The following is a 115013-nucleotide window of genomic DNA, read 5'->3' on the forward strand; positions in this document are numbered from 1 at the left end:
TGGCGCCGCCCGCCTGGCGCCGCCCGCCTGGCGCCGCCCCCCGGCGCACTGCCCGCCCAGCTCAGGGCCGCCCGGGGCTCAGCGCCCGCCGAGCTCAACGCCAGCCCAGGTCAAGCGCGCGCCCAGCGCAACGCCCACCCAGCTCAACACCCCCACCCCCTCAAATAACCTTCAACCGCACCAGCGCCCCCAACGTCACCGCCCCCGGCACCAGCGGCAGCCACACCGTGATGATCCGATAGGTGAGCACCACGGCCGTCGCCAAGGCAGCCGGCGCTCCCGCCGCCACCAGTGCCACGATCAGCGCCGCCTCCACCGAGCCGATCCCGCCCGGTGTCGGCACCACCGCGACCGCGACCGTTGCCGCCAGATAGGCGACCGCCATGTGCACGGGCGGTACGGGCAGCCCCAGCGACAGGCCGACCAGGACCAGCCCGGCCGCCTGTAGTGCGGGGAAGGCGAACGAACCGCCCCACAGCGCGAGCGCCCGGGACGGGTGGGTGTGCACCGAGCGCAGCTCGCCCAGGGCCGTGCGCAGGAAGGACAGTGCGGCCGTCCGCACCCGCCGTACGAGGGACAGAAGCACCACCGCCACGGCCACGGCCGAGACGGCCGCCAGCAGCAGCGGACCCACCGAGCCGGGCGGCAGCAGGCTGCCGAAGCTCAGGGCGTCGGGGAAGGCGAGCAGGAGGGCGATCAAGAGGGTCACCCGGGTGACCGATTCCGCCAGCAGATACAGCGCCAGCGCCGCCGAGGAGCGCGCGAGCGGAACTCCGCACACCGTCATGAAGCGCAGATTGACCGCCCCCGCACCGAGTCCCGTCGGCAGCAGATGATTGGCCGAGCCCGCCGCGAACTGGGTGGCGAGCAGCCGCCGCCTGGGCAGCCGGTCGACGACCGCACCCTGCCGGGTGAAGGCAGCGGCCACCCAGCTCAGACAGGTGGCACCGACCGCCGCGAGCAGCCACGGCCACTCGGCCGCCCGCAGCTGCCCGAAGCCCTCGGCGAGGACCGACCGGTGCTGCACGGCGACGACGGCGACCAGCAGGAGCGGAACCAGGCACAGGACCTGACGGACCGGGACGCGACGGGGGAACCGTCCCGGCGGGGGGCCTTGGGGGAATTGAACCGCAGTCACATCTGGAGAGGGTTTCCGCACCGCGACAACTGCGGGTTGCGGAATCGCGGACAGCGTCTTACGTACGGGAAGCGGGTGGGGAGGCAGAGGCATGGGGTCCTTCGCGCGGGGGACGGAGCGGCGGGAGAAAGTGTTGACCTCAACAACGCTCGAGGTTCTAGGTTCTCTCCCATGAGCATGGAGACCACAGCGTGGACACAGCTGCACAGTGTCATGACCGCCCAGCAGCAACGGCATCCTGTGGCGCGCGCCACGCTCCGCCGTATCGCCTCCTTCGCCCGCCCGCACCGCGCCCGAATGGCGCAGTTCGTGCTGCTCGGGGTGGCGACGGCACTGCTCGCCGTCGCCACCCCCGTACTGGCCGGGCGCGTCGTCAACGCGATCGTGTCGGGCGACGACGAGGGCAGGGTCGTACGCCTCGCCCTGCTCATCGCGCTGATCGCGGTCGTGGAAGCGGCCCTCGGCATCCTCGGCAGAAGGCTTTCGGCGACGCTCGGCGAGGGACTCATCCTCGATCTGCGGACAGCCGTGTTCGATCATGTGCAGCGCATGCCGGTCGCGTTCTTCACACGCACACGTACGGGAGCGCTGGTCTCCCGACTCAACAACGACGTCATCGGCGCCCAGCGTGCCTTCAGCAACACCCTGTCCGGAGTCGTCACCAACCTGGTCACCCTGGTGCTCACGCTCGCCGTGATGCTCACCCTCTCCTGGCAGATCACCCTGCTCGCGCTGGCGCTGCTCCCGGTGTTCGTGGTGCCCGCGCGGCGCATGGGCAGTCGGATGGCCCGTATGCAGCGTGAGGCGGCCGAGCTGAACGCGTCGATGGGCACCCGGATGACCGAGCGGTTCTCCGCGCCGGGAGCCACCCTGGTCAAGCTGTTCGGGCGGCCCGAGGAGGAGTCGGCGGAGTTCGCGGCGCGCGCCCGCCGGGTCGCCGAGATCGGCGTGCGGACAGCCACCGCCCAGTCGGTGTTCATCACCGCCCTGACCCTGGTCTCCTCACTCGCCCTCGCCCTGGTCTACGGCCTAGGCGGCTGGTTCGCCCTGCGCGGCAGCCTGGAGCCGGGCGCGGTGGTGTCGCTGGCGCTGCTGCTGACCCGTATGTACGCCCCGCTCACCTCGCTGGCCGGCGCCCGGGTCGAGGTGATGAGCGCCCTGGTCAGCTTCGAGCGGGTCTTCGAGGTGCTCGACCTCAAGCCCCTGATCGAGCAGAAACCCGACGCCCGCGCCGTGCCGGACGGCCCGGTCCGCGTCGAGTTCGACGACGTCCGCTTCGGCTACCCGTCCGCCGACAAGGTCTCCCTCGCCTCCTTGGAGGAGGTCGCCTCCCTCGACACCCGCGGCGGCGCCGAGGTCCTGCACGGCATCTCCTTCCGCGCCGAACCGGGCCGGACGGTCGCCCTCGTCGGCTCCTCCGGCGCGGGCAAGTCGACCATCGCGCAACTCCTGCCGCGCCTGTACGACGTGGACGAGGGCGCCGTACGCATCGGCGGGATCGACGTCCGCGACCTCACGGCCGACTCGCTGCGGGCCACCCTCGGCATGGTCACCCAGGACGGCCACCTGTTCCACGACACGGTCCGCGCCAACCTGCTGCTGGCCGCCCCCACCGCCACCGAGGACGAACTGTGGGACGCGCTGCGCCGCTCCCGCCTCGACGATCTCGTACGGTCCCTGCCGGACGGCCTGGAGACGGTGGTCGGCGAGCGCGGCTACCGCCTCTCCGGCGGCGAACGCCAGCGCATGACCATCGCCCGCCTGCTGCTGGCCCGCCAGCGCGTCGTCATCCTCGACGAGGCCACCGCCCACCTCGACAACACCTCGGAGGCCGCGGTCCAGGAAGCCCTCGCCGAGGCCCTGGAGGGCCGCACCGCGGTCGTCATCGCCCACCGGCTGTCCACCGTACGGGCGGCGGACCAGATCCTGGTGATCGAGGCGGGGCTGGTGGTCGAACGGGGGACACACGACGAACTCCTGGCCGCAGGCGGCCGGTACGCCGAGCTGTACCGGACGCAGTTCGAGGAACGGGCGGAGGGGCCGACGCAGCTCGAATCCGCGGGGGAGCCCGCGGCGTAGGGCCGGGGAGGGGTGCGCGTCGGGGAGGCCGTGGGTGGGCGCCCACCTCATGCGGGTGTGGGAAAACGCCACCGGAGGCGGTACCGATGGAAGGAATCCGCAATCTTCCGGGTCTGGCTGGAGCACCCCGTTCGCCCGCCTCCACGCTGAGTCGTGATCGGCTCCGGCGCCTCGCTCGACGGGGCCGGGCCGCTCGTGTCGACAACGCGGAGAGGAACCCCCGATGACTGCTGAGAGTGTGCTGACGCCGCCTCATACGGCGTACCGATGGCGGTGGTTGGCGCTCACCGCCCTGCTGCTCGGTGAGGCGATGAATCTGCTGGACGCGACCATCGTGCAGGTCGCCGCACCGAAGATCCAGGCCGATCTGGGCGGCTCGGTGTCCGACATCCAGTGGTTCACCACCGCGTACACCCTGCCGTTCGCGGTGCTGTTGATCACCGGCGGCCGGTTGGGTGACATCGCCGGCCGCAAGCGGCTGTTCGTGATCGGGGTGACCGGCTTCATGGTCGCGTCCGCCGCCTGCGCCGTGGCGCCCTCGGTGGGGCTGCTGATCACCTTCCGGGTGGTTCAGGGAGCCGCGGCGGCCGTGATCATCCCGCAGACCATCGGGCTGATCAAGACGATGTTCTCCGGGCCCGAAATGTCCAAGGCCCTGGGCAGCATCGGTCCGGTGATGGGCCTCGCCGCCGTCTGCGGACCGGTGCTCGGCGGTGTGCTCACCCACGCCGACCTGTTCGGCTCCTCCTGGCGCGCGGCGTTCCTGGTCAACGTCCCCGTGTCGCTGGTCGTCCTGGCGATCTCGCCGAAGCTGATGGAGAACCGCGCCCCCAAGCGACCCACCCTCGACGTGACCGGGACGTTGCTGGTTACGGCCGGCATCGGGCTCGTCGTCCACCCGCTGATCGGCGCCGATCTGAGCGCCCTGTCGAGGTGGAGCTGGGCGGTGATCGTGGCGGGCTTGTGCCTGATGGCGGTCTTCGCGGTGCATCAGCGTGCGGTGGCGGCCGCCGGGCGCAGCCCGCTGGTGGAGCCGAGCCTGTTCGCGCACCGCGGCTTCCCGGCCGCCCTGGTGACGTCGACGTCCTTCTTCGCCGTCACCAACGGTCTGATGATGGTCATCGTCCTTCAGCTGCAACTGGGGCTGGGCACCGACGTGTTGAAGGCGGGTCTGACCCTCGCTCCGTGGTCGGTGGGCCTGGCCGTCGCCTCCTGGATGGCCGGTGCGCATCTGATCAAGCGATACGGCCACCGCATGATGTCCCTCGGGCTGTCCGTTCTGCTGATCGGTGCGCTCGCGGCGATCGCCGTCTACCACGCGGCGGACCCGCAGACGTACCCGACGCCCCTGCTGTTCGCGCTCGGAGTCGTCGGACTCGGGGTCGGCCTGTTCAGCCCGGCGTTCTTCACCATCGCTCTCAAGCCGCTGCAGCCGCAGGAGATCGGCTCGGCCGCGGGTCTGCTGAACGCCGTCCAGCAGTTGGGCGCCACGCTGGGAGTGGCGGTCCTCGGCAGCGTCTACCTGGGCAGCGCCGGGTCCGGCGGCGCACCGGCCGCACTGCACGCCGTCCAGCTCGCCTTCTGGGTCGCCGTGGCACTGGTCGTGGTCAGCTTCGCGACCAGCCGCATGATGACCGACAAGAGCGCTCCGGCCGACGCGGCAGAACGACGCTAGTCCGGACGTCTTCTCGCAAGCGGCGGCCTCCTGGGCGCGGGCATACTGGTACGGGCCAGATCCGTGAGGATGGGGCTGGCCGCCTTGAGGTTCTGCAGGACCGGGCTGGTCTCGAGGGCGTGGACGGCGTCCAGGGAGCCCAGCCGCCGGACAAGGTAGTGGTGCAGGTCGGCGGGGTCGCGGCACAAGGCCTGTGCCACCAGGTTGCTGGGGCCCGTGGTCGCGGCGACATAGGCCAGTTCGTCGTGGTCGGCCAGTGTCGTGGCCACGTCCTCCAGATGGGCCGGGCGCACCGACATCCACAGCAGTGCCCTGGTGTTGGCGCCGAAGTGACCCGCGTCGACCTCGACATCGAAGAAGACGGCGCCTCCCGCCCGCAGATCCGCGAGCCGGCGCGCCACGGTGACCGGGGACCAGCCGGTCGCCCGGGCCAGCTCGGCGTGGGTGGCCCGCCCGTCCTTCTGCAGGGCGACCAGCAAGTCGGCGTCACCTTCGGTGAGATGGCGCGGGACAGGCATGTAGGAGGTGTCGGCCGACTCGTGCTCGCGCAGGAACCGCTGCTGCTCCTCGTCGAGTGTGTCGGCGCTGCGGCGCCAGTTCGTCGGACCGCCGAGGTAGGTGTGCAGAACGCAGTGCGCGGACACCGCGGTGATGTTGGCGGTGCGCGGAATGTCGTGCAGCAGCAGGGAGTTGCCGTTGCCCGCGCCGGTGTCGGTCGGCGTGTGGATGATCGCGACGATCTCGGTGCCGCCGGAGGTGAGTTTCACCCACGAGGTGTCATGCCGCCGCACCAGCGCGTAGGCCAGGTCCTGTGCGGAACCCGCCGCCGCGGTGAGCCGCACGAGCCACTGCGTCCGTCCCGCCCGATGGGGGTCCGGCAGCCCCACGACCCGTAAGGACGCCTCGTTACGCAGGCGGCGGTAGCGGCGCGCGACGGTCTGCGGCGAGACGTCGAGGGCGGCGGCGACCCGGCTGAAAGGCGCGCGGCCGTCGATGTGCAGCGCGTGGATCAGGGCACGGTCCAGGTCGTCCAGCATGCACACATCCTTCAGTGCTGTCGGGGGTCGGGGCGACAAGGCGCCCCGGCCCCCGGATCGTGCGGGTCAGGACCCGGACAGCTCGCCGCGCACGGTGCGGGCGGCGGCGACCAGGTTCTCCAGTGAGGCGCGGGTCTCGGGCCAGGCGCGGGTCTTCAGCCCGCAGTCGGGGTTGACCCACAGCCGCCCGGCCGGGATGGCCCGCAGGCCGGTGCGGAGCAGGTCGGCGGCCTCCTCGGCGCTGGGAACACGCGGGGAGTGGATGTCGTAGACGCCGGGTCCTGCTTCGCGCGGGTAGCCGTGGGCGGCCAGTTCGCGGGCGACCTGCATGTGCGAGCGGGCGGCCTCCAGGCTGATGACGTCGGCGTCGAGGTCGTCGATGGCCTGGACGATGTCGCCGAACTCGGCGTAGCACATGTGGGTGTGGATCTGGGTGTCCGGCCGCACGCCACCGGTGCTCAGGCGGAACGCCTCGGTCGCCCAGGCCAGGTACGCCGGACGGTCGGCGGCCCGCAGTGGCAGGGTCTCGCGCAGGGCCGGTTCGTCGACCTGGATGACCGAAGTCCCGGCAGCCTCAAGGTCGTTCACCTCGTCGCGCAGGGCGAGGGCGACCTGGCGGGCGGTGTCGCCGAGCGGCTGGTCGTCGCGGACGAAGGACCAGGCGAGCATGGTGACCGGGCCCGTGAGCATGCCCTTGACCGGCCGGGAGGTGAGGGACTGGGCATACGTCGTCCAGCGCACCGTCATCGGCTCGGGCCGTGAGATGTCGCCGGCCAGGATCGGCGGACGGACGTAGCGGGTGCCGTAGGACTGGACCCAGCCGTGCTGCGTGGCCAGGTAGCCGGTGAGCTGTTCGGCGAAGTACTGGACCATGTCGTTGCGTTCGGGCTCGCCGTGCACCAGGACGTCGATGCCGGTCTTCTCCTGGAACGAGATGACCTCCTGGATCTCCGCCTTGATGCGCTCCTCGTACTCGGCGGTGTCGATGTGTCCGGCGCGCAAGTCGGCGCGTGCGGTGCGCAGTTCGCCGGTCTGCGGGAACGAGCCGACGGTCGTGGTCGGCAGCAGCGGCAGCCCGAGGTGCGCGCGCTGGGCTGCGGCGCGCTCGGCATAGGGCTGGGAGCGTCGGACATCGGCCTCGGTGACGGCGGCGGCGCGGGAGCGCACCGCCGGGTCGTGGGTGATGGGGGAACCGGTCCGGGAGGCCAAGTCGGCGCGGTTGGCGGCGAGTTCGGCGGCGATCGTGTCCGTGCCCTGGGCGAGGCCCTTGGCTAGCGTGACGACCTCGGCCGTCTTCTGCCGGGCGAAGGCGAGCCAACGCAGGATCTGCGGCTCGATGTCGCGCTCGGCGGCCGCGTCCAGCGGCACGTGGAGGAGGGAGCAGGAGGCGGCCACGTCGACCCGGTCGGCCAGCCCGAGCAGGGTGCCGAGGGTGGACAGGGACTTCGCCAGGTCGTTGACCCAGATGTTGCGGCCGTTGACGACACCTGCGACCAGCCGCTTGCCGGGCAGCCCGCCCGCCGCGGCCAGAGCCTGCAGGTTTCCGGCCGCGGACTCGGTGAAGTCGACGGCCAGTCCCTCGACCGGGGCCTTGGCCAGCACTGGCAGGGCGTCTCCGAGCCGGTCGAAGTACGAGGCGACGAGCAGCCTGGGCCGGTCGGTGAGGGCGCCGAGGTCACGGTAGGCGCGGGCGGTGGCGTTCAGCTCGGCCGGGGTGCGGTCCTGGACGAGGGCCGGCTCGTCCAACTGGACCCACTCGGCGCCCGCCGCCCGCAGGTCGGCCAGAATCTCCGCGTACACCGGCAGCAGCCGGTCCAACAGGGTGAGCGGTTCGAAGCCCGCGGCCACACCGGGCGCGGGCTTGGCGAGCAGCAGGTAGGTGACGGGGCCGACCAGGACCGGACGGGCGGTCAGGCCGAGGGTGAGGGCTTCCCTCAGCTCCGTGACCTGCTTGCCGGAGTCGGCGGTGAAGACGGTGCCGGGGCCCAACTCGGGGACCAGATAGTGGTAGTTGGTGTCGAACCACTTGGTCATCTCCAGGGGCGCGGTGTCCTGCGTACCGCGGGCCATGGCGAAGTAGCCGTCCAGGGCGTCGAGTTCAACTGCAGCTCGGTGGCGGTCGGGGATCGCGCCGAGCGCGACGGTGGTGTCGAGGACATGGTCGTAGTACGAGAAGTCACCGGTCGGAACCTCATGGATGCCGGCGTCGGCGAGCTGCCGCCAGTTCGCGCGACGCAGTTCGGCGGCGGTCGCACGGAGGGCGTCGGCGGTGACGTGGCCCTTCCAGTAGCCCTCGATCGCCTTCTTCAGTTCCCGGTTCGGGCCCTGGCGGGGGTAGCCGTACACGGTGGCCCGTGCTGCCGCGGCTGCGGGCTTGATGGTCACGGAGAACTCCTTCGCGAGATGGATCCCTGAGATCCCGGGACGGGACGAGAGCGCGAAGGGGTGGCGAACCGGACGGCACGCGTCGTGCGCGGCTGGGCACGGTCGTCCGCCTGGTATGTACGCCGACCCGCCCTCGAGGTCACCGGGATGTCCGCGCACGAGTGGTTCACACGCGGGCAGTTGGCAGGTCTTCGGACTCGCGGGCACGTCTCGTCGTACGAGACACCTACTGGCCGTCGCTTCCCAGGCCCGGTACCCGGACCCAGTGCGTGTGACGGCGGTCGTTCCCACTCACCGCTGCGGGGCAGTCCCGGATTCCCACCGGGTTCCCTCTTACGACGCCTCCCGCCTGGCGGACGGGGCGAACCAGCTGCACCGGCCACCTTACGGGGTCGTCGTGCCGGAGGGCAGTGCCTTGTGAACGCGTCGGGCGCGAAGCGATGTTCCTCACAACCATCGACTTCGACGTGTGCCCGTGTAGGCTGAAGAACGCCCTTGACCTGCACAAAGCAGGCAGGGAGCCGTCTTTTCAGGAGTCCAACATGCTGCGCACCATGTTCAAGTCCAAGATCCACCGCGCCACCGTCACCCAGGCCGACCTGCACTACGTGGGATCCGTGACGATCGACGCGGACCTGCTCGACGCCGCCGACCTGCTGCCCGGTGAGCTGGTGCACATCGTCGACATCACCAACGGCTCGCGTCTGGAGACGTACGTCATCGAGGGCGAGCGGGGCTCGGGCGTCATCGGGATCAACGGGGCCGCCGCCCATCTCGTCCACCCCGGCGACCTGGTGATCATCATCAGCTACGCCCAGGTGACCGACGCGGAGGCCAGGGCACTCGAACCCCGGGTCGTGCACGTGGACCGCGACAACCGCATCGTGGCGCTCGGCGCCGACCCGTCCGAGCCGGTGCCGGGCTCGGACCAGGAGCGCAGCCCGCAGGCCGTCCCGGCCTGATCAGCACCGACCCCGGACCAGGAGCGTGCCCATGAGCGACATCGAGATCCGCGACGACCGGACGGCGGGCCGCCTGGAGGCGACCGGCGACGGCATGGACGGCGAAGTCGTCGGCCACGTCGAGTACTTCGTCCTCGAATCGCCCGCGCGCGCCCTGGTCCCCGTCCACACCATCGTGGAGCCGGCCCACGAGGGAAAGGGCATCGCGGGCTCCCTCGCCCGTGAGCTGTACGCCATCGCAGACCGCGAGGGCATCGTCGTCGCCCCGCTGTGCCCCTACGTCGTCAAGTGGGCCCAGCGCCACCCCGACGAGGCACCCGCCGCCGACCCGGAACTGCTGCGGGCGGCGAAGCACTGGCTGGCGGAGCACCCGGGCCGGTTCTGAACGGCGGCAGCAGGCCCAACTGGCGGTGGCTGTCGTCCTACGGGCGGGTGAGTGCGGGGACGAGCGTCGGGTACGCGGGGGAGGTAGTCCAGAGCCGACGTCGACGACTCGCCGGAGGACACCATGACCGAACCGCAGCACCCGGACCCCGTCCCCCCGGGCCCCACACCCGGCCCGGACCCCCAGCCCCCCAACCCCTTCCCCTCCCCGGTCCCCACCCCGCAACCCCCTGGCCCGGAACCCACGCCACCAGCCCCCGGCCCGGAACCCACGCCACCACCCCAGCCCCCCTCACCACCGACGCCCACCCCGACCCCGGACCCCTCTCCGTCCCCGGTCCCACCCGGCCCGGAACCGGTCCCGAACCCGGAGCCGGGCCCGCCCCTGACCTAGCCGGCCCGAAAGCAAAAAGCGGTGGGCGGCGCAAAAACACCGCCCACCGCAACGCCCCTGAAAGGGGCGCGGGGAACTGCGCGATCAACCACAGAAAACCGTCACTCGCGCGACGACACAACCCCCCACCCCACTAGGCGGAAACCTCAGCCCGATCCCCACCCCACAACGTGTGGAACGCCCCGTCCTGGTCCACCCGCCGGTACGTGTGCGCCCCGAAGAAGTCCCGCTGCCCCTGCGTCAGCGCCGCAGGCAACCGCTCGGCACGCAGGGCGTCGTAGTACGCCAGAGCCGCGGCGAAGCCCGGCGTCGGCACACCCTGGCGGGTCGCCGCGACGAGCACCTCGCGCCAGTCGTCCTGCGCGTCCGCGATCTCGCGGGCGAAGGTCTCGTCCGACAGCAGGCTCGGCAGGTCGGCACGCGCGTCGTACGCGGCGCGGATGCGGTCGAGGAAGGCCGCGCGGATGATGCAGCCGCCGCGCCAGATCGCGGAGACCGCGCCGAGGTCGATGTCCCAGCCGTACTCCTCGCGGGCCGCCGCGATCTCGTGGAAGCCCTGGGTGTAGGACACGATCTTCGACGCGTACAGCGCCTGCTCGACGCGGTCCGCGAAGGCACCCGCCTCGGCCTCCGACAGCGCGGTCGCCTTGGGGCCGGCGAGGCCGCGGGAGGCCTCGCGCAGCTCCGCGTGGCCCGACAGGGAGCGTGCGAAGACCGCCTCCGCGATGCCGGAGACCGGAACACCGAGGTCCAGGGCGATCTGGACGGTCCAGCGGCCGGTGCCCTTCTGCTCGGCCTGGTCCACCACCACGTCCACGAAGGGCTTGCCCGTCGCGGCGTCCACGTGCGACAGCACCTCGGCGGTGATCTCGATCAGGTAGGAGTCGAGGCGGCCGGTGTTCCAGGTGCGGAAGATCTCCGCGATCTGCGCGGGGGAGTACCCCGCGACATCGCGCAGCAGCTGGTACGCCTCGCCGATCAGCTGCATGTCGGCGTACTCGATGCCGTTGTGGACCATCTTCACGAAGTGCCCGGCGCCGTCGGGACCGACGTGCGTCACACAGGGCGAGCCGTCCTTCGCCTTCGCCGAGATCTTCTCCAGCATCGGGCCGAGGGAGTCGTAGGACTCCTTGGGGCCGCCCGGCATGATGCTCGGCCCGTTCAGCGCGCCCTCCTCGCCGCCCGAGACGCCCATGCCGACGAAGTGGATGCCCTGCTCGCGCAGTTCGCGCTCCCGGCGCCGGGTGTCCGCGAAGTGCGCGTTGCCGCCGTCGATGATCATGTCGCCGGGCTCCAGGAGCGGCGCGAACTCGTGGATCACCGCATCGGTGGGCTCACCGGCCTTGACCATGATGACCAGGCGCCGCGGCCGCTCCAGCGCCGCCACGAACTCCTTGGCGGTCTCGGTCGCGATGAAGTCGCCCTCGTTCCCGAACTCCTCGACCAGGGCGTGGGTGCGCGCCGCCGTCCGGTTGTGCAGGGCGACCGTGTAGCCGTTGCGCGCGAAGTTGCGGGCGAGATTGCGGCCCATGACCGCGAGTCCCGTGACGCCGATCTGGGCTGAAGTGCTCATTCGGTTTGGCTCCTAAGGATCCGATATCGGTGCTGCCGGTCGTGCCCGCCAGTATCGCCCCACCGACCATCCTGACGTGCCGGTTCACCGGGCGCATGTCCGGGGTGCTGGACCTGCCGTACGCAGATACGCACGCCGGGCCCCACCCGCCTCAGCCGTCGTGCAACTCCCGTCTATTCCTGGTTGCTTGTGTTGAAAGGGCGGCCGATTGCCGTCTTGTCATGGCCTGTTCGCGGCGCTTACTTTTGGCCCTTCTGACGCATGTCGAGGGGGATCTCCATGGCCGTACGCGGCCGGCATCGCCGGTATCAGCCGAACAGGATCAACCGCGCCTCACTCACCGTCACCGCCGGCAGCGCAGGCATGGCGATCCCGCTGATCGGCACCGGAACCGCCCACGCGGCCGACGTGTCCACCTGGAACAAGGTCGCCGCCTGCGAGTCCACCAGCAACTGGAGCATCAACACCGGCAACGGCTTCTACGGCGGCCTGCAGTTCACCCAGTCCACCTGGGAGGCCTACGGCGGCACGAAGTACGCGGCCCGAGCGGATCTGGCCACCAAGGACCAGCAGATCGCCGTCGCGGAGAAGGTGCTGGACGGACAGGGGCCGCGCGCCTGGCCGGTGTGCTCGGTGAAGGCGGGGCTGACCCGGGGCGGCGACACCCCGGACATCCATCCCGCGGGCACCAGAAGCGGCACGTCCGGTTCCAAGTCGGGTTCCAAGTCCGGTGCGAAGTCCACGGAGGAGGCCGCCGCAAAGTCCGGCACCAAGTCCGGCATCAAGTCCGGCAGGAAGACCTCGGTGCACGACGTCCAGCCGCAGTCCACGCCCCAGTCCCGGGCGGGCACGGCCGAGATGTACACCGTGGTGCGCGGGGACAGCCTCTCCGAGATCGCCGAGACCGAGCATGTCAGGGGCGGCTGGCAGCGGCTGTACGCCGCGAACCGCAGGACCGTCGGGGCGGACCCGGACCTGATCCTGCCGGGTCAGCGGCTGAACCTGCAGGGCAAGGCCCCCGCCACGCACACCGCCCACACGAGCGGCACGTCGGCCGAGTCACCGGCCAAGTCGTCGACGAAGAAGGCCTCTTCGGCCACCGAGGAGAAGGTCGGCCGGCACACCGCCGGCAGCCACTCGCTCGTCGCCCCGGTCCCCGGCCCCATCGGCACCCCGTACCACCTGGCCGGCTCCTCCTGGTCGAAGGGCTACCACACGGGCGTCGACTTCCCCGTCGCCACCGGCACCACCGTCAAGGCGGTCGCGCCGGGCCGGGTGGTCTCCGCGGGCTGGGGCGGCGCCTACGGCTACCAGGTGGTGATCCGGCACGCCGACGGCCGCTACACCCAGTACGCCCATCTGTCGGCGATCTCCGTGAGGTCCGGGCAGTCCGTCGGCGGCGGGCAGCGCATAGGCCGCTCCGGTTCGACCGGCAACGCCACGGGCCCGCATCTGCACTTCGAGGTGCGGACCGGGCCCGGTTTTGGTTCCGACATCGACCCTGTCGCCTACCTCAGGGCCAAGGGCGTCAGGATCTGACGCGCACCCGGTGCCGGTCGATGTCCGGTGCCGGGACGTAGGAGCCGCCGTAGAAGGGGCCGTAGAAGCAGTAGCGGGCGGGGTCGGCCGAGGGTGCGTGGTCCTCGTCGTAGGCCACGGCCAGGACGGTGGGTCCCGCCTGGGCGGGGACCAGTGCCGCCTCGGGTGCGGGGGCCGCGGCCGCCTCGTCCCGGGCGGGGGCGAGCGCGTCCTCCCGGGCGGCGATGAGTGCGTCCTCCAGGGCAGGGGCGAGTGCGGCTTCCAGGGAGGGGACGGGCCCGTCCTGCCGGGCGGAGACGAGTGCCTCCTCGGTGGCCGCGGTGCGGGTCTCCTCGCCACCGAGCACGACCGCCTCCGGCTGCTCCGGTCGCTCCGGCTGCTCCGGGATCGTGGCCAGCAGGTCCCCGACCAGGCCTTCCCCGCTCAGGTCCCCGACAGGCGCCGGCCCGGTGACGGGCTCCTCCGTCGCGGCCGGGGAGGCGGCGTGCGCGATGCGCTCCGTCGTCAGCAGGATCAGGCCGCCCGCCGCGACCACGCCGCAGCTGAGCGCGAGCGCGGTGCCCGTGGAGCCGTAGCGGAAGATCTCGCCGAACATCGTGATGCCGACCGCGGCCGCGACCACCGGGTTCACCACGGTCAGTGTGGCCAGCGGGGCGGCGAGTCCCGCGCCCCGGTAGGAGGCCTGGGACAGCAGCATTCCGGCGGTGGCGAAGACGCCGATCACGGCCAGGAAGGGGAGGTCCGAGGCGGCGACGCCGCCGGTCCAGTCGACGGCGACGGTCTTGGTGAACACCGAGGACATGCCGAAGGCGATACCGGACGCGGTCGCGAGCAGCATGCTGCGCACGGCCGGGTGCCGGTGGGCGGCGCGGCCCGCGATCATCAGCGCGACGACCACACCGCCGGAGATCACGGCCACGGCGATCCGCTGGGTCGTGGACAGCGACTGCGACTCGGAGGAGCCGACGAGCGAGAGCAGACCGGCCAGGCCCACGGTCGCCATGATCGCGCCCCGCCAGGCGGTCGCACCGGCCTTGCGGCCCACGAACAGCGCCGCCATCGGCAGCGCGAACACGATCGTCAGCGCGCCGAGCGGCTGCACCAGGCTGAGCGGGCCGTAGGCCAGCGCCACCACGTGCAGCAGCCCGCCCAGGCCGTTCAGCGCCACCGCGGCCCACCAGGTCGGGCGGCGCAGCGGCGCGAACTGCTCGCCGGGGGAGGACACCGCCACCTGCTCCTGCACGATCGCTCCGGCGGCGTAGGCGACGGCGGAGACGAGCGAGAGGAGTACGGACAACGCGAGGGCACTCATGAGCTGCTCCTCTGCGTGTGACGGGGGCGGTCGGCCCGGTGCGACGAACGGTTCGCCTTCATGACCAACACGATGCCGTGTCGATCTCTTCCCGTCGTCGTCCCTGAGCAGGCAATGGGTCCTACTACCGATGGAGTACGAATCGGGCGCCGTCCTCCCCAGGGTGGGCGACACCGGGTGCAGGGCCCCCAGTGGAAACCCTTAGGGCCCTTGGTATTACTGCTCTTCGTGGACCTCGACCCCGATCTCGCAGCCCTCGCGCCGCTCGGCGGCTTCTTCGTACTGCGCACGGGCCGGGCGCCGCACGAACCACCGCCGACGCTCGCCCAGGCGTATGAAAACCGGCCGTCGGAGGTTTACGGAGACATCGTAACTTTCCGCGTCGAAAAGGTCGCGTCAATTCTGCGCGCTCCCGAGGCGCGAATCGCGGCCTCGATCGCCCAACAGGGGCTGGCGGCACGGCTGTGGTCGGTGATGCTCGGCTGCGCGGACCGCTACGGCCGCGTCCCCGACCTCGACCCCGAACTGCTGCACTGGGACCCCGGCGCCGCCGCCCCCGACGACCTGTGGCTGTCCGAGGTACGCCCGCTGCCCGCGGACCCCGGGACGGTCGCGGACGTCGTCCTGCACGGACACCTCGAACCGCTGGCGGCGGCCCTGCGGACGCACCACCGGATCGCGCCCGGGCTGCTGTGGGGCAACGCGGCGTCGGCCCTCGCGGGAGCGGCCCGCGTGCTGGGCGCCTCGGCCCGCACCCGCGCCCTCACCGCCGCCCTGCTCGCCCACCCCCTCCTGGCGGGCACCGGCACCCTCACCGGCACCGCCTTCCGGCGCCGCAGCTGCTGCCTCTACTACCGCGTGCCCGGCGGACGGGTCTGCGGCGACTGCTGCTTCGTGCGGCCGCCGTGCTCCTCCGCCTCTTCCCCGCGCGACGCATCTGGGTGACCATGAGGGAACCGGTCGCCGACAGCTGGGGGTAGCGGGTGCGAGTGGGACTGCTGACCCGGGAGTACCCGCCGGACGTGTACGGCGGTGCGGGCGTCCATGTCGAGTTCCTCGCCCGGGAGTTGAGCTCCCTGGTCGACCTGGAGGTGCACAGCTGGGGGGAGGGCCGGGGTGCGGGTGTCGTACGCCACCGCCCGTGGGCCGCCCTCGACACCGCCAACGACGCACTGCGCACGTTCTCCGTCGACCTCGCGATGGCCGCCGGCCTGGAGGGCTGCGAGCTGGTGCACTCCCACACCTGGTACGCCAACCTCGCGGGCCATCTCGGCAAGCTGCTGCACGGCGTCCCGCATGTGATGACCGCCCACTCCCTGGAGCCGCTGCGCCCCTGGAAGGCCGAGCAGCTCGGCGGCGGGTACGCCCTCTCCGGCTGGGCCGAGCGCACCGCCGTCGAGGCCGCCGACGCGGTGATCGCCGTCTCCGGCGCCATGCGCGAGGACATCCTCGGCTGCTACCCGGCGCTCGATCCGGCCAGGGTCCACGTCGTGCACAACGGCATCGACACCACGCTGTACCGCCCGGACCACGGCACCGACGTCCTGCACCGCATCGGCATCGGCACCGAGCGCCCGTACGTCCTGTTCGTCGGTCGCATCACCCGGCAGAAGGGCGTGCCCCATCTGCTGCGCGCGGTGCGCGGCATCGACCCGGCGGCGCAGGTCGTGCTGTGTGCGGGAGCCCCCGACACCCCGGAGATCGACCGGGAGTTCCGCGAGCTGTACGAGGAGCTGAGCCGGGTCCGCGAGGGCGTGCACTGGATCCCCCAGATGCTGCCGCGCCCCGAGGTGATCCAGCTGCTGACCCACGCGGCCGTGTTCGTGTGCCCGTCGGTGTACGAGCCCCTCGGCATCGTCAATCTGGAGGCGATGGCCTGCGGGACGCCCGTCGTGGCCTCCCGGGTCGGCGGCATCCCCGAGGTCGTGGACGACGGCAGGACGGGGCTGCTGGTCGAGATGGACGACGCCTTCGAGGCATCCCTCGCGCGGGCGCTGGACACGGTGATCGGTGACCCGGAGACTGCGCGGCGGATGGGCGAGGCGGGCCGGGAGCGCGCGGTGGAGGAGTTCGGCTGGGACGCCGTCGCCCGTCGTACCGTCGGTGTTTACGAGAAGATCCTCAAGCGGGACTAGAAGCGGGAGTGGACAGGAAGGGCCGAAGAAAAGACGGCACCGCTTCGAACAGGCTTACACCGCCCTGGGCAGGGGCAAGCATGGATCAACCACGGTGAGGGGAGCGGCCATGCGTCGTGGCGGACCTTCGGTGCTCGGGATCGTCCTGGCGGGCGGAGAAGGCAAACGCCTGATGCCCCTGACGGCCGACCGGGCCAAACCAGCGGTCGTCTTCGGCGGTACGTACCGCCTGGTCGACTTCGTCCTGTCCAATCTCGTCAACGGCGACATCCTGCGCGTCTGCGTCCTGACGCAGTACAAGTCGCACTCGCTGGACCGGCACATCACCACCACCTGGCGGATGTCCAGCCTGCTCGGCAACTACGTCACCCCGGTCCCGGCGCAGCAGCGGCTCGGCCCGCGCTGGTACCTGGGCAGCGCCGACGCCATCCTGCAGTCTTTGAACCTGGTGTACGACGAGGCGCCCGAGTACGTCGCGGTGTTCGGCGCCGACCACGTGTACCGCATGGACCCCCGCCAGATGCTCGCCCAGCACATCGAGAGCGGGGCGGGCGTCACCGTCGCGGGCATCCGTGTCCCGCGCTCGGAGTCCTCGCAGTTCGGGGTGATCTCCCCGGGCTCGGACGGACTGTCGGTCGAGCGCTTCCTGGAGAAGCCCGCCGACCCGCCGGGCCTGGCGGACGACCCCGAGTGCGTCTTCGCCTCGATGGGCAACTACATCTTCACCACCAAGGCGCTGATCGAGGCGCTGCAGCGGGACGCCGAGGACGAGGACTCGGTGCACGACATGGGCGGCTCGATCCTGCCCCAGCTCACCGACCGCGGCGAGGCGCAGCTGTACGACTTCAGCGCCAACCACGTGCCCGGCGAGACCATCCGCGACCAGGGCTACTGGCGTGACGTGGGCACGATGGACGCGTACTACGACGCGCACATGGACCTGATCGCCGAGCGGCCGGCGTTCAACCTCTACAACCGCCAGTGGCCCGTGTACACCCACTCCAACCAGCTCTCCCCGGCCCGCTTCAACGCGGGCGGGATGGCGAGCGAGTCCATCATCAGCGCGGGCTGCCTGATCCGCGGCCAGGTCACGCGCTCCGTGCTTTCACCGGGTGTCGTGGTCGACCCCGGCGCGGTGGTGCAGGGCTCGATCCTGCACGACAACGTCCACATCGGCCGCGGGGCGGTGGTGCGCGGCGCGGTCCTGGACAAGAACGTCCAGGTGCCGCCGGGCGCGACGATCGGCGTCAACCCGGAGCGGGACGCGGAGCTCTACACCGTCTCCAAGGGCGGGGTCATCGCCCTGGGCAAGGGGCAAGTGGTGCCGTAGGCGGCGGGCCGTCACACGCGCGTGTGACGGCCTTCGCCCGCCCTTTTTGTCATGCCCCTGACCGTGTCGCCGAACCTTGTCATGTCCCTGGACGGGGACGCGGAATCCGTGTTGTCATGCCAACTGCTGTTTATGACAACGTTGTTATCGGGAGGATCCGTGCATTTCCCCCGTTCCAGACACCGGCTGGCGCTGATGCTCGCCGCGCTGCTCGGCACGGTCGGCCTCACCGCCGTCCCGGCCACGGCGCACGCGGGCGGGCCGGGCGACACCCGGCTCACCGACCTGGTCAACCCGTTCATCGGCACCGAGAACGAGGGCAACACCTACCCCGGCGCCGCCGTGCCCTTCGGCATGGTGCAGTTCTCGCCGGACACCGGCCACAACACCGGCTACGACTACTCCCAGGACCACATCCGCGGCTTCTCCCTGGTCCATCTGTCCGGCGTCGGCTGCGGTCTCGGCGGAGACCTCCCGGTCCTGCCGACCACCGGTGACGTCACACAGACGGACTACGCGCAGTACGCCGCCGGCTTCAGCCACGACGACGAGCAGGCGAGCCCCGGCTACTACGAGGTCGGCCTCAAGACCGGCATCAAGGCCGAGCTGTCCGCCACCGCGCGCACCGGCGTGCAGCGCTACACCTTCCCGGCCACCGACAAGGCCAACGTCCTGCTGAACGCGGGCCAGTCGCTGCACTCCACGGTCTCCACCAAGGTCGAGATCCTGGACAGCCGCACCGTGCGCACCGCCATCACCGGGCGCGGCTTCTGCCAGGACACCAAGCCGTACACCGTCTACACGATCACCCGCTTCGACCGTCCCTTCACCGCCCACGGCACCTGGGACGGCTCGACGGTGACCCCGGGCTCGACGACGGGCTCCGGCGGTGCCTACGTCCGCTTCGACACCACCAAGGACCGCACCGTCGAGGCGACCACCGCGCTGTCGTACGTCGACGCGCGCGGCGCCGCCCTCAACCTCCGTGCCGAGGGCGGCCGTTCCTTCGACACCGTGCGCCACCGCGCCCAGCAGGCGTGGGAGGACCGGCTCGACGACGTGCGTGCCCAGGGCGGCAGCGACAGCCTGCGCCGGACCTTCTACTCGTCCCTGTACCGCTCGTTCCTCGCGCCCAACATCGGCAGTGACGTCGACGGCCGCTACACCGGCTGGGACCAGAAGATCCACCGCACCAAGGGCTTCACGTACTACCAGAACTGGTCCCTGTGGGACACCTACCGCACCCAGTCCCAGCTGCTGTCCCTGCTCGCGCCGCGCGAGGCCCGGGACATGGCGATCTCGGTGATCAAGATCTCCGAGGAGAGCGGCTGGCTGCCCAAGTGGGGCTACGGCACGGTCGAGACGAACATCATGACCGGCGACCCGGTCACCCCGTTCCTGACCAACGCCTACCAGCAGGGCCTGCTCAAGGGTTACGAGGAGCGGGCGTACAAGGCGCTGAAGCAGAACGCCGACGGGGTGCCGCCCGCCGACTCCCCGGCCGTGGGCCGGGAGGCGAACAAGGAGTACATCTCCGAGGGCTTCGCGCCGTACATCAAGGACCGCGCCCACGTGAAGCCCGGCGACTCGGACTACGACCACGGCGCCTCGGCGACCCTGGAGTACGCCCTGTCGGACGCGATGCTCGCGCAGATGGCCCGCGACCTCGGGCACGGCGCCGACGCCGCGCGCTACGCCGAGCGGGCCCAGAGCTACCGCCACATCTTCGACCCCTCCACCGGCTTCTTCCGCGCCCGTGACGCCTCCGGCGCCTTCACCGGCCCGGCCGACCCGGCGCAGAGCGAGGGCTTCCACGAGGGCACGTCCTGGCAGTACCAGTGGCTGGTGCCGCAGGACCTGCCCGGCATGGTCTCCCTGATCGGCGGCGAGCAGGCCGCGAACCAGCGGCTCGACTCGTTCTTCGCCTACGACCAGCTGCTGGCCGACCCGGCGAAGACGGCCCGCGAGGTGTGGGTCAACGGCCCGTACGACTACTACAACGCGGACAAATACAACCCGCAGAACGAGCCCGACCTGATCGCCCCGTACACCTATCTGTCGACCGGGCAGCCCTGGAAGACGACCGACGTCGTGCACGCGGCGCTGACCCTGTTCACCGACACCCCGACCGGCATGACCGGCAACGACGACCTCGGCACCATGTCCGCCTGGAACGTGCTGTCGTCGATCGGCGTCTTCCCGGTGCAGCCCGGCTACAACACCTGGGGCCTGTCCACACCGGTCTTCGACCGGGTCGACCTGACCCTGGACCGCCACTACTACCCGCACGGCGCCCTGACCATCACCGCGAAGGGCACCTCGGCCACCGACCGGTACATCCAGTCGGCCCGCACGGACGGAAAAACGTACGACCGGACGTACCTGACGACCGGTTCGCTGCGCTCCCTGCGCTCGCTGGCCTTCACGGTCGGCTCGCAGCCGTCTGAGTGGGGTACGTCACCGAAGGCGGCGCCACCTGCGCTGAAGTGACCTCAGCAGACACATGAGTCCCGTCCCTCAACAGGGGGACGGGACTTAATCTGCTGTTAACTGAGCGTAGCCTGATCGTACTTGACCGTAATCTCCGCGGAGAGGTTGACTGCTGGCTCACCCGTCCGTCTTCGCGAGGCAAGCCATTGACCACTGACCTGCTCGCTCCACTCGACCTGGCGTTCTGGAACATCGAGTCCGCCGAGCACCCCATGCACCTCGGGGCCCTCGGGGTGTTCTCCGCGCACTCGCCCACGGCCGGCGCCCACGCCGCCGACCTGCTCGCCTCCCGGGCCGCCGCCGTGCCCGGACTGCGGATGCGCATCCGGGACCTGTGGCAGCCCTCGCCGCTGAAGCCGATGTCCTTCGGCAGCGCCACCCGCGAGCCCGACCCGGACTTCGACCCGCTCAACCACGTCCGGTTGCACGCGCCCACCACCGACTTCCACACCGAGGCCGGCCGGCTCATGGAGCGCTCGTTGGTGCGCGGCAGGCCGCCGTGGGAGGCCCATGTGCTGCCGGGCGAGGACGGCATCTCCTTCGCCGTGCTGTTCAAGTTCCATCACGCCCTGGCCGACGGGCTGCGCGCGCTCACCCTCGCCGGCGCGATCATGGACCCGATGGACCTGCCCGAGCGCAGACCCCGCCCCGAGGAGCCGCGGCGCGGCCTGCTGCCCGATGTGCGCAGGCTGCCCGGACTGGTCAGGGGCGCGCTGTCCGACGTGGGCCGGGCCCTGGACATCGGCGCCTCGCTGGCCGTCTCCGGCCTGGGCGTGCGGTCCTCCTCCGCCTTCACCTCCGAGGCCACCGGCACCCGCCGCACCGCCGGTGTCGTCATCGACCTCGACGACGTGCAGCGCGTGCGCAAGGCCCAGGGCGGCACCGTCAACGACGTCCTGATCGCACTCGTCGCGGGCGCCCTGCGCCGCTGGCTCGACGAGCGCGGCGACGGCAGCGACGGCATCGCACCCCGGGCCCTCATCCCCGTCTCCAAGCGCCGCCCGCGCACCGCCCACCCACAGGGCAACCGGCTCTCCGGCTACCTGATACGGCTTCCCGTCGGCGACCCCGACCCGCTCGGCCGCCTCGACACGGTCCGCACCGCCATGGACCGCAACAAGGACGCCGGCCCGAACCGCGGCGCGGGCGCCGTCGCCCTGCTCGCCGACCATGTGCCGGCGATCGGCCACCGGCTCGGCGGACCGCTGGCCGGCCAGGCCGCCCGCCTCTGGTTCGACATCCTGGTCACCAGCGTCCCGCTGCCCGGCGTCGGCCTGAGGCTCGGCGGCAACCCGCTCACCGAGGTCTACCCCTTCGCCCCGCTGGCCCGCGGCCACTCCCTGGCGGTGGCCGTCTCCACCTACCGCGGCCGGGTCCACTACGGCCTGGTCGCCGACGCCAAGGCCGTACCCGACCTGGACGTCCTGGCCGCCGCCCTCACCGAGGAAGTGCGGACGCTGACCACCGCCTGCGGTTCCTGAGATCGCGGGTTTGGTGGACCGCTCCGGCGCTCCGTTAAAATTCGCTGTTCGAAAGCGGGCGCGACCGGAGCGCCGCGAGGCAAGAGCAGGGAACGCAGCGGCGATGACGGTGACAGACAACGGCTCGACGATCACGGACGAGGTCGTGCACGAGCCCGGTGACGAGGCCGCGTACGGCCCCGGCATCGACCCCGAGCGGCTGGCCGTCTGCCTCGGCGTCCTGGAGGAACTCGACAAGCTGGAGATCGACCACCCGGACGCGATCGCCGTCCGCCGGGCCACCGCGGGCGTCTACCGCACGGTCAAGCAGCGCCGCCGCCAGGAGCGCCGGGCCGCCAAGACCGCCCACGACAAGGCGGTCACGGAGGCCACGGCGACCGGCTCCGCCCAGCGCATCGACGACGAGACCGAGGGCCTGCTGCCCTCCTCGGCCACCGAGGAGGGCCGGATCGCGGGGATACTCCAGCGCCCCCGTTCCTGCTACACGTGCAAGACCCGGTACGTGGAGGTCGACTACTTCTACCACCAGCTCTGTCCCGACTGCGCCCGCCTGAACCGCGACCGCCGCGACGCCCGCGCCGACCTCACCGGCAAGCGCGCCCTGCTCACCGGCGGCCGCGCCAAGATCGGCATGTACATCGCGCTCAGGCTGCTGCGCGACGGCGCGCACACGACCATCACCACGCGCTTCCCCAAGGACGCCATCCGCCGCTTCAAGGCCATGGACGACTCGGCGGACTGGATCCACCGCCTGGAGGTCGTCGGCATCGACCTGCGCGACCCCGCCCAGACCGTGGCCCTCGCCGAGCAGGTCACCGAGGCCGGCCCGCTCGACATCCTGATCAACAACGCGACGCAGACCGTACGCCGCCTGCCCTCGGCCTACGCCGCCCTCGTCGACGGCGAGAGCGCCCCCCTGCCCGCCGGTGAACTGCCCGCGCACCACGTCATCGGCGCCTTCAACTCCGGAGCGGTCGACGGCCTGGCCGCGCTGCCCCTGGGCACCAGCGGCCTCGACGCGCAGAAGGTCGCCGATCTCGCCCTGGTCGCGGGCAACGCCAGCGTCGCCCGGCACCTGGACGGCACCGCCATCGACGCGGGCGGCCTGGTCCCCGACGTCGTCGAGTCCAACACCTGGGTGCAGACCATCGAGCAGATCTCCCCGGTGGAGCTCCTCGAGACCCAGCTGTGCAACTACACCTCGCCGTTCATCCTGATCAGCATGCTCCGCTCGGCCATGGCCGAGGCCGCGCGCAAGGCGGCCCACGGGCGCGCCTACGTCGTCAACGTCTCGGCGATGGAGGGCGTGTTCGGCCGCGGCTACAAGGGCGCAGGCCACCCGAACACCAACGCCGCCAAGGCCGCCATGAACATGGTGACCCGGACCAGCGCGCAGGAGATGTTCCAGACGGACGGCATCCTGATGACCTCCGTCGACACCGGCTGGATCACCGACGAACGGCCCCACTACGACAAGCTGCGGCTGGCCGACGAGGGCTTCCACGCCCCGCTCGACCTGGTCGACGGGGCCGCCCGGGTCTACGATCCGATTGTGCGCGGCGAGCAGGGCGAGGACCTGTACGGCGTCTTCCTGAAGGACTACGCGCCCGGCAAGTGGTGATCCGCCGGCCGTGACGTGTGGCCCGGCGCGGCTCGGGTACCCGGCCCTCCGGTGACAACCGCGCCAGGAGTGTGATCATGGACAATTCACACGGAGTCGACCCCCGTGCGTTCGACGATCCACGCAACCGCTACCCGACGGACGAAGAGTTCTACGGGGGAGACCGGCCCGAGAAGGCCGAGTTGCAGGAGGACCGGCCCCGCGGTGGCTCCGGCGATCCGTACCGGCACCCCTGGACGTGGGGCACGATCGCCATCGTGGTGTTCGTGGTCCTCATCGTCATCCTGGGCATCGCGCTGTTCCCGTGAGGGAGCCACAGCCAAGGCCGTAGTAACAGCCACTCTCCCGAGTCCTATGAGTCTCACGAGTGAGGTGGTGCGTATGAGCGAAGACGGTCGCCGACGGCGTACCCCGGCCCGGGGTACGCCGTCCTGACCCTGGTCCCGCCGTCCACCAGCAGATCCGCGCCCGTGATCCAGTCGGCCGTGTCGGAGGCCAGCCACACCACCGCCCGGGCGACGTCGTCCGGCTCACCGATGCGCCCCAGCGGAAGCCCCGCGGCCAGCTGCCGCTCGCCCGGCTCCCAGACGGAGCGCGCCATCTCGGTGCGGACGAGGCCGGGGGAGACGGAGTTGACCCGCACTTTCGGCGCCAGCTCCCCGGCGAGCTGCCGTGTCAGATGCAGCAGGGCCGCCTTGCTCGTGCCATAGGCACCGACGTTGGGCCCGGCGTGGCCCGCGCCCTCCGTGCAGATGTTGACCACGGAGCCGCCGTGCTCCCGCATCCATGCCCGCCAGGCACACTGCACGAGCCGCAACGGAGCCTCGACGTTCACCCGGAACGCCTGTCGCCACGCCTGCGGATCGGCCTCCATGAGCGGACCGTACGGCTGGTTCGTCGCCGCGTTGTTGACCACCACGTCGATCCGGCCGAACGCACGCAGCGCCAGCTCCGTCACCGCCCGCAGATGCTCCGGCTCCCCGACATCCCCGGCCAGACCCACGCCCCCCAACTCCTCGGCCACCCGCCGCACTTCACCCGCATCCCGCGCGGTCACACACACCAACACCCCTGCCGCGACCAGCCGCCCGGCAACAGCCCGCCCAATCCCACGCGTCGCCCCGGTGACAATGGCAGCCCGGCCCGTGAGCCCGTGCCCCTCGGGTCCGTATGGCGACGTCATCGCCGTACCGTCTCATGACGGATCGTCAGTTGACAGCCTTGGGACGGGAATTCCGAGCAGCCGGCGGTCAGATCCCGCCGCCTCGTTCCTTCGCTGCGCCGCGCGGCCCCGGTGACGGCGGCGGCCCTGCCCGTGAGTCGGTGCCCTTCGAGTCCGTCCCGCGGTGTCGTCGCCGAGCCCTTGGGACGGCCTGTCCGTCGACAGTGTCGAGACGGGAATTCCCGGGGCCACGGGTCAGGCCCCCGCCGCCCCGCTCCTTCGCCGCGCCGCGCGGCCCCCCGGTGACGACGGCGGCCCTGCCCGTGAGTCAGTGCCCTTCGAGTCCGTCCGGCGATGTCATCGCCGAGCCCCTGTGACGGCCTGTCCGTCGGCAGTGTCAGGACGGGAATCCGGCGGCCACGGGCCAGGCTCCCGCGGCCCAGATGCTCCTCCGTACCGTCTCATGACGGATCGTCAGTCGACAGCTCCGAGCCGGGAGTTCCGTGCTGCCACCAGTTCCAGGACCGTGCGCCAGTCCTCCAGCACTCCTGCGTCGAAGTCGGTGGTGCGGCCCTCCTCGTCGGCCTGGCGTAGGCACAGCAGGTCGTCGTCGGTGGGTTCGGGGTGGCGGTGGTGGTCGCGGAGGAGGCGGCCGACGCGTTCGCCGAGCAGGGTGCGGACCGCGTCGGCCGGGTCGGCCGGGCGCAGCAGTGGGCCGATCGCGTGGACGAGGCCCGCCACCTGGAGTTCCTTGTCGGCGGGGCGGCGCCGCCGCAGCAGCGCGGCGGTCTGCAGCGCGTGCTGGTGCAGGTCGACCCGGTCCTTGCCCGGTCCGGGAGGGTCCCACGAGCCCCGGCAGGCGTACAGCAGATCCATCAGCTCCTCGACACTGCGCAGCTCCATGCGTCAGTCCTCCCGCAGGAAAAGCCGTTGCCGTACGGCAGCAGATCATGGCTGCCTTGCGATTCGGCCAACGGGACCTGAACTGCTCGGCCCGTTCGGTGCATCGCCGGGGAGCCGCTGCCCTGTCAGCGCCGAGAAGCAGTGCACCTCCCCGGCGCGGATCGCCACCCGCAGCGAGGCCCCCCTGCCGAGGGTGGCCCGCCCCGGCAGGCGGACCACGACGTCGGTGCGCTCGCGGGCGGAGCGTGCGGTGGTGTGGAGGTAGACGACGGCGCCGGTGTCCTCGACCGCGTCGACGACGAGGTCGAGGCCGGGCGTCTCGCGGTCCTCCCCGGAGACGAACTCGAACTGCTCGGGCCGCACCCCGAGCACGATCTCGCGGGCCCCGGCCGCCCGTACCGTGTCGCGGGCCAGCGGTATGTCCAGCGCCCCGAGCCGGGCCCCGTCCGCGGACAGCGGCAGCCGGAAGAGGTTCATCGCGGGCGACCCGACGAAGGCGCCCACGAAGGTGTTGGCCGGGTGGGCGTAGATGTCCCGCGGGGTGCCCACCTGCTGCAGCACCCCGTCCTTGAGCACGGCGAGGCGGTCGCCCACCGCCATCGCCTCCAGCTGGTCGTGGGTGACGTACACGGTGGTGATGCCGAGGTGGTGCTGCATCCGCACGATCTGCGCACGGGTCTGCGCCCGCAGACGGGCGTCGAGGTTGGACAGCGGTTCGTCCATCAGATACACCCGCGGGTCCCGCACGAGCGCACGCCCCGTCGCCACCCGCTGCCGCTCACCGCCCGCGAGCGTGCCGGGCCGGCGGCCGAGGTACTGCTCGATGTCGAGGACGGAGGCGGCATGCTGAACCCGCTGCCGGGCCCGGGACTTGGCCATGCGGGCGACCTTCAGCGCGAACCCGATGTTGTCGGCAGCCGACAAATGCGGGAACAGCGCGTAGTTCTGGAACACCATCGCGATGTCGCGCTCCCGGGGCGGAAGATGGGTGACGTCCCGGACGCCGATCAGGATCGATCCCGAGTCGACGTCCTCCAGTCCGGCGAGCATGCGCAGACAGGTCGACTTTCCACACCCGGAAGGACCGAGAAGGACCATGAACTCACCGTCCTCGATCTCGAGGTCGAGCGAGTCGACGGCCGGCCGGCCCATGGCCGGGAAGCACCGGGTGGCCCTGTCGAAGGTGACCGACGCCATGACATCCCCCTCCCGGAAGAAGCCCTCGGACCCAGCATGGAACGGGTGTTGCCCCTTCGGCACGTCTGTAGGCCGAACGAGTGACGCAAAGAGAGGGCTGAAACCGAATAACTTAGGACATTGAGCCCAAGTTTTGGGCCCCATAGAGCGGACCTCTGCTCATTTGGTTAGTCTGGAGCGGACGGACAGCAGTACCGGGTTCCACCCACACCCACGTCCGTCCCGGGGCAAGCCGGTTCACAGCGGCCTGTTTCCACCCGAGTTGCAGGCGCCACCGCGTCCGAACTGCTTTCGACTCACACCTGAGCGGGCGTCAGGCGCCGGACGGCACAGTGACCGGCCCGCCCCGAGGGTGACCCGACACATAAGGAGTGCGCGGTGACACCAGAGAAGACGAATCGCGAACAGCGCCCCAAGGAACGCAAGGAGCGCGCCGGCCACCGACCGGACGACATCGGCAGCCTGGACGTGTGGGCCCGGTCCGCACCGATCCGCCTGGCGGGCTACGAGGAGGACCTGGCCGAGCCCCACATCCTGCCCAGCGTGGACTGAGCGGGCAGGAGCTTCGCGATCGCCGACCTGCATGGGCGTGCCAGACTCACGCCCATGCAGATCAGAGAAGCCGTGGCCGAGGACTGGCCGCGGATCTGGCCTTTCTGGCACCGAATCGTCGCCGCAGCCGAGACCTACGCCTGGGACCCGGACACCTCCGAGGAGGCCGCCCGGGTCCTGTGGATGAACCCCGCCAAACGGGTCTACGTCGCCGAGGACGAGACCGGCGCCGTCGTCGCCTCGGCCTACGTCACCCCCAACTACGGCGGACCCGCGGCCCATGTCGCCAACGCCGGCTTCATGGTCGACCCCGACCGGGCCGGCCGTGGCGTCGGCCGGGCCCTCGCCGAACACGTCCTGGCCGCCGCCAAGTCCGACGGCTACGACGCGATGGTCTTCAACGCCGTCGTCGAGACCAACCCCGCCGTAAAGCTGTGGCTGTCGCTCGGCTTCACGATTTTGGGCACGGTGCCGGAGGCGTTCGAGCATCCGCGGCACGGGCGGGTGGGCCTGCATGTGATGCACCGGGCGCTGTAGCACTTGCCCGCTCCGGTGGCCTCTTCCCATCGAGTTCTAATCGAGCGGCGCCGTCCGCTGCCACGGGTGCAGCTTCTCGATCTGCTCGGCCACCTCCAGCAGCATCGCCTCCGAGCCCGGGCGGCCCACCAGCTGGACGGCGGTCGGGGCGCCGGAGGGCAGGGAGCCGAACGGCACGGCCATCGCCGGCCAGCCCGTGAGGTTCCACGGCGGGGTCATGGGCGAGTAGTTGGTGTTGGCGAGGAGGTTCGGCAGCCAGCCCCGCTCGTGCCAGGCCACCGACTTGGGGGAGCGCCGGGCCAGCGCGGGGGTGAGCAGGACGTCGTACTCGGCGAAGAACGGCTCCATGCGGCGGCGCAGCCTGTCCCTGCTGTCGCTGGTGCGCACCCTGCCCACGAACCGGCGCCCCACGGCGGCGTGCACCCGGGTGCGCCGGGCCAGCAGGCGCGGGTCCAGGTCCTTGGCGTCGACCGCTGTGCCCGCCGTCCAGTGGGTGAGCGACGTCGTGCTCAGCGACATCGGGTAGGGCGGGTCGGCGCGGCGGACCTGGTGCCCGGCCTTGATCAGGACGCCGGCCGCGTCCCGGGCGGCGACCGCGTACGGCCTGCTGATCGTGACGCCGAACAGGGGGCTGCGCACCGACACGGCGATCCTGAGCATGCCCGGCTCGTGCGGTGCGGGCGCCGCGGAGTCGGCGAGGACGGAGAGCATCAGACGTGCGTCCTCGACCGTCGTGGCGAGCGGGCCGTTCTCGGCCATGCCGAACCAGTCGCCCTCGCCGATGCCCGCGGGGACGACCCCTTGGCCCGGCTTGATGGTGACCAGGCCGCAGTTGGCGGCCGGTATCCGCAGTGAGCCCATGCCGTCGTTGCCGAGAGCGATCGGTACCAGGCCCGCGGCGACCGCGGCCGCGCTGCCGCCCGAGGAGCCGCCCGCGGTGCGGCTCGGGTCCCAGGGGTTGCGGGCGGTGCCGTGCACGCCCTCGGTGGTGCCGAAGACGCACAGTTCGGGCACGTTCGTCAGGCCCACGACCACCGCGCCCGCCGCCCGCAGCCGCGCGACCGTGACATGGTCCTCGGCGGCGGGCGTGTCCGGTGTCGCCGCCGAACCGCAGCGGCTGGACTCGCCGCGCACCGCCAGGTTGTCCTTGACGGCCACCGGTACTCCGGCCAGCGGCAGTTCGGCCAGATCCGCGCGATCGGCCACCTCGTCGGCCTCGGCCGGCGCCGCCGCGGCCCGCACCGTGCGGAACGCCCCGACCCGTCCGTCGAGCCGCTCGATCCGGTCGAGGTGCTCGGCCACCACCTCACGGGGGGTGGCTCGTTTCTCGCGTACGGCGGCGGCGATCTCGGCGGCGGTCCGGCCGATCCAGCTGGTCACGGGGGCTCCTCGGAGTGCGGTGAGCGAAACTACTCGTGAGTATGGGAGCACTCTGCCGGGCCGCGGCCCCGGCGTCGAGAGCCTCGGCTCTTGGACATTCGGGCGGATCTTCTTGGACTTTTCACCGCGCGGTCGTGAGTCACCCGCCGCTGACCTGCACGTCATCCGATCAATGCGACAACCGCAGTGCGTTGACGCCTCATTGACAGGCTCCTGAGCTCGTCCAATCATCAGACATCCGATGAATTGGAGCCGCTCATGAGTCCGTATCCAAGACGTCAGGTCCTGGGTGCCGCGATGGCCGTCACCGCCTCCGCCACCCTCCCGCTCGGCGCCGCGACCGAGGCCGGCGCCACCGAGCGCGTGGACGAAGGGAGCGCCACCGTGGACGAACAGGGCGCCGCACGGCAGTGGGCACCCGTCCCGGACCCGGCCCCCGTCTCGCTCGACTCCCTCTACGACAACGACGGCTTCGACACCGCCTCCGCCCGCGGCGGCGACTTCGACGGCTCCGGCTACACGTTCCCGGGCGAGGAACTGCCCGCGGGCCGCGTCGAGGTGGACGGCATCGCCTTCGACTTCCCGGCCTCGACCGCGGGCGCCAAGAACAACGTCGTGGCCCTCGGCCAGCGCGTCGACCTGCCCAAGGGCCGCTATCTGTCGGCCGTCTTCCTGACCGCGGGCAGCTACGGCAGCGCCTCCGGCAGCGCCACCGTGCATTATTCGGACGGCTCGACCAGCACCGCCGGACTGAGCGGCGCCGACTGGTACGCGGCGGGCGGCCCGCTGTCGGCGCCGTACCGCTACACGCCGGACGGCAGCAAGGACGAGCACAGCGTCGGGATCGGTACGTCGGAGGTGTGGACCGACCCGCAGCGCGAGGCCGTCGCCATCACCCTGCCGGTGACCAACCCCGCCGAGGCGAACAAGACGTCCTTGCACATCTTCGCGCTGTCCCTCCAACCCGTGGCCCAGGGACGGGCGTTGGCCCTGCGTGACACCCACTCCACCAGTTCCCTGCTGGAACCCGGCGGCGCCCAGAGCGTCGAGGCCACCGTCGTCAACGCCGGCACCGTCGCGATCCTGGCCGGTGACGACGTGACCGTACGCGTCGACGTCCCCGGCGCCCGCACCGTCCGACCCGCCCGCATACGCCGGCTCGACCCCGGCGAACAGGCACGCGTGCACGTCGGCATCCGCAACCGCGCGGGCACCGCCCCCGGCACACAGCAGGACGGCTCGGTGACCGTCCGCGGACGAGGCGCCCAAGCGGCCACCGGCACAAGCAGGTTGACCCTGGGCACGGCCGACTACCAGCCCACCGAGGCGTCCTTGTCGGGCCACCGGGCGCCGTACTGGTTCAACGCCGCCAAGTTCGGGATCTTCATCCACTGGGGCGTGTACTCGGTGCCCGCGTGGGCGCCGGTCGGCGTGCAGTACGCCGAGTGGTACTGGGACCAGATGCAGGACCCGAACAACCCCACCTACGCCTACCACCGGGACACCTACGGCACGGACTTCGCCTACGACGACTTCATCCCCCGCTTCACCGCCGAGAAGTTCGACCCGCGCGCATGGGTGGAACTGTTCCGGGACGCAGGCGCGCAGTACCACGTGCTGACCTCCAAGCACCACGAGGGCTTCGCCCTGTGGGACACCAAGGTCTCCGACCGCAACGCGGTGAAGCTCGGCCCCAAGCGGGACCTGGTCAAGGAACTGTTCGCCGCCTCCCGGCGGTTCACCCCCGAACTCCACCGCGGCCTCTACTTCTCGATGCCCGAGTGGTTCAACCCGGACAGCCCCTGGATGGGCCACGCCCCGCGCAATCCGTACACCCTGGAACCGGTCCCGTACACCGGATACACCGCGGGCAAGGACTTCGTGAAGGACTACCAGGCCCCGCAGATGCTGGAGTTGATCCACGGCTACGACCCGGAGATCATCTGGTGCGACATCGGCGGCGAGAACGACAGCCTCCATGTCCTCGCCGAGTACTTCAACCACGCCAAGAACCGGGCCCGTCCGATCGAGGTCGCGGTAGACGACCGCTCCGGCATCTCCTTCCACGACTTCACGACCCCCGAGTACACGACGTACGAGAACACGGTCGTCGCCAAGTGGGAGGCCAGCCGCGGACTCGACCCGCGCAGCTACGGCTACAACCGGGCCACCCCGGACGAGGCCTACATGACGGCCGAGGAGGTCGTGCACAGTCTCGTCGACATCGTCTCCAAGAACGGCAACTTCCTGCTCGACATCGGCCCGCGCGCCGACGGCACCATCCCCGACATCATGCAGACCCGGCTGCGCGAGACCGGCGCCTGGCTCGCGGTCAACGGCGAGGCGATCTACGACACGACGTACTGGTCGCGCATGGCGCAGCTCGGCGACGACCTGCGCTTCACGGTCCGCCCCGACGAGGCCTTCTACATCCACTCCCTGACGAAGCCGGGCGCGAAGCTCACGGTCGCGGCGCCCGTGCCCGTCCGCTCCGGAGACAGGGTGACGATGCTCGGCCACGACCGTCCCCTGACCTGGACCGTGCGCAACGGAGCGCTGGTGATCGACGTACCCGAGTCGGCCCGCAGAGCGGGACAGCACGTGTGGGTGTTCAAGGTGGAGTGGCATGGCTGAGCGGAGAAGGAGACTGCTGCGGCTGCCGGGTGTCACGGCCGCGCTGGCACTGCTTCTGGCGCCGGTCCCGGCCATCGCGCAGGAGCAGCACAAGGCGCCGGTCACGCTGCCCGCGCTGACCAACTGGACGGCGGAGTCGGGCAGTTACCAGTACGGCCGAAGTGCCAGGCTGGTGGCGGACAGCCCGGCCGAGCGGCGGGTGGCCGACACCCTTGCCGACGATCTGCGGGCGGCCGGGCACGGCACCGTCCCCGTCGTCCGCGGCGGAGCACGCACCGGCGACATCGTCATCGACGTCCGCTCCTCGCGCGGCACCCTGGGCGCCGAGGGATATGAACTCCGCGCCGGAAAGCGGCTGTCGGTGACCGGAGCCACCGAGACCGGCGCTTTCTACGGCACCCGCACCGTCCTGCAACTCCTCGCCCAGGGCGACCGCATCCCCGCCGGGCGGACCGTCGACACACCGAACTACAGGGAGCGGGGCGTGGGCGTGTGCGCCTGCTACATCCACATCACCATGCCCTGGCTGGAGAACCTCGTCCGCGAGATGGCGTACCACAAGCTCAACCAGCTGAGCCTGGAGCTGAAGGTGAAGAGCGACGCCCATCCCGAGGCCAACACCTGGGGCTACTACACCAAGGACGAGATCCGCCGGCTGGTCGCACTCGGCGAGCGGTACCACGTCGAGATCATCCCCGAGATCAACTCCCCGGGCCACATGGACCCGTGGATCGAGAACCGCCCGGACCTCCAGCTGACCGACACCGACGGCACCAAGCAGGCGGCCCGGCTCGACGTCACCCGGCAGGCGGCCTTCGACTACTACACGAGCCTGATGGACGAATACGCCCAGGTCTTCACCGCCAAGTCCTGGCACATGGGCGCCGACGAGTACATGCTCGGCTCCGACTACTCCAAGTACCCGCAGATGCTGCGCTACGCCCAGCAGAAGTACGGCCCGAACGCCACCCCGCAGGACGCGTACGTCGACTTCATCAACCGCGTCCAGGCCTACGCCGCGAGCAAGGGCAAGCGGCTGCGCATCTGGAACGACGGCCTGACCGGCGCCAACACCGTGCCGGTGGCCGCCGGGACAACGGTCGAACACTGGCTGAACGTGGCCGTGAAACCGAGCCGACTGATCGCGCGGGGCTACCGGGTGGAGAACGCCGCCTACTCGCTCTACCTCGTGCGCGGCGGCTTCCACAGCGACACCGCGTCCCTGTACGACCAGAGCTGGGACCCGCGCAGCTTCGAGGGCGAGAAACTGGCGTCCAGCGAGGGCGTCACCGGCGCGAAGATCAGCCTGTGGCCCGACAACGGCCGGGGCGAGACGGAGAACGAGGTCGCCGTCGAACTGTGGCCCGCCCTGCGGCACATCGCGCAGACGACCTGGGGCGACGCACACCCCGACGTCACCTACGACGCGTTCACCGCGCGCGGCACGACGGTCGGGCACGCCCCCGGCAGGCGTGACCTGACGCGGCTGCCGGGGGCGGACGGCACCTACACCTTCCGTACGGCAGGCGTCTCCTTCCAGGCCGCCGTCACCCGCACCGCCGACGGCTACGCGAGCATCCGGACCGCCGACGGCTGCATGGAGATCAGCGGCGGCAAGCTCACGCTCAACACGCCCCTCCAGCCCGGCGTCGAGGCGACGCGGAAGAGCTGCGACCCTGCCGACACCCTGCAGCGCTGGCAGCTCACGCGTACCGCCCGGGGATATGAACTCGTGAACGCCATCACGCAGATGCCGCTGGTCGTCGACGACGGCCGGCTCGTGCAGGAGCCGCCGGACCAGCACACCCCAGCCGTCTGGCACCTCACCAGCCACTGAACACCATTGAACGCCACAGAACACCGATGAACTTCGATGAACTTCGATGAGCCCCGAGGAGTCCGCTCACATGGCCCTCTCAAGACGCCTCTTCGTCACCTCGGCCGCCGCGCTCGCCGCCACCGGCCTGCCCGCGCTGCCCGCCGAGGCGGCACCGCGCTCGGCCGCATCCCGCTACCGCATCCCCGTCGGCCCCGACGACACCCCGGACGACCTGGTCCGCAAGGCATCCCAAGTCCGGCCCACCGAACGGCAGACGGCCTGGCAGGCCCTCGAACGGACCGCGTTCCTGCACTTCGGCGTGAACACCTTCACCGGTCTGGAGTGGGGCACCGGCGACGAGGACCCCGACGTCTTCCAGCCCACCCGCCTCGACACCGACCAGTGGGCCCGCGCCCTGCGCGACGGCGGCTTCCGGCTCGCCATCCTCACCGTCAAGCACCACGACGGCTTCGTCCTCTACCCCTCCCGCTACACCAACCACACGGTCGCATCGAGCAGTTGGCAGAGCGGCCACGGCGACGTGCTGCGCTCCTTCGCCGGCTCCATGCGCCGCCACGGCATCAAGGTCGGCGTCTACATCTCGCCCGCCGACGAGAACCAGTACCTGCACGGGGTGTACGCCAACGGCAGCGCCCGCACCGAGCGCACGATCCCGACCCCGGTCGAGGGCGACGACCGTACGCCCGGCCGAACCTTCACGCTCGAAGCGACCGACTACGGCGCCCACATGCTCAACACCCTGTACGAAGTGCTCACCGAGTACGGGCCCGTGGACGAGGTCTGGTTCGACGGGGCCCAGGGCCGCATCCCACCGGGCAAGGTCGAGGACTACGACTGGGACAGCTGGTACTCCCTGGTCCGCGCCCTCGCCCCCGACGCGGCGATCGCCGTCACCGGACCCGATCTGCGCTGGGTCGGCAACGAGGGCGGGCTGGCACGCGAGGACGAGTGGAGCGTCGTCCCGGTCAAGGAGAACCAGTACGGCCGCACCGACTGGGCACTGTCCTACGACACCCCCGACGAGGGCAGCCGCGCCGCGCTCGTCGAGGCGCAGCCCACGACGGACTACCTGCAGTGGTGGCCCGCCGAGTGCGACGTGTCCATCCGCGACGGCTGGTTCTACCACGCCGACCAACTGCCCAAGAGCGTGGACGCGTTGACGGAGATCTACTTCGGCTCCGTCGGCCGCAACTCGGTGCTGCTGCTCAACGTCCCGCCGGACACGGACGGCCGGCTGCACGACACGGACGTCACGCGGCTGCGCGAGTTCCGTGAGCGCATCGAGCACGAGCTGCCCGAGGACCTGGCACGCCGGGCACGGGTCACCGGCTCGTCCCGGGCGCGGACGGTCGATCTGGGCACCGAGCGGGAGGTGGACCGCATCCGGCTGGCGGAGGACATCCGGCACGGCCAGCAGATCGAGAGCCTCGTGATCGAGGCGTACCGCGGCGGCGCCTGGAGGGAGGTGAGCCGCGCCGGGACGGTCGGCGCGAGCCGCATCCTGCTCCTGGCCGCGCCCGTCCGGGCCCGGCGGTGGCGTGTGCGGGTCACCGGGGCGCGGGGGGCCGTGCGGCTGAAGCGGTTCGCGTTGTACCGGTCGGCGGTCTGAGGGGTACGAGGGGCCTGGCGCTCACCAGGCAATCACCAGGCGGTCGACGGAGGGGGCGGCGCTCCGGTGGCCGCCTGGCCGGAATGGGGACGCTCCCGGGCACGGCAGCGTTCCTCAATCGCGGGAGCGGCGGTGCCGGCGCACCCGCCAGACGACCAGGGCCACGACGACCAGTGCGGCCGTGACGAGGGCGATGGTCCGGCCGACCACGCCCTCGACGCGTTCGTAGGCGGCCCCCGCGGCATAGCCGATCAGAGCGTTGCCGACTCCCCAGATCAGGGCGCCCAGCGCGTTGTAGAGCAGGAAGCGGCGGTAGCGCATGCGCGAGGCGCCCGCGAGGGCCGGTACGAGGGAGCGGAAGAGGGCGACGAACCGGCCCAGGAAGACCGCGGCCGGACCTCGTCTGCGCAGCAGGGCGCGGGCCCTGTCCACCCGCTCGGCGCGCCGCCGCAGGGGGCGGCTGGCCATGAGCGGCGGTCCGAGGCGGCGGCCGAGCTCGTACCCGACGCTGTCCCCGGCGACGGCCGCGAGGACGACGGCGATCATCAGCCAGACCAGGTCGACGGTGCCCCGCCGGGCCAGGACGCCGCCGACGATCACCGCGGTCTCGCCCGGCAGCACGAACCCGAAGAACAGCGCGTCCTCGGCGAACACCAGGGCCACGACCACCAGGTAGACCACGGGTCCGGACAGGCCGGCCAGCCAGTCGACGAGAGCGTGCATCCGCCGGCTCCCTTCTCCGCCCGTGCCGCCTGTGCGCTGTGCGGCTTACGGGTACCCGGCAGACGCGGATGACCCGGCGGCGTTCCGCAGCAGCAGGAAATTCACCGCGGTCATGGTCAGGACGGCCTCGCCGTGCTGGTTGAGGACCTCGATCCCGGTGTGGACGAGCCCGCGGTCCGGCCTGGACCGTGAGACACGGCTCTCGCGGACGGTCGTGCGCAGCGACAGGCTGTCGCCCGGCCGGACCGGCCGTACCCAGCGCAGTTCGTCGACGCCGGGGGAGGCCAGGCCGCCCACCTTGCTGATGTAGTGGTCGGCGTACATTCGCATCATGACGGCGCAGGTGTGCCAGCCGCTGGCGATCAGGCCCTGGTAGGGGCCGTGCAGCGCGGTCTGCTGATCCGTGTGGATGCCCTGCGGGTCGAACTCGCGGGCGAAGCGGAGGATGTCCTCCTCCCTCATGGTGACGCTGCCGTAGACGTAGACCGCGCCCGGGACGTAGTCCTCGAAGTAGCGGTCCTCGATGGGGACGGCGAAGTCCGCGTCGCTGAGCGTGACGGTGATCGGGGGTGTCATTCGCGGCACGATAGCCGCCGGACGGGGCGGTTTCGTGACGCGGCCGGCTCAGCTCTGCGCGAGGACCTGCTCCAGGAAGGCCACCGAGTCGACCGCGGGCGAGGCCACCAGGCTGAGGCGGTCCATGACCGCGAGATAGTGGTCGACCTCCTCGGGCTTGTCCAGGTACAGGGCGCTGGAGAGCTGCTCCAGATACACGACGTCGGGCAGGTCCGGCACGGGGAAGCGCAGCACGGTGACCGGGCCGCCGGCCGCCGCGTGACCGCCGACGTGGAAGGGCAGCACCTGGAGCGTGACGTTCTGCAGCGCGGCGATGGCGATGAGGTGCTTCAGCTGGTCCCGCATCACGGCGGCGCCGCCGAGCGGACGGCGCAGCGCGGCCTCGTCCACCACGACCCACAGCTTCGGCGCGCCCGGCCTGGTCAGCAGCTCCTGGCGGGTCATCCGCAGCTCGACACGGCGCTTGATCGCCTCAGGCGAGCTGATGGGATGGCCGAGCCGGATGACGGCCTCGGCGTAGGCGGGGGTCTGCAACAGGCCCGGGATGAACTGGACTTCGTACGTCCGGATCAGGGAGGCGGCCTCCTCCAGGCCCAGATGCTGCTCGAACCAGTTCGGGAAGGCATCGCCGTACGCCCGCCACCAGCCGGGTTCGTTGGCCCGCTGCACCGAGTCCAGATACTCCTGGCGTACGTCGGGCTCCTGGACACCGTAGAGCGTGAGCAGGTCGGCGACGTCGCGGTGCTTGAAGCCCACGCGGCCCAGCTCCATCCGGCAGAGCTTGGCGTCCGAGGCGCGTATGGCCGAAGCGGCCCTGTCCCGGCTGATGTTGAGGGACTCACGCAGGCGGCGCAGCCGGGTGCCCAGCATGATGCGCTGCACCGTCGGACCGCCGCGCCGGAGGCTGAGAACGTCGGGGCCCTGGGCGATCGGGTCCGGTTGAAGTGCCGTCATGGTGATCCCCTCGGCCGCCGCACCGGCTGCGTGTGCATGTGTTCGGGACTCACCCAAGGAGAGTAGCACCGTGGCGTCGGACGGCTGCGGTGCGTGAAGTGGCCGGAAGGCGCCGACCGTTGACCGGCGCCTTCCGGCCGTCCGCGGGTGCGCAAGACCTCAACGACCGGGGAGTAGGCCGTCGAAGTCGCCGTCCTTCACACCGCGGACGAAGGCGGAGATCTCGGCACGGGTGTAGACGAGGGCCGGACCTTCGGGGTGGCGGGAGTTGCGTACGGCGACGCTGCCGTCCGGAAGTGCGGCGAGTTCGACGCAGTTGCCTTCGGGGTTGCTGTGATGGCTCTTGCGCCAGACCGCTCCTCTCAGCTCGGTGGCAGGTATGCCGTTGCTCACGTGCTGCATCTGGAAGCCTCTTTGAGATGAAGTCGCGATACCGGCTCTGCAATTGCATCCTCAATTGCATCCACGGGTTGTGCCCGGGACGATAGCGCCCGCCTCGCGCCCCTCGCAAGATCGTCTGCAATTGCAGCGGTAATTGCCGATGCACTTGCGCCCGGACTGACGGGCGTAGCACGATACTTCGCACAGGTGTAGCGCTCGGTTGTTCTCTCCGCAGGGGTACCAGGGGTCGCGATGTCCGCAGAGCAAGTCGCAGAACCGGCAGACCCCCCACGTATCGAGGCGACTTGGCAGTGGCTGTGCCGCGCCGTGGACCACATCGGCCGGCCCGGACCCGGGATCAGCTTTCCCCTGGCCCCGCCCTCCGACGACGGCCACGGCCCCGCCCGCTGTTCGGTGCTCGTCGTGCCGCCGCTTCCCCAATCCGCCCACATCGCCCGCGACTTCATCAGGACGACCCTCGCCGAGCGGGCCGCCCTCGAACACGTCGACGACATCGCTGTCACCGTGTCGGAACTGCTGAGCAACGCCCTGCGCTACGGCCGCTCGCCCGGCGAGGAGGAGTTGCAGCCCGCGCTCTGGCTCGCCTACTGGGACCGCTGGTCCTGCGCCGTGTGCGGGGTCACCGACGAGAGCGACCAGGTCCCGGTCCCCGTGGACGCGGAGGAACTCGCCGAGTCCGGGCGGGGGTTGCAGGTCGTCTCGGCCCTGAGCGACAGCTGGGGCTGGAACCCGCGCGCGGACGGCGGCAAGGTCGTCTGGGCGCTGTTCAGGCTCTGACCCCGGCTCATGTCACCTGCACCGCGGCGCCCGCCCGCCGAGGCGGCTCGGTGCGCAGGCGTGCCGCGTCCCGGCCCGGGGGCAGACCGAAGTGGCGGCGGTACTCGCGGCTGAACTGCGAGGCGCTGTCGTAACCGACCGCGAAGCCCACGGTCGCGACGTCCTCCGTGCTGCTCATCAGCCGCAGCCGGGCCTCCTGCAGCCGGATCTGCTTCTGGTACTGGACCGGTGTCATCGAGGTCAGCGCGCGGAAGTGGCGGTGGAAGGGCGACAGGCTCATCCCGCACATACGGGCCAGGTCCTCCACGCGCAGTACGTCGGTGTAGTGGTCGCGGATCCAGCGCAGCGCCCGGCCGATCTGGGTGAGGCGGCTGTCCGCCAGGCCGATCTGCCGTACCAGCGCGCCCTGTTCGCCGTTGATCAGCCGCCAGAGGATCTCCCGTTCGAGCATCGGGGCCAGCACCGGGATGTCGGCGGGGCGGTCGAGGAGGCGGATCATGCGCACGAAGGCGTCCACCAGGTCGGCGCCGGCGTCGCTCACCGCCAGGGCGGGGGAGGGGGTCCGGCCGGCCGGGGCGGCGTCCGTCTCCAGGAGCAGCGAGGCGATCGCGGCGGGCCTGAGGGCGAGCCCGGCGCCGAGTTCGGGCCGCTTTGGGCTCGCCTCGGTGACATGGCCGGTGACCGGCAGGTCCAGCGGCACGACCAGGTACTGCCCGGCGCGGTAGTCGTAGACGCGTTCGCCCAGGACGATCCGCTTCGCGCCCTGGGCTACGAGCGCGAGCACCGGGTCGGCGACCCCGGCGCGCGGCGGCGTCGGCCGGTGCTCGGCGGACAGCATCAGCCCGTCGACCGCGGCGGTGGGCCGGTCCACGTGCCGGGCGATCAGGGTGCGCAGTTCATCCAGGGACACCCCTCGATTGAAGACCGCGGACGGTCCTCGCGCAATGCCGATCGCGGACCGGCCCGGGCGACTTCGACAGGATCGTGCAAGAGGGCGACGGGATCGCACTAACAACTGCCCTGCTCAGCCTGGTTTCCTCGAAGAGTCCCTGCTTCCACGAATCTCCCACGGAGCATTTCATGGCACTCGACTCTTACGTCGGACTCGGCCGCAGCGGCCTCAAGGTCAGCCCCTTCTGCCTGGGCGCGATGAACTTCGGCGAGGACGGCGGCTTCGGCTGCGGCGTCGAGGAGTCCGAGAAGATCCTTCAGACCTACCTCGACCACGGCGGCAACTTCGTCGACACCGCGAACTTCTACACCAACGGCCATTCCGAGGCGATCCTCGGCGACTTCCTCGCCGCCCGCCCCGGCGTGCGCGACCGCCTGGTGCTGGCCACCAAGTTCTTCGGCAACCTCCACCTCGGCGACCCCAACGGCGGCGGCGCGAGCCGCAAGGCGATCATCGGCCAGCTGGAGGACTCGCTGCGACGGCTGCGCACCGACTACGTCGACCTGTACTGGCTGCACAACTACGACTGGTCGACCCCTCTCGAGGAGACCCTGCGCACCCTGGACGACCTCGTCACCGCGGGCAGGATCCGCTACGTCGGCTTCTCCGACACCCCCGCCTGGTTCACCGCCAAGGCACACACCACGGCCCTGCTGCGCGGCTGGACCCCCGTGACCGCCCTGCAGATGGAGTACTCCCTGCTGGAGCGCACCATCGAGGGCGAGCTGATCCCGCTCGCACAGGACGCCGGGATGGGCGTGCTGCCCTGGAGCCCCCTCAAGAGCGGCTTCCTGTCCGGCAAGTACCGCCGCGACCAGACCGGACCCACCGACACCAAGCGGTCCGTCGTCCTCGGCCGGCCCAGCGAGGCCCAGTTCACGGTGATCGAGGCGCTCGCCTCCGTCGCCGAGGAGATCGGCGCGAGCCCCGCGGCCGTCGCCCTGTCCTGGGTGCAGAACCGCCCCGGCGTCAGCTCCACCCTCATCGGCCCGCGCACCCTGGAGCACCTGGAGTCCAACCTCGCCGGCCTTGAGGTACAGCTCACTTCGGAGCAGAGGGCGGCTCTGGATGCCGTATCCGCGCCTATACTGAACTTTCCCCACGACCTCAACCACAGTGTGGGCCCGATGCTCAAGTACGCGGGCGCCACCGTGGACGGACAGACCAGCGCCGTGTATCCGCCGCTGCTCGAGAGCACCGCCCGCTACTGAGGCGGACGCATCGGCGGTGTGCGGGAGCGCCCGCTTCGAGCGGGTTTCACGGATTCTGCAGATTCGAGGAATGGTGGTCGGCAACCGGGGTATCCGGGTGCAGGCCGGGCGAAAGACCGGCACAGACGACGCTGATCAATCTGGAGGGGTTCACGATGACGGCAACGGCCGCGAAGACTGCGGAGCAGACGACGGACGTGCCGGAGATCGCCGACCCCTCCAAGGTCGCGCCCAAGGACGCGCGGGAGCTGTCGAAGCTGTTCTTCGACCAGCTGGAGGTGCTGGAGGAAGGCACCCCCGAATACCAGTACGCGCGCAACACGCTGATCGAGATGAACATGTCCCTGGTCCGCTTCGCGGCCGGCCGCTTCCGCAGCCGGGGGCCGGAGGAGATGGAGGACATCGTCCAGGTCGGCATGATCGGTCTGATCAAGGCCATCGACCGGTTCGAGCTGTCCCGCGAGGTCGAGTTCACCTCCTTCGCCGTTCCCTACATCGTCGGTGAGATCAAGCGGTTCTTCCGCGACACCACCTGGGCCGTGCACGTGCCGCGCCGGCTGCAGGAGGCCCGGGTCCAGCTGGCCCGCGCCGCCGACGAACTGCGCAGCCGCCTGGGTCGCGTGCCGACCACCAAGGAACTCTCCGAGCTGATGAGCCTGCCGGAGAACGAGGTCGTCGAGGCCCAGCTCGCCTCCAACGGCTACCGGTCGGCGTCCCTGGACGCGGCGATCAACGGCAGCGAGGACGGCGAGGCCGCGCTGGCGGACTTCATCGGCGACGAGGACGCGGCCCTCGGCCTGGTCGAGGACTTCCACGCCCTGGCACCGATGATCGCCGAACTCGACGAGCGCGAGCGGAAGATCATCCACTGGCGCTTCGTCGAGGAGCTGACCCAGGCGGAGATCGGCGAGCGTCTCGGCGTCTCCCAGATGCATGTCTCCCGGCTGCTGTCCCGCCTGCTGGCCGGCCTGCGCGAAGGCATGCTCAGCACCACCTGAGCCCCGCACGACCCGGGCCCCGGTTGCCCCGCCCGTCACGGGCCGGGCAACCGGGGCCTACGTGCACTCCGCCACGGGCACCGGACCATCCGCCGCGTCCCGGGGCGCGGGCCTCGCCAGTTCCGCGTTGAACTGGGCGCCCGCCAGCAGCGCCAGGTTGGACAGCCACAGCCAGATCAGGAAGATCACGACGCCTGCCAGCGAGCCGTACAGCCGGTGGTAGGTGCTGATGTGGGTCGTGTAGAAGGCGAACCCGAACGAGACGGCCAACAGCAGCAGCACCGCCAGGGTGCCGCCCGGCGCCATCCGGCCGACGGGGCGCGACGCCGCGGGGCCCGAGCGGTACAGGACGAGCACCATCGCAACGGCGACCGCGGCCACCACCGGCCAGCGCAGCGCGTCCCATGCGGCCTCGGGCCCGGTGCCCAGGTCGAACGCCCTGCTCAGCCGCCGGGCCAGGCTGCCGGTGAGGAAAAGCGTGAGGGTGGACGTGAGCAGCAGGGAGATCAGCACCAGGGCGGTGACGATGATGCGCGGAGCCGTACGCCACACCGGCCGGTCCGCGCTGATCCGGTGCATGCCGTGCAGCGCCCGGCGGAAGACGCTCAAGTAGCTGGACCCCGACCACAGGGCCGCCGACCCGGCGAGGATGAGCAGCGTCCAGGCCGCCGACGACTGTCCGGACAGCTGCCGCAGGGTGGAGCGCAGCAGGGCGCGTGAGGCGACCGGGGCGGCCTGCGACATCCGGTCGATGACCTCCGGCTTGGCCGTGGGCACGGTCAGACCGATGATCGACAGGATCACCAGCAGCACCGGGAACAGGGCCAGGACCGCGTAGTACGTCAGCGCGGCGGCCCAGTCGGTGACGTCGTCGTTCCAGACAGACACCGGGGTCCGGCGCAGCGCCGCCCACCAGTGCGCCCGGCGGCCCTCTGCATGATCCATGGGGCGGATGCTCTCACCTTCGTCGCTCGGCCGGCCTGCCGGGCCGGGACCACGGCAGGCTCATGCCCGCCGTGCGGCTCCCGTACTCTCTCGCACGATCACCTGCGGCACGGGTACCCGCACCGTGCGCGCCGGACCCCCGTCCAGCAGCGCGGTGAGTTCCCTGGCCGCCGTACGTCCGAACTCCACGCTGTCGCGGGACAGGGCCGAGAGCCACGGCCGGACCATGCGGCACAGGGCCGAGTCCTCCCAGGCCACCACCGAGACGTCGGCCGGTACCGAGAAGCCGAGTTCCGCGGCGGTGGTCATGCCGGCGACGGCCATCACGTCGTTGTCGTAGATCAGGGCGGTCGGGGGAGCGGGGCGCCCCAGGACCCGGCGGGTGACGGCCGCGCCCTCCGCGTCCGAGTAGTCGGTGGTCACCGACTCGACCTCGGTCAGGCCCCGGCGCTCGGCCTCGGCACGCAGGGTGCGGACCCGGCGTTCGGTGTGGGCGAGGCCCGGCAGTCCGGCGATGTGCACGATGCGCCGGTGGCCGAGCCGGTACAGCTCGTCCACGACCGAGGCCATCGCGCCCGCGTCGTCCGCCCAGACCGTCGAAAGACCGGGGTGGCGTTCGTCGGGCGCGCCGCCGATCACCACGGCGGGCAGTCCGAGTTCGTCGAGGAGGCCGGGGCGCGGGTCGTCGGTGCGGGGGTCCACCACGAGTACGCCGTCCACGCGGTGCTCGGCCCACCAGCGGCGGTAGACCGCGCACTCGTCGGTGACGTCCTCCACCACCTGGAAGAGCAGGCCGAGATGGCGCTCCGCCAGCACCTCCTGGATCCCCGAGACGAGCTGGAGGAAGAAGGAGTCCACCCCGAGGGTGTCCGCGGGCCGGGCCAGCACGAAGCCGACCGTCGCCGCGCCCTCCCCGGACAGCTGACGCGCCGCCGTGCTGGGCCGCCAGCCCAGCTGCTCGGCGACCCTGCGCACCCGGTCGCGGGTCACCTCGGAGACTCCGGGACGGCCGTTGAGCGCGAAGGAGACCGCGCTCTCGGAGACACCGGCGCGCTGCGCGATGTCCTTCATCGTCGGCCGCCGGGCCGGGGAACGCCTGGCCGGCACCCTGCTCACCCTTTTCTCTGCTGTCGTAGCTAATGCGCTTGAGTGCGAGGATGGTAAAGCGCATTAGTGATCTGTCGCAAGGTCTCGCCCACACCGATCTGACCTGTACTAATGAGAGGTGAATTTCTTTAGTTGGGGTCAATCCATTGACTTCCCCGGAAGGTGGCGGGCATGGTCCCTGGCGTCACCGCCACCGACCCTTCGAGGGAGTCGTGTCCCCGTGCCCACATCCCGCAGAACCTTCGCCGCCGCTGCCGTCGCCGCACTCGTCCTGCCGCTGAGCGCCTGCGGTTCCGGGAACGACGACAGCGGCTCGTCCGACGCCTCCGGCAAGGTCGAGGGCGACATCACCTTCCAGACCTGGAACCTGAAGGCCAACTTCAAGCCCTACTTCGACGGTCTGATCGCCGACTTCGAGAAGAAGTACCCGGGCACCCATGTGAAGTGGATCGACCAGCCCGCCGAGGGCTACGCCGACAAGATCAGCGCGGACGCCGCCGGCGGCACCCTGCCCGACGTCGTCAACGTCTCCCCGGACCTGGTCGCCCCGCTCGCCAAGGCCGGCCTCGCGCTCGACCTCGACAAGGCCGCCGCGAAGTACAAGAAGGAGTACCTCGCCGGGGCCTGGGCCAGCCATCAGATACCGGGCATGACCGGCACGTACGCCTTCCCCTGGTACCTCAACACCGGGCCGTTGTTCTACAACAAGTCCCTGTTCAAGCAGGCCGGGCTCGACGCCGGGTCGCCGCCGCGGACGTACGACGAACTCTTCGCCGACGCCCTGCAGATGGCGAAGAAGAGCGACGGCAAGGTCGCCACCCTCGCCAACGTCCCCACCATCGAGGACTTCGGCCGCTACGGCGTCGCCCTGATGAACAAGGAGGGCACCGCCTTCACCTTCAACGACAGCAAGGGCGTACAACTGCTCACCAAGTACAAGGAGTTGTACGACGCCAAGGCGCTCGACCCGCAGGCGCTGACCGCCACGCCCGAGTCCTCCGGCAAGAAGTTCCTCACCGAGGCCGTCGCCATGAACCCCGGCAGCGCGCTCGACCTCGGCAACTTCAAGAAGCAGGCGCCGAACCTGTACAAGAACATCGGCATCACCGACCAGATCACCAGCACCGGCCACGTCAACATGTACGTGATGGGCGTGATGGTCAACTCCAAGACCAAGCACACGCCCGCCTCCGTGGCCTTCGCGCACTACGTCACCGACGCCGAGCACCAGATGTCGTTCGCGAAGAAGGTCGCCATCTTCCCGTCCACCGCCGGCTCGCTGGACGACCCGTACTTCACCAAGCAGGACGGCACCGACGAGACGCGGGTGCGGATCGCTGCCGCCAAGTCGCTGAAGACCGCGGTCAACTACACGCCCGTGCTGTTCAGCGAGCAGATGAAGACGGCGCTGCGCAACGAGGTCGCCAAGGCCCTGCAGGGCAAGGAGAGCCCCAGGTCGGCGCTGGACAACGCCGTCAAGCAGTGCAACACGCTCCTGGCGCAGCAGGGATAGGAACCGTCAGATGGCCTTGTCCACGGTGTCCGGGAAGCAGATCTCCGGCAAGCCGAAGTCCGGGGCGCCGTCCCCGCGCCGGGTGCGGCGCCAACTGCCCACCAGCCCTTGGCTGTTCGCCGCCCCCGGACTGCTGATCACCGGCGTGTTCATCCTCTATCCGTTCGTCTCCACGGTGATCAACTCCTTCACCGACCGCCGGACCCTGATCCCCGGCCGGTTCGTGGGCCTCGCCAACTTCCGCGAGCTGCTGCACGACGACATGTTCTGGATCGGCCTGCGCAACAGCGCGCTCTACGTCCTCGGGGTCGTCCCGGCCCTGGTGATCCTGCCGCTGCTGCTCGCGCTGCTGGTGCAGAAGAACATCCCCGGCATCACGTTCTTCCGCTCCGCCTTCTACACCCCGGTGGTCGCCTCGATCGTCGTCGTAGGACTGATCTGGGTGTGGCTGCTCGACGAACGCGGCCTGATCAACTCGCTGTTGGAGTCCATCGGCATCGGCCGCGTCGGCTTCCTCAGCGACCAATGGCTGCTTCTGCTGAGCGCGATGGCCGTGACGGTGTGGAAGGGCCTCGGCTACTACATGATCATTTACCTGGCGGCGCTCGCCAACGTCCCCCGTGAACTCCACGAGGCCGCCTCCGTCGACGGCGCGGGCGCGGTGCGCCGCTTCCTCACCGTCACCGTCCCCGCCGTCCGCTCCACCATGGTGCTGGTCGGGGCGCTCTCCTCGGTCGCCGCCTTCAAGGTGTTCTCCGAGGTGTACCTGATGGCGGGCCCCAGCGGCGGACCGGCCGGCGAGGACACCACGCTGGTGATGCTGGTCCAGCGCACCGGCACCGGCCTGACCGGCCGGGTCGGCTACGCCTCCGCCCTCTCCCTCGTCGTCTTCGTCGTCACCGTCGCGCTGATGCTGCTCGTACTGCGCGCCGACCGGAGGGAGGAGACATGAGCCTCGCCGAGAAGGTACGGCCCGACCGGGAGGCACCCGTCGCGCGCGAGCCCCGCGTCACCGACGAGCACGGCCGCCGCGTACGGGTGTGGGAACTCGTCCTGCGCTACGTCCTGTTGCTGGCCGTACTCGCCCTGACCGTCGGCCCGTTCGTGTGGCAGCTGTCCACCTCGCTCAAGGGCCCCACCGAGGACATCTTCAGCTCACCACCGAAGTTCCTGCCCAGCCACCCCACCCTGCACAACTACAAGCGGGTCGCCGACACCATCCCGGTCTGGGACTACGCCTTCAACTCCCTGAAGGTCGCCGCCGCCAACGTCGTGACCAACTGCGTGGGTTCGGCCCTGGCCGGCTACGCGCTCGCCCGGCTGCGCTACCGGGGCCGCCGTATCGCCACGCTCGCCTTCATCCTGGCGATGCTGGTGCCGGTGGAGGGCATCATCATCGCCCAGTTCACCACCATGCGGGAACTCGGCCTCAACAACACCCTCATCGGAGTCGTCCTGCCCGGCTGCATCGGCGCGATGAACGTGCTGCTGATGCGCAACGCCTTCCTCAACCTGCCCTACGAGATCGAGGAGGCGGCCTACGTCGACGGCGCCAATGTCTGGCAGCGGTTCCTGCGCATCGCGCTGCCGTCGGTGCGGGGAACCCTCGCCGTCGTCGCGATCTTCGCGTTCATGGGCGCCTGGGACGACTTCCTGTGGCCGCTCATCGTGCTGAGCGACCCCTCCAAGTTCACGCTGACCATCGGTCTCAACTATCTGCACGGCACCTTCGCCAACGACGAACGGCTCGTCGCCGCGGGCACGGTCATCGCCGTGGCACCGCTCATCGCCCTCTTCGCCTGTCTGCAGCGGTACTTCTTCCGCGGCGTGGGCGAGGGAGCCGTCAAGGGCTGAGAGCCGCACCCGAGTTCAAGGACACAGGACACCGCATGCCTTCTGCCGTGCGCTTCGGCGTCAACTACACCCCGAGCGAAGGGTGGTTCCACCACTGGCTCGACTTCGACCTGGACTCCGTACGAACCGACCTGGACTCCGTCGCCGCCCTCGGCCTCGACCACATCCGGGTCTTCCCGCTGTGGCCGTACTTCCAGCCCAACCGCACCCTGATCCGGCCGCGCGCCGTCGAGCAGCTGGTGGCGCTCGTCGACGCCGCCGCCGAGCGCGGCCTGGACGTCAACGTCGACGGTCTGCAGGGCCACTTGAGCAGCTTCGACTTCCTGCCCGCCTGGACCCGCACCTGGCACCGGCGCAACCTCTTCACCGACCCGGACGTCATCGACGGCCAGGCCGCCTATCTGCGCACGCTCGCCGCCGCCCTCGCCGACCGGCCGAACTTCCTCGGCATGACGCTCGGCAACGAGGTCAACCAGTTCTCGGCCGGACCCCACCCGGACCCCGACCGGGCGACGCGTGAGCAGATCGACGCCTGGCTGGAGCGGATGCTCGCCGCCTGCGAGAAGGGCGCCCCCGGGAAACTGCACCTGCACGCCGAGTACGACGCGACCTGGTACCAGGACGACCAGCCCTTCACCCCGGCCCAGGCCGCCCGCCACGGCAGCGTCACCGCCGTGCACTCCTGGGTCTTCAACGGCACCGCCCAGCGCCACGGCCGCACCGCCGTCCCGACGCGACACCACGCCGCCTACCTCGTCGAACTCGCCAAGGCATGGGCCGACGACCCGCACCGGCCCGTCTGGCTCCAGGAGGTCGGCGCGCCCGCACCCCTGATCCCGCCCGAGCACGCCGCCGCCTTCACCGAGGCGACCGTCGAGGGCGCCCTGGACTGCCCCGACCTGTGGGGCATCACCTGGTGGTGCTCCCACGACGTCTCGCGGGACCTCGCCGACTTCCCCGAACTCGAATACGGGCTCGGCCTGCTGACCAACGACCGCCGGCCCAAGGACACGGCACGGGTCCTCGCGGACGCGGCGGCCCGCGCCCGCGACTCCGCCCCGCCCGCGCCCCGCACCACCGCCCTCGTGGTCCCCGCCGACCCGGCCCGGCGCGCCCTGTGCGCCCCCGGCGGCCCCGTCTTCGACGCCTTCTTCCGGCTGACGGCCGACGGCGCCCGACCGACGACCGTCCTGGACACCCGCGCGGACGACAAGGACCACCTCGCCGCGCGCGGCATCACCGAGACCGTCTCCGCCGACCAGGTGGCCCCCGCCCCACCAGGAGGGATCGCTTCGTGATCTCCACCGGACGCACCGTCCTCGTCGCGGGCGCGGTTGGAAGCGCCTGTCGTGGGGGAGCTGTACACAGCGTCGGCCCCCGTCACCGCGACCCGCACCGCGTACCACCCGCAATCCGTACCCCCCGGCCTTGGAGCACCCCGCATGCATGACGACCGCAGCCTGGTCGAAGCCCGTCTCAAGCGCGTCCTCGACGAACGCATCCGTCCCGCCGTGTACCCCGAGTCCGTCCCGCTGGAGGTCGCCGTCTGGCACGCGCCCGGCGAACCGGTCCCGGTCGCCGAGGGCCTCGCGGCCGAACCCGAGCCGATTCAGGTGGGCGCCCGCTGGGGTGCCCCCTGGGGCACCAGCTGGTTCCGCGTCACCGGCACCGTCCCCGAGGACTGGGCCGGCCGGACCGTCGAGGCCATCCTCGACCTCGGCTTCGACGAGAACATGCCCGGCTTCCAGTGCGAGGGCCTGGTCTACCGGCCCGACGGCACCCCGGTGAAGGGCCTCAACCCCCGCAATCAGTGGGTGCGCATCGGCGCCCCCGTCGCGGGCGGGGAGGAGGTGCGCCTGCATGTCGAGGCCGCCTCCAACCCCGTCATCCTCGACTACCACCCCTTCCTGCCCACGCAGCTGGGTGACAAGGAGACCGCGGGCAGCGAACCGCAGTACACCCTGGCCCGGATGGACCTCGCCGTCCTCGACGAGACGGTGTGGCAACTGGTGATCGACCTGGAGGTGCTCGGCGAGCTGCTGGCCGAACTGCCGGTGGACTCGGCGCGCCGCCACGACATCGTGCGCGCGGTGGAGAGGGCCCTCGACGCGCTCGACCTCCAGGACGTGAACGGCACGGCGCAAGAAGCCCGGGAGCGGCTGATCGAAGTCCTGTCCGCACCTGCTGTCTCCTCCGCACACCGCATCAGCGCCGTCGGCCATGCGCACATCGACTCGGCATGGCTGTGGCCGCTGCGCGAGACGGTGCGCAAGGTGGCCCGTACGACCGCCAACATGACCGCCCTGCTGGAGGACGAGCCGGACTTCGTCTTCGCCATGTCGCAGGCCCAGCAGTGGGCGTGGGTGAAGGAGCACCGGCCCGAGGTGTGGGCGCGGGTGAAGAAGGCGGTGGCCGAGGGGCGGTTCGTGCCGGCCGGCGGCATGTGGGTGGAGTCGGACACCAACATGCCCGGCTCGGAGGCGATGGCCCGTCAGTTCGTGCACGGCAAGCGGTTCTTCCTCGACGAGTTCGGCATCGAGAACGACGAGGCATGGCTGCCCGACACCTTCGGCTTCGCCGCGGGCCTGCCGCAGATCATCCGCGCGGCCGGTTCCACCCGGCTGCTCACCCAGAAGATCTCGTGGTCGCAGACCAACAAGTTCCCGCACCACACCTTCAACTGGGAGGGCATCGACGGCACCCGGATCTTCACCCACTTCCCGCCCGTCGACACCTACAACTGCTCGATGAAGGGCAGCGAGATCGCCCACGCGGCCCGCAACTTCAAGGACAAGGGCGTGGCCCGCCACTCCCTGGCCCCCACCGGCTATGGCGACGGTGGCGGCGGCACGACCCGTGAGATGGTCGCCAAGGCGGCCAGGCTGCGCGACCTCGAGGGCTCGGCGAGCGTCGTGTGGGAGACCCCGGAGCAGTTCTTCGCCAAGGCCGAGGCCGAATACCCCGAACCCCCCGTCTGGGTCGGCGAGTTGTACCTCGAACTCCACCGTGCCACCCTCACCAGCCAGGCCGGTACGAAGCAGGGCAACCGCCGCAGCGAACACCTGCTGCGCGAGGCCGAACTGTGGGCGGCGACCGCGGCCGTACGCACCGGATTCCCCTACCCTTACGAGGAGTTGGACCGGATCTGGAAGACGGTGCTGCTGCACCAGTTCCACGACATCCTGCCCGGCTCCTCCATCGCCTGGGTGCACCGCGAGGCCCGCGCCACCTACGCGCGCCTCGCCGAGGAACTGACCGCCATCATCGAAGCCGCCCAACGCGCCCTGGCCGGGGAGGGATCGACGGAGTTCGTCTTCAACTCGGCCCCCCACGGCCGCGACGGCGTCCCCGCGGGCGGCGCCGGCACCCCGGCCGTCGAGGGACGGACCGTGCTCTCCGCGCGCGAGGGCGGCGGTCACGTCCTGGACAACGGCCTGCTGCGCATCGAGATCGACGCCCGCGGTCTCGTCGTGTCGGCCTACGACATCGAGGCCGGCCGGGAGACCGTCGCCCCGGGACGGGTGGCGGGCCTGCTCCAGCTGCACCCGGACTTCCCGAACATGTGGGACGCCTGGGACGTCGACGAGTTCTACCGCAACACGGTCACCGACCTCACGGACGCCGACGAGGTGAGCGGCGGCGAGGACGGCGCGTCCGTGCGGGTCGTACGGTCCTTCGGCGCCTCGCGCGTCACCCAGGTGCTGTCGCTGCCGCCGGGCGAGCGGCGGCTGGTGCTCGACACGGAGGTGGACTGGCACGAGACGGAGAAATTCCTGAAGCTGGCCTTCCCGCTCGACGTGCACGCCGAACGGTACGCGTCGGAGACCCAGTTCGGGCACTTCCACCGGCCCACGCACTCCAACACCTCCTGGGAGGCGGCCAAGTTCGAGGCCTGCAACCACCGCTTCGTGCACGTCGAGGAGCCCGGCTGGGGCGTGGCGATCGTCAACGACTCGACGTACGGCCACGACGTGACCCGTACGGTACGCACCGACGGCGACCGCGGTACGACCACGACCGTGCGGGCGTCCCTGCTGCGTGCCCCGCGCTTCCCGGACCCGGAGACGGACCAGGGCGTCCACCGCTTCCGGCACGCACTGGTGCCGGGCGCGGGCATCGGGGACGCGGTGCGCGAGGGCTGGCGGATCAACCTGCCCGAGCGCCGGGTGACCGGCGCGCGGGAGGTGGCACCGCTGGTGGGCGTCGACCGGGACGGCGTCGTGATCACGGCCGTCAAGCTGGCCGACGACGGAAGCGGCGACGTGATCGTCCGCTTCCACGAGGCGCACGGCGCCCGGACGAGGGCCACGCTCACGGCCGGTTTCCCGCTCGCCGGTGCGACCGTGACCGACCTGCTGGAGCGCCCGCTCGCCGACGCGCCCGCACCCGAGCGGGACGGCGCCGGTCTCACGCTGTCCCTGCGCCCCTTCGAGCTGGTCACGCTCCGGCTGGCCAGGGGCTGACCCGGGGGCACACCTACGAGGGAGGGGGGCGCCGCCAGCAGCAGACGGCACCCCCCTCCTTTGTCGTCGCGCGGGCTTACGAGCCGTCAACTCCCGTGTTCATGAGCCCAGTTGCGTCCTCAGCCACTGCTCCACCTCGCCGACGTGCGCCGCCGCTGCCGCGCGGGCGGCCTCCGGGTCGTGGGCGACCAGGGCGCGGTGGATCGCCGCGTGTTCGCGGCGGGTGCGGTCGAAGGCACCCTCCTCCTCGTAGCCGCGCCAGACGCGGGCGCGGAAGGTGCGCGAGGACAGGCCCTCCAGGATGGCCGCCATGGTGTCGTTGCCCGCGGCGGCGGCGATCTCGCGGTGGAAGGCGAGGTCGTGGGCGAGGATCTCCTCGGGGTCGTCGGTCGTGTTCATCGCCGTGAGGTGCTTCTCCACCTCGGCGAGCTGGTCGGGGCTGATGCGGGCCGCAGCCAACGCGGTCGCCGTGGACTCCAGGACGCGGCGCACCTCCAGCAACTCCACCAGACGCGGGCCCCGGGACAGATCGGCGACCACCCCGAAGGTCTCCAGCAGGTCGCCGGCCTCCAGCTGGGTCACGTAGATCCCGGAGCCGTGCCGGGCCTCCAGGACGCCGAGCACCGTCAGCGCCCGGATCGCCTCGCGCATCGAACTGCGCGACAGGCCCAGCTGGACGGCGAGGTCGCGCTCGGTGGGCAGCCGCTGGCCGGGCTCGAGGCGGCCCTCCGCGATCATCGCCTTGATCTGCTCCATGGCCCGCTGCGTCACGGTGCCCTTCTGCGGAGCTGTCTCGTCCACGCCACTCCTCCAGTCACCGGGTCGCCGCAGTCTAACCAGCGGAGTGGTCCGACCACTACCGCTCCGAAGCCGCAAAATATGGTGTGCGGGGGTGTTGTATCGGGGAAGTGGTCTGATAAGTATGCCGTCATCTGCTCGAACCCGCTCAACGAGGAGCCGCCAAGATGCCCGGCAGGACAGTGCGGAAACGGAACAGGTCCAACATCGTCGGCGTGGTGGCCATCGCGGCCTGCGCCTCGCTCGCTCTCACCGCGTGCGGCAGCACCAAGGACACCGGGGGCTCCGCCGCCGCCGGGGGAGGCGGCGGCGACGGCAAGGTCGGAGTGATCCTGCCCCTGCTGACCTCGCCGTTCTGGCAGTCGTACAACGACTACGTGCCGAAGATGGCCAAGTCCGAAGGCGTCGACGCGCTCAAGACCGTCAACTCCAACAGCGACCCCTCGCAGCAGATCACCGACATCAACAACCAGCTGAACCAGGGCGTGAAGGGCCTGGTCGTCGCCCCGCTGGACAGTGCCGCCATCGAGGCGGGGCTCGACCAGGCCGACCGCAAGGGCGTGCCCGTCGTCGCCGTCGACGTGGCCCCCGACAAGGGCAAGGTCGCCATGGTCGTGCGCGCCGACAACGTCGCCTACGGCACCAAGGCCTGCGACTACCTCGGCGCACATGTCACCAGCGGCAAGGTCGTGCAGATCATGGGCGACCTCGCCTCGGTCAACGGCCGCGACCGCTCCGAGGCGTTCCGCTCCTGCGTGAAGAAGAAGTACCCCAAGCTCAAGGTCCTGGAGATCCCCGCCAAGTGGGAGTCCGACACGGCCGCCTCGAAGCTCGACACCCTGCTGAACGCCAACCCCGACATCAAGGGCATCTACATGCAGGCGGGCGGCGTCTACCTCGCCCCGACCCTGCAGACCCTCAAGTCCAAGCACCTGCTCAGGACGGCCGGCCAGAAGGGCCACATCGTCATCGTCTCCAACGACGGCATCCCGCAGGAGTTCGACGCCATCCGCAAGGGCCAGATCGACGCGACCGTCTCGCAGCCCGCCGACGCCTACGCCAAGTACGGCATGTACTACATCAAGGCGGCCATGGCCGGTAAGACCTTCAAGCCAGGGCCGACCGACCACGACTCGACGATCGTCAAGCTGCCCAGCGGCATCCTCGAGGACCAGCTGCCCGCCCCGCTGGTCACCAAGAAGAACGTCGACGACCCCAAGCTCTGGGGCAACACGGTCAAATGAGCACCCAGGAAAGCCCGTCCGTGCCCCTCGTCGAGGCGCGGGGCGTCGTCAAGCGCTACGGTCCGGTCACCGCCCTCGCGGACGGCCGGCTCACCGTGCTGGCCGGCGAGTCCCACGCGCTCGTCGGCCGCAACGGCGCCGGAAAGTCCACCCTGGTCAACGTCCTGACCGGCCTCCAGGCGCCCGACGAGGGCACCGTCCGCTTCGACGGCGAGCCCGCGCCCGCGCTCGCCGACCGGGACGCCTGGCGCCGCAAGGTCGCCTGCGTCTACCAACACCCCACGGTCGTACCGGAGTTGACGGTCGCGGAGAACCTCTTCATCAACCGCCAGCCGCAGCACCGCGGCTTCATCAGTTGGCGTCGGCTGAAAGCCGAGGCGGCCGAGCTCCTCGACACCTGGGACGTGCGCGTCGACCCCGAGGCACGCACCGCCGACCTCAAGGTCGAGGACCGCCAAATGGTGGAGATCGCACGGGCGTTGAGCTTCGGCGCCCGCTTCATCATCCTCGACGAGCCCACCGCCCAGCTCGACAACCGCGAGATCGAGCGGCTCTTCGACCGCATGCGCGCCCTCCAGGACTCCGGCGTCACCTTCCTGTTCATCTCGCACCACCTCCAGGAGGTCTACGAGGTCTGCCAGGCCGTCACCGTGCTGCGCGACGCCCGCTGGATCACCACCGCCCCGGTCGCCGAGCTGCCGCGGACCGCCCTGATCGAGGCCATGGCGGGGGAGTCCATCGAGACCATCGCCGAACAGGGCGTCCAGGAGAAGATCGTCGACGAGAGCGCGCCCGTCCTGCTCGACGCCCGCGGGCTCACCTCGGAGTCGTACGAGAACGTCGACCTCACCGTCCGCCGCGGTGAGGTCGTCGGACTCGCCGGCTCCAGCGCCAGCGGCAAGATCGAACTGGCGGAGGCCCTCGCGGGACTGCGCACACCGAGCGGCGGGACCGCGCAACTCGACGGTGAGCGGCTGCCGTTCGGCTCGGTGCAGGCCGCCCTGAAGGCCGGTGTCGGCTGCGTCCCGCGCGACCGGCACGAACAGGGTCTGGTGGCCGGCATGACCGTCGGCGACAACGCCACCATGAGCGTGCTCGACCGGCTCGGCCGGTTCGGCTTCATCGGCACCGACCGCAAACGCGGCTTCGCCACCGAGCTGATCGATCGCCTCGACATCCACACCGAGGGCCCCGAGCAGCCCGTCTCCGACCTGTCCGGCGGCAACGCGCAGAAGGTGGTCATGGCCCGCGCCCTCGCCTCCGACCCGCGACTGCTCGTCCTGATCAACCCCACCGCGGGCGTCGACGTGAAGTCCAAGGAGTCGCTGCTCGCCCGCGTGGACAGCGCCCGCGACGACGGCACCGCCGTCCTGGTCGTCTCCGACGAACTCGACGACCTGCGCCGCTGCGACCGCGTCCTCGTCCTCTTCCACGGCCGCGTCGTCGCCGAGCACGCGGCGGGCTGGCGCGACCACGAGCTGATCGCCTCCATCGAAGGAATTGACCATGGCTGACACCAAGGCGGCCGAGCCGCTCGCGCCGCCGAAGGTCCCCGCCGCGCGGTCCGCCAGGACGGTGCTGCTGCGCCGGGCCCGCGAACTGGCCCTCGTACCCGCCCTGTTGCTGCTGATGGTGCTCGGCACGGTGGTCAACGACTCGTTCCTGACCGAGCGCAACCTGATCTCGATCCTGGGTGCGTCCGCCGCGCTCGCCATGGTCGTGCTCGCCGAGTCCCTGGTGCTGATCACCGGCAAGTTCGACCTGTCCCTGGAGTCGGTCGTCGGCATCGCGCCCGCCGTCGGAGCGCTGCTCGTGCTGCCCGCCGCGCAGTCCGGCTGGGGCCCCGAACTCCCGGCCGGACTGGCCCTGTTCGCGGTTCTCCTGGTGGGCGGAGCGGTCGGCGCCTTCAACGGCATCCTGGTCGTCAAGCTCAAGCTCAACGCGTTCATCGTGACGCTCGCGATGCTGATCGTCCTGCGTGGACTGCTGGTCGGCGCGACCAAGGGCAAGACCCTGTTCGGCATGCCCGACAGCTTCTACACCCTCGCCACCAGCACCTTCCTGACCGTCCCGATGTCGGTGTGGCTGGCCGCCGTCGCATTCGCCGTGGCGGGGCTGATCCTGCGCTACCACCGTGTCGGACGCGCCCTGTACGCCATCGGCGGCAACGCGGACGCGGCCCGCGCGGCCGGTATCCGGGTCGAGCGCGTGATGCTCGGCGTGTTCGTCGTCGCCGGTGTGCTCGCCTCGGTCGGCGGCATCATGCAGACCGGGTACGTGGGCGCGATCAGCGCCAACCAGGGCCAGAACATGATCTTCACCGTTTTCGCGGCGGCAGTCATCGGCGGCATCAGCCTCGACGGCGGCAAGGGCACCATGTTCGGCGCCCTCACCGGCGTACTCCTGCTCGGCGTCGTACAGAACCTGCTCACCCTCGCCCAGGTGCCGTCCTTCTGGATCCAGGCCATCTACGGCGGAATCATCCTGGTCGCCCTCATGATCGCCCGCGTGACGACGGGCCGCGCGCAGGACTGACGTCCGCCCGAACTGCCCCCGACCGAAAGGCCATCCGTGTCCCCGACGCCCGACCCCTCCCGCCGTATCACCGCGCTCGAGACGCACGACATCCGCTTCCCGACCTCGCGCGAGCTCGACGGCTCCGACGCGATGAACCCGGACCCCGACTACTCGGCCGCGTACGTGGTGCTGCGCACGGGCACGGAGGAAGGCGCGGCCGGGCCACGGGGGCACGGCTTCACCTTCACCATCGGGCGGGGCAACGAGGTCCAGGTCGCCGCGATCCACGCGCTGCGCCACCATGTGGTCGGACGGTCCGTCGACGAGGTGTGCGCGAACCCGGGCGCGGTCTACCGCGACCTGATCGGGGACAGCCAACTGCGCTGGCTGGGGCCCGAGAAGGGCGTGATGCACATGGCGATCGGCGCGGTGATCAACGCCGTGTGGGACCTGGCCGCCCGGCGCGCCGGCAAACCCCTGTGGCGGTTGCTCGCCGAGGCCGATCCCGAGTGGCTGGTCGAGCAGATCGACTTCCGGTATCTGACAGACGCGCTCACCCCCGAGGAGGCGCTGGACCTCCTGCGGCGCGGACGCGAGGGCGCGGCGGAGCGGACGTCCCGCCTGCTGGAGCGCGGCTATCCGGCCTACACGACGTCCGCGGGCTGGCTCGGCTACAGCGACGAGAAGCTCACCCGGCTCGCCGCGCAGGCGGTCGCCGACGGCTTCCGGCAGATCAAGCTCAAGGTGGGCGCGGACCTTCAGGACGACGTACGGCGCTGCCGGGTCGCCCGCTCGGTGATCGGCCCGGACCTCCGCCTGGCGATCGACGCCAACCAGCGCTGGGACGTCGACGAGGCGATCCGCTGGACCAGGGCGCTGGCCGAGTTCGACCCGTACTGGATCGAGGAGCCCACCAGCCCCGACGACGTCCTCGGGCACGCCGCGATCCGCAAGGCGGTCGCGCCGGTCAAGGTGGCCACCGGCGAACACGTGCAGAACCGGATCGTCTTCAAGCAGCTGCTGCAGGCGGGCGCCCTCGACATCGTCCAGATCGACGCGGCCCGCGTCGGCGGCGTCAACGAGAACCTCGCGATCCTGCTGCTCGCCGCCAAGTCCGGCGTACCCGTCTGCCCGCACGCGGGCGGCGTCGGCCTGTGCGAACTCGTCCAGCACCTGTCGATGTTCGACTACGTGGCGCTCTCCGGCACCACCGAGGACCGCGTCATCGAATACGTCGACCACCTGCACGACCACTTCCTCGATCCGGTGGTGATCCGGGAGGGTCACTACACGGCACCCACCGCGCCGGGCTTCTCGGCCGCCATGCGCCCCGAGTCGATCGCGCGGTACTCCTTCCCGGACGGCGCCTTCTGGACCGCCGACCGCGACCAGAACAAAGACCGGAAGAAAGACCAGAAAGACAAGAAGGACGAGAAGAAGGGACGGGCGGCATGACGGACTTCGAGGGGCTCAAGGCCCTGGTGACGGGCGGCGCCTCCGGCATCGGACGGGCCACGGCGGAACTCCTCGCCACCCGCGGCGCCCAGGTGGCCGTCCTCGACCTCGACCCCTCCTCGGTCGACAAGCCGCTGCTCGCCCACCGCGCCGACGTCACCGATGATGCGTCCGTACGAGAAGCGGTGGCGGCCGCGGTCGCCGAACTCGGCGGACTCGACGTACTGATCAACAACGCGGGCATCGGCGCCCAGGGCACCGTCGAGGACAACGACGACGACGAATGGCACCGGGTCCTCGACGTCAACGTGCTCGGCATGGTGCGCGTGGCCCGTGCCGCGCTCCCGCACCTGCGCGCGTCCCAACACGCGGCGATCGTCAACACCTGCTCCATCGCGGCCACCGCCGGCCTGCCGCAGCGGGCCCTCTACAGCGCCAGCAAGGGCGCCGTGTACTCGCTGACCCTCGCCATGGCCGCCGACCACGTCCGCGAGGGCATCCGCGTCAACTGCGTCAACCCCGGCACGGTGGACACCCCGTGGATCGGCCGCCTGCTGTCCAAGGCCCCCGACCCCGCCGCCGAACGCACCGCCCTGGAGGCCCGCCAGCCCACCGGCCGCCTCGTTACGGCCGATGAAGTCGCCGGCGCCATCGCCTACTTGGCCAGTCCGCTGTCCGGCGCCACCACCGGCACCTCCCTCGCCGTCGACGGCGGCATGCAGGGTCTGCGCATGCGGCCGGTGGGCCAGTGAGGGCGCTGGGCCGCAGTGGCGTCGAGGTCGGGCCGCTGGCCTTCGGCGGCGCCGGCATCGGCGGTCTGTACACCGAGGTGAGCGACGAGCAGGCGCACGAGGCGATCGCCGCGGCCTGGTCGGCGGGGATGCGGTACTTCGACACCGCGCCGCACTACGGCCTCGGCCTGTCCGAACGGCGCCTGGGCGCCGCCCTGCGCGCACAGCCCCGCGGCGCGTACACCCTCTCCACCAAGGTCGGCCGCCTGCTGGAGCCGACCGACGCGGGCGGCGACGACCTCGCCAACGGCTTCGCCGTGCCCGCAACCCACCGCCGCGTCTGGGACTTCAGCGCCGACGGCGTACGCCGCTCCCTGGAGGCGAGCCTCGAACGGCTCGGCCTCGACCGCGTGGACGCCGTCTACCTGCACGACCCCGACGACCACGCCGAACAGGCCCTCCACGAGGGCTACCCGGCACTGGAGAAGCTCCGCTCGGAAGGCGTCGTCGGTGCCATCGGCGCCGGCATGAACCAGGCCGGGATGCTCACCCGCTTCGTCCGTGACACCGACGTCGACATGGTGCTGTGCGCCGGCCGCTACACCCTGCTCGACCAGCGGGCGCTGAACGACCTGCTGCCCGCCGCGCAGGAACGCGGCACCTCGGTCGTCGTCGGCGGCGCCTTCAACTCCGGCCTGCTGGCCGACCCGAAGCCGGGAGCCACCTACAACTACGGCCGGGCACCCGCGGAGTTGCTGGAGCGCGCCGTGCGCCTGAAGGCCCTCGCCGACCGGCACGGCACCACCCTGCGCGCCGCCGCCCTCGCCTTCTGCGCCGCGCACCCGGCGGTCGTGAGCGTCCTGGTCGGCACCCGGTCGGCGGACGAAGTACGCGACTGCGCCGCGCAGTTCGCCGCACCCGTCCCGCACGAGTTCTGGCAGGAACTGCGCAGCACGGGCCTGCTGCCGCCCGAGGCCCCCGTCCCCGCCGAGGAGCCGTCGTGAGAGTCGCCCTGCACACCAAGGTCCGCGCGGACCGCATCGCCCAGTACGAGGCCGCCCACCGCGAGGTCCCCGAGGAACTCACCAGAGCCATCCGGGCGTCCGGTGCCACCTCCTGGACCATCTGGCGCAGCGGCACCGACCTGTTCCACGTCCTGGAGTGCGAGGACTACGCCCGGCTGCTCGCCGAGCTGGAGCAGCTCCCGGTCAACGTCGCCTGGCAGGCCCGTATGGCCGAACTGCTGGACGTGGTCCACGACTACTCCGACGAGGGCGCGGCGGCCGGCCTGCCCGTGGTCTGGGAGCTGCCGTGACGGTCGACGCCCACCACCACGTCTGGGACCTGTCGGTCCGCGACCAGGACTGGATCCCCCAAGACAGCCCGCTGCGCCGCGACTTCGGCGTCACGGACCTCGCCCCCCAGGCGCGGGCGGCCGGAGTCGACCGCACCGTCCTCGTACAGACGGTCACGGTCGCCGAGGAGACCCCGGAGTTCCTGGAGCTGGCCGCCTCGCACGAGTTGATCGCCGGCGTGGTCGGCTGGACCGACCTCACCCGCCCGGACGTTGCCGACGAACTCGCCCGGCTGCGCGAACTCCCCGGAGGACGCCACCTCAAGGGCATCCGCCATCAGGTCCAGGGCGAGCCCGACCCCGAGTGGCTGCTGCGCCCGGACGTGCTCCGCGGCCTCGCCGCCGTCGCCGAAGCGGGCCTGGTCTACGACCTGATCGTCCTGGCGCACCAGCTCCCGGCCTGCGCCAAGGCTGCCGCGGCTCTGCCCCAACTCACCTTCGTTCTCGACCACTTGGGCAAGCCTCCGATCGCGTCGGGCGCGCGGGAGCCCTGGGCGTCCGACCTCCGCGCCCTCGCCGCCCTGCCCAACACCACCGCCAAGCTCTCCGGCCTGGTCACCGAGGCCGACCCTGCCTCCTGGAGCATCGACGACCTTCGCCCGTACGCCGAAACGGCTCTGGACGCCTTCGGCCCGGACCGGCTGATGTTCGGCTCGGACTGGCCGGTCTGCACGGACCGGACGTCCTACGGTGAAGTGCTGTCCGCGACAAGGGAGTTGACGGCGGGCCTGAGCCCCACGGAACACGCCCAGCTCTTCGAGACCACGGCCACCCGCGTCTACGGCCTCTGAGCCACTCGCGTCCCGCGCGTCCACGCCACTGAGCCATCCCGCCCCGCGTCACGACGACCTCTGCACCGCCCCCGCCAGCCGCGTCGGCGGCAGGTACTCCCGCACGTACGTCCGCCGCCAGCACGCCCCCGTCTCCCGCAGTTCGCGCCAACTCGTGTACTCGTAGCGGAAGAGGCGGGCGCGGATGTGGCGGGGCGGGGCGTCGGGCGGGAAGGGGGAGCTGCGGAGCAGGCGCAGGGTGTCGCGGTCGTTCTCCAGGAGCCGTTCCACCAGGGCGCCGAACCAGCCGCCCGCGTAGGAGGGCGACAGCGCGGCGAACCACATCAGCCAGTCCAGACGCAAGTGGTACGGCGCGAACTGGCGCGGCCAGCGCCGTGGATCGCCCGGCTTGCCCCTGAACTCGTACTCCCGCCACTCGGAGTCCTCGCGCGGCACCGCGTCGTACGTCCCCTCGATCACCACCTCGTGCCGCAACCTGCTGACGCTGCCGAACGCGCCATAGGTGTTGACCAGATGGAGCGGGTCGAAGGAGCGGTTCATGACCTGGCGGCGGGAGAGCATGTTGCGGACCGGCCGGTGACCGAGGCCGAGGAGAAGCGCGGAAACCGCGAGGACCAGGACCTCGTACCAGAGCGGGGGACCGGGCACCGACGGTGCGTCACCGGGCAGCCGCAGCGCGGAGACGGCGAGCACGATGGTGATCCAGTTCAGCCAGGCGAAGTTGCCCGACAGCACCAGCCACAGCTGGGTGACGATCATCAGTGACGCGGCGGCGGTGGCGACCGGCTGCGGGGTGAACAGGAGGAAAGGCACCGCGAGTTGGGTGACGTGGTTGGCGGCCACCTCGACCCGGTGCAGGGGCCGGGGCAGATGGTGGAAGAACCAGCTCAGCGGGCCCGGCATCGGCTGTGTCTCGTGGTGGTAGTCGAGGCAGGTCAGCTTGCGCCAGCACGCGTCGCCGCGCATCTTGATCAGACCCGCCCCGAACTCCACCCGGAACAGGATCCAGCGCAGCAGGAGAACGACCACGATCGGCGGGGCCACGTCGTCGTTGCCCAGGAAGACGGCCAGGAAGCCCACTTCGAGGAGCAGCGACTCCCAGCCGAACGAGTACCAGGTCTGGCCGACATTGACGATCGAGAGATACAGCGCCCAGGGCACGAGCCACAGCAGCATGCCCGCCCAGAGGGGGAGCAGGGAGTCCGCGCCGGCGATCAGCGCCGCCGCGACCGCGCAGCCGGTCCAGGAGCAGGCCGCGAAGAAGCGGTCCGAGTAGTGGAGCCGGAACAGGGTCGGGGCCTGCCGGAAGCGGACCCGTTCGAGGAAACGGGGGACCGGCAACATGCCCCGCTCACCGATCAGCGCCCGGAACTGCACCGCCGCCGTCAGGAACGCCACGAGGTACAGGACGGCCAGAGCCCGCTGGAGGACCAGCCGGCTCCACCAGTACTCGGATGCGGTGAACCAGTCCACGGCCGTGCGCCCCTCACTCACATTGTCGCCCCGAACCCTATGTCACTCTCCGTATATCCGTCCTCCGGGAAACAACTCCGTGCTCCCGGGTCGAAGAATCGGGCGAATCCTGGCAAGGTGGGCCCATGGTTGATCGGGGAGCGAGCGCCCTGTCACTTCCGGACGACTGGCCCGCCCACCCGGATCCGATCCTCGCGCTCAACCGCATGGGCAGCTTCGACTGGGATCTGGACACCGGTCTCTTCCACATGGACGCCCAGGCCCACGAGGTCTTCGACGTGCGCCCCGACGAATACGACGACCGCCCCGAGACCCTCGCGGCCCGGGTGCCCGCGGCCGAGGGATACCGGCTCGACAGCCTGGTCTCACAGGCCATGAAGGACGGCAGCGAGAACTACGGCGCCTACTTCCGCATCCGCCGCCGCGACGGCAGCCTGCGCTGGACCCACACCCAGGGATACATCCGGCGCGACGAGACGGGCCGTCCGCGCCGGATCATCGGCATCGTCCGCGACGCCACCCAGGAACTCGGCGACAGCGAGGCCCGCCGCGAGCAGGACATCCAGGACGCGGCCCGTCGCGAGCAGACCAACGTCGTCCAGCTGACCACGGCCGCCCTCGCGCACGCCCGCACCGTCCAGGACGTCATCGACGTCGTCAAGGACACCCACGGCCTCACCCATCTCGGCGCCACCAGCCTGGTCATGGGCCTGGTCGAGGCGGGCCGCATCCGGCTGATCGCGGAGGGCCCGGCGGGCAGCTTCGTGCCCGGCACCCTCGTCACCCGCATCGACGAGCCGTACCCGATGAGTGACGCCGTACGGACGCTCACGCCCCGCTTCATCGAATCGCCGGAGGAGTTCGCCGAGGGCTACCCCGTGCTGTGGCCGCACATCACGGATCTGAACATCACCTCCGCGGCCTATCTGCCGCTGATCGTCCAGGGCCGCCCGATCGGCGCCATGGGCCTGCTCTACAGCGACCGGCGCGGCTTCTCCACCGAGGAGCGCAACCTGCTGCTCGCCCTCGGCAGCAGCATCGCGCAGAGCTTGCAGCGGGCCATGTTCTTCGAGCAGGAGAAAGACCTCGCAAGCGGCCTCCAGCAGGCCATGCTGCCGCGCACCATCCCCAGCGTCCGCGGCGCCGACGTCGCCGTCCGCTACCGCTCGGCCTCCCTCGGCCGGGACATCGGCGGCGACTGGTACGACCTCATCCCGCTGCCCGGCGGGCGGGTCGGCGCCGTCATCGGGGACGTTCAGGGCCATGACACGCACGCGGCGGCCGTCATGGGCCAGCTCCGCATCGTGCTGCGTGCCTACGCGGCCGAGGGCCACACCCCCGCCACCGTCATGGCCCGTGCCTCGGTCTTCCTGCACGAACTCGACACCGACCGCTTCGCGACCTGCCTGTACGCGGAGGCCGACCTGGCCACCGGAGTGGTCCAGGTGGTCCGCGCCGGGCACATCGACCCGCTGGTCCGGCACACCGACGGCAGCTGCCGCCGGGTGCCCGTCCCCGGCGGCCTGCCGCTGGGCCTGTCCGCCGAGTTCGGCAGGCTCGAGTACCCGGTCGGCACCCTGGAGCTCGACCCCGGCAACACCCTGCTGCTGTGCACCGACGGCCTGGTCGAACAGCCCGGCGCCGACCTGGACGAAGGCGTGCACACCCTCACGGCCCTGATCGCCTCCGGGCCGGACGACGTACGGCACCTCGCGGACTGCCTCATCGACGTGGCCGAGGAACGCGGCGGCGACGACGACGTGGCCCTGCTCCTGCTGCGCCGCCGCGGCCTGGAGACCGGCGAGGCCGGCGGCCGGCTCCGGCAGCATGTGGCACCCGGCGACCCGGAGGCACTCACCGAGGCCCGGCACATGATCCGCGCAGCCGTGCGCACCTGGGGCGCGGCCGACCGCGCCGACGAGATCGAGCTGGTCGCCGACGAGGTGATCACCAACGCGCTGATGCACACCGAAGGGGCCGCGATCGTCACCCTCAGGGTCCTCACCGGCATGGACCGCAGACTGCGCGTCGAGGTCGAGGACTCCTCCAGCGCCCTGCCGCGCCGCCGCGAGGCGGGGGAGTCGGGCGTCTCCGGGCGCGGTCTGCTCCTGGTGGACCTGCTCACGGACGCGTGGGGCGTGGAGGCGCGGGGCGGCGGCAAGTGCGTGTGGTGCGAGTTCGTGGTCCCCGAGGACGCCTGACACCGCCTGGCACTGTCGGTGCCGGGTGGCACTCTGGACGTATGCCGGAACTTCCCGAGGTGGAAGCGCTCAAGGACTTCCTCAGCGAGCACCTGGTCGGTCACGAGATCGTGCGGGTGCTGCCCGTCGCGATCAGCGTCCTGAAGACGTACGACCCCCCGCTCACGGCCGTCGAGGGCCGCGAGGTCACCGCCGTGCACCGGCACGGCAAGTTCCTCGACCTCGTGACCGACGGCGGCCCGCACTTCGTCACCCACCTGGCCCGTGCGGGCTGGCTGCACTGGAAGGACAGGTTGCCGGACGGCCCGCCCCGCCCCGGCAAGGGCCCGCTCGCCCTGCGCACGGCCCTGGAGACGGGGGCGGGCTTCGACCTCACGGAGGCGGGCACCCAGAAACGCCTCGCGGTCTACGTCGTCCACGACCCCCAGGAGATCCCGGGCGTCGCCCGCCTCGGCCCCGATCCGCTCGCGGACGACTTCGACGCCGGGCGCTTCGCCGAGCTGCTGAAGTCCGAGCGGCGTCAGATCAAGGGCGCCCTGCGCGACCAGAGCCTGATCGCTGGAGTGGGCAACGCCTACAGCGACGAGATCCTGCACGCGGCGAAGATGTCCCCCTTCAAGCTGGCCGCGTCCCTCACTCCCGAGGAGACCGACCGCCTGTACGAGGCCCTGCGCAGCACCCTCATCCAGGCCGTCGAGCGCTCGCGCGGAGTGGCGGCGGGCCGGCTCAAGGCGGAGAAGAAGAGCGCCCTGCGGGTTCACGGGCGTACGGGCGAGCCCTGCCCGGTGTGCGGGGACACCGTCCGCGAGGTCTCCTTCAGCGATTCCTCGCTCCAGTACTGCCCGACCTGTCAGACCGGCGGCAGACCGCTGGCGGACCGCAGGATGTCACGGCTGCTCAAATAGCCGCCGGACGCGGACCGGCCGCGGATCTAGTCCGCCGGGAGCGTCACCAGGTGCTCGCCGTCGATCGTCCGCAGGTCGTAGTGGGCGATCTCGGTGGGGTGCATGGCCGAGCTGCCCTGCATGGTGATGGGGCGGGCGTCGTGGCTGGGCACGGTCCAGCTGGTCACGATCTGCTCGGAGCCGTCGCGGCCGACGGCGATCAGACGGCAGGAGCGCGGGCCCGCGCCGTCCTTCACCTCGAGCTTGACCTGGCTGCCGCTCTCCGCGTCCTGGGTCGTGACCTGCGCCCACACGCCGGACTTGGCGTCGGTCGCGGCGATCCGCGCGGCCGTGGCACCGCCGCCGGCGTTCGCCATCATCGTGATGCCGGGACCGGCCACGGCGATCGCCGCGGACGCGGCCAGGCCGAAGATGAACCGCCGGCGGCCGGCCCGGTGGCGGGCCGCCACAGTGGCAAGCAGCCGGTCGAGCAGTTGCGGGCCGGGCCTGGACATGGGGCTCACGAACCGTGGGGTCGCCCGGCGGTACAGCATCATCTGCCGGGTGATGGGCCCGAATTCGGTCACGTGAGCGGCGCAGCGCGCGCACTCCATGAGGTGGTCCTCGAAGCGGAAGGCGTCCGCCTCGTCCAGCACGCCGAGCGCGTACGCGGCGACGTCGCGATGCCTCTCCTGGGACGACCACATGCCGAATCCTCGTGCCGTTGGGTGCGGGTGGGGTTACTCCTTGCTCCCACCGGTACGCACCAGACAGTCGAATCACTCAAGGCGTACACAGAATCGCAACCCAGGGATTCGGAGCGGCCGGGCCCGCGGATTGGTCCGCGGGCGAACGCGTCCGAAAAAGACGGATGGCGCTCCAGAAAAGTTGGATGGCGCTCTAGAAAAGGTGGATGGCGAGATGACCGAGCGGCAGGCCCAGCTGCCACGCCTTCGTCCACACCTTCGGCCCCTCGTCCTCGCCGACCGCCGCGGCCCCGCCCGGCACCGCGTTCAGATCGGGCGCGAGCAGCTCCGTCTCCTCCAGCCAGCGCCAGGCCGCCCGTGCCAGCTCCAGATCGGGAGCGGGCTCGCCCGACTCCGCCGCCTCGGCACCGAGCTTGGCCATCCGCTCCCGCACCCAGTCCTGCCACGGCTGGTCGTAGGCCGTCAGCGACGCCCACGTGTCCAGTTGCGAGACCACCCGGATGCCCGGGAGTTCGCCGTCCGTGTCCGACAGGAAAATGGTCAGCGCCAGGGCGTCGCGACCGGCCCGGAACTCGAAGGACGTCGGCGGCATCAGGTCGCCCGTCCTCAGCAGTTCGTCGGCGATGTACTCGGCGTACAGCCACGCCATGGGGACGATGAGTTCGCCGCCGTCCGTGCTCTTGTGACCTCTGTGCAGCATCCCTTCCTGCCTTCCTCCGGTGCGTGCGCGTCGCCCGGCCCGAGATCCCGTCCGGGACCCCGGGCCCCCAGTCCGGAACACGGATGAAGACAGCTGATTGCTCAACACATGTCTTCAGCAAGGCGCTTTACCGAGGTTTGACCCGGCCGTCCGTTTCACCGCAGGTCGGCCGCATAACCCGGAAGCACCCGGCGCAGGGCGCGCAACGCGTAGTACGCGCGGGACTTCACCGTACCGGGCGGGATGCCGAGCGTTTCGGCGGCTTCCGCCACACTCGCACCCTGGAAGTACACGAGCACCAGGACTTCACGGTGCTCCGGAGTGAGTGTCTTCACAGCCTCGCGCACATCCAGGGCGGCGGCGGCCCGTTCGGCGTGGTCGCCGATCACCCGCGTGTTCTCCAGGATCGCGTCCCCGACCTCGGGCGGCCGCGCCTGCCGGGCCCGGCGCGCGTCGATGGCGAGCCGCCGTCCCACCGTCATGAGCCACGGCCGTACGGAGTCGAAGTCGTCGGCGCGCAACGCCTCGGGGTGCTGCCAGGCGCGCACGAGGGTCTCCTGCACCAGATCCTCGGCGCGTTGGCGGTCGCCGTCGCAGAGCCGGAGGAGAAGTGCGAAGAGGGGGCGCCCGTGCTCCCGCTGCAGTGCGGCCAGTTCGTGTTCGGCGGTCGTCGCGTTGGTGAGGATGGGTCCGGCCGTCATGCGCGTATGGCACCGCAGGGGCGGTAGTGCCGCACAGTGCCCGCGCCGGGGTCTGCGGCGGACGGTCGATCGCGTCGGCGAACGGTTCGACGAGCGGTTCCGGACACCGCTCACGGCGGTCCGCTGCGCCACCCGGCGGGCGCCGGACGGGCTAATCGAGGTGCCCGGATTGTTTGGGGGCGCTCTCAGCTTCGTACCTATTTGTGCGTAAATACGACCACAGTGGGGTGAGCTGATGATTGCACGCAGCCGACAGGTTGCCCTGGCGCTGACGGCCCTGCTGGCCGCGGGAGCCGCCTGCCAGGCCGAGCGCCACGATCCCTCCGCCGCAGCCGCGCGGCCGGCCCCGTCCGCGGCCCGCGGATTCACACTGGTCGCCTCCGGCGACGTCCTGCCGTACAGCTCGGTCATCGACCGGGCGCGGTTCGACGGCGGCGGAAGCGCCTACGACTTCCGGCCGATGTTCGCCGGCATCGCACCCGTCGTCTCCCGCGCCGATCTGGCGCTGTGTCACATGGAGACCGTCTACGGGGCGAACGGCGTCTACAGCGGCGCCCCCGACTTCAGGTCGCCGCCCGAGATCGCCCAGGCCCTCGCCGCCAGCGGCTACGACGGATGCTCGACGGCCTCGGAGCACAGCCTCGACGACGGTGCCGACGGCATCCGCCGCACCCTCGACGCCCTGGACCGGGCGGGCGTACGGCACGCCGGTACGGCGCGCTCCGAGGCCGAGGCGCGCACCGTCACCGTCCTGCGGGCGGGCCCCGCCAAGGTCGCCCACCTCGCCTACACCTTCGACACCGGCGGCAAGCCGCTGCCCGCCGGGCAGCCCTGGGCCGTCCACCTCCTCAACGAGAACGCGATCCTGGCCGACGCCCGGGCGGCCCGGAAGGCGGGCGCCGACGTGGTGGTCGTGTCCGTGCACTGGGGCACCGAGTGGCAGGACGCACCGGACCAGCAGCAGGTCGCCCTGGCCCGGCAGCTGACCGCCGCCCGCACCGGCGGCCGCCCCAACATCGACCTCGTCCTCGGCACCCACGCCCATGTCCCGCAGGCGTACGAGAAGGTCAACGGCACCTGGGTCGTCTACGGCCTGGGTGACCAGATCGCCGGCGAGATGAGCAACAACGCGAACGTGCAGGACCCGCGCGGCAACGAGTCGACCCTCGCCCGCTTCACCTTCGCCCCGCCCGCGCGGCCCGGGGGCCGCTGGGAGGTCGCGAAGGCGGAGTTCGTCCCGCAGATGTTCGACGTCGACGCCGGGCGCGTCGTGAACCTCAATCAGGCGCTCGACCAGGGCGCCGGGGTCAAGGCCGTACGCGACTCGATCCGGGACGTGGTGCTCAGCCGCGGTGCGGCCAAGGACGGGCTGGTGATGGGGAAGTAGCCCCGCGGGCACCCTAACCGCGCGCCAGCTCCGAGCGCTTGTACGAGTAACCGAAGTAGATGACGACCCCGATCACGAACCACACGGCGAACCGCACCCAGGTCTGCCACTGCAGATAGGTGATCAGCCAGATCGAGGCGACGACACCCACCGCGGGCACGAGCGGCATCCACGGCGTCCGGAAGGAACGCGGGAGTTCCGGTTGCCGGTAGCGCAGCACGATCACCGCCGTGCACACCACCACGAACGCCAACAGGATGCCGATGTTGGTCAGTTCGGCCGCCTCGCCGATCGGCAGGAACCCGGCGATGATCGCCGAGGCGACCCCCACGATCCAGGTCACCCGGGTGGGCACATGCCGCGTCGGGTGCGTCTTCGCGAACCACTTGGGCAGCAGCCCGTCCCGGGACATGGAGAACCAGACCCGGGTCACGCCCAGCATGAAGGTGAACATCACGGTGAGGATGCCGATGATCGCACCCACCGCGATCACGTCCGCGAGACCGCCGAGCCCGACCGCCTTGAAGGCGGTGAAGAAGCCGCTCTCCGGGTCGATGTGCTTGTAGTCCTGCATGCCGGTCAACACCAGACAGGCGGCCACGTACAGGACCATCGAGATGATGAGGGAGTAGATGATCGCCTTCGGCATGTGCCGTGCCGCGTCCTTGGACTCCTCGGCCGCGGTCGACATGGCGTCGTAGCCGAAGACCGCGAAGAACACGGTCGCCGCACCGGTGAAGGCGCCGCCGACGCCGAACGGGAAGAACGGGTGGTAGTTGCCGGTGTCGATGTGGAACACGCCCACGGCGATCACCAGCAGCACCACCAGGACCTTGAGCGCCACGACGAACGTCTCGAAGCGGGCGGCGTTCCTGATGCCCATGTTCAGCAGCCAGGCGATCAGCAGGCACAGGACGGCCGCGAACAGGTCGACCTTGTGCCCGTCACCCGTACTCGGCGCCCCCAGCATCCACTTGGGCAGTTCCGCGCCCATGTCCTCGACCAGGAAGCTGAAGTAGCCGGAGATGCCGATCGCCACGACGGCCACGATCGCCGTGTACTCCAGCAGCAGGTCCCAGCCGATGAACCAGCCCGCGAACTCGCCGAGCACCGCGTAGCCGTAGGTGTAGGCCGAGCCGGCCTTCGGGATGAGGCCCGCGAACTCGGCGTAGGACAGCGCGGCCGCGGCGCTCGCGATGCCGGCGATGAGGAAGGAGATGAGGACCGCTGGTCCCGCCGTACCGTTGGCCACGGTGCCGGCGAGGGTGAAGATGCCCGCCCCGATGATGCCGCCCACACCGATGGCGGTCAGTTGCCACAGCCCCAGGGACCGGTCGAGCCGGGTGCCCTCGCCGACCTCCGTCTCCTCGATGCGCTCGATCGGTTTGCGGCGGAGAATCCCCTCGCCCATCCGGAGCCCGGCCATGCGCCTCACCCTTCACGTTCGGCAACGGCTGACGGCCGATCATGATGGCCCAGCGACGCCCGCGAGGGAAGACGCCGCGCAGATACGCGGAACGGCTCGGGGAGGGGGCACTGCGGCCGGCCCGAGTCCGGACGCGCTCTTGCCGGGCCCGGCGTTCTCGCGCACCGCTCACGGCACCACAGTCACCGGCCACCGCCCCGCCTTCACCAGGCGGACCGCCACCGACCCCACGATGCGGTGGCCGGCCTGCTCGGAGGCGCCGACCACCACCGCGTCCGCCTTCAGCTCGTCCGCGGCCTTCACCAGGCCGCCGTACGGGTCGCCGCGGAAGGTGTGGAACTCCCAGCGCACCTCGAATATCCCCTTGAGCCGCTCGGTGGCGTCCCGGATGTAGGAGATCAGTCCCTCGGCGATCTCGTCCGTCGTCTCGGCGACCGGCGCTCCCATGGCAGCGCCCGCGGCCATCACCGGCTGCACGTACACGACCGCGAGCAGCGCGCGCTGGCGGCGGGCCAGGCCACCGGCATATGCCGCCGCGCGCAGCGACGAGTCGGAGCCGTCCACTCCGACCACGATGACCTTGGGCCCGTCCGTGCCGCGCTCGAACTGATGCGGGTGCTGTTCCGTCACGGCGGTGAGGCTATCGGAAGCCGCAGGTCCCGCCGATATGCGGGACGTCTCGACGGGACAGGCGGCCGCACAGTTCCTACAGTCGGAACATGAGTGCCACTGTGGGGGCCGCCCCGAAGAAGGGCACCGCGGGCCCGGCCCGGCCGCCCGGAATCGGGCCGATGAGCAAGGTGCCCGACGTATTCGCGGCCTTCTTCGGCGCCCTCGGGCTGTTCTGCGTCCTGCTGGCCCTCATCCCGCCGCTGCGCAGACTGCTGCGCCCGGTGGTCCGCTTCCTGGACCTGCTCATCGTCCCGGTCAGCGCCAATCTCGCCTACGCCGTCTTCCTCTTCCTGCTCGCCGCCGCGACCGCCTCCCGCAAGAAGATCGCCTGGTGGCTGGTGGTCGTCTACCTGGGCCTGCTGGTCCTCGACGACCTCCTCGGCGTGGCACTCGGCCTGTACGCCCAGTCCGTTCCGTCCCTCGTCGTCTGCTCCCTCGCGCTGGCCCTGCTGATCGTCGCCCGCGGGGAGTTCTACGCCGCCTCCAGACGCGCCGCCGTCCGCCGCGCCGTCGGCGTCCTGCTGGCCGGGCTCGCCCTCGGCCTCCTCGTCGGCTGGGGCCTGGTGGAGCTGTTCCCCGGCACGCTCCCGCGCGGCCAGCACCTGGCGTGGGCCGCCAACCGCGTCTGCGGCGGCCTGGTCTCGGCCCGGTCCTTCGACGGCCGCCCGCCCCGCGCCCTGTACTTCCTGCTCGGCCTGTTCGGCGCGCTCGCCCTGCTCAACGCCGCCGCCACCCTGTTCCGTTCGCAGCGCATGGAGTCCGCCCTGCACGGCGACGAGGAGTCCCGTATCCGCGCCCTGCTCGGGGCCTACGGCGAGCAGGACTCCCTCGGCTACTTCGCCACCCGGCGCGACAAGGCCGTCGTCTTCTCACCCAGCGGCAAGGCCGCCGTCACCTACCGCGTCGAGGCCGGCGTCTGCCTCGCCGGCGGCGACCCCGTGGGCGACCGGGAGGCCTGGCCGCACGCGATCGCCGCCTGGCTGGACGTGGCCCGCCGACACGCCTGGGCGCCCGCCGCCATGGGCGCCTCCGAGGACGGCGCCAGGGCCTACGCACGGGCCGGACTCGGCGCGCTCCAGCTCGGGGACGAGGCGATCCTGTACCCGGCCGACTTCGACCTGGACGGCCGCGACATGCGGGTCACCCGGCAGGCCGTGCACCGCGTCCGCCGCACCGGCGCCCACTGCCGCATCCGCCGCCACTCCGCCCTCACCGACGAGGAGATGGAGGAGATCGTCGACAAGGCGGACGCCTGGCGCGACACCGAGACCGAGCGCGGCTTCTCCATGGCCCTGGACCGCCTCGGCGACCCCGCCGACGGCGACTGCCTGCTCGTGGAGGCCCTCGGCGAGGACGGCCGCCTGCTCGCGCTGCTCTCCTTCGTGCCCTGGGGCCGCGACGGCATCTCCCTCGACCTGATGCGCCGTGACCGCAGCGCACCCAACGGCGTCATGGAGTTCATGGTCGACGAACTGTGCACGGCCGCGCCCAAATCCGGCGTGCGCAGGATCTCGCTGAACTTCGCCGTGTTCCGCTCCGCGTTCGAGGAGGGCGCCCGCATCGGCGCCGGACCGGTCCTCAGACTCTGGCGGCGACTGCTGCTGTTCTTCTCCCGCTGGTGGCAACTGGAGGCCCTCTACCGCTCCAACGCCAAGTATCACCCGCAGTGGTACCCCCGCTTCATCTGCTACGGCGACACCGGCTCCCTCGCCCGGATCGGACTGGCCTCCGGTATCGCCGAGGGATTCGTTTCCGTACCGTCGCTGCGGAAACTCTGGGGGAAGGGGCACCACCCCAAGGGCTCGCCCAGACCCGCGACCACCGAGGGACTGCCGTCGCTGTCCGCGCTCGGCCTCGCCGGAGGGGACGAGGCCGGGCCCACAGACGCGTACGCCGGCCTGCCCGAGCAGGTCCGCGTCCGGCACCGCACCCTGGACCGGCTGCGCGCGGACGGCACCGATCCGTACCCGGTCGACGTCCCCCGGCTCACCCATGCCCTGGCCGACGTCCGCGAGGGCGACCAGGTCACCGTCGCCGGACGCATCATGATCATCAGGGACTTCGGCGGCATCGTCTTCGTGGTGCTGCGCGACTGGTCGGGCGACCGCCAACTCGCCCTCACCCGCGAGGGGTCGGGACCCGCCCTCGACCGCTTCACCGCCGACACCGACATCGGCGACCACATCACGGCGACGGGCCGGGCAGGGGTGAGCCGCAGCGGCGAGCCCACGATCTTCGTCACCGACTGGCGGCTCGTCGGCAAGTGCCTGCGCCCGCTGCCCGACAAACGCCACGGCCTGGCCGACCCCGAGGCCAAGGTCCGCATGCGCTACGTCGACCTGATGTCCAGCCCCGACGCCCGCGCCGTCGTCCGCGCCCGCTCCACGGCCGTCCAGGCGCTGCGCCAGGGCCTGTTGCAGCGCGGCTACCTCGAGGTCGAGACGCCGATGCTGCAGCAGATCCACGGCGGCGCCAACGCCCGCCCCTTCACCACCCACATCAACGCCTACGACCTCGACCTCTATCTGCGCATCGCGCCGGAGCTGTACCTCAAGCGGCTGTGCGTCGGCGGCCTGGAGAAGGTCTTCGAACTCGGCCGCACCTTCCGCAACGAGGGCGTCTCCTACAAGCACAACCCCGAGTTCACGATGCTGGAGGCCTACCAGGCCTTCGCCGACTACGACGTGATGCTCGACCTCGCCCGCGAACTGATCCAGCAAGCGGCCACCGCCGCCTTCGGCTCGCCCGTCGCCCGCAAGGACGGCGAGGAGCACGACATCTCGGGGGTGTGGCCGGTCAAGACGGTGCACGGCGCGATCTCGGAGGCCCTGGGGGAGGAGGTGGACGCCGACACGGAGCTGCCGGAGCTGCAGCGGCTGTGCGACGGCGCGGGAGTCCCGTACACCGCCGAGGACGGACGCGGCGACGTCGTCCTGGAGATGTACGAGCGCCTGGTCGAGGAGAAGACCCAACTCCCCACCTTCTACAAGGACTTCCCGACCGACGTCTCCCCGCTCACCCGCCGGCACCGCGTCGACCCACGGCTGGCCGAGCGCTGGGACCTGGTCGCCTTCGGTACTGAACTGGGCACCGCCTACTCGGAGTTGACCGACCCGGTCGAGCAGCGCCGGCGGCTGACCGCCCAGTCCCTGCTGGCCGCGGGCGGCGACCCCGAGGCGATGGAACTGGACGAGGACTTCCTCGACGCCCTGGAGTACGCGATGCCGCCCACCGGCGGCCTGGGGATCGGCGTCGACCGCCTGGTCATGTTCCTGACGGGCCTGACGATCCGTGAGACGCTGCCGTTCCCCCTGGTGCGCCGCCGCTGAACATGGTGCGCCGTCGCTGAGCGCGCCGCCGGCCGCTGTGGGCCGAGCGGGTGTTTTTCGCGCCCGTGCCGGTGTCGCGGCGGGCGCGGCGCCCCGGTTGGGCGACTGATGGATCATGAAGAAGGATCAGTTGCTCACGCGGCGCCGGGCGTTGCTCGCCGGCGCCGTCGCTCTGGGCGCGGCCGGCACCGCCGGTGCACTCGCCCTGAGCGGGGGCGAGGAGCCGGTCCGGCGCACCCCCGCCCCCGCCCCGGCCGCAGGCCCGCAGTCGCACACCGCGCTCAAGTCGTCCGCCTTCCGCCTCCAGCCGTTGACCGGATACGGAGCACCCCCGCGCGCGGCTCCCGCCAAGGTCCCGGTGCGGCACGAGCCGTTCCTGCGGATGCCCGGACACGGCCGCACCATCGTGCTGACCTTCGACGACGGGCCGGACCCCCGCTACACGCCGCACATCCTGGACACCTTGGCCGAGTACGACGTCCGGGCCACGTTCTTCGTGTGCGGGGAGATGGCCGACTGGAACCGGGACCTGCTGGCCCGCATGGCCGACGAGGGACACATCGTGGGGAACCACACCTGGTCCCACCCGCTGCTGACCCGCCTGAAACGCTCCCGGATCCGCTCCGAGATGGAGCGCACCAGCGACCTCATCGAGAAGGCGTACGGACAGCGGCCGCAGTGGTTCCGCGCCCCCTACGGCGCCTGGAACCGCGCGGCCTTCCAACTCGGCGCCGAAATGGGCATGGAGCCGCTGGCGTGGACGGTCGACACCCTCGACTGGACCACCCCCGGCACCCGCAGCATCATCCACCGGGTCGAGCACGGCGCCGCCCCCGGCGTCGTGGTGCTCTCGCACGACGCCGGGGGCAACCGCTCGCAGACCGTACGCGCCCTGCGCACCTGGCTGCCGCATCTGCTGGACTCCGGCTACCACGTCACCCTGCCGAGACGGCGCTACACCTGACCCGCATGTCGCCCGCCCGGCCGGGGTTTTCTCACTGGACCTCGACCAGGCGGGCGAACACGACGACATTCCCGTCGTAACCGTGTTGCTTGGAGAAACCGCCTCCGCAGGTGATGACCCGCAATTCCGGAGCGCCCTTGGACGCGTAGACGCGATCTCCGGGGAAGTTCTTCTTGTCGAAGACCTCGATGCCGTAGATCTCGAACACGGCGGTCCTTCCGTCCTTTCGGGCGACCTCGACGCGATTTCCCTTTTTCAGGGCCCCGAGGTTGTAGAAGACGGCGGGCCCCTGTTTGTTGTCGACATGGCCCACCACAACCGCGGTGCCCTTTTCGCCGGGAGTCACCCCACCGGTGAACCAGCCCGCCAGATTCGGGTCCTCGGGCGGCGGCGCCGCGACCCAGCCGTCCACGTCCAGACCCACCGGCATCACCGGCGCGTCGACCCGGATGGTGGGAATCCTGACCCGGTCGGGCAGCGCGTACGGCAGAGCCTGGACGGTCGGCGTGGCGCCCGGGACCCGGCTGTCGGCCGCGGCGGCGGAGGCGGGCTGCGGGGGACCCACGTCGAATTCGCCCGAGCCGTTGCGAATGAGCGCGAGGCCGGTCAGCAGGACAAGCGCTATCACGCCCCAAGGAGCGCGCTTCTTGCGCCGCTCCTCCTCTTCAGCCAGTTCGGCCAGCTCGGACGCCGCCATTCGTCACCCCTCTCGACGCGACCGTCGCCACGTCATTCGCGCATACGGCAACGCTAAATGCCGCGCAGGCGACCGGCGACGGGGCGGGGGCGAACGGGTGGCTCGTACGCCTTCGGTGCGCCATCCGAGTTGCCACGGACAGGAAATTTCCGGTGCTCCCGTGACCTGCGGCGATATCGGATTGCGCGGGAACCGCCCGGCGTGTCCTCTCACCAATACGGACCATCGCCGAAATGCGGGCGCGTGCAAGGCATCTGAGGGTCTTTCTGGGAGGCGCTTTCTCGCCGACAGACCGGGGACGGGCCCCGGGGGTGCCTTCCGCGGAGGATCACATGAGTACTCATCGTGCCCTGGCGGTCTCTGCCGCCGCGGTCGCCGCCCTCGGCCTCGCCGCGCCGGTGGCCGTCGCGCGCGACGGCATGAACATCAACCCCACCAACATCGTCGCCCTGCCCAGCGTCATCGCCCGCGGCGGTCAGCTGACCATCACGGTCGACGGCTGCCCGACAGGCGGCGAGGCCACCTCGGACGCCTTCCCGAGGACGCATCTGTCGATGCTCCCCGGCACCAACAGCACGGCGAAGGGGACGGCGACGGTCAACAGGAACGCGAGAAACGGTTCGCACAGCATCACCGTCGTGTGCGGTGGCAAGTCGCTGACGAACCCCGCCGCGTTCACCGTCATCGGCGGTGTCCAGGGCGGCCTCGGCGGCTCCAGCTCCAGCGGTGCGACGCCGACCGACATGGCCATCGGCGGCGGGCTCGTCGCCGCGGCGGTGCTGGCCGGCGGGTTCTTCTGGATGCGGCGCAGGTCCGAGAAGCGGATCTGACCCCCCTCGCCCCTTCTTCGGAGAGCCTTTCGCACGGCTGCCCTCGCACGGCCACAGGTCTTCGCCCCGGAACCCAAGAGAAGTTCCGGGGCGAAGACCTGTCGTGCGTTGTCGTGCACGGTCGTGCGGTGGCGGATGCTGCCGGGCCGTCAGGCCTCGTCCTCGCCGCGGCGGCGCGAGAAGTGGTACGCCGCTCCGACCGAAGCGGCGATGAGCGCCGCGCCCATCCCGATCTCCTTGAGGTCGAACCCGGCGATGCTGCCGCCCTCGCCGGCCTGCACCCCTCGCTGCGGGGTGACCGGCACCGGCGTGGGATTGACCGGTACCGGGGTGGGGTGGCGGGGATGGCCGCCCGCGACGGTCAGATCCGTGGAGCCGCTCGCACCGTCACAGGTGAACGTCACCCGGTAGACCGCGCCCGGCCTGGCGTCCCGGTCGACCGTCGCCGCCCCCCAGGACTGCCCCGGCCGGATCACGACCGTGTCGAACACCGCCGACCTGACCGTGGCCGGGCCCCTGCAGTCGCCGTCCCGGTTCACATGCAGGGTGACATGGCCGCCGGCCGCGACGGTCGAGGGCAGAACGGTGAAGGCGAACGGGGTGATGTCGTGGCCGTCGCCCTTGGCGAGGGCGGCCGGTGCGGAGAGGGCGAGGGCGCCAAGGCCCAGCAGTGCGGCCGAAGCGACGCGTATCGCGCGCATGGTGTTCCTCCGGTCCCCGAGGAGCAGCTGCGGACCCTTTCCGCTTTCGTGATAAATGCACCTCGATGACCGAAACGCTAGGAACGGACGTGCGGATGCGCGATCGCAGTAGCGCGAATGGGGCAACCGTGTGGGCCACCCAGGGGACGGCGACGGCGTGGCGCGCGTCCCTGGGTGGTCGTACGGCGCGAGGGACCGTCAGCCGTGAAGGTGCGGGAAGAGGGTGAGGAACGGTGAGGCCGAGGCGGTGATGCCCCGTGAGTAGGGCGCGTCGAAGTCCCAGATCAGGAACAGCAGGAACGCGATCAGCGCGGAGAACAGCCCGGCGAGGACCAGTTCGCGCACGGTGCGCCGGATCTGCAGCGCGAAGACCATGCCGATGGTGACCACGGCCCCGGCGAGCAGACCGAACCACACGACGCCCGGCATGGTCGCCCCCATGGAGTCGGCCCGGGCGCTGCGAGCCGTGTCCGCCGCGGTGACCTGGTCGAGGAGCGGCTGGTAGGCCTGGGACTCGAAGTCCGTCCTCGGCTGGTAGTCGGTGACGTCCGCGCGGATGCGGTCGAAGAGGGCGTCACCGCGCGGGGTCAGACGCCCGTCGTCGTTCATCGTCTTCCACTCGGTGTTGACGACCTGTCCGACATAACTGTTGACGTCCTCCCGGATCCGGTCCCGGACGTCGGCCGGATAGACCCGCACCCGCTCCGAGATCTCGTGCAGCGCGACGGCCTCCGCCTGCACATGGTCCTGGGCGGCGCTGCGCCCCTCCCACACCCCCGCGATGGCCAGGCCCAGGACGATGGCGTACACCACGCCGATCCACATCGTCATGTACTCGATGACGTCCGGGGTCTCGCTGGTGTCCTCGTCGTCGGGCGCGGCCCGGTGCCGTACCAGGGTGACGATGATCACCACGGCGCATGCGGCCAGCATCGCGAGGGTGAGAACAAGCCATTCCGGCAAGAGTTTCCTCCAGGAATCAGCGCGCCCGCAGGGCGGCGACGGCGATCACGGCGGGCGCCGTGATGAGCAGGACGAAGACGATCGGTGAGGTGCTGCCGTGCGACGGTGCCGTGCGCACCGGCGCCCGGTAGTGCGGATAGGTCACATGGACCACGCGGGGAGGCCGGCTGGGCCGCGCCGAGTGCGCCGGTGTCGGCGTGGGGGCCGGGGGCGGTGCGGCCGCGGGTGGGGGCGTCGGGCTCGCGCTCGGGCGCGGCGGGGCGGGCCGCGCGGGGGGAGGCGGCGGTTTCGGCGTGCGGGTGGGCGTGGGTCTGGGCCTGGGTGCGGGCTTCGGCGGGGGCGAGGGCTTCGGCTTCGGCGGCGGGGGCGTTGGAGTGGGTGTGGGTGTGGGTGTGGGTGTGGGTGTGGGAATCGGCGTATGTGTCGGCGTGGGCTCCGGGCACAGCGGGGGAGTCGGCCAGGAGAGGTCTCCGGCGACCGCCACCGCCCGGGTGCCGTCCGGGCCCGTCGAGGCGTAGGCGCAGGCGTCGGCCCGCGCCGGTCCCGCCGGTGCCCCCACCAGCAGCCAGGTGAGCGTCGCCACGGCCAACGCCCTTGCGGCGAAGGTGGTTTGGGTCGATTCGGGTCCATGCACGACGAAGATCATGAGCCTTGGCGACGCACGGCACGCCGGAGCCCGCCGGGATTGGCCCGAACGAAGGATCAGGCGTGCGCGGCCGTTTGACCGGCCGCCGCCCGGGTGCCCATGGATGCGCACGCGTGTGCGAGATGGCGCCCCGGCGTCACAGGTTCCGGAAAGAAATTTGTGAGGCGGTTGAACACAACCACCCGTCCCGTTCGTACCCATGCTCGTGCGGCGGCGCAGCAGGGCGCTGCAACACCCTTGTGAGTATGGGGAGTTGACGATGAAGACCTCCTGGCGGAGCGCCTCACTCGTGGCAAGCGCTGCGGCTGTGCTGGCGCTGACGACGGCGTGCGGTCAGGAAAGCGGCACGTCGGCGTCGGTCGGCAGCCAGAACGTGGGTGCCACGGCCGCCGCGGGCGGCTACGGCAGCGTCGGTGCCGGCGGCACGGCGAGCGCCAGTCCCGGCAACGGCTACGGCGCCGACGGGCAGGCCCAGGTCCCGGCCGCGGGCAAGCTCGCCGTCACCCAGAACGCCAAGCTCGGCAAGGTGCTGACCGACGGTGCGGGCAAGACCCTGTACCGCTTCGACGACGACACCGCCGAGCCCCCCAAGTCCAGTTGTGACGGCGACTGCGCCAAGGCCTGGCCGCCCGTTCCCGCGGACGACGCCACCGCCGGCGCCGGTATCGACAAGGCCCTGCTCGGCGAGGTCACCCGGTCCGACGGCTCCAAGCAGCTGACCATCGGCGGCTGGCCGGCGTACCGCTATGCCAAGGACACCAAGGCCGGCGACATCACCGGCCAGGGCGTGGGCGAGAAGTGGTTCGCGCTCGCCCCCGACGGCAAGAAGGCCACCCTCGCCAGCCTGCCGGGCCTGTCGGTCCGCAACGACCCCAAGTTCGGCAAGATCGTCGTCGACAAGAACGGCAGGACGGTCTACCGCTTCATCAAGGACGTGGCCTGGCCCGACCCGATCTCCAACTGCACCGGTTCCTGCCTGGAGAAGTGGCCGGCCGTCGCCCCGGTGAAGGCCGACGACACCAAGGGCATCGAGAAGAAGGGCCTGATGGGCTTCACCCGCCCCGACGGTGTCAAGCAGATGACCGTCGACTGCTGGCCCGCGTACACGTTCTCCGGCGACAAGGCACCCGGGGACACCAACGGCCAGGGCGTGGGCGGCACGTGGTACGTCATGTCGCCCGACGGAAAGCCGGTCGGCGCGCCGAAGAAGTAGGCATCACCTCCCCAGGGTTGTTGCACCGGACGCGCGTTCGGCCCCGGCCCGCCCCCTCCGCACCGCACGGAGGGGGCGGGCCGTTCTGGTGCGCCGCCGCGGAGGTCAAGGGCCGGTCCACGTAGGGCGCAGCGCAGGGCGAATGTGGCAATTGCCGCAGGCAGTGACCGGGAACGGATGGTCAATTTCCGTTTCCGCTCGCCCTGTTGGCGGGCGATCAGTAGCCTCAGCTCGAACACCGGATCGCCTACGCCCTTGGAGAGATAGATGGATCGTCCCGCCTGGGCACCACGGAGCATCGACATCTCGGTGCCGAGTGTCGCGCGGATCTACGACTACTACCTGGGCGGTTCGCACAACTTCGAGGTCGACCGGGAGGCGGCCCGCAAGGCGATGGAGTTCATGCCGGGACTCCCCAAGGTCATGCAGGCCAACCGGGCGTTCATGCAGCGTGCGGTGCGCTTCGCCCTTGGCGAGGGCATCGACCAGTTCCTGGACGTCGGTTCGGGCATCCCCACCTTCGGCAACGTCCACGAGGTCGCCCAGTCGGCCCGGCCCGGCGCCCGCGTCGTGTACATCGACCACGACCCGGTCGCCGTCGCCCACAGCCAGGCGGTCCTCGCGGGCAACGAGGACGCCGCCGCCGCCGCGGCCGACCTCCGCAAGCCCCTGGAGATCCTCGCGAGCGACGAGGTGCAGCGACTGATCGACCTGAATCGGCCAGTGGCGCTGCTTCTCGTTGCCATACTGCACTTCGTGGAAGACGAGGACGACCCGTACGGGGCGGTGGCCCAGCTGCGCGACGCGCTCGCGCCCGGCAGCCTGCTGATCCTCACCCATGCCTCGTACGAGGGAATCCCGCTCCCCGCCGAGCGGGCCGCGGGGACGGTGGACGTGTACAAGGACATTCGCAACCCGCTGATCATGCGTTCGCGCGAGGAGATCGCGCAGTTCTTCGAGGGGTACGACATGGTGGAACCGGGACTGGTGTCGATGCCGCACTGGCGGCCCAGGACGGCACCGGAGGACGAGGATCCTTATGCCTTCTCCGGGTTCGCCGGCGTGGGGCGTACGGCGTGACCGCGGAACCGGACGGGCCCAAGGACAGACTGCGCAGGTTCGCGACGATCTGGAGCCGGGCGGTCTTCCCGGTCACCTCGACGTCGCTGACCCGGCCGGAGTTCGAGCAGCAACTCCTGCCACTGGCGCGGCGGTTGACCGACGCGCTGCACTCCCGGGCCGCCGCCGCGGACGAGGGCAGGGCGGTCGGTGCCGCCCTCGTCGCCGCCCACTGCACCGACCCCGAGGCGCTCACCCGCACCCTGGACTGCGTCGACGCCTATCTGGTGCTCTACTGCGGCGAGGACGGCGACCCCGAGGAACTGCGCTCGCGCTGCGCGCGGTTGCAGCACACGATGGCCGCCGGGTTCGCGCAGGCGCTGCGCGAGCGGACGCTCGCCGAGCAGGAGGCGATCTCCGCGGCGGCGCTGAAGGCGCAGGGTGTGGTGGCGCAGGCCCTGCACGCGACCGAGGCCCGCTTCCGCGCGGTCTTCGAGGGCGCGGCGATAGGGATCAGCATCGCCGACCTGGAGGGCAACATCCTTCAGGTCAACGGCGCGCTGCTGCGGATGTTCGGCCTGACCGAGCAGCACTTCCACACCCGTAACGTCAAGGCCTGGACCCACCCCGAGGACGCGCCCCAGACCTGGACGCTCTACGACGAACTCGTCCGCGGCGAGCGCGAGCACTACCACGTCGAGAAGGCGTTCTACCGACCTGACGGAACGGTCCTGTGGACCAATCTGACGGTCTCGCTGCTGCGCGATGCGGACGGCAACCCGCAGTACCAGCTGGCCCTCATGGAGGACACCACCGAGCGCCGGCTGCTCAATCTGCGCCTGCGCTACGAGGCCACCCACGACGCGCTCACCGGTCTGCCCAACCGCACGTTCTTCTTCGAGCGCCTGGAGAAGGCGCTGGGCGCGGGGGACGGCCAGCGCTTCGGGCTGTGCTACCTCGACCTGGACGGCTTCAAGACCGTCAACGACAGCCTCGGCCACGCGGCCGGTGACCGGCTGCTGGTGGAGGTCGCCGACCGGCTGCAGGCCTGCGCGACCGCGCCCGGGGAGATGGTCGCGCGGCTCGGCGGCGACGAGTTCGTGGCGCTGACCACCGGACCCGACACCGAGCGCGACGTCGACGAACTCGCCGCGCGCATCATGAACGCGCTGGTCACGCCGGTCAGCATCGACGGCCGTTCGCTGACCGTGCGCGGCAGCATCGGCATCGTGGAGGGCCCGTCGGGGGAGCGCAGCCCGGCGGAGGTGCTGCGCAGCGCCGACATCACCATGTACCGGGCAAAGTCGGCCGGCGGCAATCGCTTCGAGCTCGCCGACGAGGAGGCCGACGCCCGCGCCATCACCCGGCACGGTCTGACCACCGCGCTGCCGACGGCGCTGGACCGGGGCGAGTTCTTCATCGAGTACCAGCCGCTGGTGCACCTCGGCGACGGCAGTGTGCGCGGCGCCGAGGCCCTGGTGCGCTGGCTGCATCCGCAGCACGGCGTGCTCGGCCCGGACCGCTTCATCCCGCTCGCCGAGCACACCGGCCTGATCGTGCCGCTGGGCCGCTGGGTGCTGGAGCAGTCGGTGCGCCAGGCCCGCGAATGGCGTGAACGCTACGTCGACGCGGGGCCCCTGCGCATCAACGTCAACCTCTCGCCCTGCCAGCTCACGCACCCGGCTCTGGTGCAGGACACGGTCGACATCCTGGAGCGCGCGGGCGTCGCACCGGACGCGCTCTGCCTGGAGGTCACCGAGTCCGCGCTCATCGGCGCCGACGACGCGCTGCTGAAGCCGTTGCGGCGGCTCGCGGAGATGGGCGTGGACATCGCCCTTGACGACTTCGGCACCGGCTACTCGAACCTCGCGAACCTGCGCCGCCTCCCGGTGAGCATCCTCAAGCTGGACCGCTCCTTCACCCAGAGCATGCAGCAGTTCCCGGCGGACCCCGTCGACCTCAAGATCGTGGAGGGGATCGTCGCACTCGCCCACTCCCTGGACCTCGCGGTGACCGTCGAGGGCGTCGAGACCGGGGCGCAGGCCGAGCAACTCCGCATACTGGGCTGCGACACGGCCCAGGGCTGGTACTACGCCCGCCCGGGCCCACCGGACCGCCTGCACGACCTGGCGTTGGTGGACGCGACGGGTTGAGCCGGACGGCGCTTCGGGTGCCGGATGTGCAAGGGGGCGAGCGAGGGGATCGCTCGCCCCCTTGCCGTACGTGCGGCGGAGCGTCATGCGGCGCTGCCGCGCAGGAGCGCCCGACGGCGACAGGCCGGGCGCCGACGCGGGCCCGTGACGGTGTTTCGGGCGCCGGACGCACCGGGGGGCGAGCGAGGGGATTGCTCGCCCCCCTTGCCGTACCGCAGCAAAGCGTCAGGCGGCGCTGCCCCGCAGTTCCGTGAGTGCGTCGTGGGTCAGTGGGCGGGGGGCGTGGTCGGGGTCCACCAGGACGACCGTGCATGCGGCGCTGTGGGTCAGGGCCATGGTCAGGCTGCCGTCGGTGAACTGGACGAGTGCGCCGTGCGGGGAGCGGCCGACGGCGACGGCGCGGGCGCCGATGCGGGCCGCGTGCCGGGCCAGGAGACGGCCGGCCGCCGCGTGGTCGCCGACGCTGACGAGGATCTGCCCGGTGGCGGTGACGCCCTGCCCGGCGAGCCGTTCGAGGTGGCGGGTGACCGCGCGCCGCGCCTCGTCGGCGGGTTCGGTGTCGGCCGCCTGTTCCTCGACGACGGCGGTCTGCTGGACGTGCACCACCTCCAGCGGGCTGCCGCTCTCGCGGGCCAGCCGGGCGGCCGCGTCCACGATGCCGTCCGCACGCTCGTGCGCGCCGACGGCCACGAGGACCGGAGCCGCGCCCGGCGCGGCGGGAGCGGTGACCGGGGTGAGCACCGGGCCGACCTGCTCGCCCTCCTCCGCGCGCGACTCGGCCTGCCGCAGCAGCTTGTGACCGGTGGCGAGGACGGGGATGGCGACGACGAAGGTGGCGGCACCGAGGTAGAACGGCACACTCAGGTCGGTGGCGTCGGCCAGCTTCCCGGCGACGTAGGGCGCCAGACCCCCGCCGATGAAGCGCAGGAAGCCGTACGCGGAGGAGGCGACCGGCCGCTCCACGGGCGACACCAGCATGACGGCCTGGGTGGTCAGGGTGTTGTTGATGCCGATGAAGGCGCCGCTGACGATGACCGCCACGATGACCACGGCGGGCGTGTCGACCCCGGCCGCGATGACGGCCATCACGATCCCGAGGCCGAGCAGATTGGCGTAGAGCACGGGTGCGGTGCCGTACCGCCCCTGCAGACGCGGGGCGAAGAACACGCTGAACGCGGCCACCAGCAGACCCCAGCCGGTGAACACCAGGCCGAGCTGGTGGGCGCTGAGCTCCATCGGGTAGGGCGCGTACCCGAGCATCGTGAAGAAGCCCCAGTTGTACAGCAGCGCCATGATGCCCATGGTCAGCAGCCCGCGGTGGCGCAGCGCCTTGAGCGGGGCCAGCGCCGAGGTGGGTTTGGCCGGCTTGGGCAGCGTCGGGACGAAGGCCAGCGTCGCCGCCAGGGCTATCGCCATCAGCACGGCCACGCCGAAGAAGGGACCGCGCCAGCTGATGGCCCCCAACTCGCCGCCGAGCAGCGGCCCCACGGCGATGCCGAGGCCGAGGGCGGTCTCGTAGAGGATGATCGCGCCACCGAAGCCACCGCTGGCCGAGGCGACGATGACGGCCAGGGAGGTGGCGATGAACAGGGCGTTGCCCAGCCCCCAGCCCGCGCGGAAGCCGACGATGCCGTTGATGGAGCCGGAGGTGCCGGCCAGCGCGGCGAAGACCACGATGACGGCGAGCCCCACCACGAGGGTGCGCTTGGCGCCGAGCCGGCTGGAGACCCAGCCGACGATCAGCATGGCGACGGCCGTGACGATCAGATAGCTGCTGAACAGCAGCGAGACCTGGCTGGGAGTCGCGTGCAGGCTGTCGGCCAGGGCAGGCAGGATCGGGTCGACCAGGCCGATGCCCATGAACGAGATCACGCAGGCGAACGCGACGGCCCAGACGGCCTTCGGTTGCTTGAAGGGGCTTGCGGCCCGCTCGTGCGAAGCACTCATGTGCGGTTCTCTTCCGGGGAGTTGAGGGTCACAGGGGTGGCGGACGTCAGTCGAGGTCGTGGATCGCGCGCGCGAGGGCGGGCAGGGCGGTCCGCACCGCGTCCTGCTCCGGCCCGGACAGTCGGCCGACGACCTCCTGCAGCGCCTGGGTGCGCTCGGTGCGCCGCTGCCGGAAGACCTCCATGCCCGCGTCGGTGGCCTCGACCAGCACGCCCCGCCCGTCCCGGCTGTCGGCGGTGCGCCGGACCAGACCCGCCCGCTCCAGCCGGGTGACCAACTGGGTCATGTTGGGCTGGGACACCCGCTGGGTGCGGGCCAGATCGGTCAGCCGGCAGGCACCCTCGCGGCCGAGGAAGCCGAGCACGGACGAGGCGGCGGTGCTCAGACCGCCGGTGGTGGCGCTGCGGCGGACGTAGAGCACCAGTTGCTCCACGGCGATCATCAGCGCCTCCGGTGACGCCTGTGTGTCTTCGTCCGGCGGCGCCTGGGCATCCGCCGGTTCCATAACCCGCTTATGCATAACCGCATTATGCAGATAGATGTAACTTGAAACAAGGTGCCGAGGGCGACTGTCCGCGGGCCGGCTAGCGCTCCAGCAGCATCCGCTGCAACTCCCGTGCCGCGCGCGGCGGCGCCACATCGCTGCGGTGCGCCAGGGCGATCGTGCGGTGCAGTCCGGGCCGGGCCAGCGGTGTCACCCGCAGCCCGCGTCCCGACCGGGCGGCCACCATGCGCGGCACGACCGCCAGGCCCAGCCCCGCCCGGACGAATCCGAGGACCGCGTCCATCTCGCCGCCCTCGACCGCGAAGTCCGGCTCGAACCCCTCGGCGCGGCAGGCGGCCACCGTCAGTTCGCGCAGGTCGTAGCCGTGCCGGAACATCACCAGGCGCTCGCCCTCCAGGTCGGCGATGCGGACGGTGCGCCGGCCCGGACCGCCCGGCGCCGCCGACTCCGGGGACGACACCACGACCAGGTCCTCGCGCAGCAGCTCCACCGTGGTCAGTGCCGGGGACGGCGTCGGCAGCGGCAGGACGACCAGGGCGAGGTCGAGGGCGCCGCGGGCGAGCTCCCGTACGAGATCGTGGGAGCCGCCCTCCTCGATCAGCAGCCGGATGCCCGGGTAGCGGTCGTGAAAGGCGCGCAGCACGTCCGGCAGCAGACCCGTGCACACGCTCGGCGTCGCGCCCAGCCGGACCCGGCCGCTGCGCAGCTGCACCAGCTCCTGCACCTCGTGCCGGGCGGTGTCCGCGTCGGCCAGGATGCGGCGGGCCAGCGGCAGCAGCGCCTCGCCCGCGTCGGTGAGGGTGATGTTGCCGCGCGCCCGCAGGAACAGATCGGCCCCCAGCTCCCGCTCCAGCGCCTTGATCTGCTGGGACAGGGACGGCTGGGCGACGTGCACCAGATCCGCGGCCCGGGTGAAGTGCCGGGTCTCCGCGACGGCGACGAAGTACTGAAGCTGCTGGAACTGCATGGTGTCACGATAGCTCGCACCTATCGAATCAAGCCGCACCATGTCTTGGACCGATCGGCCCTCGCGGGCCTAGCGTCTTGACTCATGGCTCTGGCAACGCGGACGGACCGACGGCCGTCCATGGCACGCACCGTGTGGGACAGCTCCGTCGGCAAGAAGACGGTGATGGCGGTCAGCGGCGTGATCATGCTGCTGTACCTGGTCGCGCATGTGATCGGCAACCTGAAGATCTTCTTCGGTGCGGGGGAGTTCAACCACTACGCGCACTGGCTGCGCACCGTCGGCGAGCCCTTCATGCACTACGAGTGGACGCTCTGGCTGATCCGAATCGTCCTCGTCGTCGCGGTCGTCGCCCACGCCGTCTCCGCCTACCAGCTCAGCCGCCGCGACATCAGGGCCCGCCCGAGCAAGTACGTGCACAAGAAGCCCGCGGCGAGCTACGCCACGCGCACCATGCGCTGGGGCGGGATCATCCTCGCCCTGTTCATCGTGTGGCACATCCTCGACCTGACCACCGGCACCGTGCACTCCGGCGGCTTCCAGCAGGGCCACCCGTACCAGAACGTCGTGGACACCTTCTCCACCTGGTACGGCAACGTCATCTACATCGTGGCGATGCTCGCCCTCGGCCTGCACATCCAGCACGGCTTCTGGAGCGCCGCGCAGACCCTCGGCGTCGGCAGCCGCACCCGCGACCGCGCCCTGAAGATCACTGGCAACGTCCTCGCACTGCTGCTCACGGCCGGCTTCATCGCCGTACCCGTGGGCGTCATGACCGGAGTGGTGAGCTGAACATGTCTGCTGAGTACGTGGATTACTCGACCGGCGAGCCGATCGCCGACACCAAGGCGCCTGCCGGTCCGGTCAACGAGCGCTGGGACACGCGCCGTTTCGAGGCCAAGCTGGTCAACCCCGCCAACCGGCGCAAGCACACGGTGATCGTGGTGGGCACCGGTCTGGCCGGCGGTTCCGCGGGCGCCACTCTCGCCGAACAGGGCTACCACGTCGTCCAGTTCTGCTACCAGGACTCGCCGCGCCGCGCCCACTCCATCGCCGCGCAGGGCGGCATCAACGCCGCGAAGAACTACCGCAACGACGGCGACTCCGTCTACCGGCTGTTCTACGACACCGTCAAGGGCGGCGACTTCAGGGCGCGCGAGTCCAACGTGCACCGGCTGGCGCAGATCTCGGTCGAGATCATCGACCAGTGCGTGGCACAGGGCGTGCCGTTCGCGCGGGAGTACGGCGGACTGCTCGACACCCGCTCCTTCGGCGGCGTCCAGGTCTCGCGGACCTTCTACGCCCGCGGCCAGACGGGCCAGCAGCTGCTGCTGGGCGCGTACCAGGCGCTGTCCCGCCAGATCGCGGCGGGCAACGTCGAGATGCACCCGCGCACCGAGATGCTCGACCTGATCGTCGTCGACGGCAAGGCCCGCGGCATCGTCGCCCGCGACCTGATCTCGGGGAAGATCTCCACCTACTTCGCGGACGCCGTCGTCCTGGCCTCCGGCGGCTACGGCAACGTCTTCTACCTGTCGACGAACGCCATGAACTCCAACGCCACCGCCATCTGGCGGGCCCACCGGCGCGGCGCCTACTTCGCCAACCCCTGCTTCACCCAGATCCACCCCACCTGCATCCCACGCACCGGCGACCACCAGTCCAAGCTGACGCTGATGAGCGAGTCGCTGCGCAACGACGGCCGCATCTGGGTGCCGAAGGCCAAGGGCGACGACCGGCCCGCGAACAAGATCCCCGAGGACGAGCGCGACTACTACCTGGAGCGCATCTACCCCTCCTACGGCAACCTCGTGCCCCGCGACATCGCCTCGCGTGCCGCGAAGAACGTGTGCGACGAGGGCCGCGGGGTCGGGCCCGGCGGACAGGGCGTCTACCTCGACTTCGCCGACGCGATCCAGCGGATGGGCCGGAAGGCTGTGGAGGCCAAGTACGGCAACCTCTTCGACATGTACCAGCGGATCACCGACGAGGATCCGTACCAGGTGCCCATGCGGATCTACCCCGCCGTGCACTACACGATGGGCGGACTGTGGGTCGACTACGACCTTCAGACCACGATCCCCGGCCTGTTCGCGATCGGCGAGGCCAACTTCTCCGACCACGGCGCCAACCGGCTGGGCGCGTCCGCCCTGATGCAGGGTCTCGCCGACGGCTACTTCGTCCTGCCGGCGACGATCAACGACTACCTGGCGCGCAACCCGCACAAGGACGAGGTCGACGCCTCGCACCCGGCCGCCGTCGAGACCGTCCGTGAGACCGAGGACCGGCTCGCCAGGCTGCTCGCCGTGGACGGCGACCGCACCCCCGACTCCTTCCACCGCGAAGTCGGCGAACTCATGTGGGAGTTCTGCGGCATGGCCCGCACCGACACCGGACTGCGCAAGGCACTGGAGCGCATCCCGCAGATCCGCGAGGAGTTCTGGCGGCGCATCAAGGTGCCCGGCACCGGCGAGGAGTTCAACCAGTCGCTGGAGAAGGCCAACCGCATCGTCGACTACCTGGAACTCGCCGAGCTGATGTGCCTCGACGCGCTGCACCGCGCCGAGTCCTGCGGCGGCCACTTCCGCGAGGAGTCGCAGACCCCGGACGGCGAAGCGGCCCGCAGAGACGAGGAGTTCGGCTACGCGGCCGCCTGGGAGTTCACCGGCACCGGCCAGGCCCCCACCCTGCACAAGGAAGACCTGGTCTTCGAGTACGTCCACCCCACTCAGCGGAGCTACGCATGAAGCTCACCCTGCGCGTCTGGCGGCAGAAGAACGCCGACGCCGAAGGCACCATGTCCACGTACGAGGTGGACAACATCTCCTCCGACATGTCCTTCCTGGAGATGCTCGACACCCTCAACGAGGAGCTCATCCTCAAGGGCGAGGACCCGGTCGCCTTCGACCACGACTGCCGCGAGGGCATCTGCGGCGCCTGCTCGCTCGTCATCAACGGCGACGCGCACGGGCCCGAGCGCACCACCACCTGCCAGCTGCACATGCGGTCCTTCAAGGACGGCGACACCATCGACATCGAGCCGTGGCGGGCCTCCGCCTTCCCGGTGATCAAGGACCTCGTCGTCGACCGCTCGGCCTTCGACCGGATCATCCAGTCCGGCGGCTACATCACCGCACCCACCGGCGCCGCACCCGAGGCCCACGCCACACCCGTACCGAAGCCGGACGCCGACTTCGCCTTCGAGCACGCGGAGTGCATCGGCTGCGGAGCCTGCGTGGCGGCCTGCCCGAACGGCGCGGCGATGCTCTTCACCTCCGCCAAGATCAACCACCTCAACACGCTGCCGCAGGGCGCACCCGAGCGCGAGACCCGCGTCCTGGACATGGTGGCCCAGATGGACGAAGAGGGCTTCGGCGGCTGCACGTTGACCGGCGAGTGCGCCACCGCCTGCCCGAAGGGCATCCCGCTGATGTCCATCACCAGCATGAACAAGGAATGGCTGCGGGCCACGCGCAAGGTGGCCAAGCGCTAGCCGTATTGAGCCGCCGCATTGGGCACGCGGCGCTCGAAAGACGTCCGCCGACAAGAGGCGGACGGGCGGGGCCGGGAGTGGTGCTCCCCGGCCCCGCCCCGCATGTGCGGGGTCTGTAGGGTTCGGGCATGATTTCTACGCCCAACGGGGGGCGGTTCCTCGACGCCGTCGCCGGCTTCGAGACCGCCGTGCGCGAGCGGGACGGACAGCGTTCCCAGCACGCCATGCAGGAGATACAGCAGCACTACGGGGACGCCGCGGAGGGCGAGTTCGTACAGGCGGGCCCCCGGCTCGCGGCACTGCTCGCGGACGTACCTCCCGGGCCCCGCGCGCTGGTCGCGGTACTGACCGGAGCCTGCGTGGAACAGGGCGCCGACGCGACCGCCTGCGCACCGTACGTCTTCGACGGACTCGCCGAAGCGCTCACCGGCGCGGGGGAGTTCTGCGAGCGCTGGGCTGCGACCGGCGGGGGAGATCTGCCCGAGCCCGACGACGGCTCCCTGGACGACACAATGGTCGAACGGGTCGGCCAGGACGCGGCGTTGGCCTGGTGCACGCTGCCGCAGTGGGAGATGGCGTCCGTCGCGATGCTCAACCACAGCGCGGTACGGGCCCAACTGGCCGAGCGGCGCCCGCAGTTGCTGGCCGCGCTGCGTCCCGTCCAGGAAGCCTCCGGGCACGACTTCAAGTGCCTCGACCACGCCCTGCTCGTCCTCGACGACGAACCGCTGATCGCGCTGCACCGCCCCACCGGCACCGGCTACGCGCTGCGCATGAGCGGCCTCGCCGACAACTTCCAGCTGCACACCCTGCTCGCCGACGCCCTGGTCGGCGGCGGCCACATCGAAGGCCGCGCGCCCTCCGCCGAGGAGGTCGCCGTGTGCCGGGACGCGCCGGGCCAGGTGCCGACGACCGGCTCGTTCAACCTCGTGACGCCGGGCGGTGAGTGGGTGTGGAACGAGGGAACGCCCGCCGACATCCCCGTCGTCGACGGCGTACGACTCCTCGTCCTGGACCCGCCTCCCTACGAGCGGGGCTGGCCCGCCGGCCGGTTCTTCCCCGGCATGACCGGAGCCCTCGTCCTGGAGCGCGTGCTCGACGCGCGGGAGACCCGCGGATGGCTGGAGCACTGCGCGCCGGCGAAATGACAGGGGCGGCCCGAGCCGTTCAGCAACCTCACACCCGTTCTCTCTGCGCCGGTCACGCGAAGGTCAGTCGGCATCGGAAGAACAGGGGCGGCGGATCGCACGACACCGCTCAGCCGCCCCCGTTCCGCCGACCCGGCGCGTGACCAGGAGAGAGCCATGACCGGCGTATCCACGCTCGACCGTCCCCCGCAGCCCGCCGCACCCACCCGCTACAGCGTCTCGCTCGCCCGCGACGAGGCCGATGTGCGTGCCGCGCAGCGGCTGCGGCACGACGTCTTCGCCGGGGAGATGGGTGCCCTGCTGGCCACCGCCGAGCCGGGCCACGACATCGACGCCTTCGACGCGTACTGCGACCATCTGCTGGTGCGTGAGGAGTCGACGGGACAGGTCGTCGGCACCTACCGGCTGCTGCCGCCCGAGCGCGCGGCCGTCGCCGGACGGCTGTACTCCGAGGGCGAGTTCGACCTGACCGCGCTCGACGCCATCCGGCCCGGTCTCGTCGAGGTCGGCCGCTCCTGCGTCCACCCCGACCACCGCGACGGCGCCGTCATCGGCCTCATATGGGCCGGGATCGCCCGCTACATGGTGGACCGCGGCCACGAATGGCTGGCCGGCTGCTGCTCCGTCCCGCTGGCCGACGGCGGCAGGCTCGCCTCCGCGACCTGGGACAAGGTGCGCGCCAAGTACCTCGCGCCGCAGGAGTACCGGGTACGCCCGCTGCTGCCCTGGGTCCCCGGCGACGCCGGGACGGCCGCCGACACCGAACTGCCCGCGCTGCTGCGCGGCTACCTCCGCCTCGGCGCCTGGGTGTGCGCGGAGCCCGCCCACGACCCGGACTTCGGGGTCGCCGACCTGTATGTGCTGTTGTCGATGCGCCGGGTCAACCCGCGCTATCTGCGGCACTTCCTCTCGCTCGTGCCGGCCTGATGAGCGCCTGGCAGCCCAGCGCGCCCTGCACCCCGCGGACGTGCATCGAGGCGACGGCGTCCGCCACGGCCGTACCGCGCGCCGTGCTGCGCATGGCGGCGGTCGTGGTCCTGGTGCTCACCGGGACCGCGCTGCTGCCGCTCGGCGGGCGGATCCCCGCCGAACTAGTGAAGCGGTGGTGCCGGTGGATCGTACGGGCCGCGGGGGTCCGGGTCCGGATCAACGGCACCGCCGCGCCCACCGGCGGACTGCTGCTGGTCGCCAACCACATCTCCTGGCTGGACATCCCGCTGCTCGCCGCCGTACGCCCGGCCCGGATGCTCGCCAAGTCCGACATCCGCGGCTGGCCCGTCGCCGGTCGGCTGACGGCCGGCAGCGGCGCGCTGTTCATCGACCGGGAACGGCTGCGCGCGCTCCCGGGAACGGTCGCCCTGATCGCGGACTCCCTGCGCGGCGGGCACGCCGTGGCCGTCTTCCCCGAGGGCAGCACCTGGTGCGGCCGCGCCCAGGGCACCTTCCGGCGGGCGGTCTTCCAGGCGGCGCTCGACGCGAACGTGCCCGTCCAGCCGGTCCGGCTGCGCTACCGGATCACCGGCGGCACACCGAGCACGGTGCCCGCCTTCATCGGCGACGACTCGCTGCTGACCTCGGTGTGGCGCGTGCTGACGGCACGCGGCCTGGTCGCCGAGGTCGACGTGCGCGACGTCATCGCGCCGGGCACCCACCACGACCGACGCTCGCTCGCCCGTGCCGCACAGCCCACGACGACGGATCAACTGGGCTGGATCCACACGGCGTTGGTCGCGTAGAGCCGAAACATCAGGACACCGTCGTCACGACGAGGTCCGGGAGAGCGACATCGACCGTCCTCCCGAAGAACCCCGCGGCCGCCTCCCGGGCGGCCGTCGCGTCCGTGCCCGGCCACAGATGGGTGAGCAACAGCCGCGCGACATCCGCCTGTTGCGCGTATCGCCCGGCCAACTCCGCGGTCAGCAGACACGATGCGTCGTCTTCCGGCACGCGGTGGATGTACGTGGCCTCCGACAGGAACAGGTCGGCGCCCTCGGCGAGTCGCGGGATCTCGGTGCTGGGGCCGGTGTCACCCGTGTAGGCGAGCACCCCGCCGGGCGTGCTCAGCCGGATGCCCGCGTTGGGCACGAAGTGCGGCAGCAGCCGGGTGTCGACGGTGAACGGGCCGATGCCGAACCGCTCGCCCGGGTCGAACTCGTGGAGCCGGTACGCCGCGGCGAGCATCCCCGGCCTGTCGAGCGCCAGCACCGCGTCGAGCGCACCGTACGGCGCGTACACGGGCAGAGCCGGCGGCGGATCCTCACTCAACCCCCTCGCCCGCAGCAGGGGGTTGAGGTCGGCGCAGTGGTCGGGGTGCCCGTGGCTGACCAGGACGGCGTCGACCGCGTCGACGGTGTGGTGCCGAAGCAGCCGCGGCAGGGTGGCGTAGCCGGGATCGAGCAGCAGCCGGAAGCCGTCGTACTCGACGAGATAGCCGCTGCACGCCTGCACCGCGGTGGGCCACGCACCACAGCCGCCGAGAACCGTCAGTCGCATGACAACAGACCCTAGCCCCCACCCGCCTTTCGACCCGCCCGAAAACGGGGCGACAGGCTTTCGGCTCGCTTGTTAGCGTTGCGTCCATGAAGGTCAGGACCTGTTGCAGCCACACCGCGGCCGCGCGAGCGACGAACTCGCCGGCTGCCGACGCCTGACCTCTTCCTCTCTCCCCGGCGGCCGGAAACGGACCGCCGGGATGTGGCGCATCTCTTCTCGCAGGCTCACGGATGCTGCTCCCGCGGTTCTCTCCGGTCCCCACGACCCGAAGGAACACCGCCATGAGCACCCTGACCACCGACCGCACCCTGGAGACCTTCACCGGCTTCTACCGCGAGCGCGGCCACCAACTCATCACCGGCAGCACCCTGCTGCCGCCGCCCCCGGACCCGGTGCTGTTCACCACCTCCGGCATGCACCCCCTCACGCCGTACCTCCAGGGCCGCCCGCATCCCCAGGGACGGCGGCTGGTCAACGTCCAGCGCTGTCTGCGCACCACCGATCTCGACGAGGTCGGCGACCCCACCCATCTGACGGTCTTCGAGATGCTCGGCTCGTGGTCGCTGGGCGACTACGGCCATACGCAGAGCCTGCGTTGGGGGTACGAGCTGCTGCGCGACGGATTCGGCATCCCGCCCGAGCGGCTGTACGTCACGGTCTTCGGCGGCGACGAGCAGGTCGGCCCCGACGTCGAATCCCTGCACACCTGGCAGGAGTTGGGGCTGCCGGTCGAGTCGACCGGCGACGAGAACTGGTGGTCCAACGGCCCGGTCGGACCGTGCGGCCCGGACTCGGAGCTCTTCGTCTGGACCGGCGGCCCCGGCACCCCGCCACAGGGCACCCCCACCACCGACCCGAGATGGGTGGAGATCTGGAACCACGTCCACATGCGCCACCACCGCCACGAGGACGGCAGCCTCGAACCCCTGTCGCGGCCCGCCATCGACACGGGCATGGGGCTGGAGCGACTGATGGCCGTGCTGCAGGGCCATCGTTCGGTCTACGAGACGGATCTGTTCGAACCGTGGACGAGACTGCTGCCGCCGCTGTGGGACCTGGACGAGCCGTCGATGCGCCTCGTCTGCGACCATCTGCGCTCGAGCGTCGTCGTGATGGGAGACGGCGTACGGGTCTCCAACACCGGCCGCGGCTACGTACTGCGCCGCCTGATCCGCCGCCTGCTCACCACGCTCCGCCGCGACGACCCCTCACGCACCCTGACGGATCTGCCCGTGGAGCTGATCGGGCACACACTGGACCACTTCCGGCAGACCTGCGACATCGGCACCGTCCGCGATCTGCTGCTGGACGAGGAACGGCGCTTCACGAAGCTCCTCGAACGAGGCCGACGCGTGCTCTCCCGGCCGCGGTTCAGCGGCCCGCTGAGCGAAGAGGACTACCGCTACCTCCACGACACCCACGGCCTGCCCCGCGACCTGGTCTCCGGGCTGCGCGGCACCGGCTGACGCCCACGCGAACACCGCCACCGAGGCGCCGCTGTAGGGTTCGGGACGTGCAGCGGATCTTGGTGGTGGGTGTCACGGGCGCGGGCAAGTCCACGCTCGCGCGGGCCGTGGGCGAGCGCCTGGACGTGCCGTACCACGAGATGGACGCGCTGTACTTCTCCGGGCCCGGCTGGGCCGTCAACGACAAGCTGGCCGACACGGTGTCGCGCATCGCCGCCGAACCCCGCTGGATCATCGACTCCATCGGCTACCCGGAGGTCCGCGACCTGCTCTGGGAGCAGGCCGACACCGTGCTCTGGCTGGACTACGGCAGGCGCGTGGTGCTGCCGCGCGTGCTGCGCCGCTCGCTGAGGCGCTCCCTGACGCGCGAGCGCATCTTCGGCGGCAACCGGGAGACCTGGGCGGGCTGGTTCAGCAGGGAGCACCCGGTGTGGTGGGCCTGGTCCCAGCACACCGGCCGCCGCGCCGAGATCGCGCGCCGCACGAGCGATCCGCGGTTCGCTCCCCTCGACACGGTGCGCTTCGCACGCCCGGACGAGGCCGCGGCCTGGCTCGCGTCCCTGTGAAGCCGCCGTCATCCCCTGCGTGCCGCACGCTCACGCCTGTCGCGGTGGCAGCACCCGGCTCAGATACGGCGCCGTAGCGCTGCCCTCGGCCCGCGCCACCTCCACCGGCGTTCCCGCCGCCACGATGCGGCCGCCCGCGTCGCCGCCGCCCGGGCCGAGGTCGATCACCCAGTCCGCGCCCGCCACCACCGCCACGTCGTGCTCGACGACGATCACGGTGTGACCGGCGTCGACGAGACCGTGGAGCTGGCGCATCAGGACCTCCACGTCGGCCGGGTGCAGGCCGGTGGTCGGCTCGTCGAGGAGGTACAGGGTGTGGCTGCGGCGGCCGCGCTGCAGCTCGCCGGCCAGCTTGATGCGCTGGGCCTCGCCGCCGGAGAGCTCGGTGGCGGGCTGACCCAGACGGAGGTATCCGAGGCCCACGTCGAGAAGAGTGGCCAGGGCGCGGGCGACCGCCGGGGTGTCCGCGAAGAAGTCCGCCGCGCTCTCCACCGTCAGGTCCAGCACCTGCGCGATGTTCCGCCCCCGGTACGTCACTTCGAGCGTCTCGGGGTTGTAGCGCGCCCCGCCGCAGTCCGGGCACGGGGCGTAGGTGCTGGGCAGGAAGAGCAGCTCCACGCTGACGAACCCCTCGCCCTGACAGGTCTCGCAGCGCCCTCCGGCCACGTTGAAGGAGAAGCGGCCGACGCCGTAGCCGCGCTCGCGCGCCTCCTCGGTGGCCGCGAACACCTTGCGCACGACGTCGAACAGGCCCGTGTACGTGGCCAGGTTGGAGCGAGGGGTACGCCCGATGGGCTTCTGGTCGACCGACACCAGCCGCTCCACACCCGCCAGGTCCTCGCCGATCTCCCCGATGAGAGTGGACTTGCCGGAACCGGACACGCCGGTGACCGCCGTGAACACACCCAGCGGGAACTCGGCCACGACCCCGTGCAGGTTGTGCCGGGTGACCGGGCCGACCTTCAACTGGCCGCGGGCGGAGCGTACTTGGCGTACGGCCGCGGGTGCGCGGCCGAAGAGATGGCGGGCCGTGGCGGACTCGGCGACCGAGGCCAGCTCCGCCACCGGGCCGCTGTGCAGCACCTCCCCGCCGTGCTCACCGGCGTACGGGCCCACGTCCACCACCCAGTCGGCGCCCCGGACCACATCGAGGTGGTGCTCGACCACGAACACCGAGTTGCCCGCCGCTTTCAGCCGCTCCAGGACCGTGAGCAGGGCCTCGGTGTCCGCCGGGTGCAGTCCCGCGGACGGCTCGTCGAGGACGTAGACGACACCGAAGAGCCCGGAGCGCAGCTGCGTCGCGAGGCGCAGCCGCTGCAGTTCGCCCGCCGAGAGGGTGGGGGTCGGGCGGTTCAGGCTGAGGTAGCCGAGGCCGAGTTCGAGGATCGGCGCGATACGGGAGTTCAGGTCCTCGGTGAGGACACGGGCGGCCTCCGACGTGGCGTCGAGCGCGGAGGCGAGGTCCTTGACCGGGAGCGCCGCCAGCTCGGCGATCGTGCGGCCCGCGACGGTCACCGCCATCGCCTCCGCCCGCAGCCTGCTGCCGTGGCACACCGGGCAGGGCGCGCTGGTCAGGAAGCGCTCTGCCTTGGTGCGCAGGGTGGGGCTCTTGGAGTCGGAGAAGGTCTTCATGACGTACCGGTGGGCGCTCATGTACGTGCCCTGGTACGGCCGTTGGATGCGGTCGGCGTCGCGCACCGGGTGCACCGTGACGACCGGCTGTTCGTCGGTGAAGAGGATCCATTCCCGCTCCGCGGCGGGCAGTTCGCGCCAGGGGCGGTCGACGTCGTGGCCGAGCGCGTCGAGGATGTCGCGGAGGTTCTTGCCCTGCCAGGCGCCCGGCCACGCGGCGATCGCCCCGTCCCGGATCGACAGGGACGGGTCGGGGACCAGCAACTCCTCGCTCGTACGGTGCACTTGACCCAGCCCGTGGCACTCGGGGCAGGCCCCGGCGGCGGTGTTGGGGGAGAAGGCGTCGGAGTCCAGGCGTTCGGCGCCGGGCGGATAGTCGCCCGCGCGGGAGAAGAGCATCCGCAGGGAGTTGGAGAGGTTGGTGACCGTGCCGACCGACGAGCGCGATGTCGGCGCCGAGCGCCGCTGCTGCAGGGAGACCGCGGGCGGCAGACCGGTGATCTCACCGACCTTCGGCGCACCGACCTGGTGGATCAGCCGGCGCGCGTACGGGGCGACCGACTCGAAGTACCGGCGCTGCGCCTCGGCGTAGATCGTGCCGAACGCGAGCGAGGACTTCCCGGACCCGGACACCCCCGTGAACACGGCCAGCACATCCCGGGGGATGTCCACGTCCACACCCTTGAGATTGTGCTCACGGGCGCCGCGGACACGGACGTACGGGTCGTGGGGGCCTGCCTTGAGCGGTTCGTGGGGGCCGGCCATCACAGCATCTCCGTACACATCTTCGACTGCAGCGGGACAAACGCCGCGATTCTATCCCCCGGCTTGTCCCTGGGCCTTGCGCCAGATCGTCATGTCCGCCGTCATGAAGCTGATCCCGGGCTTGTCCCACAGCGCCGTCGACTTCGTCTGGATCACCAGCAGGGCGATGTCGCCGGAGGAGTTCTTGACGCAGATCTCGCTGCCGTTCGCCGCGGCGGCCAGCGGGAGGTGGTGGCTGTGCGCATGGGAGGTGAGGAGACGGCAGTCGTCCAGCGAGGTCCCGGGCTTGTCGTACACCAGGACCAGCACGCTGGTGTCGCTCTCCAGCGCACAGCCGACCTGCTTGCAGTCGAAGCGGATGTCGCCCTTGCGGTCCTTGCGCGAGAACGGCTTCTTGAAGCTCAGCGAGGTCTTCTCGTCGATCCACTGCTGGGGGTGGGGCTCGGCCTGCGGCGTCCTGGCCGCCGTAGGGGAGGAGCCGGCCTCCTCGCCGGCCCCGCCACCACCACCGCCACTGTCACCGCTGCCGTGCCCGTCGTCCCCGGCGGGCGACGCGGACGCCGACGACCGGGCGGCCCCCGACCTGTCCGCGCGCGGTGTCGAGGAGGAGGCGGCCGTGCCCCGGTGGTCCTTCGCGTACGGCAGGTTCCTGAGCCACAGCGTCAGACCCGTCAGCAGCGCCAGGCCCACCACGACGGCGGTGACGGTCAGCGCGGTGCGTCTTCGGCGGGCGGTGCGCTCGTCCGGTGCCGTCGGCCGCGTCTGCAGGTGCGGCTGCGCGAGCAGGGGCCTGGTGCGGTCGGGGCCCGTGCGGTCCGCCGGGACGGTGTGCGTACGCGTGGGGTCGGGGACCGGCGCCGGGACCGCCACCTCCGTCCCCGCCACCTCCCGCCACACGGCCGGCCCGCCGCCCGCGTCGGCGTCGCGTCCCAGCCGCTGCCTGCACCACTCCAGGACCTCCGCAGGGGTCGCCCGCTCGCCCGGGTCGGCGGCCAGGCAGCGGGCGATCAGCGGACGCAACTGCTCGGGCAGAAGGGTGAGTTCGGGCTCCGAGTGCACGATGCGGTAGAGCACGGTGGCCGAGGGGCCGTCCCCGTACAGCGGCTCGCCCAGGGCCGCGAAGGCGGCCGTCTGGCCGAGCGCGAACATGTCGGTCGCCGGGGTGACCTCACCGGCCGTCGCCTGCTCGGGAGCCATGAACTGGGGCGTGCCGACGGCGGAGCCGGTGGCCGTGTGCCAGGTGGCGTCCGCCGCCAGCGAGATACCGAAGTCGATCACCCGCGGTCCGTCGGCGGCGAGCAGCACGTTCGACGGCTTCAGGTCGCGGTGCACGATGCCCGCGCCGTGGATGGCCTGCAGTGCCTCCGCGACCCCGGCCATCAGCCAGAGCACCGCCGGCACCGGCAGGGGCCCGCGCCGGGCGACCGCCTCGGCGAGGGACGGCCCGGGCACGTAGAGGGTGGCCAGCCAGGGCGGGGCGCCGTCCGCGTCGGCGTCGATCAGTTCGGCGGTGTACGCGCCCCTGACCCGCCGCGCCGCCTTGATCTCGCGGCCGAACCGCCGCCGGAACGCGGGGTCGTCGGCCAGCTCGGGACGCACCACCTTGATCGCCACCGGTCGGCCGCCCCGGGTGTGCGACAGATAGACCCGCCCCATGCCACCCGCCCCGAGCCGCGCGGCGAGCCGGTACCCGGCCACCGTGCGCGGATCGTCCCCCTGCAGCGGCTGGAACACCTCGGTCGCATTGTTCATCAGCGCTTGTTCCCCCCTTGTCCCCATGCCTCCCCGGCGGGCTGCCCCGCAGCAGCAGGGTAAACGGTTTCCCGTGACCGCCGATCAAGGGTGCCTGCCGATCAAGGGTGACCGCCGATCAAGGGTGGGGCATGGGGTGGGGGCTCACGCCGGATACGGCGCGGCCTCGCGGGCCGACCGCAGCGCGCCCGCCCACCAGGCCAGCTGGTCGAGCAGCGTCTTGGCGTAACCGGCCGCCGCGGTGTCCAGGGGGTGGCCGTCCTGCCAGGCGGTGAAGTAGTTCGGGAAGGCGAGGCCGTCGCGGATCGTCACCGCGTGCAGCTCGGTGAGCACGTTCTCCAGATGCAGCACCGCGTGCCGGCCGCCCGCCGCACCGCCGTAGCTGACGAAGGCGACGGGCTTGGCCGTCCACTGGGTGAAGTGCCAGTCGATGGCCGCCTTCAGGGACGCCGGGTAGCTGTGGTTGTACTCGGGCGTGACCACGACGAACGCGTCGGCGCCCTCCAGGGCCGACGTCAGCGCGGCCATCCCGGCCGGTCGGCGGTAGTCGTCGCCGGCGTACTTCGGCGACGCGGCGGGCAGCGCCAACGGGATGTCGAACGCGGCGAGATCGACGACCTCGACCTCGAACCCGCCGTGCGCGGCGGCCTGTTCGGCCACCCACGAACCCACAACCGGACCGAACCGGCCGTCCCGGACGCTTCCCACGATGATCGCCAGCTTGTGCGTGTTCTTGTCCATGGCCACCACGATCCGGCCGCGCACGAGCGCCGACCAGACCGTGCTGAGGCTGGCCCCGACAGGGCCACGCTGAGCCGTCCACCTCCCCCGGAGGGCGGCTTATGCTCCGAGTATGGGTACGCCGCTGGGGGACTTCGTCCGGGCCAAGCGCGACAGCATCCAGCCCGAGTCGCTGGGACTGCCGAGCCACGGCCGCCGCCGCTCACCGGGCCTGCGCCGCCAGGATCTCGCCACGCGGGCCGGCATCAGCGTCGAGTACCTGACCCGCCTGGAACAGGGCCGCGACCGCAATCCGTCCGTGGCCGTGGTGAACGCGCTCGCCGACGCCCTCAGCCTCGATCCCGCCGAACGCAGCCACCTGCGCTACCTCGCGAAGATCACCGGTGGCGAATGCGTCGCCCACGCCCAACCCGCGCCCCCGCGCCTTGACGTTCGCCCCACGGTCCTTCGGACCCTGCGCCTCCTCGAACCGGGCATCGCCGTGGTCACCAACCGGCTGGGCGACATCCTCGCCCGCACCAGCGGCTACGAGGCCGTCATGCGGGCCTCCGGTCTGCTCGACGCCGAGCGCCCGAACCTCACCCGCCATCTGTTCACCGACCCCCGCGCCAGAACGTTCTTCGCCAACTGGGAGGAGATCGCGGACCAGCAGGTCTTCGACCTCTGGCTGGCGCCCACCGCCGAGAACTCCGAGTGGTTCACCACGGAGCTCGCGCCCGTCGCCGGGCCCGAGTTCACACACCGGCTCCACCGCCATGTGGTCCCGCGACGAAGCGAACTCCGCATCGACCACCCGTCGGCGGGCGAACTCCGGCTGCTCCCCGAAACCCTCGAACTCCCCGAAGACGCACAGCAGTTGCTCGTCCTCCTGCCCGCGGACGAGCAGACCGCTCAGGCGATCGCTCGACTTGGCGACCGGCCCCACGGCAGGCTCCGGGCCATCTCGTAGCCGTAGCCGCGGGTGTGCCGGGTGATCACCACAGCCGGGCCAGGCGCCGGTACGAGTCCAGCAGCGCCGACCGGTCGTAGGTGCTGGTGGTGACCAGCACCTCCTGCGCGCCCGTCTCCTTCAGCACCGTCTCCAGCTCGTCCGCGACCTGCTCCTCGGTGCCCGCGATGTGGCCGGCGAGCCCGGATTCGTAGAAGCCGCGCTCCTTCGCGGTCATGGTCAGCGCCTCGACCCGCTCGGCGGGCGGCAGCGGCGGGAAGGTGCCGTGCGTGCGGGAGTACGCCATCGACCAGGCCTCCGGGACGAGCAGCCGCCGGGCCTCCTCGGGCGTGGCGGCCACGGCGACGGTGCCGGAGACGACGACGTACGGCTCGCTCGCCCAGGCGGAGGGCCGGAAGTGGGCGCGGTAGTGGTCGATGCCGCGCTGCATCTTCTCGCGGTTGCGCAGGTCCCCGATGACCATGGGCAGGCCCGCGCGGGCGGCGACCGCGGCGCCCTCGCCCATGGCCAGCACGAACGACGGCACGCTCAGGCCCTCGGCGGGGCGGGCGTGCACCCCCGTGGGCGAGGTGCCACGGAACCAGCCGAGCAGCTCGCCGAGCTGCGCCTCGAAGTCCTCGGCGTCGCCCTTGTCCCGGCCCAGCGCCTTGCGCACCCCGCCGGTGAACCCGACGGATCGTCCCAGACCCATGTCGATCCGCCCCGGGAACAGCGACTCCAGCACCCCGAACTGCTCGGCCACGACCAGGGGTTGGTGGTTGGGCAGCATCACGCCGCCGGTACCGACCCGGATCGTGCGCGTCGCCCCCGCGACGGCGGCGGCCAGCACGGTCGGCGCGGACCCGGCGACCCCGGGCACCCCGTGGTGCTCCGAGACCCACACGCGGTGATAACCCAGCGTCTCCAGCTCCCGCGCCAGCGCCACGGTGTCCCGCAGCGCCTCGGCATCGGTGCGGCCCTCGCGGGTGCGGGAGCGGTCGAGGACGGAGAAGCGGGTCGAGGCGATCGCGGAGCTCATACAGGGTTCAACACTCGTGGGCCCGCATGATTCCTGCCGGGCCCGGTGAGCCGGTAGCCGCCTCCCCTCGGAGACGACCCGCGCTTGCTAGCGTGTGCACGTCACGGTCGACCGACGTCTGGAGCGCATCCGTGAGCGACTGGCCGCTGACCCAGACCTTCCGCAGCAGCTCCGGAAGGGTCCGGTGGGACACCCTCGGGGACCCCGGCCGGGACCCGGTCGTCCTCTGCCACGGCACGCCGTTCTCGTCGTACGTGTGGCGCGCCGTCGCCCGTGCTCTCGCCGGCCGGTACCAGGTGTTCGTGTGGGACATGCCCGGCTACGGCGCCTCCGAGATGTCCGAGGGGCAGGATGTCTCCCTGGTGGCCCAGGGCCGGGTCCTCGCCGAACTCCTGGCGCACTGGGGGCTCGCCGAACCGCTGGTCGTGGCGCACGACTTCGGCGGCGCGGTGTCCCTGCGCGCCCACCTGCTGCATGAGGCCCACTACCGTGCCCTCGCCCTGGTCGACCCGGTCGCGCTCGCCCCCTGGGGCTCGCCGTTCTTCCGGCTCGTCGGTGAACACGCCCATGTCTTCGAGCAGTTGCCGCCCGCTCTGCACGCCGCCCTGGTGCGCGAGTACATCTCCTCGGCGAGCAGCCGGGGCCTGCACCCCGCCGTACTGGACCGGCTCGTCGAGCCCTGGCTCGGCGACCTCGGCCGGCCCGCCTTCTACCGGCAGATCGCCCAGGCCGACCAGCGCCACACCAATCAGATCCAGCACCGCTACGGCGAGATCCGCATCCCGACCCTGGTCTGCTGGGGCCAGGAGGACACCTGGATCCCGCCGGTGAAGGGCCACGAACTGGTCGCCCGCATCCCGACCGCCCGCCTCGAACCCGTCCCCGGCGCGGGTCACCTGGTCCAGGAGGACGCTCCCGCCGAACTCACCGCCGTCCTCCTCGCGTTCCTCCAGGACCCGGCGGGCCCCGGTCTAGGGTGAGCGCGTGACCGACAGCAGCGCACGGCCGATCGCCGTGTTCGACCTCGACAACACGCTCGCCGACACGGCCCACCGGCAGCGGTTCCTGGAGCGCAGCCCGCGGGACTGGAACGCGTTCTTCGCGGCCGCCCCCGCCGACGCGCCGATCCCTGAGGGCGTCGCGCTGGTGCTGGAGAGCGCGAAGGACTGCGAGGTCGTCTATCTCACCGGACGGCCCGAGCGCTGCCGGCGGGACACGGTCGCCTGGCTCGCCGCGCAGGGACTGCCCGACGGGCGGCTGCACATGCGGCGCAACGACGACCGCAGGCCCGCCCGCCGCACCAAGCTGGAGATCCTGCGCCGCCTCGCCCGGACCCGGGACATCCGTGTGTTCGTGGACGACGACGAACTGGTGTGCGAGGACGCTGAACGGGCCGGCTTCAACGTCGTACGTGCCCGCTGGACCGCTCCGTCCGCCGCCCTGAGGACGGCGCAGGAGGCGGAGGGGCGGACCTGACGCCGGTGCGTCAGTCCGACTCGTCCAGCCGGAAGCCCACCTTCAGCCCGACCTGCCAGTGCGCGATCTGCCCCTCCTCGATGTGCCCCCTGACCTGCGTCACCTCGAACCAGTCCAGATTGCGCAGGGTCTGCGAGGCGCGGGTGACGCCGTTGCGGATGGCCTGGTCGACGCTGTCGGTCGAGGTGCCGACGATCTCCGTGACCCGGTACGTGTGGTTCGACATGCCGCTGCTCCTCTCGGCCGTGACACCTGTGTCACGCGTCACTCCACCGTGCCCCACGGCGCGGCGGAGCGCGACACATCGGACGGCTCCGGCGGCCGTCCGCCCCGGATCACCTCACGGCTTGCGGGCGAGACCGCCGTGCTCGGCTATCACCTCGCCGGGCGCAGAGCCGGGCTCCGGACGCCACAGGGGAACCGAAACGACACCGGGGTCGATCAGCTCCAGGCCCTCGAAGTACGCCGTGATCTCGTCGACCGTACGCAGGTTGTACGGCACGGCCCCGCTGTCGTTGTAGCCGTCCTGGGCCTGCTCGAAGACCGGGTCGATGCCCCGCGAACCGTCGTTGATGGACAGGTGACTGCCCGACGGCAGCGCCTCCATCAGGCGGGTCACGATGGCACGAGCCTCCTTGTGGTCGCCCACGTGCCCCAGGATGTTGCTGAGGATCAGGCCCGTGGGCCGGCTGAGGTCCAGCGTCTCGGCGGCGGCGGCCAGGATGCGCTCGGGATCCGTCACATCGGCGTCGATGTAGGCGGTCGCGCCCTCGGGTGAGGAGTAGAGCAGGGCGCGGGCGTGGGCGAGCACCATCGGGTCGTTGTCGACGTAGACGATCCGTGACTCGGGGGCGATGCGCTGGGCGACCTGGTGGGTGTTCTCGGCGCTGGGCAGGCCGGTGCCGATGTCGAGGAACTGCCGGATCCCGGCCTCGGAGACCAGGTAGGTGATGGTGCGGCGCAGGAAGGCGCGGCTGCTGCGGGCGATGGTGACGATGCCGGGGAAGACGGCGGTGTACGCGTCGCCCGCCTCCTCGTCGACCGGGTAGTTGTCCTTCCCGCCCAGCCAGTAGTTCCAGATCCGGGCCGAGTGCGGGACCGACGTGTCGATCTTCGAGTGCGCCGCCGGTCCGGGGGTGGTCTCAGGGTCGGTCATGTGTCGCGTCCGTCTTTCAGCCGAGGCGGGCATGGGCCAGTGCTCAAACTAGGCCCCAATGCCCCTGCCAGGTAGCCCCGTTCACACCGCGAAATGCACACCCCTTGACTGGCGGATTGGTCCATACCAAACTCCCGGACGACCCGTACGAGCCCCGAGCTCGTCCCCCCACGTCGGGCCCTCGCCCCTGTCCGTCAGACAGAACAGGACCCCTCGTGCAACGTCGTCGCCTTCTCGCCCTGTCCCCCCTCGGACTCGTCGGCGCCTGCGGGCTCCAACCCGGCGGAAAGAGCAGACGCACCGTCACGGCATGGCTGATGAAGGACAGCGCCTCGCAGGGCTTTCTGCGCCGGTTCACCAAGGCCTTCGAGCGCGACCACCCCGATCTCCGGCTGGACATCCGCATCCAGCAGTGGACCGGCATCGGCCAAAAGGTGCAGGCGGTTCTGAACGCCGACTCCGGCCAGGGTCCCGATGTCATCGAGGTCGGCAACACCCAGGTGCCGCAGTACGTGGAGGGCGACCGGTTGCTCGACCTGACCCTGGAGTCGTCACTGCGCTGGGGCGGCGAGGGCTGGCTGCCCGGACTCAGGGAGCCGGGGCAGCTGCTCTCCCACCAGTACGGGATCCCCTGGTACGCGGCCAACCGGGTGGTCGTCTACCGCAAGGACCTCTTCGCGCAGGCCGGCGTCAAGGCCGTGCCGCGCACCCGTGAGCAGTGGCTCGACGCCTCCGAGAAGCTCAACTCCGGCGGAAACCAGGGAATTTACCTGGCCGGGCAGGACTGGTACACCCTGGCCGGCTTCATCTGGGACGAGGGCGGCGAGCTGGCCGACGACGGCGACGGCGAGGGCTGGCGCGGCACACTGGACACCCCGGCCGCCCTGCGCGGCATGGACTTCTACCGGCATCTGCAGTCCCTCGGCGACGGACCGGCCGGCGCCGACGAGGAACACCCGCCGCAGGCAGGCGTGTTCGCCAAGGGCAAGGTGGCGCAGATGGTGGCGGTCCCCGGACTCGCCCGCACCGTCGTACGGCAGAACCCGTCCCTGAAGGGCAAGTTGGGCTTCTTCCCGGTGCCCGGCCCGACCGCCGCCCGCCCGGGCGCCGTGTTCACCGGCGGATCCGACCTCGTCATACCGAACAACACCCGCGATCGGGACGGCGCGGTCGCCGTCGTGGGCGCGCTCACCGGCGCCCGATGGGACACCGACCTGGCCCGCACCATGAACTACGTCCCCAACAAGAAGACCCTCGCCAAGGACGTCGCCGGCGAGGAGGGGGTCGCGGCCATGGCTGCAGGGGCCGCGCAGGGCCGGGCCACGCCCAGCACGCCCCAGTGGGGCGCGGTCGAGGCGGACAACCCGATCAAGGAGTACATGACCAAGGTGCTCACGGGGGCCGACCCCGCGACCGAGGCCCGCCGCGCCTCCCGGCGCATCACCGACATCCTGAACAGACTGGGCTGACCGCGGCGGGGGCGGGTGCCGATGCCGGCACCCGCCCCCGCCCCGTCCCTGTGCTGTGGTCACTCGGGCCGGTCGGCCCCCGTCACCGGGCCACGCTCGACGACAGTGCGAACCGTCCTTCCCGGTCAGTCCACCAGTGGGTCAACTCCAGCCCTGCGGCCGCCAGTTCGGTGCGTACCCCGTCCTGCCGGAACTTCGCCGAGATCTCGGTGCGCAGGTCCTCGCCCTCGGCGAAGTCGACGGCGAGATCGAGGGCGGGGATCTTGACGGTCTGGGTGGTGCGGGAGCGCAGACGCATCTCGATCCACTCGTTGCGGGAGTCCCACAGGGCGACGTGGTCGAAGGCGTCGGGGTCGAAGTCGGCGTCCAGTTCGCGGTTGACCACGGTCAGGACGTTCTTGTTGAACGCCGCCGTCACTTTGGCCGCGTCGTCGTAGGCGCGGACCAGGACCTGCTCGTCCTTGACCAGGTCCGTGCCGAGCAGCAGCGCGTCGCCGGGGGAGAGCAGGGAACGGATCGCACCGTAGAACGCGGCCCGTTCGGCGGGCAGCAGGTTGCCGATGGTGCCGCCGAGGAAGGCGATCAGCCGCGGGCCCGGTGTGTCCGGCAGCGTCACGCTCGCGGTGAAGTCGGCGATCAGCGCGTGGACCCGCAGACCCGGCCGCTCGGCGACGAGGGCCTGCCCGGCCTGCGTGAGCGCGCTCTCGCTGACGTCGACCGGGACATAGGTGTCCAGGTCCGTGAGCGCGTCCAGCAGATACCTGGTCTTCTCGGAGGAGCCCGAACCGAGCTCGATCAGGGTGCGGGCACCGGTCGCCTCGGCGATCTCGGCGGCGCGGGCGATGAGGATCTCCCGCTCCGCGCGCGTGGGGTAGTACTCGGGCAACTCGGTGATCTGCTCGAACAGCTCACTGCCGTGGGCGTCGTAGAACCATTTGGGCGGCAGCGTCTTGGGTGTGCCGGTCAGGCCGCGCAGGACGTCGGTGCGCAGCGCGGCGTCCGTGGCGTCCTCGGGGAGGGTGCGGGTGAGAAGGAACGGGCTCACGTACGGGGCTCCTTCGGCTGTGCGGGTGCCAAGGCGTCGCTCGGCGTTTGAACAGGCTCCTTGAGCGGGGTGAGCAGCACATCGGTGCGGCTCGCCGCCAGGAGCGTGCGGTCGGGGACCTCCTGCCAGTGCGGGTCGTCGTCGTAGGGCTCGGAGGCCACGACGGTGCTGCGGCCGGGCCGGGACAGATACCAGAGGGTGTCGCCCCAGGTGGTCGCGGTGATCGTCTCGCCGTTGGTGAGCAGCAGGTTGAGCCGGGAGCCGGGGGCCGCCTCGGCGACCTCCAGGACCGTGTCGGCCAGGGCCTGCCCCTCGTCGTCGCCACCGCGCAGCCGCGCCAGGATCAGCGCCCACACGAGCGCCGAGTCGCAACGGGCCTCCATGGAGAGCACGTCGACCGCGGGCAGACCCGACACGAGCGGGGCGAGCGAACCCGGCCACCCCTTGACGGCGCCGTTGTGGCTGAACAGCCAGGGCCCCGCGGCGTACGGCGCGGCCGCGGCCTCCGCGTCCGCACCCGACAGGGTCGCATCGCGAACGGCGGCCAGTACGGCCCCCGAGCGCACGACACGGGCCAGGTCGGCGAAGGACAGGTCCGCCCAGATGGGCCCGGCCCGGCGGTAGCGGGCCGGCACCGGGTCGCCCTCGGCGTACCAACCGACCCCGAAACCATCGGCGTTGACGGTGCCGTTGCGCTGGTGCCGCGGGGCCCACGACTGCCGGTACAGGGCGTGCGCGGGCTCCACGAGGATCCGGCCGAGCGGCTCCTCGGGCCCCAGATAAGCCAGATGACGGCACATCAGACGTCCCCCGAACGGGCCGTGCGGAACCCGGAGAAGATCTGCCGCCGGATCGGGTAGTCCCAGTTGCGGAACGTCCCCCGGCAGGCCACCTGGTCCACGGCGAACGAACCGCCGCGCAGCACCTTGTAGTCCGGACCGAAGAACACCTCCGAGTACTCCTTGTACGGGAAGGCCTCGAAGCCCGGGTAGGGGGTGAGGTCGCTCGACGTCCACTCCCACACGTCGCCGATCAACTGGCGTACACCCAGCGGGGATTCACCGTCGGGGTAGCTGCCGGCCGGGGCCGGGCGCAGGTGCCGCTGGCCGAGGTTCGCGTGCTCGGGCGCCGGGTCGGCGTCGCCCCACGGGTAGCGCATCGAGCGGCCGGTCGCCGGGTCGTGCCGGGCGGCCTTCTCCCACTCGGCCTCGGTGGGCAGCCGCCGCCCGGCCCAGCGGGCGTACGCGTCGGCCTCGTACCAGCACACGTGCAGCACCGGCTCGTCGGGCGGCACCACCTCGGTGACCCCGAACCGGCGGCGCAGCCACTGCTTGCCGTCGCGGCGCCAGAACAGCGGTGCGTGGATGGAGTTCTGGCGGATGTGCGCCCAGCCCTCCAACGTCCACCAGCGCTCGTTGTCGTAGCCGCCGTCCTCGATGAACGCCTGGTAGGCGCCGTTCGTGACGGGAGCCGTGTCGATGTAGTACGGCGCCACCTCGCGCCGGTGCGCCGGGCGTTCGTTGTCCAGCGCCCAGGGCTCGGTGGAGGTGCCCATGGTGAACGGGCCGCCGGGGACCAGGACTTCGGACGGTCCCGTGTGCAGGGGTGCCGGTTCCGGGTCCGGGGCGGTCAGGGCCTGCGGGCCCTTGCGGAGCTGATGGGTGATCAGCATCGTCTCGTCGTGCTGCTGTTCGTGCTGCGCGATCATCCCGAAGGCGAAACCCGCCTCGGTCAGCCGCGTCCCGTGGAAGTCGGCGCTCTCCAGCAGGTCCATCACCCGGCCGCGCACCTCGGCCGCATAGCCGCGCGCCTCGGCGGGCGGCAGCAGCGGCAGCGAGGGCCGTTCGGAGCGCGGATGCTCGAAGGCGTCGTAGAGCCCGTCGATCTCGGGCCGCATCGCCTCCCGGCCGGCCACCGCCCGCAGCAGCCACAGCTCTTCCTGGTTGCCGATGTGCGCGAGGTCCCACACCAGCGGCGACATCAGCGGCGAGTGCTGCGCCGTGAGGTCGGGTTCCTCGACACAGCTGGTCAGGAGCGTGGTGCGGTCACGGGCCGTGACGAGCGTGGTCAGCGCCCGCTCGCGGAGCGTCTCCGCGTCGATGGACGTCTCCTCCGTGGAGGTCTCGTCGAGGGCGGGGTCGGTCATGTGCGGATGTCCTTCCCGTGCGGGCGCCGGTCGGTGCCACGCACCCGGTCCAGCAGATCGTCGGCCGGGGTCCGGCCCTGGATGACATAGCGGTCCAGGTACGCCGCCACGGCGTCCGTGACCTCGGTGGTGGCGCCGATCCTGGGCAGGGCCTCGACCGCCGCCGCGAAGCAGGTGATCGCCGCTTCGTGCAGTTCCGGGTCGGCCAGGCCGTGCCGGGCCGCGTCGATCCACAGCGGATTGTGCGGCGCGGGCAGCGAGAGAGCCCGCTCGGCGAGCGGCTTCACGGTGCGGTACGCGGTCTCGGCCGCCTCCGCGTCGTCGAAGAGCGCCGTCGCCACGGCGAGCGGAATGATCCACCCGTCCTCTCCCGGCTGCGCGTCGATCATGCGCAGTTCGAGGAACCCGCGCGGTCTGACCGGCGGGAACAGGGTCGTGATGTGGTAGTCGAGATCCTCCCGGGTGGGCGGCCTGGGCGCGCCCGAGACGGTCCACTCCCGGAAGGTCAGCCCTTCCGGGACGTCCCACGGCCCGTCCTCCCGCCGTACGCACATCACCGGTGAGTCCAGGACGTGCCGGGCCCAGGCCCGGCGCGGGTCCCCGTTCAGCGGGGGTGCGCCCGCGCGGCCGGCGCCTATCTCCAGCCACAGCAGCTGCCGGGTGGAGCGCCAGCCGGTGGGTTCGCGGCGGGCGAGCGGGGAGTTGGCGAAGGCGGCCACCAGGACCGCGCCCAACTGGTGCGCCAGCCACCAGCGGCGGCCGTGGCCGAGGGGGCCGGGTTCCTCGTACCCGGCGTCCAGACAGACCTGGACGGACGCCGAGGTGCACATCATGCGGCGGCCGGCGGGTCCGGTCCGGTCGAGGCAGGCCTCCAGGGCGTCGTAGCGCGGTTCGCGCAGGAAACGGCGGGGTGCGTGCCACGGGTCGTGGCCCATGCCGACCAGGCCGAGATCGTGCTCGGCGAGGACCGAGCGCACGGCGCGGAGATCGGCGGAGACGGTTCCGATGCACTCCATCAGGGAGGTGGCGGGCGCCGAGCTCAGTTCGAGCTGGCCGCCGGGCTCGACAGTGAGCGCCGACCTCAGGGGCACGGACCGCAGTGCGGCGTAGGCCGCTTCGAGTCGTTCGGTGGTGACGGGGAGCTGCGGCGTGCGCAGCTCGTGGACGAGCCATTCCACTTCCACCCCGACGTTGCGGGGCGGGCCGGTCTTGAAACAGATGCCCCGGACCAGTGCCTCCACCTCGGGTGGGGTGAGGGCGGTGCGGGGCTCCGTACAGTCGGGCGCCGCAGGCGTGATCGGCGTATCGGACATGACAGGAACCTCCTGAGATTCAGCGTGCCGCCGGCCCGGGCCGTCAGGTGCCCGGACGGCAGCACTCGTCCCACCCAAGACCTTCCTGCCGGATCGCACAAGAGTGCGTATCGGCGCGTTCCGGGTCGGTAATCTCCTCGCTCCGCGTGTTCGCCGGGGCTTTCCCGGGCGTTCGCGGACGCGGAAACTCTGTTGCACCGCATGTCCAGCATCGCCCAGGATTCCTCCATGAGCACGACGGGGGAGCGCGCACGGAGCGCGCGCATGGCGCGTACGGGGGTGGCGCCATGAGCGCGCGCCTGCGTGGCATCGCACAGCAGACGGAGCAGATCGTGGCGGCGGGGGCGTATGTCGCGCCCGACGGGCGCGAGGTGTCGATCGCCGAGGCGGTCGAGGCGGCACGGGCCGGGACCCGGATGTACGGCCCGGAGCCGGTGCCGTTCCCGCCCGGCCCGTCCGCCTCGCCCGCCTCCTCGGCTCAGCCCACCCCGTCCGTGTCCTCCGTCGACACGTTCTTCGAGGTCACCGGCGAGAGCAGCCTGGAGGCGGCGCGCCGGCTCGGCGGCCGGGTCGCCGTCCTGAACTTCGCCTCGGCGCGCAACCCCGGCGGCGGATACCTCAACGGCGCCCAGGCCCAGGAGGAGGCCCTGTGCCGCGCCTCCGCGCTCTACACATGTCTGGTGGGGGTCCGCCAGTTCTACGACCACCACCGCGCCCACCGCGATCCGTTCTACACGGACCGCGTCATCCACTCGCCCGCGGTGCCGGTCTTCCGCGACGACCGCGGCCGCCTGCTCGACGCCCCCTGCACGGCGGGCTTCCTCACGGCCGCGGCTCCGAACGCGGGCGTGATCAGGCGTACGGCACCGGATCGGGCCGGCGAGCTGCCGCGTGCCCTCACCGTCCGCGCCGAGCGGGTGCTGGAGACGGCCGCCGTCGAGGGGTACTCCCGGCTGGTGCTCGGCGCCTGGGGCTGCGGGGTCTTCCAGAACGACCCGGCGCAGGTGGCGGGCGCCTTCCGGGCCCTGCTCGGGCCGGGTGGACGGTTCGCCGACACCTTCGAGCACGTGGTCTTCGGCATCCTGGACCGCACCACGGGCAACACGGTCCGCGGGGCGTTCCTGCGGGCGTTCCCGGAGCGCCGGCTCCAGGCGTGGCCCGCGCGGTGAGGCCCCCGCAGACGGGGGATGCTGCGGGGGCCTCGACCAGGTAGACGGGCGAGCGGGCGAATGCGTTCCTGCCGCACGCAATTACTTTGCGCGGTCGCCTTGCGCGCTCGCCTTGCGCGGTGCCCGCTGTGGTGGGCGCTTCAGCGCTCGCTCGCGCCTGTGCGGGCGCGGCCGATCTGCATGCCGGGGCGGCGGCGGTGGACCGTCAGATAGGCCAGGCCCTCGTCGCCCGCGGTGATGCTGCGGGTGGAGCCGTGGGGGAGCCAGACGAGGGCGCCCGGAGTCAGGGGCTGCGCCTCGCCCTCGCGGTCGGTGCCGAGTACGCCGAGCACGCCGTGGCCCGAGACGACGAGCAGCAGGACGTCCAGGTCGCCTTCCGCGTGCGGGGCGACATGGTGGCCGGGAGCCAACCGGACGACGTTGGCGTCGAGTTGGCGCCCGCTCTCGGTCAGCTTCCACAGCACGCCCGCCGTAGTGGGCTCGCCGGAGGTCAGCGCGGCGGTGTCGCACAGGATGCGCGCTACGGCCGCCTCCGGCTCCTCGCCGCTGTTCGTCTGCGCCGGCCTGCTCATCGGCCCCCTTCCCTCCGCGGAATTATTACAGGATACACTTGGAGAAAATAACCGCCGGTGGGAGAGGTGGGTGGAGCGCCATGGCCGGTACGGGTAGCAGCTCGCGCCGCCGTGAAATCCTCGATGTGCTGCGTGCGGCCTCCGGTCCGCTCGGCGTCGCGGAGACGGCCGAGCGTCTCGGGGTGCACCCCAACACGGTGCGGTTCCATCTGGAGGCGCTGGTCGAGGAGGGGGCCGTGGAGCCGCGGGTGCGGCGACCCTCCGGGCCGGGGCGCCCGCGCACCGTCTATGTGCCGCGGCCGGGCATGGACCGGGGCGGGATCCGCAACTACCGGCTGCTCGCACGGATGCTGCTCGACCGGCTCGCGGCCACCGGTTCCGAGGCGCGTTCCGTCGCCATGGAGGCGGGCCGGGCCTGGGGCCGTTCCATGACAGAAGCCCCGCCCTCTCAACGGGAGCCCGCTGCCGGTGAGTCGGCCGCCCGGCTCGTCGGGCTGCTGGACGACCTCGGCTTCGCACCCGAACCGGAGGGTGCGGACAAGCCCGGTGCCGTACCGTCGCGGATCGCGCTGCGGCACTGCCCCTTCCTCGAACTCGCCGAAGAGCACGGCCAGTTGGTATGTCCGCTCCATCTGGCCCTGATGCAGGGGGCGTTGACGGAGATGCGGGCCCCGCTGACGGTGACGGAACTCGAACCGTTCGCCGAACCCGAGGTGTGCGTGGCGCACTTGGCGCCCGCACGGCAGTAGACGGCGCACGACAGACAGCAGAAAGGCACCCTTGATGTACCCCACGTGGGCCGCGGCAGCGGTCGCGATGACCTTCGTCTGGCTCGGCATGGTGCTGGCGATCTCCTTCCTGGAGGCGCCGCTCAAGTTCCGCGCCCCCGGCATCACCATCCCCCTCGGCCTGGGCATCGGCCGACTGGTCTTCCGGGCGCTGAACCTCGTCGAGGCCGTACTCGCCGTCGCCGTCGTCATCGCCGTGTTCGCAGGTGACGCGTCGACCGCGGTCGTGGCACCGGTCGTGGCCGCGGTGCTCCTGCTCCTCGCCCAACTCCTCATCGTACGCCCGCGCCTGAACCGCAGGTCCGACCGCATCCTGGCCGGCGAGGACCTGCCCCGCTCGCACGAGCACTTCTACTACGTCGGCCTGGAGTCGGCGAAGGTGGCGGCGCTGATCGCGCTGGGGGTGGGACTGCTGAGCATCGGCTGACGGCACAATGATCGCATCCGGCGAGGTGGAGCGGTGGCGGCAACGAAGGAGCCCGAGTGCCAGGACTGATCATCTTCCTGAACGGGACGTCGAGTTCGGGCAAGTCCAGCATCGCGAAGGAACTGCTGCAGATCCTGGACGAGCCGTACTTCCATATGCCCGTCGACGCCTTCCACGCGATGCGCACACGCCGCGAGCTCGACCCGGAGGAGCTGCCCGGTGTTCTTCGGCGCACCTGGATGGGCTACCACCGGGCGGTCGCCGGGATGGCAGCGGCCGGTAACAACGTCGTCGTCGACCACATCCTGAGCGAGGACTGGCGACTGCCGGACTGCCTGGAACTCTTCGACGCCAGGAACGTGGTTCTCGTCGGGGTGAGGTGCTCGCCGGCGGAACTGCAGCGCCGTGAGCAGGCCCGGGGCGACCGCCCGGCGGGCCTGGCGGCCATGCAGTTCGAGCGCGTTCACGCGCACGGCTGCTACGACCTGGAGTGCGACACCACCGCGACCGGAGCGCGGGACTGCGCCCGGCAGATCAGCGCCTTTCTGCCGCGGCGGCCGACCCCGACGGCGTTCGAGCGGCTGCGCGCG

General features: G+C 71.2%; 99 protein-coding genes, 2 pseudogenes and 1 riboswitch (1 of these 102 running past the window's edge). Of the genes and pseudogenes, 59 read left to right on the forward strand and 42 right to left on the reverse strand.

Annotated elements, in window-relative coordinates; genetic code table 11:
• Positions 1–160: 160 nt before the first annotated feature.
• Complete coding sequence (locus JYK17_RS02995; RefSeq protein ID WP_222809702.1) at positions 161–1138, reverse strand: lysylphosphatidylglycerol synthase transmembrane domain-containing protein; 978 nt, start codon at positions 1136–1138, stop codon at positions 161–163.
• A gap of 177 nt (positions 1139–1315) precedes the next feature.
• Between JYK17_RS02995 and JYK17_RS03000 the strand changes: the two genes are divergently transcribed.
• Both JYK17_RS03000 and JYK17_RS03005 read left to right on the forward strand, forming a co-directional pair.
• Positions 1316–3217, forward strand: a complete 1902-nt coding sequence (locus tag JYK17_RS03000) for an ABC transporter ATP-binding protein (RefSeq protein WP_181362469.1) — start codon at positions 1316–1318, stop codon at positions 3215–3217.
• Between the two features lie 223 nt (positions 3218–3440).
• Positions 3441–4892 (forward strand): MFS transporter, encoded by a 1452-nt coding sequence (locus JYK17_RS03005; RefSeq protein ID WP_108012224.1) that lies wholly within the window; start codon positions 3441–3443, stop codon positions 4890–4892.
• Here the strand turns inward: JYK17_RS03005 and JYK17_RS03010 are convergent.
• Both JYK17_RS03010 and metE read right to left on the reverse strand, forming a co-directional pair.
• Entirely contained in the window at positions 4889–5929 is a 1041-nt protein-coding gene (locus JYK17_RS03010) for an Lrp/AsnC family transcriptional regulator (RefSeq protein WP_128801256.1), read from the reverse strand. The two genes, JYK17_RS03005 and JYK17_RS03010, sit on opposite strands and share 4 nt — an antisense overlap.
• A gap of 66 nt (positions 5930–5995) precedes the next feature.
• Positions 5996–8314: a 5-methyltetrahydropteroyltriglutamate--homocysteine S-methyltransferase gene (metE, locus tag JYK17_RS03015; RefSeq protein ID WP_222809703.1), complete on the reverse strand. Its 2319-nt coding sequence runs from the start codon at positions 8312–8314 to the stop codon at positions 5996–5998.
• 165 nt (positions 8315–8479) lie between these two features.
• Positions 8480–8700, reverse strand: a riboswitch (cobalamin riboswitch).
• Between the two features lie 156 nt (positions 8701–8856).
• Here metE and panD point away from each other — a divergent pair.
• Both panD and JYK17_RS03025 read left to right on the forward strand, forming a co-directional pair.
• Positions 8857–9276, forward strand: coding sequence for an aspartate 1-decarboxylase (gene panD / locus JYK17_RS03020; protein WP_108012227.1), 420 nt, complete (start codon positions 8857–8859; stop codon positions 9274–9276).
• 31 nt (positions 9277–9307) lie between these two features.
• On the forward strand, positions 9308–9661 hold the full coding sequence (locus tag JYK17_RS03025) for a GNAT family N-acetyltransferase (RefSeq protein WP_108012228.1): 354 nt from the start codon (positions 9308–9310) through the stop codon (positions 9659–9661).
• Between the two features lie 526 nt (positions 9662–10187).
• Here the strand turns inward: JYK17_RS03025 and gnd are convergent.
• Positions 10188–11627, reverse strand: a complete 1440-nt coding sequence (gene gnd / locus JYK17_RS03030; RefSeq protein ID WP_128801254.1) for an NADP-dependent phosphogluconate dehydrogenase — start codon at positions 11625–11627, stop codon at positions 10188–10190.
• Between the two features lie 363 nt (positions 11628–11990).
• Between gnd and JYK17_RS41130 the strand changes: the two are divergent.
• A pseudogene (locus JYK17_RS41130) lies at positions 11991–12197 on the forward strand (transglycosylase family protein); the annotation flags it as partial.
• 231 nt (positions 12198–12428) lie between these two features.
• Positions 12429–13166, forward strand: a pseudogene (locus JYK17_RS41135) (M23 family metallopeptidase); the annotation flags it as partial.
• On the opposite strand, the gene JYK17_RS03040 reads toward JYK17_RS41135, so the two are convergent.
• On the reverse strand, positions 13156–14478 hold the full coding sequence (locus tag JYK17_RS03040) for a DMT family transporter (protein WP_222809704.1): 1323 nt from the start codon (positions 14476–14478) through the stop codon (positions 13156–13158). The pseudogene JYK17_RS41135 and the gene JYK17_RS03040 overlap by 11 nt on opposite strands.
• A 210-nt stretch (positions 14479–14688) precedes the next feature.
• Here JYK17_RS03040 and JYK17_RS03045 point away from each other — a divergent pair, with 210 nt between their 5' ends.
• The 7 genes from JYK17_RS03045 to JYK17_RS03075 all read left to right on the forward strand — a co-directional run bounded on the left by JYK17_RS03045 (position 14689) and on the right by JYK17_RS03075 (position 23843).
• The gene (locus tag JYK17_RS03045; RefSeq protein WP_222809705.1) at positions 14689–15423 is read left to right on the forward strand and encodes an IucA/IucC family C-terminal-domain containing protein; all 735 of its coding nucleotides are present in this window, start codon (positions 14689–14691) and stop codon (positions 15421–15423) included.
• 38 nt (positions 15424–15461) lie between these two features.
• Complete coding sequence (gene glgA / locus JYK17_RS03050) at positions 15462–16613, forward strand: glycogen synthase (protein ID WP_222809706.1); 1152 nt, start codon at positions 15462–15464, stop codon at positions 16611–16613.
• Positions 16614–16722: 109 nt separating this feature from the next.
• Positions 16723–17943, forward strand: a complete 1221-nt coding sequence (glgC, locus tag JYK17_RS03055; RefSeq protein ID WP_108012234.1) for a glucose-1-phosphate adenylyltransferase — start codon at positions 16723–16725, stop codon at positions 17941–17943.
• A 195-nt stretch (positions 17944–18138) separates the two neighbouring features.
• On the forward strand, positions 18139–20433 hold the full coding sequence (locus JYK17_RS03060; protein ID WP_222809764.1) for a GH92 family glycosyl hydrolase: 2295 nt from the start codon (positions 18139–18141) through the stop codon (positions 20431–20433).
• Between the two features lie 146 nt (positions 20434–20579).
• Positions 20580–21914 (forward strand): wax ester/triacylglycerol synthase family O-acyltransferase, encoded by a 1335-nt coding sequence (locus JYK17_RS03065; RefSeq protein WP_128801249.1) that lies wholly within the window; start codon positions 20580–20582, stop codon positions 21912–21914.
• A gap of 103 nt (positions 21915–22017) precedes the next feature.
• Entirely contained in the window at positions 22018–23535 is a 1518-nt protein-coding gene (locus JYK17_RS03070; protein ID WP_108012236.1) for an SDR family NAD(P)-dependent oxidoreductase, read from the forward strand.
• A 77-nt stretch (positions 23536–23612) separates the two neighbouring features.
• Positions 23613–23843 carry a hypothetical protein gene (locus tag JYK17_RS03075; RefSeq protein WP_222809707.1) on the forward strand — a complete coding sequence of 77 codons (231 nt, stop codon included), beginning with the start codon at positions 23613–23615 and terminating at the stop codon, positions 23841–23843.
• 53 nt (positions 23844–23896) lie between these two features.
• Here JYK17_RS03075 and JYK17_RS03080 read toward each other — a convergent pair whose 3' ends face one another.
• The 3 genes from JYK17_RS03080 to JYK17_RS03090 form a co-directional block, all read right to left on the reverse strand.
• Complete coding sequence (locus JYK17_RS03080) at positions 23897–24718, reverse strand: SDR family oxidoreductase (RefSeq protein WP_222809708.1); 822 nt, start codon at positions 24716–24718, stop codon at positions 23897–23899.
• A gap of 453 nt (positions 24719–25171) precedes the next feature.
• Complete coding sequence (locus tag JYK17_RS03085) at positions 25172–25600, reverse strand: inositol oxygenase (protein ID WP_222809709.1); 429 nt, start codon at positions 25598–25600, stop codon at positions 25172–25174.
• A 45-nt stretch (positions 25601–25645) separates the two neighbouring features.
• On the reverse strand, positions 25646–26797 hold the full coding sequence (locus JYK17_RS03090) for an ABC transporter ATP-binding protein (RefSeq protein ID WP_128801246.1): 1152 nt from the start codon (positions 26795–26797) through the stop codon (positions 25646–25648).
• 378 nt (positions 26798–27175) lie between these two features.
• Here JYK17_RS03090 and JYK17_RS03095 point away from each other — a divergent pair, with 378 nt between their 5' ends.
• A complete protein-coding gene (locus tag JYK17_RS03095) occupies positions 27176–27349 on the forward strand; it encodes a hypothetical protein (protein WP_016431125.1) in 174 nt (57 codons plus the stop codon).
• Positions 27350–27403: 54 nt separating this feature from the next.
• A complete protein-coding gene (locus tag JYK17_RS03100) occupies positions 27404–27886 on the forward strand; it encodes a GNAT family N-acetyltransferase (RefSeq protein ID WP_222809710.1) in 483 nt (160 codons plus the stop codon).
• A 36-nt stretch (positions 27887–27922) separates the two neighbouring features.
• Here JYK17_RS03100 and JYK17_RS03105 read toward each other — a convergent pair whose 3' ends face one another.
• On the reverse strand, positions 27923–29266 hold the full coding sequence (locus tag JYK17_RS03105; RefSeq protein ID WP_128801244.1) for an amidase: 1344 nt from the start codon (positions 29264–29266) through the stop codon (positions 27923–27925).
• Positions 29267–29524: 258 nt separating this feature from the next.
• On the opposite strand from JYK17_RS03105, the gene JYK17_RS03110 reads away from it, so the two are divergent.
• The 3 genes from JYK17_RS03110 to JYK17_RS03120 all read left to right on the forward strand — a co-directional run bounded on the left by JYK17_RS03110 (position 29525) and on the right by JYK17_RS03120 (position 35349).
• Positions 29525–31900, forward strand: a complete 2376-nt coding sequence (locus JYK17_RS03110) for an alpha-L-fucosidase (RefSeq protein WP_222809711.1) — start codon at positions 29525–29527, stop codon at positions 31898–31900.
• The gene (locus JYK17_RS03115) at positions 31893–33737 is read left to right on the forward strand and encodes a glycoside hydrolase family 20 protein (RefSeq protein WP_128801242.1); all 1845 of its coding nucleotides are present in this window, start codon (positions 31893–31895) and stop codon (positions 33735–33737) included. Before JYK17_RS03110 ends, JYK17_RS03115 begins: the two co-directional genes overlap by 8 nt.
• A gap of 70 nt (positions 33738–33807) precedes the next feature.
• A complete protein-coding gene (locus tag JYK17_RS03120) occupies positions 33808–35349 on the forward strand; it encodes an alpha-L-fucosidase (protein ID WP_108012245.1) in 1542 nt (513 codons plus the stop codon).
• Positions 35350–35463: 114 nt separating this feature from the next.
• Here the strand turns inward: JYK17_RS03120 and JYK17_RS03125 are convergent, their stop codons facing one another.
• The 4 genes from JYK17_RS03125 to JYK17_RS03140 all read right to left on the reverse strand — a co-directional run bounded on the left by JYK17_RS03125 (position 35464) and on the right by JYK17_RS03140 (position 38004).
• A complete protein-coding gene (locus JYK17_RS03125) occupies positions 35464–36072 on the reverse strand; it encodes a DedA family protein (RefSeq protein WP_222809712.1) in 609 nt (202 codons plus the stop codon).
• Between the two features lie 45 nt (positions 36073–36117).
• On the reverse strand, positions 36118–36648 hold the full coding sequence (locus JYK17_RS03130) for a MaoC family dehydratase (protein WP_222809713.1): 531 nt from the start codon (positions 36646–36648) through the stop codon (positions 36118–36120).
• Positions 36649–36696: 48 nt separating this feature from the next.
• Positions 36697–37602, reverse strand: coding sequence for a Sco1979 family transcriptional regulator (locus JYK17_RS03135; protein WP_222809714.1), 906 nt, complete (start codon positions 37600–37602; stop codon positions 36697–36699).
• Between the two features lie 159 nt (positions 37603–37761).
• A complete protein-coding gene (locus JYK17_RS03140) occupies positions 37762–38004 on the reverse strand; it encodes a DUF397 domain-containing protein (protein ID WP_108012248.1) in 243 nt (80 codons plus the stop codon).
• A 231-nt stretch (positions 38005–38235) separates the two neighbouring features.
• Here JYK17_RS03140 and JYK17_RS03145 point away from each other — a divergent pair, with 231 nt between their 5' ends.
• The gene (locus JYK17_RS03145) at positions 38236–38781 is read left to right on the forward strand and encodes an ATP-binding protein (protein ID WP_108012249.1); all 546 of its coding nucleotides are present in this window, start codon (positions 38236–38238) and stop codon (positions 38779–38781) included.
• A gap of 7 nt (positions 38782–38788) precedes the next feature.
• Here JYK17_RS03145 and JYK17_RS03150 read toward each other — a convergent pair whose 3' ends face one another.
• Positions 38789–39691, reverse strand: a complete 903-nt coding sequence (locus JYK17_RS03150) for an AraC family transcriptional regulator (protein WP_108012250.1) — start codon at positions 39689–39691, stop codon at positions 38789–38791.
• Between the two features lie 170 nt (positions 39692–39861).
• On the opposite strand from JYK17_RS03150, the gene JYK17_RS03155 reads away from it, so the two are divergent.
• Together JYK17_RS03155 and JYK17_RS03160 are read left to right on the forward strand one after the other, a co-directional pair.
• Positions 39862–40944 carry an aldo/keto reductase gene (locus JYK17_RS03155; RefSeq protein ID WP_128801240.1) on the forward strand — a complete coding sequence of 361 codons (1083 nt, stop codon included), beginning with the start codon at positions 39862–39864 and terminating at the stop codon, positions 40942–40944.
• 155 nt (positions 40945–41099) lie between these two features.
• Positions 41100–41942 (forward strand): RNA polymerase sigma factor SigF, encoded by an 843-nt coding sequence (locus JYK17_RS03160; RefSeq protein ID WP_128801239.1) that lies wholly within the window; start codon positions 41100–41102, stop codon positions 41940–41942.
• Between the two features lie 57 nt (positions 41943–41999).
• Here JYK17_RS03160 and JYK17_RS03165 read toward each other — a convergent pair whose 3' ends face one another.
• Together JYK17_RS03165 and JYK17_RS03170 are read right to left on the reverse strand one after the other, a co-directional pair.
• Positions 42000–42887, reverse strand: a complete 888-nt coding sequence (locus JYK17_RS03165) for a YihY/virulence factor BrkB family protein (protein WP_128801238.1) — start codon at positions 42885–42887, stop codon at positions 42000–42002.
• A 60-nt stretch (positions 42888–42947) separates the two neighbouring features.
• Positions 42948–43994, reverse strand: a complete 1047-nt coding sequence (locus JYK17_RS03170) for a LacI family DNA-binding transcriptional regulator (protein WP_108012254.1) — start codon at positions 43992–43994, stop codon at positions 42948–42950.
• Between the two features lie 220 nt (positions 43995–44214).
• Here JYK17_RS03170 and JYK17_RS03175 point away from each other — a divergent pair, with 220 nt between their 5' ends.
• The 5 genes from JYK17_RS03175 to JYK17_RS03195 all read left to right on the forward strand — a co-directional run bounded on the left by JYK17_RS03175 (position 44215) and on the right by JYK17_RS03195 (position 51824).
• On the forward strand, positions 44215–45507 hold the full coding sequence (locus JYK17_RS03175) for an ABC transporter substrate-binding protein (RefSeq protein WP_222809715.1): 1293 nt from the start codon (positions 44215–44217) through the stop codon (positions 45505–45507).
• A 10-nt stretch (positions 45508–45517) separates the two neighbouring features.
• Positions 45518–46459: a carbohydrate ABC transporter permease gene (locus JYK17_RS03180; RefSeq protein WP_222809716.1), complete on the forward strand. Its 942-nt coding sequence runs from the start codon at positions 45518–45520 to the stop codon at positions 46457–46459.
• A complete protein-coding gene (locus tag JYK17_RS03185) occupies positions 46456–47361 on the forward strand; it encodes a carbohydrate ABC transporter permease (protein WP_108012256.1) in 906 nt (301 codons plus the stop codon). Before JYK17_RS03180 ends, JYK17_RS03185 begins: the two co-directional genes overlap by 4 nt.
• Positions 47362–47396: 35 nt before the next feature.
• Entirely contained in the window at positions 47397–48659 is a 1263-nt protein-coding gene (locus JYK17_RS03190) for a glycoside hydrolase 5 family protein (protein ID WP_222809717.1), read from the forward strand.
• 144 nt (positions 48660–48803) lie between these two features.
• A complete protein-coding gene (locus tag JYK17_RS03195) occupies positions 48804–51824 on the forward strand; it encodes an alpha-mannosidase (protein ID WP_222809718.1) in 3021 nt (1006 codons plus the stop codon).
• 99 nt (positions 51825–51923) lie between these two features.
• Here JYK17_RS03195 and JYK17_RS03200 read toward each other — a convergent pair whose 3' ends face one another.
• Complete coding sequence (locus JYK17_RS03200) at positions 51924–52625, reverse strand: FadR/GntR family transcriptional regulator (RefSeq protein ID WP_222809719.1); 702 nt, start codon at positions 52623–52625, stop codon at positions 51924–51926.
• A 164-nt stretch (positions 52626–52789) separates the two neighbouring features.
• On the opposite strand from JYK17_RS03200, the gene JYK17_RS03205 reads away from it, so the two are divergent.
• The 8 genes from JYK17_RS03205 to JYK17_RS03240 are packed head-to-tail and all read left to right on the forward strand — an operon-like array spanning position 52790 to position 60714.
• Positions 52790–53866 carry a sugar ABC transporter substrate-binding protein gene (locus JYK17_RS03205; RefSeq protein ID WP_128801233.1) on the forward strand — a complete coding sequence of 359 codons (1077 nt, stop codon included), beginning with the start codon at positions 52790–52792 and terminating at the stop codon, positions 53864–53866.
• Entirely contained in the window at positions 53863–55380 is a 1518-nt protein-coding gene (locus JYK17_RS03210; protein ID WP_222809720.1) for a sugar ABC transporter ATP-binding protein, read from the forward strand. Before JYK17_RS03205 ends, JYK17_RS03210 begins: the two co-directional genes overlap by 4 nt.
• A complete protein-coding gene (locus JYK17_RS03215) occupies positions 55373–56401 on the forward strand; it encodes an ABC transporter permease (protein WP_108012262.1) in 1029 nt (342 codons plus the stop codon). The genes JYK17_RS03210 and JYK17_RS03215 overlap by 8 nt, the downstream gene beginning before the upstream one ends.
• Positions 56402–56437: 36 nt before the next feature.
• On the forward strand, positions 56438–57838 hold the full coding sequence (locus JYK17_RS03220; RefSeq protein ID WP_108012263.1) for an L-fuconate dehydratase: 1401 nt from the start codon (positions 56438–56440) through the stop codon (positions 57836–57838).
• Positions 57835–58590, forward strand: coding sequence for an SDR family NAD(P)-dependent oxidoreductase (locus tag JYK17_RS03225; RefSeq protein ID WP_222809721.1), 756 nt, complete (start codon positions 57835–57837; stop codon positions 58588–58590). Before JYK17_RS03220 ends, JYK17_RS03225 begins: the two co-directional genes overlap by 4 nt.
• Positions 58587–59573: an aldo/keto reductase gene (locus JYK17_RS03230; protein ID WP_222809722.1), complete on the forward strand. Its 987-nt coding sequence runs from the start codon at positions 58587–58589 to the stop codon at positions 59571–59573. Before JYK17_RS03225 ends, JYK17_RS03230 begins: the two co-directional genes overlap by 4 nt.
• A complete protein-coding gene (locus tag JYK17_RS03235) occupies positions 59570–59884 on the forward strand; it encodes an L-rhamnose mutarotase (RefSeq protein ID WP_108012266.1) in 315 nt (104 codons plus the stop codon). Before JYK17_RS03230 ends, JYK17_RS03235 begins: the two co-directional genes overlap by 4 nt.
• A complete protein-coding gene (locus tag JYK17_RS03240) occupies positions 59881–60714 on the forward strand; it encodes an amidohydrolase family protein (protein WP_128801228.1) in 834 nt (277 codons plus the stop codon). The genes JYK17_RS03235 and JYK17_RS03240 overlap by 4 nt, the downstream gene beginning before the upstream one ends.
• A gap of 48 nt (positions 60715–60762) precedes the next feature.
• On the opposite strand, the gene JYK17_RS03245 is transcribed toward JYK17_RS03240, so the two are convergent.
• Complete coding sequence (locus tag JYK17_RS03245; protein ID WP_222809765.1) at positions 60763–62187, reverse strand: lipase maturation factor family protein; 1425 nt, start codon at positions 62185–62187, stop codon at positions 60763–60765.
• Positions 62188–62312: 125 nt separating this feature from the next.
• Between JYK17_RS03245 and JYK17_RS03250 the strand changes: the two genes are divergently transcribed.
• Positions 62313–64388 carry a SpoIIE family protein phosphatase gene (locus tag JYK17_RS03250; RefSeq protein WP_108012269.1) on the forward strand — a complete coding sequence of 692 codons (2076 nt, stop codon included), beginning with the start codon at positions 62313–62315 and terminating at the stop codon, positions 64386–64388.
• 41 nt (positions 64389–64429) lie between these two features.
• Positions 64430–65293, forward strand: coding sequence for an Fpg/Nei family DNA glycosylase (locus tag JYK17_RS03255; protein ID WP_108012270.1), 864 nt, complete (start codon positions 64430–64432; stop codon positions 65291–65293).
• A 26-nt stretch (positions 65294–65319) separates the two neighbouring features.
• Here JYK17_RS03255 and JYK17_RS03260 read toward each other — a convergent pair whose 3' ends face one another.
• The 3 genes from JYK17_RS03260 to JYK17_RS03270 all read right to left on the reverse strand — a co-directional run bounded on the left by JYK17_RS03260 (position 65320) and on the right by JYK17_RS03270 (position 67380).
• Positions 65320–65979, reverse strand: a complete 660-nt coding sequence (locus JYK17_RS03260; RefSeq protein ID WP_108012271.1) for a zf-HC2 domain-containing protein — start codon at positions 65977–65979, stop codon at positions 65320–65322.
• A 193-nt stretch (positions 65980–66172) separates the two neighbouring features.
• Positions 66173–66679: a hypothetical protein gene (locus tag JYK17_RS03265; RefSeq protein ID WP_108012272.1), complete on the reverse strand. Its 507-nt coding sequence runs from the start codon at positions 66677–66679 to the stop codon at positions 66173–66175.
• Between the two features lie 155 nt (positions 66680–66834).
• The gene (locus JYK17_RS03270) at positions 66835–67380 is read right to left on the reverse strand and encodes a sigma-70 family RNA polymerase sigma factor (protein ID WP_108012273.1); all 546 of its coding nucleotides are present in this window, start codon (positions 67378–67380) and stop codon (positions 66835–66837) included.
• Positions 67381–67615: 235 nt separating this feature from the next.
• Here JYK17_RS03270 and JYK17_RS03275 point away from each other — a divergent pair, with 235 nt between their 5' ends.
• The gene (locus JYK17_RS03275; protein WP_222809723.1) at positions 67616–68767 is read left to right on the forward strand and encodes a CapA family protein; all 1152 of its coding nucleotides are present in this window, start codon (positions 67616–67618) and stop codon (positions 68765–68767) included.
• Positions 68768–68780: 13 nt separating this feature from the next.
• On the opposite strand, the gene JYK17_RS03280 is transcribed toward JYK17_RS03275, so the two are convergent.
• Both JYK17_RS03280 and JYK17_RS03285 read right to left on the reverse strand, forming a co-directional pair.
• On the reverse strand, positions 68781–70193 hold the full coding sequence (locus JYK17_RS03280; RefSeq protein ID WP_222809724.1) for an amino acid permease: 1413 nt from the start codon (positions 70191–70193) through the stop codon (positions 68781–68783).
• Between the two features lie 168 nt (positions 70194–70361).
• The gene (locus JYK17_RS03285) at positions 70362–70823 is read right to left on the reverse strand and encodes a universal stress protein (protein ID WP_108012276.1); all 462 of its coding nucleotides are present in this window, start codon (positions 70821–70823) and stop codon (positions 70362–70364) included.
• An 89-nt stretch (positions 70824–70912) separates the two neighbouring features.
• Here JYK17_RS03285 and lysX point away from each other — a divergent pair, with 89 nt between their 5' ends.
• On the forward strand, positions 70913–74194 hold the full coding sequence (lysX, locus tag JYK17_RS03290) for a bifunctional lysylphosphatidylglycerol synthetase/lysine--tRNA ligase LysX (RefSeq protein ID WP_222809725.1): 3282 nt from the start codon (positions 70913–70915) through the stop codon (positions 74192–74194).
• Between the two features lie 115 nt (positions 74195–74309).
• A complete protein-coding gene (locus JYK17_RS03295; RefSeq protein WP_128801224.1) occupies positions 74310–75158 on the forward strand; it encodes a polysaccharide deacetylase family protein in 849 nt (282 codons plus the stop codon).
• A 31-nt stretch (positions 75159–75189) separates the two neighbouring features.
• On the opposite strand, the gene JYK17_RS03300 is transcribed toward JYK17_RS03295, so the two are convergent.
• Positions 75190–75855: a class F sortase gene (locus tag JYK17_RS03300; RefSeq protein ID WP_108012279.1), complete on the reverse strand. Its 666-nt coding sequence runs from the start codon at positions 75853–75855 to the stop codon at positions 75190–75192.
• Positions 75856–76187: 332 nt separating this feature from the next.
• Here JYK17_RS03300 and JYK17_RS03305 point away from each other — a divergent pair, with 332 nt between their 5' ends.
• A complete protein-coding gene (locus tag JYK17_RS03305; protein WP_108012280.1) occupies positions 76188–76685 on the forward strand; it encodes a hypothetical protein in 498 nt (165 codons plus the stop codon).
• 149 nt (positions 76686–76834) lie between these two features.
• Here the strand turns inward: JYK17_RS03305 and JYK17_RS03310 are convergent, their stop codons facing one another.
• The 3 genes from JYK17_RS03310 to JYK17_RS03320 all read right to left on the reverse strand — a co-directional run bounded on the left by JYK17_RS03310 (position 76835) and on the right by JYK17_RS03320 (position 78503).
• Complete coding sequence (locus tag JYK17_RS03310; protein WP_108012281.1) at positions 76835–77386, reverse strand: hypothetical protein; 552 nt, start codon at positions 77384–77386, stop codon at positions 76835–76837.
• Positions 77387–77584: 198 nt separating this feature from the next.
• Entirely contained in the window at positions 77585–78349 is a 765-nt protein-coding gene (locus tag JYK17_RS03315; RefSeq protein ID WP_108012282.1) for a bestrophin-like domain, read from the reverse strand.
• Between the two features lie 16 nt (positions 78350–78365).
• The gene (locus JYK17_RS03320) at positions 78366–78503 is read right to left on the reverse strand and encodes a hypothetical protein (protein ID WP_206660277.1); all 138 of its coding nucleotides are present in this window, start codon (positions 78501–78503) and stop codon (positions 78366–78368) included.
• 751 nt (positions 78504–79254) lie between these two features.
• On the opposite strand from JYK17_RS03320, the gene JYK17_RS03325 reads away from it, so the two are divergent.
• The 3 genes from JYK17_RS03325 to JYK17_RS03335 all read left to right on the forward strand — a co-directional run bounded on the left by JYK17_RS03325 (position 79255) and on the right by JYK17_RS03335 (position 83420).
• The gene (locus tag JYK17_RS03325; RefSeq protein ID WP_108012284.1) at positions 79255–80208 is read left to right on the forward strand and encodes an SCO0930 family lipoprotein; all 954 of its coding nucleotides are present in this window, start codon (positions 79255–79257) and stop codon (positions 80206–80208) included.
• Between the two features lie 267 nt (positions 80209–80475).
• A complete protein-coding gene (locus tag JYK17_RS03330) occupies positions 80476–81288 on the forward strand; it encodes an SAM-dependent methyltransferase (protein WP_128801221.1) in 813 nt (270 codons plus the stop codon).
• On the forward strand, positions 81285–83420 hold the full coding sequence (locus tag JYK17_RS03335; protein ID WP_128801220.1) for a putative bifunctional diguanylate cyclase/phosphodiesterase: 2136 nt from the start codon (positions 81285–81287) through the stop codon (positions 83418–83420). The genes JYK17_RS03330 and JYK17_RS03335 overlap by 4 nt, the downstream gene beginning before the upstream one ends.
• Positions 83421–83645: 225 nt before the next feature.
• On the opposite strand, the gene JYK17_RS03340 is transcribed toward JYK17_RS03335, so the two are convergent.
• The 3 genes from JYK17_RS03340 to JYK17_RS03350 all read right to left on the reverse strand — a co-directional run bounded on the left by JYK17_RS03340 (position 83646) and on the right by JYK17_RS03350 (position 86839).
• Positions 83646–85367 carry an MFS transporter gene (locus JYK17_RS03340; RefSeq protein WP_108012287.1) on the reverse strand — a complete coding sequence of 574 codons (1722 nt, stop codon included), beginning with the start codon at positions 85365–85367 and terminating at the stop codon, positions 83646–83648.
• Between the two features lie 46 nt (positions 85368–85413).
• Positions 85414–85887: a MarR family winged helix-turn-helix transcriptional regulator gene (locus tag JYK17_RS03345; protein ID WP_234548276.1), complete on the reverse strand. Its 474-nt coding sequence runs from the start codon at positions 85885–85887 to the stop codon at positions 85414–85416.
• 64 nt (positions 85888–85951) lie between these two features.
• Entirely contained in the window at positions 85952–86839 is an 888-nt protein-coding gene (locus tag JYK17_RS03350; protein ID WP_128801219.1) for a LysR family transcriptional regulator, read from the reverse strand.
• 120 nt (positions 86840–86959) lie between these two features.
• Here JYK17_RS03350 and JYK17_RS03355 point away from each other — a divergent pair, with 120 nt between their 5' ends.
• The 6 genes from JYK17_RS03355 (at position 86960) to JYK17_RS03380 (ending at position 93216) form a co-directional block, all read left to right on the forward strand.
• A complete protein-coding gene (locus tag JYK17_RS03355) occupies positions 86960–87631 on the forward strand; it encodes a succinate dehydrogenase (protein WP_108012290.1) in 672 nt (223 codons plus the stop codon).
• A gap of 2 nt (positions 87632–87633) precedes the next feature.
• On the forward strand, positions 87634–89586 hold the full coding sequence (locus JYK17_RS03360) for a fumarate reductase/succinate dehydrogenase flavoprotein subunit (RefSeq protein ID WP_108012291.1): 1953 nt from the start codon (positions 87634–87636) through the stop codon (positions 89584–89586).
• Positions 89583–90332, forward strand: a complete 750-nt coding sequence (locus JYK17_RS03365) for a succinate dehydrogenase/fumarate reductase iron-sulfur subunit (RefSeq protein ID WP_128801217.1) — start codon at positions 89583–89585, stop codon at positions 90330–90332. The genes JYK17_RS03360 and JYK17_RS03365 overlap by 4 nt, the downstream gene beginning before the upstream one ends.
• 128 nt (positions 90333–90460) lie before the next feature.
• A complete protein-coding gene (locus JYK17_RS03370; protein ID WP_222809726.1) occupies positions 90461–91480 on the forward strand; it encodes a hypothetical protein in 1020 nt (339 codons plus the stop codon).
• 156 nt (positions 91481–91636) lie between these two features.
• Positions 91637–92407, forward strand: a complete 771-nt coding sequence (locus tag JYK17_RS03375) for a GNAT family N-acetyltransferase (protein ID WP_128801215.1) — start codon at positions 91637–91639, stop codon at positions 92405–92407.
• On the forward strand, positions 92407–93216 hold the full coding sequence (locus JYK17_RS03380; RefSeq protein ID WP_222809727.1) for a lysophospholipid acyltransferase family protein: 810 nt from the start codon (positions 92407–92409) through the stop codon (positions 93214–93216). Before JYK17_RS03375 ends, JYK17_RS03380 begins: the two co-directional genes overlap by 1 nt.
• 10 nt (positions 93217–93226) lie before the next feature.
• Here the strand turns inward: JYK17_RS03380 and JYK17_RS03385 are convergent, their stop codons facing one another.
• Positions 93227–93973: an MBL fold metallo-hydrolase gene (locus JYK17_RS03385; RefSeq protein WP_222809728.1), complete on the reverse strand. Its 747-nt coding sequence runs from the start codon at positions 93971–93973 to the stop codon at positions 93227–93229.
• A gap of 281 nt (positions 93974–94254) precedes the next feature.
• Between JYK17_RS03385 and JYK17_RS03390 the strand changes: the two genes are divergently transcribed.
• Together JYK17_RS03390 and JYK17_RS03395 are read left to right on the forward strand one after the other, a co-directional pair.
• Positions 94255–95439, forward strand: a complete 1185-nt coding sequence (locus JYK17_RS03390) for an alanine--tRNA ligase-related protein (protein WP_372464911.1) — start codon at positions 94255–94257, stop codon at positions 95437–95439.
• Positions 95440–95486: 47 nt separating this feature from the next.
• Positions 95487–96005 (forward strand): P-loop NTPase family protein, encoded by a 519-nt coding sequence (locus JYK17_RS03395; RefSeq protein WP_108012297.1) that lies wholly within the window; start codon positions 95487–95489, stop codon positions 96003–96005.
• Positions 96006–96035: 30 nt separating this feature from the next.
• On the opposite strand, the gene JYK17_RS03400 is transcribed toward JYK17_RS03395, so the two are convergent.
• The 3 genes from JYK17_RS03400 to JYK17_RS03410 form a co-directional block, all read right to left on the reverse strand.
• On the reverse strand, positions 96036–98402 hold the full coding sequence (locus JYK17_RS03400; RefSeq protein WP_222809729.1) for an ATP-binding cassette domain-containing protein: 2367 nt from the start codon (positions 98400–98402) through the stop codon (positions 96036–96038).
• A 51-nt stretch (positions 98403–98453) separates the two neighbouring features.
• On the reverse strand, positions 98454–100154 hold the full coding sequence (locus JYK17_RS03405) for a serine/threonine-protein kinase (protein ID WP_222809730.1): 1701 nt from the start codon (positions 100152–100154) through the stop codon (positions 98454–98456).
• A gap of 144 nt (positions 100155–100298) precedes the next feature.
• Positions 100299–100895 carry an NADPH-dependent FMN reductase gene (locus JYK17_RS03410; protein WP_222809731.1) on the reverse strand — a complete coding sequence of 199 codons (597 nt, stop codon included), beginning with the start codon at positions 100893–100895 and terminating at the stop codon, positions 100299–100301.
• A 112-nt stretch (positions 100896–101007) separates the two neighbouring features.
• On the opposite strand from JYK17_RS03410, the gene JYK17_RS03415 reads away from it, so the two are divergent.
• The gene (locus tag JYK17_RS03415; RefSeq protein ID WP_222809732.1) at positions 101008–101844 is read left to right on the forward strand and encodes a helix-turn-helix domain-containing protein; all 837 of its coding nucleotides are present in this window, start codon (positions 101008–101010) and stop codon (positions 101842–101844) included.
• Positions 101845–101869: 25 nt separating this feature from the next.
• Here the strand turns inward: JYK17_RS03415 and JYK17_RS03420 are convergent, their stop codons facing one another.
• Positions 101870–102862, reverse strand: coding sequence for an LLM class flavin-dependent oxidoreductase (locus JYK17_RS03420; RefSeq protein ID WP_222809733.1), 993 nt, complete (start codon positions 102860–102862; stop codon positions 101870–101872).
• A 131-nt stretch (positions 102863–102993) separates the two neighbouring features.
• Between JYK17_RS03420 and JYK17_RS03425 the strand changes: the two genes are divergently transcribed.
• Positions 102994–103842, forward strand: a complete 849-nt coding sequence (locus JYK17_RS03425) for an alpha/beta fold hydrolase (protein ID WP_222809734.1) — start codon at positions 102994–102996, stop codon at positions 103840–103842.
• 4 nt (positions 103843–103846) lie between these two features.
• Positions 103847–104338 carry a phosphatase domain-containing protein gene (locus JYK17_RS03430; RefSeq protein WP_128801208.1) on the forward strand — a complete coding sequence of 164 codons (492 nt, stop codon included), beginning with the start codon at positions 103847–103849 and terminating at the stop codon, positions 104336–104338.
• Between the two features lie 10 nt (positions 104339–104348).
• Here the strand turns inward: JYK17_RS03430 and JYK17_RS03435 are convergent, their stop codons facing one another.
• Together JYK17_RS03435 and JYK17_RS03440 are read right to left on the reverse strand one after the other, a co-directional pair.
• Complete coding sequence (locus tag JYK17_RS03435) at positions 104349–104564, reverse strand: dodecin (RefSeq protein WP_108012304.1); 216 nt, start codon at positions 104562–104564, stop codon at positions 104349–104351.
• Between the two features lie 114 nt (positions 104565–104678).
• Positions 104679–105494 (reverse strand): SAM-dependent methyltransferase, encoded by an 816-nt coding sequence (locus JYK17_RS03440; RefSeq protein ID WP_128801207.1) that lies wholly within the window; start codon positions 105492–105494, stop codon positions 104679–104681.
• Between the two features lie 215 nt (positions 105495–105709).
• On the opposite strand from JYK17_RS03440, the gene JYK17_RS03445 reads away from it, so the two are divergent.
• Positions 105710–106963, forward strand: coding sequence for an extracellular solute-binding protein (locus tag JYK17_RS03445; RefSeq protein WP_222809735.1), 1254 nt, complete (start codon positions 105710–105712; stop codon positions 106961–106963).
• Between the two features lie 82 nt (positions 106964–107045).
• On the opposite strand, the gene egtD is transcribed toward JYK17_RS03445, so the two are convergent.
• From egtD to egtA, 4 genes are read right to left on the reverse strand one after another with little or no spacing between them, the layout of a single operon-like run.
• Positions 107046–108008: an L-histidine N(alpha)-methyltransferase gene (egtD, locus tag JYK17_RS03450; protein ID WP_108012307.1), complete on the reverse strand. Its 963-nt coding sequence runs from the start codon at positions 108006–108008 to the stop codon at positions 107046–107048.
• Positions 108005–108808 (reverse strand): ergothioneine biosynthesis protein EgtC, encoded by an 804-nt coding sequence (egtC, locus tag JYK17_RS03455; protein WP_108012308.1) that lies wholly within the window; start codon positions 108806–108808, stop codon positions 108005–108007. The genes egtD and egtC overlap by 4 nt, the downstream gene beginning before the upstream one ends.
• Positions 108808–110154: an ergothioneine biosynthesis protein EgtB gene (gene egtB / locus JYK17_RS03460; RefSeq protein ID WP_108012309.1), complete on the reverse strand. Its 1347-nt coding sequence runs from the start codon at positions 110152–110154 to the stop codon at positions 108808–108810. Before egtB ends, egtC begins: the two co-directional genes overlap by 1 nt.
• Positions 110151–111467, reverse strand: a complete 1317-nt coding sequence (gene egtA / locus JYK17_RS03465) for an ergothioneine biosynthesis glutamate--cysteine ligase EgtA (RefSeq protein WP_222809736.1) — start codon at positions 111465–111467, stop codon at positions 110151–110153. The genes egtB and egtA overlap by 4 nt, the downstream gene beginning before the upstream one ends.
• A 287-nt stretch (positions 111468–111754) precedes the next feature.
• On the opposite strand from egtA, the gene JYK17_RS03470 reads away from it, so the two are divergent.
• Positions 111755–112636 carry a TIGR02452 family protein gene (locus tag JYK17_RS03470; protein ID WP_164932117.1) on the forward strand — a complete coding sequence of 294 codons (882 nt, stop codon included), beginning with the start codon at positions 111755–111757 and terminating at the stop codon, positions 112634–112636.
• Between the two features lie 140 nt (positions 112637–112776).
• Here JYK17_RS03470 and JYK17_RS03475 read toward each other — a convergent pair whose 3' ends face one another.
• Positions 112777–113208, reverse strand: a complete 432-nt coding sequence (locus JYK17_RS03475; protein ID WP_108012312.1) for a cupin domain-containing protein — start codon at positions 113206–113208, stop codon at positions 112777–112779.
• Between the two features lie 80 nt (positions 113209–113288).
• Here JYK17_RS03475 and JYK17_RS03480 point away from each other — a divergent pair, with 80 nt between their 5' ends.
• The 3 genes in view from JYK17_RS03480 to JYK17_RS03490 are tightly spaced (at most 56 nt apart) and all read left to right on the forward strand, a layout consistent with a single transcriptional unit that may run on beyond the window.
• Positions 113289–113957 (forward strand): helix-turn-helix transcriptional regulator, encoded by a 669-nt coding sequence (locus tag JYK17_RS03480; protein WP_108012313.1) that lies wholly within the window; start codon positions 113289–113291, stop codon positions 113955–113957.
• A 34-nt stretch (positions 113958–113991) separates the two neighbouring features.
• Positions 113992–114423 carry a hypothetical protein gene (locus JYK17_RS03485; RefSeq protein WP_108012314.1) on the forward strand — a complete coding sequence of 144 codons (432 nt, stop codon included), beginning with the start codon at positions 113992–113994 and terminating at the stop codon, positions 114421–114423.
• 56 nt (positions 114424–114479) lie between these two features.
• Positions 114480–115013: the 5' portion of a chloramphenicol phosphotransferase CPT family protein gene (locus JYK17_RS03490; RefSeq protein ID WP_108012315.1), read on the forward strand. The gene runs 45 nt beyond the window's last position; 534 of the gene's 579 nt are visible here — the first part of the coding sequence; its start codon is at positions 114480–114482; its stop codon lies beyond the right edge, outside the window.

It is taken from the genome of Streptomyces plumbidurans (assembly GCF_019857225.1).
Taxonomy (GTDB): Bacteria; Actinomycetota; Actinomycetes; order Streptomycetales; family Streptomycetaceae; genus Streptomyces; species Streptomyces plumbidurans.

Coding starts and splice junctions, on each gene's coding strand:
- JYK17_RS03040 (WP_222809704.1), bottom strand. CDS start 14,478: ATGAGTGCCCTCGCGTTGTCCGTACTCCTCTCGCTCGTCTCCGCCGTC.
- JYK17_RS03005 (WP_108012224.1), top strand. CDS start 3,441: ATGACTGCTGAGAGTGTGCTGACGCCGCCTCATACGGCGTACCGATGG.
- egtA (WP_222809736.1), bottom strand. CDS start 111,467: ATGTCCGATACGCCGATCACGCCTGCGGCGCCCGACTGTACGGAGCCC.
- JYK17_RS03125 (WP_222809712.1), bottom strand. CDS start 36,072: ATGCACGCTCTCGTCGACTGGCTGGCCGGCCTGTCCGGACCCGTGGTC.
- JYK17_RS03440 (WP_128801207.1), bottom strand. CDS start 105,494: ATGACCGACCCTGAGACCACCCCCGGACCGGCGGCGCACTCGAAGATC.
- JYK17_RS03360 (WP_108012291.1), top strand. CDS start 87,634: ATGTCTGCTGAGTACGTGGATTACTCGACCGGCGAGCCGATCGCCGAC.
- JYK17_RS03380 (WP_222809727.1), top strand. CDS start 92,407: ATGAGCGCCTGGCAGCCCAGCGCGCCCTGCACCCCGCGGACGTGCATC.
- glgC (WP_108012234.1), top strand. CDS start 16,723: ATGCGTCGTGGCGGACCTTCGGTGCTCGGGATCGTCCTGGCGGGCGGA.
- JYK17_RS03330 (WP_128801221.1), top strand. CDS start 80,476: ATGGATCGTCCCGCCTGGGCACCACGGAGCATCGACATCTCGGTGCCG.
- JYK17_RS03355 (WP_108012290.1), top strand. CDS start 86,960: ATGGCACGCACCGTGTGGGACAGCTCCGTCGGCAAGAAGACGGTGATG.
- JYK17_RS03405 (WP_222809730.1), bottom strand. CDS start 100,154: ATGAACAATGCGACCGAGGTGTTCCAGCCGCTGCAGGGGGACGATCCG.
- JYK17_RS03470 (WP_164932117.1), top strand. CDS start 111,755: ATGAGCGCGCGCCTGCGTGGCATCGCACAGCAGACGGAGCAGATCGTG.
- egtC (WP_108012308.1), bottom strand. CDS start 108,808: ATGTGCCGTCATCTGGCTTATCTGGGGCCCGAGGAGCCGCTCGGCCGG.
- JYK17_RS03415 (WP_222809732.1), top strand. CDS start 101,008: ATGGGTACGCCGCTGGGGGACTTCGTCCGGGCCAAGCGCGACAGCATC.
- JYK17_RS03255 (WP_108012270.1), top strand. CDS start 64,430: ATGCCGGAACTTCCCGAGGTGGAAGCGCTCAAGGACTTCCTCAGCGAG.
- JYK17_RS03345 (WP_234548276.1), bottom strand. CDS start 85,887: ATGCATAAGCGGGTTATGGAACCGGCGGATGCCCAGGCGCCGCCGGAC.
- JYK17_RS03195 (WP_222809718.1), top strand. CDS start 48,804: ATGCATGACGACCGCAGCCTGGTCGAAGCCCGTCTCAAGCGCGTCCTC.
- JYK17_RS03155 (WP_128801240.1), top strand. CDS start 39,862: ATGGCACTCGACTCTTACGTCGGACTCGGCCGCAGCGGCCTCAAGGTC.
- JYK17_RS03485 (WP_108012314.1), top strand. CDS start 113,992: ATGTACCCCACGTGGGCCGCGGCAGCGGTCGCGATGACCTTCGTCTGG.
- JYK17_RS03140 (WP_108012248.1), bottom strand. CDS start 38,004: ATGCAGCACGTGAGCAACGGCATACCTGCCACCGAGCTGAGAGGAGCG.
- JYK17_RS03160 (WP_128801239.1), top strand. CDS start 41,100: ATGACGGCAACGGCCGCGAAGACTGCGGAGCAGACGACGGACGTGCCG.
- JYK17_RS03185 (WP_108012256.1), top strand. CDS start 46,456: ATGAGCCTCGCCGAGAAGGTACGGCCCGACCGGGAGGCACCCGTCGCG.
- JYK17_RS03275 (WP_222809723.1), top strand. CDS start 67,616: ATGATTGCACGCAGCCGACAGGTTGCCCTGGCGCTGACGGCCCTGCTG.
- JYK17_RS03120 (WP_108012245.1), top strand. CDS start 33,808: ATGGCCCTCTCAAGACGCCTCTTCGTCACCTCGGCCGCCGCGCTCGCC.
- JYK17_RS03475 (WP_108012312.1), bottom strand. CDS start 113,208: ATGAGCAGGCCGGCGCAGACGAACAGCGGCGAGGAGCCGGAGGCGGCC.
- JYK17_RS03060 (WP_222809764.1), top strand. CDS start 18,139: ATGCTCGCCGCGCTGCTCGGCACGGTCGGCCTCACCGCCGTCCCGGCC.
- JYK17_RS03215 (WP_108012262.1), top strand. CDS start 55,373: ATGGCTGACACCAAGGCGGCCGAGCCGCTCGCGCCGCCGAAGGTCCCC.
- JYK17_RS03350 (WP_128801219.1), bottom strand. CDS start 86,839: ATGCAGTTCCAGCAGCTTCAGTACTTCGTCGCCGTCGCGGAGACCCGG.
- JYK17_RS03385 (WP_222809728.1), bottom strand. CDS start 93,973: ATGCGACTGACGGTTCTCGGCGGCTGTGGTGCGTGGCCCACCGCGGTG.
- JYK17_RS03325 (WP_108012284.1), top strand. CDS start 79,255: ATGAAGACCTCCTGGCGGAGCGCCTCACTCGTGGCAAGCGCTGCGGCT.
- JYK17_RS03080 (WP_222809708.1), bottom strand. CDS start 24,718: ATGACGTCGCCATACGGACCCGAGGGGCACGGGCTCACGGGCCGGGCT.
- JYK17_RS03370 (WP_222809726.1), top strand. CDS start 90,461: ATGATTTCTACGCCCAACGGGGGGCGGTTCCTCGACGCCGTCGCCGGC.
- JYK17_RS03410 (WP_222809731.1), bottom strand. CDS start 100,895: ATGGACAAGAACACGCACAAGCTGGCGATCATCGTGGGAAGCGTCCGG.
- JYK17_RS03375 (WP_128801215.1), top strand. CDS start 91,637: ATGACCGGCGTATCCACGCTCGACCGTCCCCCGCAGCCCGCCGCACCC.
- JYK17_RS03100 (WP_222809710.1), top strand. CDS start 27,404: ATGCAGATCAGAGAAGCCGTGGCCGAGGACTGGCCGCGGATCTGGCCT.
- JYK17_RS03165 (WP_128801238.1), bottom strand. CDS start 42,887: ATGGATCATGCAGAGGGCCGCCGGGCGCACTGGTGGGCGGCGCTGCGC.
- lysX (WP_222809725.1), top strand. CDS start 70,913: ATGAGTGCCACTGTGGGGGCCGCCCCGAAGAAGGGCACCGCGGGCCCG.
- JYK17_RS03295 (WP_128801224.1), top strand. CDS start 74,310: ATGAAGAAGGATCAGTTGCTCACGCGGCGCCGGGCGTTGCTCGCCGGC.
- JYK17_RS03265 (WP_108012272.1), bottom strand. CDS start 66,679: ATGCTGCACAGAGGTCACAAGAGCACGGACGGCGGCGAACTCATCGTC.
- JYK17_RS03205 (WP_128801233.1), top strand. CDS start 52,790: ATGCCCGGCAGGACAGTGCGGAAACGGAACAGGTCCAACATCGTCGGC.
- JYK17_RS03225 (WP_222809721.1), top strand. CDS start 57,835: ATGACGGACTTCGAGGGGCTCAAGGCCCTGGTGACGGGCGGCGCCTCC.
- panD (WP_108012227.1), top strand. CDS start 8,857: ATGCTGCGCACCATGTTCAAGTCCAAGATCCACCGCGCCACCGTCACC.
- gnd (WP_128801254.1), bottom strand. CDS start 11,627: ATGAGCACTTCAGCCCAGATCGGCGTCACGGGACTCGCGGTCATGGGC.
- JYK17_RS03070 (WP_108012236.1), top strand. CDS start 22,018: ATGACGGTGACAGACAACGGCTCGACGATCACGGACGAGGTCGTGCAC.
- JYK17_RS03365 (WP_128801217.1), top strand. CDS start 89,583: ATGAAGCTCACCCTGCGCGTCTGGCGGCAGAAGAACGCCGACGCCGAA.
- JYK17_RS03250 (WP_108012269.1), top strand. CDS start 62,313: ATGGTTGATCGGGGAGCGAGCGCCCTGTCACTTCCGGACGACTGGCCC.
- JYK17_RS03145 (WP_108012249.1), top strand. CDS start 38,236: ATGTCCGCAGAGCAAGTCGCAGAACCGGCAGACCCCCCACGTATCGAG.
- JYK17_RS03340 (WP_108012287.1), bottom strand. CDS start 85,367: ATGAGTGCTTCGCACGAGCGGGCCGCAAGCCCCTTCAAGCAACCGAAG.
- JYK17_RS03180 (WP_222809716.1), top strand. CDS start 45,518: ATGGCCTTGTCCACGGTGTCCGGGAAGCAGATCTCCGGCAAGCCGAAG.
- JYK17_RS03025 (WP_108012228.1), top strand. CDS start 9,308: ATGAGCGACATCGAGATCCGCGACGACCGGACGGCGGGCCGCCTGGAG.
- JYK17_RS03435 (WP_108012304.1), bottom strand. CDS start 104,564: ATGTCGAACCACACGTACCGGGTCACGGAGATCGTCGGCACCTCGACC.
- JYK17_RS03480 (WP_108012313.1), top strand. CDS start 113,289: ATGGCCGGTACGGGTAGCAGCTCGCGCCGCCGTGAAATCCTCGATGTG.
- egtB (WP_108012309.1), bottom strand. CDS start 110,154: ATGACCGACCCCGCCCTCGACGAGACCTCCACGGAGGAGACGTCCATC.
- JYK17_RS03110 (WP_222809711.1), top strand. CDS start 29,525: ATGAGTCCGTATCCAAGACGTCAGGTCCTGGGTGCCGCGATGGCCGTC.
- JYK17_RS03085 (WP_222809709.1), bottom strand. CDS start 25,600: ATGGAGCTGCGCAGTGTCGAGGAGCTGATGGATCTGCTGTACGCCTGC.
- JYK17_RS03310 (WP_108012281.1), bottom strand. CDS start 77,386: ATGCGCGCGATACGCGTCGCTTCGGCCGCACTGCTGGGCCTTGGCGCC.
- JYK17_RS03135 (WP_222809714.1), bottom strand. CDS start 37,602: ATGACGGCACTTCAACCGGACCCGATCGCCCAGGGCCCCGACGTTCTC.
- JYK17_RS03270 (WP_108012273.1), bottom strand. CDS start 67,380: ATGACGGCCGGACCCATCCTCACCAACGCGACGACCGCCGAACACGAA.
- JYK17_RS03305 (WP_108012280.1), top strand. CDS start 76,188: ATGAGTACTCATCGTGCCCTGGCGGTCTCTGCCGCCGCGGTCGCCGCC.
- JYK17_RS03190 (WP_222809717.1), top strand. CDS start 47,397: ATGCCTTCTGCCGTGCGCTTCGGCGTCAACTACACCCCGAGCGAAGGG.
- JYK17_RS03090 (WP_128801246.1), bottom strand. CDS start 26,797: ATGGCGTCGGTCACCTTCGACAGGGCCACCCGGTGCTTCCCGGCCATG.
- JYK17_RS03280 (WP_222809724.1), bottom strand. CDS start 70,193: ATGGCCGGGCTCCGGATGGGCGAGGGGATTCTCCGCCGCAAACCGATC.
- JYK17_RS03260 (WP_108012271.1), bottom strand. CDS start 65,979: ATGTGGTCGTCCCAGGAGAGGCATCGCGACGTCGCCGCGTACGCGCTC.
- JYK17_RS03300 (WP_108012279.1), bottom strand. CDS start 75,855: ATGGCGGCGTCCGAGCTGGCCGAACTGGCTGAAGAGGAGGAGCGGCGC.
- JYK17_RS03210 (WP_222809720.1), top strand. CDS start 53,863: ATGAGCACCCAGGAAAGCCCGTCCGTGCCCCTCGTCGAGGCGCGGGGC.
- JYK17_RS03130 (WP_222809713.1), bottom strand. CDS start 36,648: ATGACACCCCCGATCACCGTCACGCTCAGCGACGCGGACTTCGCCGTC.
- JYK17_RS03420 (WP_222809733.1), bottom strand. CDS start 102,862: ATGAGCTCCGCGATCGCCTCGACCCGCTTCTCCGTCCTCGACCGCTCC.
- JYK17_RS03390 (WP_372464911.1), top strand. CDS start 94,255: ATGAGCACCCTGACCACCGACCGCACCCTGGAGACCTTCACCGGCTTC.
- JYK17_RS03400 (WP_222809729.1), bottom strand. CDS start 98,402: ATGGCCGGCCCCCACGAACCGCTCAAGGCAGGCCCCCACGACCCGTAC.
- JYK17_RS03115 (WP_128801242.1), top strand. CDS start 31,893: ATGGCTGAGCGGAGAAGGAGACTGCTGCGGCTGCCGGGTGTCACGGCC.
- JYK17_RS03000 (WP_181362469.1), top strand. CDS start 1,316: ATGGAGACCACAGCGTGGACACAGCTGCACAGTGTCATGACCGCCCAG.
- JYK17_RS03010 (WP_128801256.1), bottom strand. CDS start 5,929: ATGCTGGACGACCTGGACCGTGCCCTGATCCACGCGCTGCACATCGAC.
- JYK17_RS03075 (WP_222809707.1), top strand. CDS start 23,613: ATGGACAATTCACACGGAGTCGACCCCCGTGCGTTCGACGATCCACGC.